Here is a 115343-nt window from a genome sequence, read left to right on the forward strand (position 1 = left end):
ACCATCGGCAATCCGCTCTATCACTGGACGCATCTGGAGCTGCGTCGGCCGTTCGGCATCACAGGAACGCTGCTGTCGCCGGCCACGGCGGATGAGATCTGGCAGCGCGGCAATGCGCTGCTGGCGCAGGATGAGTTTCGCGCGCGCGGCATCATGCGGCAGATGAACGTGAAAATGGTCGGCACCACCGACGATCCGATCGACGATCTGCGCCATCATCGGGCGATCGCCGACGATCACAGCTTCGATATCAAGGTGTTGCCGAGTTGGCGGCCGGACAAGGCCTTCGCCATCGATGCGCCTGGCTTCAACGACTATCTGCGGCAGCTGGAGGCAGCGGCGGACACCGCCATCGGCCGCTTCAGCGCGCTGTGCGACGCGCTGTACAAGCGCATGGATCACTTCGCCGCCCACGGTTGCAAGGTGGCCGATCATGCGCTGGACGTGGTGGTGTTCGGCGAGGCCGACGAAGCGGCGCTGGATGCGATCCTGCTGCGCCGCCTGAACGGCGAGCTGCCGACCCCGGAACAGAGCGCCCAGTTCAAAAGCGCAGTGCTGCTGTTCCTGGCCGGCGAATACCGGCGCCGCGGCTGGGTGCAGCAGTACCATATCGGCGCGCTGCGCAATAACAACAGCCGCATGCTGGCCGCCGTCGGGCCGGATATCGGTTTCGACTCGATCAACGATCGGCCGCTGGCGGAGCCGCTGTCGCGGCTGCTGGATGCCCAGGCGCGGCAGGGCGGCCTGCCGAAAACCATTCTCTATTGCCTCAACCCGCGCGATAACGAAGTGATCGGCACCATGATCGGCAATTTCCAGGGGGAAGGCACGCCGGGCAAGATGCAGTTCGGCTCTGGCTGGTGGTTCAACGATCAGAAGGACGGCATGCAGCGCCAAATGACGCAGCTGGCGCAGCTCGGGTTGCTGAGCCGCTTCGTCGGCATGCTGACCGACAGTCGCAGCTTCCTGTCGTATACGCGGCATGAATACTTCCGCCGCATTCTTTGCCAGATGATCGGCCGCTGGGTGACGGACGGCGAAGCGCCGGCGGATCTCGCGCTGCTGGGCGAGATGGTGAAAAACATCTGTTTCGACAACGCCAAAAACTATTTCGCCATTGAACTGGCGTAGCCGTTATCCGGGACCGGTTTATGCAAAGTACGATAAAGATTCACGAGCAGGATAACGTGGCGGTGGCGCTGCGCGATCTGGCCGCCGGAGAAACGGTTGAGCTGGACGGGGAGCGCGTTCAACTGGCGCAGCCGGTGGCGCGCGGGCACAAGTTTGCGCTCGGCCCGATCGCAAAGGGCGAGGACATCATCAAATATGGCCAGCCGATCGGCCACGCGCTCGCGGCCATCGGGCCTGGGGAACATATCCATTCGCAAAACGCCAAAACCAACCTGAGCGATCTGGACAGCTACCGTTACCAGCCGCAGTTCCCGGCGTTGCCGCCGCAGGCGGCGGATCGCGAGGTGCAGCTGTACCGCCGGGCCGGCGGCGACGTGGGGATCCGCAACGAACTGTGGATCGTGCCGACCGTCGGCTGCGTCAACGGCATCGCCCGCCAGATCCAGCAGCACTTTTTGCAGCAAACGCAGGCGGAGGGGATCGACGGCGTGCATTTGTTCAGCCATCCGTTCGGTTGCTCGCAGCTGGGACAGGATCATGCCAACACCCGCATCATGCTGCAAAACATGGCGCGCCATCCCAACGCCGGCGCGGTGCTGGTGATCGGGCTGGGGTGCGAGAACAATCAGGTGGAGGCCTTTCGCGCCACGCTGGGGATGGCGGACGAGCGGCGGCTGCGCTTTATGGTGTGCCAACAGCAGGACGACGAGGTGGAGGCCGGGCTGGGGCTGCTGCACGAGCTATACCGTGAGATGCGCCACGATCGCCGCGAGCCGGGCCGCCTGAGCGAGCTGAAGTTCGGCCTGGAGTGTGGCGGTTCGGACGGATTGTCGGGCATTACCGCCAACCCGCTGCTGGGACGGTTTTCCGATTATGTGATCGCCAATGGCGGCACCACGGTGCTGACCGAAGTGCCGGAGATGTTCGGCGCCGAGCGCATCCTGATGAGCCGCTGCCGCGATGGGGAGACTTTCGACAAAACCGTCGACATGATCAACGATTTCAAACGCTATTTCATCGCCCATCAACAGCCGATTTATGAGAACCCGTCTCCGGGCAACAAGGCCGGCGGCATTACCACGCTGGAAGAGAAATCGCTCGGCTGCACCCAAAAAGCGGGCCTGAGCCAGGTGGTGGACGTGCTGAAATACGGCGAGCGGCTGCGCGTACCGGGGTTGAATCTGCTCAGCGCGCCGGGCAACGACGCGGTGGCGACCAGCGCGCTGGCCGGCGCCGGCTGCCATATGGTGCTGTTCAGCACCGGGCGCGGCACGCCGTACGGCGGCTTTGTGCCGACGGTGAAGCTGGCCACCAACAGCGAACTGGCGGCGAAGAAACCGCACTGGATCGATTTCGACGCTGGCGGTCTGGTTCACGGCGTGGCGATGGAGACCTTGCTCAGCCGCTTCGTCGATCTGATCGTCGAGATCGCCAACGGCCGTCCGGCGCGCAATGAAGCCAACGATTTCCGCGAGCTGGCGATCTTTAAAAGCGGAGTGACGCTGTAAGGCTGACAAAAAAGGCGCTCGAAAGAGCGCCTTTGCAATGCAGCCAGGGTGGGATTAACGCACCTTCAGCGGGTCTTCGTTCGCCAGCCGCTGGTCTTCCGCCTGGCAGGCCGCGGCGGTGAACAGCACGTCGGTGGAGGAGTTGAGGGCCGTTTCCGCCGAATCCTGCAGCACGCCGATGATAAAGCCGACCGCTACCACCTGCATCGCCACGTCGTTCGGAATGCCGAACATGTTGCACGCCAGCGGGATCAGCAGCAGCGAGCCGCCGGCCACGCCGGACGCGCCGCAGGCGCAGAGGGCGGCCACCACGCTCAGCAGCAGGGCGGTCGGAACGTCCACCGCGATGCCCAGCGTGTTTACCGCCGCCAGCGTCAGTACGGTGATGGTGATCGCCGCGCCGGCCATATTGATGGTCGCGCCCAACGGGATGGAAACCGAGTAGGTGTCCTCATTCAGGTTCAGCTTCTTGCACAGCTCCATGTTCACCGGGATGTTGGCGGCCGAGCTGCGGGTGAAGAAGGCGGTTACGCCGCTCTCGCGCAGGCAGGCGAACACCAGCGGATACGGATTGCGGCGGATCTTCCAGTAAACGATCAGCGGGTTGAGCACCAGCGCCACCAGCAGCATGCAGCCGATTAACACCATCAGCAATTGGGCGTAGCCCCACAGCGCGCCGAAACCGGTTTCCGCCAGCGTGGAAGCCACCAGGCCGAAGATGCCGAGCGGCGCACAGCGGATCACCGCGCGCACCACCAGCGTGACCGCATGGGACATGTCGTTGATCAGCCCCTTGGTGGTTTCGGAAGCGTGGCGCAGCGCCAGCCCCAGCCCGACGGCCCACGCCAGAATACCGATGTAGTTGGCGTTAATCAGCGCATGGAACGGGTTGGCCACCACGCTCATCAACAGGCCCTTCATCACCTCCACAATGCCGCCCGGCGGGGTAATGTCCGTCGCGCCGGTGCTCAGCGCCAGCGTGGAAGGGAAGATAAAGCTGACGACGACCGCCACCAGCGCCGCGGCGAAGGTGCCCAACAGGTAGAGGAACAGGATCGGGCGAATGTTGGTCTTCTGCCCCTGTTTATGGTTGGCGATCGAGGCCATCACCAGCACCAGCACCAGCACCGGCGCCACCGCCTTCAGCGCGCCGACGAACAGGGAACCGAGCAGGCCAACGGCGGAGGCCGCCGCCGGCGAAACCAGCGCCAACAGAATGCCGGCCACCAGGCCGACCATGATTTGTTTGACCAGGCTACCCTGCGTGATCTTTTGTAGTAGTTTTTGCATAGTGCTTTCTTCCTGATGTTATCTGGCCGCCGCGGCGGGAACGACGCCGGGTGGCTTTATATGATTCTGTAACTAAGTGTGTTTGCCGAATCAGTATTCAGCAATCGAATGATGTTGGAAAGAGGCGAAGGTGAAATTCTAAGCGCGGATCAACACTTGATAACATACTGGTTACATTTGTGTGATCGCAATAACGTTTGGCGTTTTGGGGGAATTGCCAAACAATCACGGGGCGACTAGCGCCCCGGATAACAGATTATGGTTGTTTATTCGCCAGGCGATCGTTGCGACGGTTGACCCAGGCGTTAATCAGCAAGGTGAGCGTCAGGATGCCCGCCACCACGCCCAGCGATACGCCGATCGGGATGTGGAAGAAGTCGATAATCAGCATCTTGATGCCGATAAACACCAGGATCACCGACAGGCCGTATTTCAGCATCGAGAAACGCTCCGCCACGTTGGCCAGCAGGAAGTACATGGCGCGCAGGCCCATGATGGCGAACAGGTTGGAGGTCAGGACGATGAACGGGTCAGTGGTCACGGCGAAGATCGCCGGAATGCTGTCCACCGCGAAGATCACGTCGCTCAGCTCTACCAGGATCAGCACCAGCACCAGCGGGGTGGCGAACAGGATGCCGTTGCGGCGCACGAAGAAGCGCTCGCCTTCCAGGTTGTCGGTCATGCGCAGGTGGCTGCGCAGCCATTTCACCAGCGGCTTGTCGCCGATCGCCGAGTCATCTTCCTTCGCCAGCGCCATTTTGATACCGGTGAACAGCAGGAAGGCGCCGAACAGGTACAGCAGCCACTGGAACTGGCTGACCAGCCAGCTGCCGGCGAAGATCATGATGGTACGCAGGACGATCGCGCCCAGCACGCCGTAGATCAGCACCCGCCGCTGCAGGTTGGCCGGCACGGCGAAGTAGCTGAACAGCATCAGCCAGACGAACACGTTATCCACCGCCAGCGCTTTTTCGATCAGGTAGCCGGTCAGGAAGGCCAGCGCCTGGGTATCGGCGACGGCGCGCCCGGCGGTTTCATTCAGGTAGTACCAGAAACCGAAATTGAACAGCAGGGAGAGGCTGACCCACACCAGCGACCAGCTGGCGGCCTGCTTCAGGGTCATGGTGTGCACGCCTTTACGGCCCTGCAACAGGAGGTCGATTGCGAGCATCACGACTATGACGGCGGCGAAGCTGCCCCATAACCACGGTGTGCCAACGGAATTCATCATCAGAGGTATCCTTCAAAAACAAAAACGGCCAACGTCGGAAGACGCCAGCCGCTCTGTGAACGCTGCAAGCAACCTCGCCTTCCGGCAAGGTCTCACTTACAACGTTGATGAAGGTGGTTACACCTTTGACATCAGGTTGCCCGGTAACCGGATGCTTGCGCATCGTAATGACGATTGACCGGCAATGAAGTTACTCCCCTTTGCAGAGCAGAAAGTAATGCAAAATGTGTCGGCGGTCAACGTGAATCGCGTTAGCCGGCCATCGCTTTTTGCGCGCCGAGGCTGACGACGAATCCCTGCAGCAGCAGGCGGCTGAACGGCGTGTCGCTAACCTGTTGTTGTTGCTGTTGATAGCGGGCTTGCTGCTCGGGATGCAGTTCGCCGAGCCACTGCAGATACTGGCTCATCACCGCGCCGTTGAATTCCGGATGGAACTGGGTGGTCAGGGCGCGATCGCCATAGCGCAGAATCTGGTGCGCGTCCTGCTGCGAACGCGCCAGCGTCTGCGCGCCGGCGGGCGGCGTCAGCACGCTCTGCGAATGGATAAGGTTGGCCTTGAAACGCGGCGGCAGCAGGGTGAGCCGCCGGTCTTCGGCCGCGGCGGGCAGCAGTTCGATCTCCAGCGTACCCACCTCCATGCCCTGCGGGTGGTAGCCCACTTCGCCGCCGAGCGCGTAGGCCAGCAGCTGGTGGCCGTAGCAGACGCCGAACAACGGCAGTTTGATCGCCATCGCCTGACGCAGCCATTCGGCGGCTTCCTCGCTCCACGGCAGCTGTTCGGTCACCATCGCCGGTGAGCCGGTAATGACAACGCCGCAATAGGCGGCCGGCGGCAACGGCCTCTCGCCGGCGGGAAGATGCACGATGTGCGCGCGTTCGGCATCGATGTTGCCCTGTTGCAGGAACATACCTTCAAAGTTGGCCAGTTCCTGGCGAATGGCCTGCGGCGCGTCGCCGGTTTGCATCACGAGCAGCGGTTTCATCTCATTCTCCGTCGGCGGGGAAGACGACGCCGGTCTGGCGGCGGATGTCGGTCAGCAGGCGGGCGACGATCAGCGAATTCTCCAGCCCCGGGTGTTCCACCTGACGCTGCTCAACCAGCTCGGCGAAGGCCAGCGCTTCATACAGCATGGTATTGATGTGCTGCGTCTGGCTCAGATCCTGGCGGTTGCCGCCGCGCGGCGTCAGCGCCACGCCCTGACACTCGGAAATCTTGTCGATAATCAGCGTGCCTTCTTCCCCCTGGATCTCGCTGGGGATCGCCGAGTCGCTGACTTTGGAATGGGAAAGCGTGACGTCGAAATCGCCGTAGTTCAGGCAGACGGTGCCGTGGGCGTCCACGCCGGTATCCAGCAGCGTGGCGCTGGCCAGCACCGACTGCGGCGCGCCGAACAGCGCTACCGCGCTGGCCAGGCAGTAGTAGCCGATGTCCATGATCGAGCCGTTGGAGAACTGGGGGTTAAAGGTGTTGGGGTTCTCGCCGGCGAGATAGCGCGGGTAGCGCGAAGAGTATTGGCAGTAGTTGATAAAGGCTTTGCGCAGCCGGCCGACTTTCGGCAATGCCTGCTGCAGCGCCAGGAAATTCGGCAAGTAGGCGCTTTTGAACGCTTCGAACAGCACCACCTGATTTTCCCGCGCGCAGGCTACCAGCTGTTCCGCTTCGCGCTGGTTGGAGGCCAGCGGCTTTTCGCAGATCACGTGTTTTTTATGGCGCAGGAACAGCAGCGACTGCGGGCAGTGCAGGGAATTGGGGCTGGCGATATACACCGCGTCTATGGCGTCAGACTGCGCCATCGCCTCGAGCGAGTCGAAAAACTGCGTGACCTGATAGTTGGCGCCAAAGGCCTGCGCCTGGTCCAGCGAGCGTGAATACACGGCGTTCAGCTTGAGTTTGCCGCTTTCATGGGCGGCATCGATAAAACGTTCCGTAATCCAGTTGGTGCCGACGACGGCAAAGCGAATCATGGCGAGCTCCGGTCCAGGCCTAAAACCGCAGATTATCACGCCCTCACTCGCTATGCATACAGCTCGCCGAACAGCGAAAGGTGCGTCAGATACAGCCGGGTATCGAACTCCAGCTGGTGGTAATCCGGCTCCATATGGCAGCACAGGCTGTAGAATGCCTTGTTGTGATCTTTCTCTTTCAGGTGCGCCAGCTCATGCACCACGATCATGCGCAAAAAGGGTTCGGGCGCGACCTTGAACACCGTCGCCACGCGGATTTCCGCCTTGGCCTTCAGTTTGCCGCCCTGCACGCGCGAGATGGCGGTGTGCAGGCCAAGCGCGTGCTTCATGACGTGGATTTTGCTGTCGTAGGCCACCTTGCTCAGCGGCTGGGCGTTGCGCAGATACTGGTTTTTCAGATCGACGGTAAACTGATACAGCGACTTGTCGGTGGTGCAGTCGTGCACCTGCGGATAGCGCTGCAGCAGCACGTCTCCCAGCCGATTCTGATGGATTAGTTGCTGCACCTGACTTTGCAGATGCGTTGGGTAGCCTTGCAGGTAGGTCAATTCAGACATTCTTGTTCCGTATCAACGGCCATTCAGTCGGTCATTCTATGCTGTTTTTTCGCTCAAATCCTGGCATACGCAATTTATCCGAAAAAACATTTTACTGACGGGCGTTTTTAGGGGATAAACAGCCCAAATTTTATCAGTCAGGAGGGGCAATGAGCCAACTCGATCTGGGAACACAGCAACTTGAGCTGGAGCGTTATCCCCAACAAGAAGAATCCACCCAACTGCAGGCGTGGGAAGCGGCGGACGAATATCTGCTGCAACAGCTTGAAAACGTAGATATCGGCGGGCGCCCGGTGCTGATTTTCAACGATAACTTCGGCACCCTGGCCTGTGCGTTGCACGCGCATCGCCCTTACAGCGTCAGCGACTCCTACATGAGCCAGCTGGCGACGCGCCACAACCTCAAGCTCAACGGGCTGGATCCCGAGCAGGTTACGCTGCTGGACAGCCTGGCCGAGCTGCCGGCGGCGCCGGCGGTGGTGTTGATTCGCGTGCCAAAGGCGCTGGCGCTGCTGGAGCAGCAGCTGCGCGCGCTGCGCCACGTCGTGACCGAAGACACGCTGATCGTCGCCGGCGCCAAGGCGCGCGACGTGCACACCTCGACGATGCAGCTGTTTGAAAAGGTGCTGGGCCCGACGCGCACCAGCCTGGCGTGGAAGAAAGCGCGCCTGATCTTCTGCCAGGCGGCGGACATCGTCCCGCCGGCAGCGGCGGAAACCACCGACTGGCCGCTGGACGGCACCGATTGGCTTATCCATAACCACGCCAACGTCTTCTCGCGCGGCAGCCTGGATATCGGCGCGCGCCTGTTTATGGAGCATCTGCCGCGCGGCCTGAACGGCCATATCGTCGATCTGGGCTGCGGCAACGGCGTGATTGGCCTGACGGCGCTGGCGCAAAACCCGGAAGCGCAGGTGACCTTCGTCGATGAATCTTACATGGCGGTGGCCTCCAGCGAACTGAACGTGGAGCACAACCTGCCGCAAGAGCTGGATCGCTGCCAGTTTGAGGTGAACAACGCGCTGGCGGGCATCGAGCGCGAAAGCGTGCAGGCGGTGCTGTGCAACCCGCCGTTCCACCAGCAGCACGCCATTACCGATCACACCGCCTGGCAGATGTTCTGCGACGCCAAGCGCTGTCTGCAGGTGGGCGGCGAATTGCGCATCGTCGGCAACCGCCACCTCGACTATCACCAGAAGCTCAAGCGTCTGTTCGGCAACTGCACGCTGGTGGCCTCGAACAAGAAGTTCGTGATCTTGAGAGCGGTGAAATCCGGCGCGCGTCGCTGAGCGTGATGACCAAGGGCGCTGTGCGCCCCTTTTTTTACAGCGCCATCGCCAGCCGCGTCCCCTGATCGATCGCGCGGCGTGCGTCCAGCTCGGCGGCCACGTCGGCGCCGCCGATCAGATGCACGGTTTTCCCCATCGCCAGCAGCGGCTGCTGCAGCTCGCGGCGCGGTTCCTGCCCGGCGCAGATGACCACCGTGTCCACCGGCAGACAGCTGTCCTGCTCGGCGCGGGTGATGTGCAGCCCTTCGTCGTCGATCAGCCGATAGCTGACGCTGTTGAGCATTTTCACGCCGCGCATCGCCAGGCTGGCGCGATGGATCCAACCGGTGGTTTTCCCCAGGCCTTCACCCACTTTGCTGGTTTTGCGCTGCAACAGGTAGATTTGCCGCGCGGCGCGCGGTGCCTGTGGCCCTTGCGCCGCCAGCCCGCCGCGCTGCTCAAGGCGGCCGTCGATGCCCCATTCGCGGTTGAATTCCGCCTGATCCAGGCTGCTGGACACGCCGTGCTGGCTGAGGTACTCGGCGGTGTCGAAGCCGATGCCGCCGGCGCCGACGATCGCCACCCGCTGGCCGACCGGTTTTTTATCGCGCAGCACGTCCAGATAGCTCAGCACCTTGGCGTGGCCGATGCCGGGGATGTCCGGGGTGCGCGGCACGATGCCGCAGGCGAGGATCACTTCGTCGAATTCGCTTAAATCTGCCGCCTCGACCTTGACGCCCAGCCTGACCGTCACTTCGCGCAGCGCCAGCTGGCGGCGGAAGTAACGCAGGGTTTCATGGAATTCTTCCTTGCCGGGGATCTGCTTGGCGATGTTGAACTGGCCGCCGATCTGCTCGGCGGCGTCGAACAGCGTCACCTGATGGCCTCGGCTGGCGGCGGTGGTGGCGAAGGCCAGCCCGGCGGGGCCGGCGCCGATCACCGCCAGTTTTTTCGGTTTCTCCGCCATTGTCAGCGGCATTTCGGTTTCGCGGCAGGCGCGCGGGTTGACCAGGCAGGAAGTCAGCTTGCCTTCAAAAATCTGGTCGAGACAGGCCTGGTTGCAGCCGATGCAGGTATTGATCTCGTCGGCGCGCCCCTCGGCGGCTTTCTGCACAAAGGCGGCGTCGGCGAGGAACGGACGCGCCATCGACACCATGTCGGCGCAGCCGTCCGCCAGCACCTGCTCGGCCACCGCCGGATCGTTGATGCGGTTGGTGGTGATCAGCGGGATGCCGACCTTGCCCATCAGCTTGCGGGTCACCCAACTGAACCCGGCGCGCGGCACCATGGTGGCGATAGTCGGAATACGCGCTTCGTGCCAGCCGATGCCGGTATTGATGATCGTGGCGCCCGCCTGTTCAACCGCCAGCGCCAGCTGCTCGATCTCCTGCCAGCTGGAGCCGTCTTCCACCAGATCGAGCATCGACAGCCGGTAGATCAGAATGAACTCCGCGCCCACCGCCTGGCGCACCGCCCTGACGGTCTCGACGGCGAAGCGCATGCGGTTGGTGAAGCTGCCGCCCCATTGGTCGTCGCGCTGATTGGTGCGCGTCGTCAAGAATTGGTTGATCAGATAGCCTTCGGATCCCATCACTTCCACGCCGTCGTAGCCGGCCTGCTGCGCCAGCGCCGCGCAGCGGGCGAAGTCGGCGATGGTCTGCTCGATCTCCGCTTCGCTGAGCGCGCTCGGCGTAAACGGGTTGATCGGCGCCTGCAGGGCGGAAGGGGCGACCAGCTTGGGTTGATAGCTGTAGCGGCCGGTGTGCAGGATCTGCAGCGCAATTTTGCCGCCCACCCTGTGGACGGCTTCGGTCACCGGGCGGTGGTGAGGCAATTGCTCCTCGCTGTTGAGGATCGAACCGCCGCGAAAAACCACGCCCTGTTCGTTCGGGGCGATGCCGCCGGTGACGATCAGCGCCACGCCGGCGGCGGCGCGCTCGGCATAGAACGCGGCCAGGCGCTGCGGGCCGTCGGGCAGCTCTTCCAGGCCGGTATGCATCGATCCCATCAGCACCCGGTTTTTCAGGGTGGTGAAGCCGAGATCCAGCGGCGCCAGCAGGTGAGGGTAATTGCTCATTGCACTCTCCATCGGGTGAAATCGGGGCCCGTTGTTATAATTATGTGAATACAAGTGGTCGGATGAGATAAATCTAGCCGTTGTCGCGCCGCTTGGGAATCTGCGTTGCGCCGAATGTGATAGACGTCATGAATCTCAGACACTGTTTGCATAACGAACAAAAGATCGGTTAACCTTTGCGCGTTGCAAATTCCTTCTCTCTGCGGAGCCATAACCGAAAATGAACAACCACACCTGTTGATATCTGGTCCCACGCCGTGCGCTCTCGCGCCCTGTGGGGATATTTTGATCTCATTCAGGAGTGCTTATGGCTCATTTTGCGCAGTCCCCTTATTTCGTTTTACATCAACTGACCTGCCAATTTGCTGACGGCGAAACGCTGTTCGGCCCGCTGGATCTCGCTTTCGATCGGCAGCGCTGCGGCCTGGTGGGGCGCAACGGCGTCGGCAAAACCCAGCTGCTGCGCCTGATCGCCGGGCGGGATCGGCCGGGCAACGGGCACGTCGAATCCCATGCCGCATTGGCATACGTTGCGCAGCAGCCGGAGATCGCGGCCGACACTACGCTGGCGCAGCTGCTGGGCTACGGCGAGGTGTTCGCTGCGCTGGCGCGCATCGAGCAGGGGCGGCCGTTGGCGGACGACATCGATCGTCTGGAAGGGCGCTGGGATCTCAACGATCGCCTGCAAAGCGCCTTCGCCGCCGCCGGGCTGCCGGCCTTCGATCCGTTGCGATCCGCATGCGACTTGAGCGGCGGCGAACGGATGCGCGCGGCGCTGTGCGGCGCTTTTCTGGGGGAGGCGGATTATCTGCTGCTGGACGAACCGACCAACCACCTCGACAGCGCCGGGCGCGCCTGGCTGTATCAGCAGCTGGAGCGGTGGCAGGGCGGGCTGCTGATCGCCAGCCATGACCGGCAACTGCTGGGGCGTATGGAGCGCATCGTCGAACTGACGCCCGGCGCGCTGCGCAGCTACGGCGGCAACTACGACGACTACCGCCGCCAGCGCGACACGGAGCAGCAGGCGGCGCGCGCCGATCTGGAGCATGCGCGCGAGGAGCGCCGCCGTACCCGCGCCCGGCAACAGAAAGAGCACGACATGAGCCAGCGGCGCTCGGCGCAAACGCTGCGCGTCGTCGATACGCTGAATATCGCCTCTTTCGAACGGGTGGCCTACAAATCGGCGGCGAAGGAGAGCCTCGGCACGCTGCGCAAACAGCATCAGGACCAGCGCGACAGCCTCGATGCGGCGGTGCGCGAGGCCTATCAGCGGGTGGAAGAGGAACAGCCGGTGTTGCTGGCGCTGCCGGGCAGCGAAGTGAGCGCGAACAAGCAGGTGCTGGTGCTCGAGCAGCTGCAGCTGCCGTTCGTCAGCGCGCCGCCGCTGGATCTGCGGATCGACGGTCCGATGCGCGTGGCGTTGACCGGCCCCAACGGCTGCGGCAAGTCCACCTTGCTGAAGACCGTTCTCGGCCAGCTGGCGCCGCTTGCCGGCCATTGTCATTGCCCGCTGTCGACGGCCTATCTCGATCAAACCCTGTCGCAGCTCGACCCGAGCCTGTCGGTGATGGAGCATCTCGGGCTGCAGGATTCGCCGCTGGTGGAAGGCGCGTTGCGCACCCGGCTGGCGCAGTTGCAGCTTGGCGCCGATCGCATCGCGCTGCCGCTGGGTTCGCTGAGCGGTGGCGAACGGCTGAAGGCGGCGCTGGCCTGCGCGCTGTGGCGGCGGCAACCGGCGCAGCTGCTGTTGCTGGACGAACCGACCAACCACCTGGATCTGGCGTCGTCGCTGGCGATCGAAACCGCCCTGGCGGATTTCCCCGGCGCGATGCTGGTGGTGTCGCACGACGAAGACTTCCTGCAGGCGCTGCGGCCGACGCACCGTCTGCACCGGCAGGCGGACGGTTGGCGGCTTCAGGCCTGGTAACGCGCGAAGGCGGCCCTAAGGAGCCGCCTTTTTCATTTCGGGCGCGTTGATGCACGCCAGCAACTGGGTGAAGGCGGCGGCCATCTGCTCTTCCGGTACGCAGGCAAACCCCATCAGCAGGCCGCGCCGGCGGTTGGGCTGCATGTAGTAGCGCGACAGCGGCCGCACCAGCACCCCGCGCGCGCCGGCGGCGGCGGCGATCGCCACGTCGTCGGCCTCGTCCGGCAGGTTGAGGATCAGATGCAGCCCGGCGTTGCTGTTGAACTCGCTGAGCGCCTGTTTGCCGAGGTGCTGTTCGATCAAGCCGGTCAGGAAAGCGCGCCGCCGGGCATACAGTAGCCGCATGCGGCGGATATGCGCGGTGTAATGCCCCGCCTGAATAAACTCCGCCAGCGCGCTCTGGATCAGCAGGTGCCCGCCGCGGTACAGCTCGGCGTGGGCGGTTTTCAGCGCCTGCACCAGCGGCGGCGGCAACACCACATAGCCGAGGCGCAGCGCCGGATAGAGCGTTTTGCTGAAGGTGCCGATATAAATCACCGGCGCGTCGGCCTCCAGCCCTTGCAGCGCCGGGATCGGTTGGCCGGAAAAGCGGAATTCACTGTCGTAATCGTCCTCGACGATCCAGCCGCCGGCGTTGCGCGCCAGCGCCAGCAGCCGTTGGCGGCGCGCCAGGCTCATCACCGAGCCGAGCGGATACTGGTGCGACGGAGTGACGAAAATCAGGCGGGGCGGGGTGGTCGGCTGCTCCGGCGGCACCAGCCCGGCTTCGTCCACCGCCAGCGGGCAGATGTTCAGCGCATTGATGCGCAGGATATTGCGGATCCCCCAATAGCCCGGCTCTTCGATCCAGGCGTCATCCCCCGGATTGCACAACATGCGCGTCACCAGATCGATCGCCTGATGAATGCCCTCGGTGATCAGGATCTGTTCCGGCGAGCAGCGCACCGAGCGCGCCACCCGTAAATACTCCACCAACGCATGCTGCAGCTCCGGGCTGCCGCCTTGATTGCTGTAGGTCAGCCGCTGCGGCGCCGGGCGGCGGCTGAGGCGCGCCTGGATCTTGCTGAACAGCTGATGGGGAAAGGCGTTGACGTCGGGCACGCCGGGAATGAACGCCCCCCACTGTTTGGGGCTGGCGCTGGCGTGGTGCAGCAGCGTGGTGCCGCGCTCGGACAGCTCGACGCGCCGCGGTTGCCCGCTGCCGTCGGCCGGCGCGCCGCCGGTGGAGAGGCAGCTGTCCGGCACCGTGTCGGCGACGAAGGTGCCGCTGCCGGCGCGCGCCGACACGTAGCCTTCCGCCAGAAGTTGTTCATAAACGGTTAACACCGTGTTGCGGGACAGGCTGAGTTCCTGCGCCAAATCGCGCGAAGCGGGCAGGCGGCTGGAGGGCGGCAGGCTGCCGTCGAGAATGCTGGTGCGGATCGCGTTGTAAAGCCGCTTGTGCAGCTTGTCATCGGGCTGCTCGCCAAGGCGCTGCAGCAACAGATCACCACTCAATGAGCGCAATTGGATCCCTCAATTATTCGTAACTGGCACTCGATTATAGGGCCACATCCTGTGTAAATAAACGTCATTGTTTCACGAATGTGAACGAAACGTGTAACTGGCACCGACCGGAGAGAACAGCATGAAAAACGCAGAATTGAACCAACGCCGTCAGGACGCCACCCCGCGCGGAGTGGGCGTGATGTGTGGTTTTTACGCCGAGCGCGCAGAGAACGCTACGCTGTGGGATGTGGAAGGCAGAGAAGTGATCGATTTCGCCTCGGGGATCGCCGTGCTGAACACCGGCCACCGCCACCCGAAGGTGATCGCCGCGATTGAAAAGCAACTGCAGGCCTTCACCCACACTGCCTATCAGATCGTTCCTTACGAAAGCTATGTCTCGTTGGCGGAGCGCATCAACCAGCGCGCGCCGATCGCCGGCCCGTGTAAAACCGCCTTCTTCACCACCGGCGCGGAAGCGGTGGAAAACGCGGTGAAGATCGCCCGCGCTTACACCGGCCGTCCGGGCTTGATCACCTTCGGCGGCGGCTTCCACGGCCGTACCTACATGACCATGGCGCTGACCGGCAAAGTGGCGCCTTACAAACTGGGCTTCGGGCCGTTCCCCGGTTCGGTGTTCCACGGCCAGTACCCGAATGCGCTGTACGGCGTGACTACCGAAGACGCGATGAACAGCCTGGATCGCTTGTTTAAAGCGGATATCGATCCCAAGCAGGTGGCGGCGATCGTGCTGGAGCCGGTGCAGGGCGAAGGCGGTTTCAACGTGGCGCCGGCCGACTTTATGCAGGCGTTGCGCGCGCTGTGCGACCAGCACGGCATTCTTCTCATTGCCGACGAAGTACAGACCGGCTTCGCCCGTACCGGCAAGCTGTTCGCCATGGAGCACTACAGCGTTAAACCGGATCTGATCACCATGGCGAAAAGCCTGGCGGGCGGCATGCCACTGTCGGCGGTGGCGGGCCGCGCCGAGGTGATGGACGCGCCGGCGCCGGGCGGGCTGGGCGGCACCTACGCCGGTAACCCGCTGGCGGTGGCCGCGGCGCACGCGGTGCTGGACGTGATCGACGAAGAGCAGCTGTGCCAGCGCGCCCAGCGCTTGGGGCAGCACCTGGTGGAAGTGCTGCAGCAGGCGCGCAAAACCAGCCCGGCAATTGCGGATGTACGGGCGCAAGGTTCGATGGTGGCGGTGGAGTTCAACGATCCGGCTACCGGCAAGCCTTCGGCGGAGATCACCCGTCAGGTTCAGCAGAAGGCGATGGAAGAAGGGCTGCTGCTGTTGAGCTGCGGCGTGAACGGCAACGTGATCCGCTTCCTGTATCCGCTGACCATCCCGGACGATCAGTTCACCAAGGCGATGGGCATCCTGTCCCGCGCGCTGGCTCACTAAGGAGCGAACGGCATGAAATTGAACAATCCCGAGCTGCTGCGCAGCCAGTGTCTGATCAACGGCGAATGGTGCGATGCCCTGAGCGGTAAGCGCGAAGCGGTGATCAATCCGGCCACCGGCGCCGAACTGGCCAGCATTCCGCTGGTCAGCGAAGAGGAAACCCAGCAGGCGATCGCGGCGGCGCAGCGGGCGCAAAACGAGTGGAAACAGCTGACCGCCAAGCAGCGTTCCGCGCTGCTGTTGGCCTGGGCCGACAAGGTACTTGCCGCACAGGAAGATCTGGCGCAGCTGATGACCGCCGAGCAGGGCAAATCGCTGGCGGAAGCGCGCGGCGAAGTGGCGTACGCCGCGTCGTTCATCACCTGGTTCGCCGAAGAGGCCAAGCGGGTGGACGGCGCGGTATTGCAGGCGCCGCAGGCTTCGCAGCGCCTGGTGGTGGTGAAACAGCCGATCGGTGTGTGTGCGGCCATCACCCCGTGGAATTTCCCGGCGGCGATGATCACCCGCAAGGTGGCGCCGGCGCTGGCGGCCGGTTGCGCCATCATCGTCAAACCGGCTGAGCAAACGCCGTTGACCGCGTTGGCGCTGGCCAAGCTGGCGCAGGACGCCGGTATTCCCGCCGGCGTTTTGCAGGTGGTGACCGGGGAAGCGGCGCAGGTGGGCAAGGTGCTGTGCGACAGCCCGGTGGTGCGCAAGCTGAGCTTTACCGGTTCGACCGAGGTCGGCCGCATCCTGATGGCGCAGTGCGCGCCGAGCATTAAGAAACTGTCGCTGGAGCTGGGCGGTAACGCGCCGGTCATCGTGTTCGACGACGCCAATCTGGACGCGGCGGTGGCGGGCATCATGGCCTCCAAGTTCCGCAACAGCGGCCAGACCTGCGTCTGCGCCAACCGCATCTACGTGCAGGACGGCATCTACGAGCGGCTGGTGGAAAAACTGGTAGCGGCGGTCGAGCAGCTGAAAGTCGGCGACGGCAGCCAGGAAGGCACCACCCAGGGGCCGCTGATCGACAGCGATGCGGTGGCGAAGGTGCAGAGCCATATCGACGACGCGCTGATCAAAGGGGCGCAGATCGCCACCGGTGGCCAGCCGCACGCGCTCGGCGGCACTTTCTTCCAGCCGACGGTGGTGACCGGCGTAACGCAGAAGATGCGCTTCGCCAAAGAAGAGACCTTCGGGCCGGTGGCGCCGCTGTTCCGCTTCCATGACGAGGCGGAAGCCATCGCCATGGCCAACGACACCGAATTCGGCCTGGCCGCCTACCTGTTCACGCAGAACGCCGCGCGCCAGTGGCGCGTGCCGGAAGCGCTGGAGTACGGCATGGTCGGCATCAACACCGGGCTGATTTCCAACGAAGTGGCGCCGTTCGGCGGCGTGAAACAGTCAGGGCTCGGGCGTGAAGGATCGCGCTACGGGATAGAAGAATATCTGGAGCTGAAATACCTGTGTATCGATGTGAGCTGTTGAGCGTCAGGACGTTAACCCATCCCGGCGGCCAGCGTCGCCGGGCGATAAAGGATGATGCATGTCTGATAATATCTCTGTTTCTCCGGCGCTTACCGCCGGGGTGCGAGCACCTGCACCCGCCAAATCGTTAAGTTTCCTCGAAGGGGTGGCGATGATCGTCGGCACCAACATCGGCGCCGGGGTGCTCTCCATCGCCTACGCCTCCAGCAAGGCCGGTTTCCTGCCGCTGCTGTTCTGGCTGGTGCTGGTGGGGAGTCTGACCACCATCACTATGCTGTACGTCGCCGAATCCACGCTGCGCACCCGCGCACATCTGCAGCTGAGCGGGCTGGCGAAGCGCTACGTCGGCGGCCTGGGCGCCTGGCTGATGTTCGCTTCGGTGTGCGTCAACAGCGTTGGGGCGCTTACCGCCTACATGACCGGCAGCGGTAAGCTGCTGCAATCGCTGTTCGGCATCTCGCCGGCGCTGGGCAGCCTGCTGTTCTTCGTGCCCGCCGCCGGCGTGCTGTATCTCGGTTTGAAAGCGATCGGCCGCGGCGAGAAGTTCATCAGCATCGGCATGGTGGTGATGCTGACCGCGCTGGTGGCGGCGACGCTGCTGAAAGACACCACCCAGATGCGCAACCTGCTGGACGGCGACTGGCGCTTTATGGTGCCGGTGTTCAACGTGGTGGTGTTCTGCTTCTCGGCGCAGTACATCGTGCCGGAAATGGCGCGCGGCTTTGCCGACAAGCCGGAGCAGTTGCCGAAGGCGATCATCGTCGGCATGGCGGTGACCTTCATTTTGCTGGCGGCGGTGCCGATGTCGGTGATCGCGCTCAGCGGGCTGGATGGCATCTCCGACGTGGCCACCATCTCCTGGGGCCAGGCGCTGGGGCAGTGGGCGTTCTTCTCCGCCAACATCTTCGCGCTGTGCGCGATGCTGACTTCCTACTGGGGATTGGGCGGCAGCTTTCTGACCAATATTTTCGACAAGTTCCGGCTGGGCAACGACGAGCTGCCGCTGCGCCGCTTCGGCGTGCTGCTGCTGGTGGTGGTGCCGCCGTTCGCGCTGGCCTACAGCGGGCTGGTGTCGTTCGTCAACGCGCTCTACTTCGCCGGGGTGTTCAGCGGGGTGATCCTGTCGATCATGCCGATGCTGATCCTGCGCGGCGCACGCAAACATGGCGACCAGACGCCGCGCTGGCAGTGCAACTGGATCACGCACCCGCTGCTGCAGATCAGCATTGTGCTGCTGTACCTGGCCAGCGCGGTGTACGCCATCGCTTCATTGTTAGGCTATCTGCCCTCTGGATGGTGATTTGCCTTCCCTCAAGCAGTGATGTTGTTTCTCGGCATTGAGAACGGCGGCGTCGTGGCCGCCGATTTTTTTCTCAGGCGCGCCTCTTTGCCGACAGCGCCAGCCAGGCCTGCACCGACGGGCGCTGCCACTGCTTGTGCGCATAGTGGCGCAGGCGCTCCGGCACCGGATCGCCGTGCATCACCAGCCGGTTGAGCATCAGCGCCAGATCGGTGTCGGCGATGCACCACTCCCTGAACAGATTGTCCTGCCCGTGGCTCAGCAGCTTTTCGACGGCGTCGATCAGCTTGCGTGCGGCCCCCTGTGCGGCTTCGGACAGCGGCGGGAACTTGCCGTTGTTGAACACCACCTCGGTCGAGCGCTCGGCGCGGATCGGCTGCAGATCGCTGCGCAGCCAGGCTTGGATCTCGCGCGCCTTGGCGCGCAGCTTCACGTCGCGCGGGTACACGGCGTGGGCTGGATGGATGTCCTCCAGGTATTCGGCGATCGCCGAAGACTCCGAGAGCTGAAACTCGCCGATGGCCAGCGTCGGCACCCGGCGGGTGAGCGACAGCGCCGCGTAGGCCGCCTCTTTATTCTCTTCCTTCGCCAGATCCACCGTCTTCACGGTGAACGGAATGCCTTTTTCCGTCAGCACGACAAAGGCGGACATGGCGTACGGGCTGAAAAATTCACTGTCGGTGTAAAGCTCGGTGATCGGTTGAGACATCGGCGGTTCCTCGGGGTTAAGGGGAGAACATTCATCATTGTTGAGGGATGGCTAAAAATCAATCTGTTAGGTCAAAAGTTGTTTGATGCCGCGGCCTGCAGCGCCGTGAGCTCCTTCAGGATGATGTGATATATTTGTTGCCAACACGTGAATTGAGCCGTATTGGGTAACATGAAGACGCAGTGGATAGAACGAGTAAAAGTGGGATGCGCGCGCCTGTGGCCGCACCCGCTGGCGGTGGGCAAACGAGAGATGCTGATTTCCAGCGTCGGCGCCGGTTTGGGGCTGATGCTCGCCGGCTGGATCAGCCACTTTATTTTGGGCGAGGTGAACCTGTGGTTTATCGCGCCGATGGGCGCCTCGGCGGTGCTGCTGTTCGGCGTGCCCAACAGCCCGCTGGCGCAGCCCTGGTCGATCGTCGGCGGCAATGCGCTGGCGGCGACGGTGGGTGTCAGCGCCGGTCTGCTGATCCCCGATCCGGGCCTGGCCTGCGGCGTTGCGGCGGCGGTGGCCATCGGCCTGATGTTCAAGCTGCGCTGCCTGCATCCTCCGGGTGGCGCGGTGGCGCTGACCGCCATCCTCGGCGGCCCCGGCATTCACCAGATGGGCTACCACTTCGTGCTGTACCCGGTGCTGCTGAACTCGGTGCTGCTGGCGGCGCTGGCCATTCTGTTCAATAACCTGGCCGGGCGACGCTACCCGCACGCGCTGGCGCCGGCGGAGGCCAAACCGGCCAATCTGCCGATCGATGCCGTTGCCATCACCCGCGCCGATCTGCACGAGGCGCTGATGGAGGGGGATCTGTTCGATATTGACGAGGACGATCTGCAGGAGATCCTGCTGCGCGCCGAGCAGCTGGCGCATCAGCGGCAAAGCAAGACCGCCTGATCAGCCCAGCGTTTTGCGGTAAAACACTACTCGCTCCGTTTCGGCAAAGCCCAGCGCCGCATGCAGGCGCTGGGAGTCCAGATTGGCGATATCGGTATCCGACGCCAGCTCGCTGCACCCCTGTTGCTTCGCCCACTCCTGCACCTGCGCGATCAGGCGCGCGGCCCAGCCCTGGCGGCGGGCGCGTTCGGCGGTATAAATTCCTTCCAAAAACGCCACCGGCGACGATTCGCAGCCGTTGACGTAATCGTAGCGCAGCGCGACCTCGGCAAAGGCAACGAAAGCGCCGTCCAGCCCCCGCGCCATAAACGCGGTGTGGTGCGGCGAAGCCAATATCTCGCGCATTTCCGCGCGGTGATCTTCAGGCGAGCCGGAGGGCCACAGCGCGGTGCGCAGCGCCAGCCAGGCGTCGAGGTTGTCGTGGTCGCAGATGACGATCATGCGGGATCCTTATGGGTCGGAATAAACGAGAATGCCGAGAGAGAAGTGTGGCACGCAGGCGGGAAACAAAAAAGCCACCCCGGACAGGATGGCTTGTAAGGCTGTGAAAACAGCAAAAATTTGGTGGCCCCTGTTGGGTTTGAACCAACGACCAAGCGATTATGAGTCGCCTGCTCTAACCACTGAGCTAAGGGGCCAAGCCGCGAGATTATAGGGAATCCTTAAGCGGCGGTCTACTGTTACTCGCCCGTATGTTGCTTTTCTGCACAGTTCTAGCCTGTTGTAATTGCTGGCGGATTTTGCGATAACCGCAGTAAATCCCTGCAATGGACTCACGACACTCATGGAACTTCTGGCGCCCAATCTGCGGGTGGTGTTTTGCGGCATCAACCCCGGTCTTTCTTCCGCCCATCAGGGCTATCCTTTCGCCAACGGCAGCAATCGCTTCTGGAAGGTGATCCATCAGGCCGGCTTTACCGAGAGCCAGCTGGCGCCGGAGCAGTGGCAGCAGTTGAAGGACAACGGCTGCGGCATTACCGCGCTGGTGGCGCGCCCGACGGTGGCGGCCAGCGAGCTGTCGCGCGACGAGCTGCGTAGCGGCGGTGAGGCGCTGCAAGAGAAGATCCTGCGCTATCAGCCGCGCGCGCTGGCGATTTTGGGCAAGCAGGCGTTCACCACCGCCTTCGGGGTGAAAAATGCGCCCTGGGGCAAGCAGACGCTGACGTTGGGGGAAACCGAGGTGTGGGTATTGCCCAACCCCAGCGGATTGAACCGCGCCACCCTGGAGCAGCTCACCGCCAGCTATCGCGAGCTGTTCCTGGCGCTGCAATGATGCGGCGAGGCGTATTCAGGGCATAAAAAAACCCCGGCAGGCCGGGGTTTTTGTTTTTGGTGCGGCAGCCGGACTTAGTCGTCCAGGAAGCTGCGCAGCACTTCGGAGCGGCTTGGGTGACGCAGCTTGCGCAGCGCCTTGGCTTCGATCTGACGGATACGCTCACGGGTAACGTCAAACTGCTTGCCTACCTCTTCCAGCGTGTGGTCGGTGTTCATGTCGATACCGAAACGCATGCGCAGCACTTTCGCTTCGCGCGCGGTCAGGCCGGCCAGCACGTCGTGGGTGGCGGAACGCAGGCTTTCCGAGGTCGCGGAGTCCAGCGGCAGCTCGAGGGTGGTATCCTCGATGAAGTCGCCCAGATGCGAATCTTCGTCGTCGCCGATCGGCGTCTCCATCGAGATTGGCTCTTTGGCGATCTTCAGCACCTTGCGGATCTTGTCTTCCGGCATCAGCATGCGCTCGGCCAGCTCTTCCGGCGTCGGCTCGCGGCCCATCTCTTGCAGCATCTGGCGCGAAATACGGTTGAGCTTGTTGATGGTCTCAATCATATGCACCGGAATACGGATGGTGCGCGCCTGGTCGGCGATGGAGCGGGTGATAGCCTGACGGATCCACCAGGTGGCGTACGTCGAGAACTTGTAGCCGCGGCGGTATTCGAACTTGTCTACCGCTTTCATCAGGCCGATGTTGCCTTCCTGAATCAGATCCAGGAACTGCAGGCCGCGGTTGGTGTATTTCTTGGCGATGGAAATAACCAGACGCAGGTTGGCCTCAACCATTTCTTTCTTCGCGCGGCGCGCTTTCGCTTCACCGATCGACATGCGACGGTTGATGTCTTTGACCTGCTCGATGGTCAGGCCGGTTTCTTCTTCGATCTGACGCAGTTTCTGCAGGCTGCGCTGCACGTCTTCGGCCACGTCTTTCAGCTTTTCCGACCATGGCTTGGCCATCGCCAGCGCGGCTTCGAACCAGGAATCGCTGGTTTCGTTGCCGGCGAACAGGGTGACGAAGTTTTTCTTCGGCATTTTGCACTGTTCAACGCACAGCTTCATGATGATGCGTTCCTGGGTGCGAACGCGGTCCATCATGGTGCGCATGCTGTTGACCAGGAAGTCGAACTGTTTCGGCACCAGGCGGAACTGCTTGAACACTTCGGACAGCTTCAGGATCTCGTCCGCGGCGCTGGCGTGGCTGCGGCCGTTCTTCTTGATCACCAAGCGCGTCGCTTCATACTGATCGCGCAGCTCGGCGAACTTCTGACGCGCCAGCTCAGGATCGATGCTGTTGTCGTCTTCGGTGTCGTCCTCTTCGGCATCCTCATCTTCTTCGTCGTCGTCTTGCTCTTCGCTCGACAGTTCGGAACCGATGTGGGTGGCGGTTGGGGCGATGTCCTCTTCCGCGTTAGGATCGACGAAGCCGGTGATCAGGTCGGACAGGCGCGCTTCGCCCGCTTCGACGCGATCGTACTGTTCAAGCAGGTAGGTAATGGCTTCCGGGTATTCGGCAACCGAGCACTGCACCTGGTTGATGCCGTCTTCGATGCGCTTGGCGATGTCGATTTCGCCTTCGCGCGTCAGCAGTTCGACGGTACCCATTTCGCGCATGTACATGCGCACCGGGTCGGTGGTGCGGCCGATTTCGGATTCCACGCTGGACAGAACCTGTGCGGCGGCTTCTTCCGCATCTTCGTCCGTGCTGTTCGAGTTTTCGGCGAGCAGCAGGTCATCGGCGTCCGGTGCTTCTTCCATCACCTGGATGCCCATGTCGTTAATCATCTGGATGATGTCTTCGATCTGATCGGAGTCGACGATATCTTCCGGCAGATGGTCATTGACCTCAGCATAGGTCAGATAGCCTTGCTCCTTACCACGGGTGACAAGTAGCTTCAGCTGTGACTGCGGGTTTTGCTCCATAAGACGGTATCCACACTTCAGAGTATTTAGGTTGGTGTCGGTCGGCGAAACCGCCAACAATAGCATTTGGGGCGTTTTCGTTATCGCCGCGGCCCACTATGGCGGCACTGTGCAGGGCTCTGCCCTCGCAATTATCGGCACTTAAGCCGTTTGGTATTCAGTTTTTCTTCGCTAAAACCTGGTTGAGGGAACGGACTTCTTCACGTTCCTCCGGGCTCAGGCCGCGCGTTCTGGCCTGGGCGATCAGCGTTTCCAGCCGTTGCTCGAGCACCGAGTCGTACAGGCTGGCCAACGTATCCAAAAAGGTCTGCTCGACCATATCCTCAACGATCATATGGTTCCAGGTCGCCAAGGTTTCAAGCTGCTGGCTGAATTTGTTGTCGCGATACAGCTCCAGCAATTGCCCGGTCGTCAGGCCCGGCTGCGCCAAACAGGTCTGCACCAGTTCGACGAACAGCGGCAATCCCGCCTGTTTGGTCTGCTCCAGCCCTTCAAGCGAAGGGATAAGTGTAGCCAACTGCGGATTTTGCACCAGTAACCCTATCAGTATACGCATGGTTGTGCGTTTTAGCTGGGGCGCCTGATAAGGATTCGCATTTTCCGCCTGCTTGGGCATCAGCTTGTCGAGCTGGCTATCGTCCAGCAGCCCCAGCTTGTTGCCGAGCTCCTGGCGCAGGTACAAGCGCAACGTTTCGCCCGGCACCTGAGTAATCAGCGGCAGCGCCAGCGTGCTCAGCTTGGCGCGCCCGTCCGGGCTGCTCAGATCCACCTGCGGCAGCAGGCTTTCGAACAGGAAAGTGGACAGCGGCTGCGCCTGCTCCATTCGCTGTTCGAAGGCTTCTTTGCCTTCCTTGCGCACCAGGGTGTCCGGGTCTTCGCCGTCAGGCAAAAACATGAACCGCAGCTGGCGCCCGTCGTTCAGGTACGGCAACGCGGTTTCCAACGCCCGCCATGCCGCTTCGCGGCCGGCGCGGTCGCCGTCGTAACAGCAGACGACGTTGTCGGTGGCGCGGAACAGCAGCTGAATGTGTTCAGCCGTCGTCGAGGTTCCGAGCGAGGCGACGGCATAATCGATGCCGAATTGCGCCAACGCCACCACGTCCATATACCCTTCCACCACCAGCAGCCGCTGCAGGGTAGGGTGGTTCTGCTGTGCTTCATACAGGCCGTAAAGCTGGCGGCCCTTATGGAAAACTTCGGTTTCCGGCGAGTTCAGGTACTTCGGCATGCCATCGCCCAATACGCGGCCGCCGAAGGCGATCACGCGCCCGCGTTTGTCGCGGATGGGGAACATCACCCGTTCGCGGAAACGGTCGTACGAACGCCCCTGATCGTTAGTCACCAGCATGCCGGCATCGTTCAATGCGCGGCGCGAGTCGGCGTCGCGGCCGAAACGCTTCAGGGCGTTGTCCCATCCCGCCGGCGCGAAGCCGATGGCGAAATGGCGAATAACGTCGTCACTTAATCCGCGCTGCTGCAAATAGCTGCGCGCCGGTGCCCCGGAGGACTGCTGCAGTGACTGTTGATAGAACGCGCTGAGCTGCTCCATCAGTTGGTACAGGCTCTGGCGCTGATGGCGTTCGATCTGGGTTGGCCCGGTGCCCGCTTCGTAAGGCACTTCCAGCCCGTGCATGGTCGCCAGCTCTTCGATGGTTTCGACAAACTCAAGCCGGTCGTAATTCATCAAAAAGTCGACGGCGTTGCCGTGCGCACCACACCCAAAACAGTGATAAAACTGCTTTTCGCCATTAACGGTAAATGAAGGCGTCTTTTCGTGGTGGAACGGACAGCACGCGTGGTAGTTCTTGCCTTGCTTCTTGAGCTTCACGCGGGCGTCGATCAGATCGACGATGTCGGTGCGAGCCAGCAAGTCATTGATAAATACGCGCGGAATTCGTCCAGCCATAAGCCCTTACTTCATTAGCCTATAAACGAGAACAAGCCGCGCATTCCTTTCGGAAAGCACGGCCTTCGTATGCAACTACTCGGTCTGCGCGATTTTGAAAATCAGAAATTCACGCGGTGGGGTTGCCCCCGAAGAATTAATACAGACGAGTGCGGCGTGCGTTTTCGCGAGCCAGTTTCTTCGCGTGACGTTTCACAGCAGAAGCTTTAGCGCGTTTACGTTCGGTAGTTGGTTTTTCATAAAACTCACGACGACGAACTTCAGCTAAAACACCCGCTTTTTCGCAAGAGCGTTTGAAACGACGCAGAGCAACGTCAAATGGCTCGTTTTCACGTACTTTAATTACCGGCATGTGCCTCTCACCTCAATAAAATTCGGTTTGCTGCTGGCCAAGCGCCAGCCTTTTCAAAATGGTGCGGAATTTTACTCCAATGGATGCTGCTTTGTAAAGCACCACAGCAAATTGAAACCCGCGTCGCTCTGCCGCAACGTGCGCAATTTTGCACCGGGCGCTGATTATAGACTAATCAGAAAAAAATGCTCGTGTTTAATCGCCTGGGCATTTTCTGGATGAATCATCGACATAGGTGCGAGCCGGTGACAAGATGCGCCGCACCGGCGGTAAATGCGGCGGAATGTGGTAGACTGGCGGCCGCACGTGAATGATGGGAAATGTAATGCGAGTACTGGGTATAGAAACGTCCTGCGATGAAACCGGAATTGCAGTGTATGACGATCAAACCGGTTTGTTGGCCAACCAATTATACAGCCAGGTGAAGCTGCACGCCGACTACGGCGGTGTGGTGCCGGAACTGGCCTCCCGCGATCACGTGCGCAAAACCGTGCCGCTGATTCAGGCGGCGCTGAAAGAGGCCAACCTGACCCCGGCCGACATCGACGGCGTGGCCTACACCGCCGGGCCGGGCCTGGTGGGGGCGCTGCTGGTCGGCGCGACCGTCGGGCGCGCGCTGGCGTTCGCCTGGAACGTGCCGGCGGTGCCGGTGCACCATATGGAAGGCCACCTGCTGGCACCGATGCTGGAAGACAATCCGCCGGCATTCCCGTTCGTCGCGCTGCTGGTCTCCGGCGGCCACACCCAGCTGATCAGCGTCACCGGCATCGGTGAGTATGAGCTGCTGGGCGAGTCGATCGACGACGCGGCCGGCGAAGCGTTCGACAAGACCGCCAAGCTGCTCGGCCTGGATTATCCCGGCGGGCCGATGCTGTCGAAGATGGCGCAGCAGGGCACGGCGGGGCGCTTCACCTTCCCGCGGCCGATGACCGATCGTCCGGGGCTGGACTTCAGTTTCTCCGGGCTGAAAACCTTCGCCGCCAACACCATCCGCTCCAACGGCAACGACGATCAGACGCGTGCCGACATCGCCCGCGCCTTCGAGGATGCGGTGGTGGATACGCTGGCGATCAAATGCAAACGCGCGCTGGAGCAGACCGGCTTCAAGCGCCTGGTGATGGCCGGCGGCGTAAGCGCCAACCGCACGCTGCGCGCCAAACTGGCGGAGATGATGCATAAACGCGGTGGGGAAGTGTTCTATGCCCGCCCGGAATTTTGCACCGACAACGGCGCGATGATCGCCTATGCCGGCATGGTGCGCCTGAAGAGCGGCGCCAACCTGGAGCTGAGCGTTTCGGTGCGGCCGCGCTGGCCGCTGGCGGAATTGCCTGCGGTATAAAACAAAGGGCCGGATTATCCGGCCCTTCTGCTATTCGTCTTTCGGCTGGTCGCCGTTATCCGCGTCGTTTTTCTTCTTGCGCAGCTTGCCCCAAATCTTGCCTTCCTGGCCGCGCCACAGGCGCTGAATATTGTCGTGATGCCGCATCAGGATCAGGCAGGAGAGCATCGCTACCGGGAAGGTGAACTGCGGTTTGAACCACCAGACGTAGAACGGGGCGATCAGCGCGCTGACGATGGCGCCGAGCGAAGAGTAACCGCTGAGCAGCACCGTCAACAGCCAGGTACCGGTCATCAGGCCGGTCAGATCCCAGCCGATAGGCGCGATGGCGCCAAATGCCGTCGCCACGCCTTTACCGCCACGGAAGTGGAAGAACACCGGATAGATGTGCCCCAGACAGGCGGCGATCGCCGTCAGGCCGAGGTACAGCGGCGGCACATCGAGTTTGTAGGCCAGCCAGACCGGCAGCATCCCTTTCAGAATATCGAACACCAGCACCGCCGCCGCCGCCAGCCGGCCGCCGATGCGCAGGACGTTGGTCGCCCCGGGGTTTCCTGAGCCATGTTCACGCGGATCCGGCAGCCTGGCGATCCGGCAAACCAGGATCGCACTGGAAATCGAGCCGCACAGATACGCGAAGATAATCATGCCAAGCGCGGTAGCACTCATAACGCGGTTCCGTTTAATAATGGTCGTTTTACTCGCAACATCCATGGATAATACGCACATTCCGCTGGAAGTGGTATCCGGCAAGGCCAAAAACAGAGAATGACGTGATGGATATCGTATTTATTGAAGAGCTTACCGTAATTACCACCATTGGCGTTTATGAGTGGGAACAGGGCATTCGTCAGAAGCTGGTGTTCGATATCGAAATGGGCTGGGATAACCGGCCGGCCGCCGCCAGCGACGACGTAACTGACTGTCTGAGCTATGCCGACGTCAGCGACGCCGTGATCCGGCACGTTGAATCGAACCGGTTCGCGCTGGTGGAACGCGTGGCGGAGGAAATATCCGAAATTTTGCTTCAGCGCTTCAATTCCCCGTGGGTCCGTATTAAGGTCAGCAAACCGGGCGCTGTAGCACATGCCAATCGGGTCGGCGTGATCATTGAGCGCGGCACTCGTCCCGCATGATTTTATGTCATCTGCTTGCAACGAAAGACCGTTAAGCTGGTCTTAATCCTGAGAATTGTTTTAGCGGCATTGTCTTTAAGCACTGCCGCTTTTTTATGTTTATGTTAGTCGCAAATTTATGGGGTGAGCGAAGCACATGACGGACATGCATTCACTGTTTATTGCGTTTGTTCTTGGGGTTGTTGAGGGATTAACCGAATTTCTGCCGGTGTCTTCCACCGGGCATATGATCATCGTTGGCGAGTGGCTGGGCTTTACCGGCGACAAAGCCAAGACCTTTGAAGTCATCATCCAACTGGGGTCGATCCTGGCGGTGGTAGTGATGTTCTGGCGCCGGTTGTTCGGCCTGATCGGCATCCATTTCGGCGGCAAGCCGGTGGAGCATGAGGGCAAAACCCGCGGCCGGCTGAAGCTGGGGCACATCCTGTTGGGGATGATCCCGGCAGTGGTGCTGGGGTTGATATTCCACGATGTCATTAAATCGCTGTTCGCGCCGAAAAACGTGATGTACGCGTTGGTGGTCGGCGGCCTGCTGTTGTTGACGGCGGAATGGCTGAAGCCGAAGAAGCCGCGTGCGGAAGGGCTGGATGACATCACCTACCGGCAGGCGTTTTTGATCGGTTGCTTCCAGTGCCTGGCGCTGTGGCCGGGCTTCTCCCGTTCGGGAGCGACCATCGCCGGTGGCATGCTGGTGGGCGTAAACCGCTATGCGGCGTCCGAGTTCTCCTTCATTTTGGCGGTGCCGATGATGATAGGCGCCAGCGGCCTGGATCTGTACAAGAGCCTGCACTTCCTGACCTGGGGCGACCTGCCGATGTTCGCCGTCGGTTTCGTTACTGCCTTCGTGGTGGCGCTGATTGCGATCAAAACCTTCCTGTCGCTGATCAAACGCATCTCGTTCGTGCCGTTCGCCATCTACCGCTTTATCGTGGCGGCCGTGGTTTACATGGTGTTCCTGTAAGCCCGATGCCAGGAAAAAACCCCGCTCTGCGGGGTTTTTTTATGCCTGATCGTTGAGGATGGTTTGATTGAGCTTCCAGTCGGCCAGCGCCTGCTGGCGACGGCGTTTGAGCTCGTCGCGGATCGCGGTGCCCTGCAGCCCGCTGGCTACCACTTCTTTAATAGATACCGCGTTCGCCACCTGATACGCCTGGCGCAGATAGTCGCCCTGCGGATAAGGATTCTCCTCAAAGCCGGTGCGGCCGCGCGCATCCGCTTCGCTGGTCAGGATCATCTGCTCCAGCCGTTGCGGTTTGCGCCAGACGTCGATGGCGTCGAACAGCTTCAGCAGGGTTTCCGGCCGCAGCTTGTTCACGGTGTGGATCAAATCATGGTACTCGGCCACCAGCTTGCTCAAATCCCGTACCGGGTTGGGCACCCGCAGCCGCTGGCACAGCGCTTCGACCAGCCGCACGCCCGCCGGGCCGTGGCCGTGGTGATGCGGCCAGAACTCTTTCGGCGTCAACCCTTTGCCGAGATCGTGGCACAGAGTGGCGAAGCGCACGTCCACCTCCGGCGTGAGGCGGGCGGCAATCGCCAGCGCCATCAGCGTGTGTACGCCGGTGTCGATCTCCGGGTGCCATTTGGCGGGAGCCGGCACGCCGAACAGTGCGTCGATTTCCGGGAACAGCACCGCCAGCGCACCGCAATCGCGCAGCACCTGAAAATAGACCTGCGGGCTCTGGCTTTGCAGCGCCTTTTCGGTTTCCTTCCAGACGCGTTCGGCGGTCAGCGCGGCCAGTTCACCGCTGTGCGCCATCTGGCGCATCAGGGCGAGCGTTTCGTCGGCGATGCGAAAACCCAGATGGGCGAAGCGGGCATTGAATCGCGCCACGCGCAGTACGCGCAGCGGATCTTCGCCGAACGCGTCGGAAACGTGGCGCAGCACGCGCGCCTGCAGATCGGCCACGCCGCCGTAAGGATCAATCAGCTCTCCTTCGGCGGAGCGGGCGATGGCGTTGATGGTCAGATCGCGCCGCAGCAGATCTTCTTCCAGCGTCACGTCCGGCGCGGCATAGCAGGTAAAACCGGTGTACCCCTGGCCGGATTTGCGCTCGGTGCGCGCCAGCGCGTACTCCTCGTGGGAGTCGGGGTTGAGGAACACCGGAAAATCTTTACCGACCTGCTGGTAGCCCAACGCCAGCAGCTCTGCCGGCGTGGCGCCCACCACCACCCAATCATGATCGACCACCGGAATATTGAGCAGGCTGTCGCGAACGGCGCCGCCGACCAGATAAATCTGCACTGTTGACTCCTGAATATCGTGTAAGGCTCTGTCTATCAGATTACATGAATTGGCCGCGGGATGTCGGCGCCAATGAAAAGGGCGCCCGCAGGCGCCCATACTCAAACTGAACGATACTGAGATCAGTTCATCCAGCGGTTGTTGTTCTTGCGGCGCGGGATCAGGTGCGGCAACAGCAGGCCCAGCAGCAAACCGACGCCAGCGACGCCGCCGCCGTACATGAACCACTGCAGGATAATGGTGCGCTGCTTGTCGTCGAGCTGCAGGTTAACGGCGTTGACCTTCTTCTGCGCGACCACCAGCTGGTTTTTCAGATCCTGGTTTTCCTTCTGCAGGCTGCTGATGGTGCTGTCGCTGCCCGCGACTTTTTCCTGCATTTCCGAGGTACGCTGGTTCCAGGTGTTGTCGATGTTGGCCAGCTTGTCGGTCAGGGTTTTCACCTGCTGTTCCAGCTCGGGCACGCGGGTGCGCAGGCTTGGCGTCTGGCTGAGCTGGTCGAGCGGGATCCAGGTGGTGCGGCCTTTCGGATCGCGGATCTGGCCGTAGTTGGTGCTGTCGTTGACGCTCAGCAGGGTCACTTCTTCACCGGCGTTGAGAGTGCCGACAATACGGTACTGATTACCTGGGCCGCTATGGACGTAAGTGCTTAACTCATCGGAGATATAGCGTTTATCTTCGGCATGTGCGGCCCAAGTGATGCTGAAGCTCAGCGCGGCAAGGCAAATCAGGCGTAATTTCTGCATTAGTTCATCGTTTCTGGGTGAATTTATGGAACGATAGTAGAGGGTTCAGTCTGACGACGCAACGCCAAAACCGGAATGAGAACTATCTTACTGTGGCTGATTCTGTGAGTTGCGCAGCGTTTTATAACGTAACAGGTTTTTTCTACAGTTAGCAGGGTTAAGGCGCCGGGAATCGCGGTAAGATAACGGCAACTGTGCGTCAGTGGGCAGCATCCGGCGGGCCGAACGCGCCGCGCTGAAACCGACGTGAATGCATAACTTATTGGTGTTAAAGAATTATGACCGTTGAAATTGAACTGAAATTCATCGCCGCGCCGCAAGCGGTGGCCGCTCTGCCACACTGGCTCGCCGCCTGGCCGCATCAGCATTCCGCGCCGCAAAAACTGACCAACATTTACTTCGAAACGGCCGACAACTTCCTGCGCCGTCACGACATGGGGCTGCGCATTCGCGGTTTCGACGATCGCTATGAGATGACCATCAAAACCGCCGGTAAAGTGGTGGGCGGCCTGCACCAGCGCCCGGAATACAATGTCGCTATCGCCGAGCCGCAGCTGGCGCTGGCGCAGTTTCCTGCCGACATCTGGCCGCAGGACTGCGATATCGCAGCGTTGCAGCAGGCGTTGCAACCGCTGTTCCGTACCGATTTCGTGCGTGAGAAGTGGGTGGTTACTTACGGCCAAAGCGAGATAGAGATTGGCCTGGATCAGGGCGAGGTGCGCGCCGGTGACCAGAGCGAAGCCCTGAGCGAGATCGAGCTGGAGCTGCTGAAAGGCAATACCGCCGATCTGCTGGCGTTGGCCGGTGAGCTGGCGGCGCACGACGGGCTGCGCCAGGGCAGCCTGAGCAAGGCGGCGCGCGGTTACCACCTGGCGCAGGGCAATCCGCCGCGTGAGGTGCGCCCGCTGCGGGTGCTGAAGCCGGCGGCGAAGGCGACCGTCGAACAGGGGATGATCGCCGCCTTCGAGCTGGCGCTGAGCCACTGGCAGTACCATGAAGAGCTGTGGCTGCGCGGCGACGCGCAGGCGCGCGCTTCGGTGATTGAGGTGGTCGGCACGATCCGCCAGGCGCTGGTGATCTTCGGCGGCCTGGTGCCGCGCAAGGCCAGCGCCGATCTGCGCGCCCGCCTGACCGAGCTCGAGCCGCTGTTGGCGGACAAAGCCGCGCAACCAGAGAGCCTGTGCTACAGCGCGGCCTACCTGCAATGTAAGTTGGCGCTCACATCATGGCTGGTGAGCGGCGCCTGGCGGCCGTTTATTGACGCCAAAGGGCAGGCCAAGCTGGACGGTTCTTTCAAACGCTTCAGCGACATCATGCTGGGGCGCAGCGGCGCGGAGTTGAAAGAGGCCTTCAGCCGTACGCTGAACGAAGATGAATATCAGGAACAATTGCCGCGCCTGACGCGTCAGATTTCGGCGCTGGTCCTGCTGTCGGGCGCTTACCCCGACGAGCAGACCGGGCCTTACATCGAGGCCTGGCGCGAACTGCAGGCGGCGCTGAGCGAGCGCCGTCAGGGCTGGTATGAAGCCAGCCGCAAACAGGCCTTATCGCATGCGCCATTCTGGTTAAACGGCGCGCTTCGTTAATCAAGCCGGCCCGCCAGCCGTGGGCCGCAGAACGGGTCATACACTATGTCGCCACTTTCAGCCGCGTTACAGGCTCAGGCACAGCAGGTTGTGCAGCGTTTTCAGGAAGTTCACGGCGCGGACAGCGCCTTTAGCGAGCAGGAGCAGTGGGTGCTGGCGTCGAGCGACTTCGTCAGCGACGCACTGCTCGCCCAGCCGGCCTGGCTGGCGACGCTGCGCGAACAGCCGCCGGCGCCCGGTGAGTGGCAACACTATGCCGCCTGGCTGCAGGACGAGCTGGAAGAGGTGCGCGATGAGGCGCAACTGATGCGCACGCTGCGTCTGTTTCGCCGTGAAACGCTGGTGCGCATTGCCTGGGCGCAGGCGCAGGGGCTGTGTTCGACCGAAGAAACGCTACTGCAGCTGAGCGGGCTGGCGGAGACGCTGATCGTCAGCGCGCGCGACTGGCTGTACCAAACCTGTTGCCGCGAGTGGGGCACGCCGTGCAACGCCGCCGGTGAACCGCAGCCGCTGCTGATCCTCGGCATGGGCAAGCTGGGCGGCGGCGAGCTGAATTTCTCGTCGGATATCGATCTGATCTTCGCCTACCCGGAAAACGGCCAGACCCAGGGCGGGCGGCGCGAGCTGGACAATGCCCAGTTCTTCACCCGCCTGGGCCAGCGGCTGATCAAGGCGCTGGATCAGCAGACCATCGACGGCTTCGTCTATCGCGTCGACATGCGGCTGCGGCCGTTCGGCGACAGCGGCCCATTGGTGATGAGCTTCGCGGCGCTGGAAGACTACTATCAGGAGCAGGGGCGCGACTGGGAGCGCTATGCGATGGTGAAGGCGCGCCTGATGGGCGGCGCGGAAGACGCCTACAGCCAGGAGCTGCGCAAAACGCTGCGGCCGTTCGTGTTCCGCCGCTATATCGATTTCAGCGTCATCCAGTCTTTGCGCAACATGAAGGGCATGATCGCCCGTGAAGTGCGGCGGCGCGGCCTGAAGGACAACATCAAGCTGGGCGCCGGCGGCATTCGCGAAATCGAATTCATCACCCAGGTATTTCAGCTGATCCGCGGCGGCCGTGAGCCGGCGCTGCAGGGGCGTTCGCTGCTGCCGACGCTGCAGGCGGTGGGTGAGCTGGGGCTGCTGGAGGCCGAGCAGGTGCGGGCGCTGAGCGCCGCCTACCTGTTCCTGCGGCGGCTGGAGAATCTGCTGCAGGCGATCGGCGATCAGCAAACCCAGACGCTGCCGCAGGATGCGCTCGACCAGGCGCGGCTGGCCTACGGCATGGGGCTGGCGGATTGGCCGGCGCTGATGGCGACGCTGGAGGTGCACATGCAGGCGGTGCGGGCGGTGTTCGACGATCTGATCGGCGACGATAGCCCGGATATCGGCGAAGATCCCGACTACCAGCACTATCACAGCCTGTGGCAGGACGCGCTGGAGGAAAACGAGCTGGCGCCGCTGACGCCGCACCTGGACGAAGAGGGGCGCCGACAGATGCTGCGCACCATCGCCGATTTCCGCCATGATGTCGACAAGCGCACCATCGGCCCGCGCGGCCGCGACGTGCTCGATCAGCTGATGCCGCGCCTGCTGGCGGAGGTGTGCCCGCGCCAGGACGCGCCGACCGCGCTGGTGCGGCTAGCGCAGCTGCTGCTCAGCATCGTCACCCGCACCACTTACCTCGAGCTGCTGGTGGAGTACCACGCGGCGCTCAGCCATCTGATCCGTCTGTGCGCCGCTTCGCCGATGGTTGCCAACCAGCTGTCGCGCTACCCGCTGTTGCTGGACGAACTGCTGGATCCGGCCACGCTGTATCAGCCGGTGGCGCTGGACGCCTACCGCAGCGAGCTGCGCCAGTACCTGCTGCGGGTGCCGGAAGACGACGAAGAGCAAAAGCTGGAGGCGCTGCGCCAGTTCAAACAGGCGCAGCAGCTGCGCATCGCCGCAGCGGATATCGCTGGCGCGCTGCCGGTGATGAAAGTGAGCGACCACCTGACTTATCTGGCGGAGGCGATCATCGACGCGGTGGTGCAACAGGCCTGGAGCGACATGGTGGCGCGCTACGGCCAGCCGACCCATCTGCAGGAGCGCGAAGGGCGCGGCTTTGCGGTGATCGGCTACGGCAAGCTGGGCGGCTGGGAGCTGGGTTACAGTTCCGATCTCGATCTGGTGTTCCTGCTGGATTGCCCGCCGGAGGTGATGACCGACGGCGATCGCTGCATCGACGGCCGCCAGTTCTACCTGCGGCTGGCGCAGCGGGTGATGCATCTGTTCAGCACCCGCACTTCCTCCGGCATTCTGTATGAGGTGGACGCGCGTCTGCGGCCTTCCGGCGCCGCGGGGATGCTGGTCAGCACCGTCGAGGCGTTCGCCGATTACCAGCAAAACGAAGCCTGGACCTGGGAGCATCAGGCTCTGGTGCGCGCGCGCATCGTGCACGGCGACCCGGCGCTGCACCAGCAGTTCGACGCGATTCGGCGCGAAATCCTGTGCAAAACGCGTGATGCGGAGACCCTGAAGCGCGAAGTGCGCGAGATGCGCGAAAAGATGCGCAACCATCTCGGCAACAAGCAGCGCGATCTGTTTGATATCAAAACCGATGAGGGCGGCATTACCGACATCGAATTTATCGCCCAATATCTGGTCTTACGCTATGCGCCGGATGAACCGCGGCTGACGCGTTGGTCAGACAACGTGCGCATCTTCGAGCTGATGGCCAATTACGACATCATGCCGGAAGAGGAGGCGCGCGCGCTGACCCAGGCCTATGTCACCATGCGCGACGAGATCCACCATCTGGCGCTGCAGGAGCATTCCGGCAAGGTCGGCAGCGAGCTGTTCACCGCCGAGCGCGAGCAGGTGCGCGCCAGCTGGGCCAAATGGCTGGATTAATACCTTTTTGCGGGTATTCCGGCGGTCTGTGGTAATATCTGCGCCACTAAAATTTTGTTCTTTTTTGGAGTTATCGGATGAAAGTTACGCTGCCTGATTTTCGCCGCGCCGGTGTGCTGGTGGTCGGTGACGTCATGTTGGATCGCTATTGGTATGGGCCGACCAGCCGCATTTCACCGGAAGCCCCGGTGCCGGTGGTCAAGGTCGACACCATCGAAGAGCGTCCCGGCGGCGCGGCTAACGTGGCGATGAACATCGCTTCGCTGGGCGCCAATTCCCGCCTGGTGGGCCTGACCGGCATCGACGATGCGGCGCGGGCGCTGAGCGCCAAGCTGAATGAAGTCAACGTGCGCTGCGACTTCGTCTCGGTGCCGACCCATCCGACCATCACCAAGCTGCGCGTGCTGTCGCGCAACCAGCAACTGATCCGTCTCGACTTCGAAGAAGGCTTCTCCAACGTCGATCCGCAGCCGATGCTGGAGCGCATTCAGCAGGCGCTGCCGCAGATCGGCGCGCTGGTGCTGTCCGATTACGCCAAGGGCGCGCTCAGCCAGGTGCAGGGCATGATCCAACTGGCGCGCGCCGCCAAGGTGCCGGTGCTGATCGATCCAAAAGGCTCTGACTTCGAACGCTATCGCGGCGCGACGCTGCTGACGCCGAACCTGTCCGAGTTCGAAGCGGTGGTGGGCCACTGCAAGGATGAGGCGGAACTGGTGGAACGCGGCATGAAGCTGGTGGCGGATTTTGAGCTGTCGGCGCTGTTGGTCACCCGTTCCGAACACGGCATGACGCTGCTGCAGCCAGGCGTTGAGCCGCTGCACCTGCCGACCCAGGCGCAGGAAGTGTTCGATGTGACCGGCGCGGGCGACACCGTGATCGGCGTATTGGCCGCTTCGCTGGCCGCCGGCAATTCGCTGGAAGAGTCCTGCTTCCTGGCCAACGCCGCCGCCGGCGTGGTGGTGGGCAAGCTCGGTACCTCTACCGTGTCGCCCATCGAGCTGGAAAACGCGGTGCGCGGCCGGGCCGAAACCGGCTTTGGCGTGATGACCGAAGCGCAGTTGAAAACCGCTGTTGCTCAGGCGCGTCAGCGCGGCGAGAAAGTGGTGATGACCAACGGCATTTTCGACATTCTGCACGCCGGCCACGTCTCCTATCTGGCCAACGCCCGCAAGCTGGGCGACCGCCTGATCGTGGCGGTGAACAGCGACGCCTCGACCAAACGGCTGAAAGGGGAAAAACGCCCGGTCAACGCGCTGGAGAATCGCATGATCGTGCTGGGCGCGCTGGAAGCGGTGGATTGGGTGGTGCCGTTCGAAGAGGACACGCCGCAGCGCTTGATCGCCGACATTCTGCCGGATCTGCTGGTGAAAGGCGGCGATTACAAACCGGAAGAGATTGCCGGCAGTGCGGAAGTGTGGGCCAACGGCGGCGATGTCAAAGTGCTGAACTTTGAAGACGGGCTGTCGACCACCAACATCATCAAAGCGATTAAAGACGGGCGCGGCTAACGCCGAGCGACCTAAAGAACAAGGGCGCGCGGTTCAGGTGCGCGCCCTTGGCGGGAATTTATTCGTCTTCCTGCTTGGCGGCCGGTGCCGCGCTCAGTTTGCTTTCCAGCTCGTCCATGCGCTGTTCCAACAGCGCCAGCTTCTCGCGGGTGCGCAACAGCACCTGAGTCTGTACGTCGAACTCTTCGCGGTTAACCAAATCCAGGCGGGTCAGCTGCGACTGCAGGACCTGACGGATTTTTTTCTCAACGTCTTCCCCGAATTCACGAACGCCTTTAGGCATGGACTCATGAACCTGGCGTGCGATTTGTTCGATTTTTTTCGGGTCAATCATGGCGTATCCCTTTCAGAGTTTAATTGCTGCCGCTTAGTGTAATGCGAGTTGCCCGCCGGATAAACACCATTAAGCGCATTCGCCGCGCGTGGCCGAATTGTGCTTTTGCCAATTGCCCTGTCTACCCATTAGCGTTATAGTCATCCTGCTTATTCTCAGGGCGGGGTGAAAGTCCCCACCGGCGGTAAATCACCTTCTACGGTGAAAGCCCGCGAGCGCTCAGCCAGCCTGTAAAGGCCGGTTAGAGGTCAGCAGATCCGGTGCAATTCCGGGGCCGACGGTTATAGTCCGGATGGGAGAGAGTAACGGTATCTGCCGGGCTTGCGCCCGCTTGCGTTATTTTTTTAGCTATTGCTAGCTACTCCTCAAGATCGCCCTGGTTCTGGTAATCCATAATTTTTAATGAGGTTTTTTACCATGAATCAGACGCTACTTTCAGACTTCGGCACGCCGACAGAACGCGTTGAACGCGCGATTGACGCACTGCGCAACGGGCGCGGCGTAATGGTGCTCGATGATGAAAACCGTGAAAACGAAGGTGACATGATCTTCGCCGCGGAAACCATGACCGTTGAGCAGATGGCGCTGACCATTCGCCACGGCAGCGGTATCGTGTGCCTGTGCATCACCGAAGAACGCCGTCAGCAGCTTGAGCTGCCGATGATGGTGACCAACAACTCCAGCCAGTTCCAGACCGCCTTCACCGTGACCATCGAAGCGGCGCAGGGCGTGACCACCGGGGTTTCCGCTTCCGATCGCCTGACCACCATCCGTGCGGCGGTGGCAGACAGCGCCAAGCCGAGCGACCTGAACCGTCCGGGCCACGTGTTCCCGCTGCGCGCGCAGCCGGGCGGCGTGCTGAGCCGTCGCGGCCACACCGAAGCGACCATCGATCTGGTTTCCATGGCCGGTTTCAAACCTGCCGGCGTGCTGTGTGAACTGACCAACGACGATGGCAGCATGGCGCACGCGCCGGAAGTGATCGCCTTCGCCAAACAGCACGACATGGTGGTGCTGACCATCGAGGATCTGGTGGCCTACCGCCAGGCGCACGAGAAAAAGGCCAGCTGATAGCCGGTCGCTTTCAACGATAAAAAAAGCCGCGTAACGCGGCTTTTTTGTGGCTATCGTTCTGACAGGCGTTCGCCGATGCGGCTGGCGTAATTCATCACGTGGAAGGTGTAGTTCTCTTCCACCGTACCCTGGAACAGATGGGCCCAGGGGCCGATGGCGTAGATGCCGAGATCTTCCCCGCCGTGGGTCTCGCTTTTCAGCGGCACCAGCGCCGGCTGAATAAAGTCGGGCGCGGTGGCCTGTTCCATGGTCAATGTCGGGCGTTCGGTCAGCGGGATCGTGCCGCCGGGGCCATTGGCGAAGCCGACGGTGGTGTAAGGCTTGCCGTCGCTGCCCAGCCGCGGTTTGCCGTCGACGCCGACGGAAATGCCGAGGATAGGATTACCCCGCTTGGCATAGCCGGCGATGGTCAACGTGTGGCTGTGATCGCCGGTCACGATCACCAGGGTTTCGTCCAGGTTGACCTTGTTGACGATGGTTTTCACCGCCTCGTTCAGGGCGACCGCGTCGCTCAGCGTACGGTAGGCGTTACCGTTGTGGCTACCGTGATCGATGCGTCCGCCCTCCACCAACAGCAGGTAGCCTTCGGGATTCCTGGCCAGAATATCGATGGCCTTGCCGGTCATTTCTGCCAGCGAAGGCTCTCCCGCCGCGTCTTGCCGCCGATCGTGCTCGAAGTTCATGTGCGACGGCTCGAACAGGGCCAGCAGATGATCGACCTTACCCGGTTCGATTTTGTCGAACTGCGCCTGATTCCAGACGTATTGCCCGCGCTCGCCATAGCGTTGCAGCCAGGCCTGCGTCAGATCGCGGCCATCCTTTCTGGCGCCTTTCTTGCCGGGGTATTCCGGATCGCTCACGCTGTCGGGCAGGAAGTTGGTGCGCCCGCCGCCCATCGCCACGTTAAGGCCGTTGCCATACTTCATTTCCACCAGCTGGCGCGCGATATCGCGGCAGCCTGCGGCCAGAGCCGCTGCCGGCATTTTGGCGTCGGATTCCCAATCGCGGTTGGCGATATGGGCATAGGTCGCGCCCGGCGTGGCGTGGGTAATGGTGGCGGTCGTCACGGCGCCGGTGGCCATGCCGAGCGTTGCGGCCATCTCCCACAGCGTGGTGACAGTCTTGGTTTGCTGATCCTCGCAATTGTTGAGGGTGGCCGTATGGTTGAGGCCCATCAGATCGTTGATGGTTTTGACGCCGGTGGTCATCGCCACCGCGCTGGGCGCGGAGTCGGTGATTTGGGCATCGGCGGAGTAGGTTTTGGCCGCCGCCAGATAGGGGAAGGCCTCCCAGGCCAGCACGTTGGATTCGCCGTCCACGCCGCGCTGCTGCCCTTCAAAAATGCGGGCGGCGGTCACGGTGGAAAACCCCATGCCGTCGCCGACCACCAGAATGACGTTTTTGGCGCGGTTGGTGTTTGGCGTCTGTTTCAACCGCTGTTGCAGCTGAGCTTGCGCCTGAAGGAAGTAAGGATCTTCGCGCTGCGTCAGCTGCGCGTTGTCCGCCGCGCCGGCGGTGGCCGTCCAGCCGGTGAGCAAGGATATGGAAAGCGCCAGGCGGGTTGCCAGTGTGAGTCTGAACATGAATTCCTCCTTGGTGAGACGTAATTCCCATCGCGCGGCGGGGTTGCCTGCTACCCGTCGGCAGAGGAGGAGTGTATAGATCGTGTTAACAAAAAATACATAAATTATTCACAAATTAGATCTGTGTGGCAGTAATGTCATGGCATTCACTGATCTTATTAATCTATTGAAATATATTAATTTTTTATCTTTCTGTCTGCCGGCGCATTCCTCCGCTTTTAATTCAAATTTATTGAATATCTTCATCACGGTTATCCGGCTGTGTTGGCGCGGCAAAGCGCGTAATGTAGCGGCATAGCACAATTTGAACTAAGGATCTCCCTATGAACACCTCTCGTATGCCGGCACTGTTTCTTGGCCACGGTAGCCCGATGAACGTGCTGGAAGACAACCGCTACACCCGGGCATGGCGTGCGTTGGGTGAGTCATTGCCGCGCCCGAAGGCGATCGTGGCGGTTTCCGCGCATTGGTATACCCGCGGCACCGCGGTCACCGCGATGGAAAAACCCAAAACCATTCACGACTTCGGCGGGTTCCCGCAGGCGCTGTTTGATACCCGTTATCCGGCGCCGGGCTCTCCCGCGTTGGCTGCGCAGCTGCAACAAATGCTGGCGCCGGTGCCGGTGACGGCCGATCTCGGCGAGTGGGGGTTGGATCACGGAACCTGGGGCGTCTTGATCAAGATGTATCCCAATGCTGACATCCCGGTGGTGCAGCTCAGCGTCGACGGCACGCAGCCGGCGGCCTATCACTATGAGCTGGGGCGCAAACTGGCGGCGCTGCGCGATGAGGGGGTGATGATCGTCGCCAGCGGCAACGTGGTGCACAACCTGCGCATGGTGAAATGGCAGGGCGATACCAGCGCCTACCCGTGGGCGGAATCGTTCAATAACTTTGTCCGGGATAACCTGCGTTATCGGGGCGATAACCATCCGCTGGTGGATTTCATGCGCCATGAGGGGGCAGCGCTGTCGAATCCGACGCCGGAACACTATCTGCCGTTGCTGTACGTGCTTGGCGGCTGGGATGGCAAAGAGGCCATCAGCGTGCCGATCGACGGTATCGAAATGGGAGCGCTGAGCATGCTGTCGGTGCAGGTGGGCTAAAGAAAAAACGCCAGTCAGAGACTGGCGTTTTGGTCTCGGCGGGGCTATCAGCCGAGGATGGTGTGCGGATAGAAGCGCGACAGATCCTGCGTGATCAGTTCGCGATCTTCGCGCAGGCCAATGCCGCAAGGTTGATCGTTCACCAGCCAACTGCCGATCAGCGTGTAGCTGTCTTCGAACTTCGGCAGCGGATGGAACTGCTGCACGATCATGCCCTCTTCGCCGTATGGCCCATCGACGCGCGCCACTTCCTGACCGTTTTCGACGATCTGAATGTTCGCGCCTTCGCGTGAGAACAGCGGCTTGGTGACGTAATGATCCATCGGCGGATGATCGTCTTGCGCGAAATAAGCCGGCAACAGATTCGGGTGGTTCGGGAACATTTCCCACAGCAGCGGCAGCAGCGCTTTGTTGGAGATGATGCTCTTCCAGGCCGGCTCCAGCCAGCGCACGCCGGCGTCTTCCAGCTTGGTGGAGAACATCTCGCGCAGCATGAATTCCCACGGGTAGAGCTTGAACAGGTTGCCGATCACCTGATCCTGCAGATCGGTAAACTGGCCTTTCTCGCCGAGGCCAATCTCTTCCATGAACAGGAACTCGGTCGGCAGACCGGCTTCCTGCGCGCAGTCCTGCAGATATTGCACCGTGCCGCGATCTTCTTCGCTGTCCTGGCAGCACGCCAGGTGCAACAGGCCGAAGCCGTGATGCGCTTTCAGCTCGGCGAAACGCTCGATCAGCTTCTCCTGCAGGCTGTTGTACTGATCCGATTCCGGATCCAACTTGCCGGCGTTGATCTGGTCTTCCAGCCACAGCCACTGGAAGAAGGCCGCCTCATACAGCGAGGTTGGCGTATCGGCGTTGTTCTCCAGCAGCTTCGGCGGGTTGACACCGTCGTAGGCCAGATCGAGACGCGAATACAGCGACGGCTGATTGGTGCGCCACGAACTGCGCACGAACTCCCAAGTGTGTTTCGGGATGCAGAACTTGGCCATCAGCTCGTCGCTGCCGACCACTTTTTCCACCACCTGCAGACACATCTGGTGCAGCTCGGCGGTGGCGCTTTCGATCTCTTCAATCTGCGCCAGCGTGAACTGGTAATAGGCGTCTTCACACCAGTACGGCTCGCCGTACATGGTGTGGAAACGGAAACCGAACTCGGTTGCTTTTTCACGCCAGTCCGGGCGCTCGGTAATAGCAATACGTTTCATGCATCAACCGCCCATGCTGCGAGAGCCGGAGTTGGAGGTGGCGCTGCTGCGCTGCATGCTGGTCTGCTTGGCTACGGTCTCGCCGAAGCCGCCGCGGGTCACGGTGTTGGTGACTGCAGGCTTCGGCGCCATGGCGGTTTTCGGCACCGTCATGGTGCGGCCGCCGGCGGTGGCCGGGCCGTAGCTCTTGCCGCTGGCGTCGACAAACTTGCCGTTCGCCGGGCTGGCGGCGTTCTTGGAGGTGAACAGCGGCTGCTGCGCGAAGCCGGAACCGCCCATCAGGCGGCCCATCATGTAGCCCGCCATCAGCGGCATCCAGAAGCTGCCGCTGCTTTGCGATTCCGCCGCCATGCCGGCCTGTGCCGGCGCCTGGGTGCACTGCGCTTCGCCGAACTCGGCGACGCAGTCTTCGCGGGTGGCGTATTTCGGCGCGGTTTTCGCCGCTTCCTTCAGGGCATTGTTGTAGGAGGTGGTGCACTGCTCGCTCATCGAAGGATTGGCGCGCGAACAGTCATCGGCATTCTGATACAGGGAGACCGTTTCATCGCTCTTCTCACAGCCGGCCAGCATAAAGACGGCGCTGATCGCCAAAGCCACGGGCGCGACACGGTAGCTGCGCCAGGATTTGCGGAACGTCTCTTGGTTGATGTTTTTTGTCCGTTTCATCGTTATCAATCCCATCATGCGGGCTGTTTTCGCCCTTTCCCAGTAGTGGCGCTAAGGATAGGGGAAACATGGTCAAAATTAAAGCTGAAACGCCCGCAGAATCGACTCTTTACGCAGTTATACGTTGGGGTGTGCGCCAGTTCGCTTTCGCGGCGAAAAAACGCGCGTTGGCGTTTCATCATGAAACGTTGTCGCTATGATGATGTTCCATAATGGAACAAAAATCGCGAGGCTCGCCAGGCGGGCGGCGGGCGCTCATAGTCGAAGCACAACAACAAGCCGGCGGCGAAGTCGGCGCGTCATCACCTGATATCTGAACGTTACCATCGCCAACTCCCTACAAGGATCCGGTTATGTTGAGAATCATCCAGTCACCAGGCAAATATATTCAGGGCGCCAATGCGCTGGCCGCCGTCGGCGAATACGCCAAATCCCTCGCCGATCACTATCTGGTGATCGCCGACGACTTCGTGATGCAGCTGGCGGGCGACACCCTGATGGGCAGCCTGCAGCAGCACGGCGTGAAACATCATGCGGCCCGCTTCAACGGCGAATGCTGCCGCAAGGAGATAGACCGGCTCGGCCATGAGCTGCAGGCTCACGGCTGCCGCGGGGTGATCGGCGTCGGCGGCGGCAAGACGCTCGACACCGCCAAGGCCGTGGCGCACTACCAACAGCTGCCGGTGGTGCTCATTCCCACCATCGCCTCCACCGATGCGCCGACCAGCGCGCTGTCGGTTCTCTACACCGAACAGGGCGAATTCGCCGAGTACCTGATTTACCCGCGCAACCCGGACATGGTGGTGATGGACAGCGCCATCATTGCCAAAGCGCCGGTGCGTCTGCTGGTGGCCGGCATGGGCGACGCGCTCTCCACCTATTTCGAGGCGCAGGCCTGCTTCGACGCCCAGGCCACCAGCATGGCCGGCGGTAAATCGACGCTGGCGGCGCTCAGCCTGGCGCGGCTGTGCTACGACACGCTGCTGGCGGAAGGGGTGAAAGCCAAACTGGCGGTCGAGGCCGGCGTGGTGACGGAAGCGGTGGAACGCATCATTGAGGCCAATACCTATCTGAGCGGCATCGGCTTCGAGAGCAGTGGGCTGGCGGCGGCGCACGCCATTCACAACGGTTTTACCGTGCTCGAAGAGTGCCACCACCTGTATCACGGCGAGAAAGTGGCGTTCGGCACCCTGGCGCAGCTGGTACTGCAGAACAGCCCGATGGCGCAGATTGAAACCGTGCTGGCGTTTTGTCATGGCATCGGCCTGCCGATCACGCTGGCGCAGATGGGCGTCACCGGCGATGCGGCGGCGAAGATGATGGCGGTGGCCGAAGCCAGCTGCGCAGCCGGCGAAACCATTCACAACATGCCGTTCAAGGTTACACCCGCGGGCGTGCAGGCGGCGATCCTGACGGCGGATCGGCTGGGCGCCGCCTGGCTGCAGCGTCATTGATATCGTTGGGGCGCGGTGCGCCGCGCCCCTGTTCTTACAGAGGAAACCATCGTGAAAAAACTGATTAATCAGGTCGAGTCGGTGTTGGAAGAGCAGTTGCAGGGGCTGGCGGAGGCCCATCCCGAGCTGCTGGTGCACGCGGATCCGCTGTTCGTGACCCGCGCCGACGCGCCGGTGGCGGGCAAGGTGGCGATCCTGTCCGGCGGCGGCAGCGGCCACGAGCCGATGCACTGCGGTTTCGTCGGCGAAGGGATGCTCGACGGCGCCTGTCCGGGCGAGATTTTCACCTCGCCGACGCCGGATAAAATGTACGAGTGCGGCCAGGCGATCGACGGCGGCGCCGGGGTGCTGCTGCTGATCAAGAACTACACCGGCGACGTGCTCAACTTCGAAACCGCCACCGAGCTGCTGCACGACAGCGGCGTCGCGGTGGCGACGGTGCTGGTGGATGACGACGTGGCGGTCAAAGACAGCCTGTTTACCGCCGGGCGGCGCGGGGTGGCTAACACCGTGCTGATGGAGAAACTGCTGGGCGCCGCCGCGGCGCGCGGCGACGATCTGGACAGCGTGGTGACGTTAGGGCATCGCATCAACAACCACGGGCACTCAATCGGCATCGCGCTGGGGGCTTGCACCGTGCCGGCCGCCGGCAAGCCGTCGTTTACCCTGGCGGAGAACGAAATGGAGTTCGGCGTCGGCATTCACGGCGAGCCGGGCATTGCGCGCCGTCCGTTCACCACGCTCAACGCGGCGGTGGACGACATGTTCCATACGCTGATCGACCACGGCCACTATCAGCGCACGATCCGCGTCTGGGATCGTCAGCAGGGCGAGTGGCGCGACGAGATGCAGACCAAGCAGCCGTTGACGCGCGGCGATCGAGCGATCGCGCTGGTCAACAACCTGGGCGCCACGCCACTGTCGGAGCTGTACGGCGTATACCATCGGCTGGCGGAGCGCTGCGCCGAGGCGGGCATCATCATTGAGCGCAATCTGGTGGGCTCTTACTGCACTTCGCTCGATATGCAGGGCGTGTCCATCACGCTGTTGAACGTGGACGACGAGCTGTTGTCCTTGTGGGATGCGCCGGTGAAAACGCCTGCGCTGCGTTGGGGTTGCTGAGGAGGAATCATGGCGTTGACCAAACAACAGGTTGTCGATTGGCTGATGCGTTGCGGCGAGGTGTTCAGCCGGGAGCGCGATTTTCTGACCCGGCTGGACACCGAGATCGGCGATGCCGACCACGGTTTGAACATGAATCGCGGTTTCAACAAGGTGGTGGAAAAGCTGCCGTCGGTGGCGGACAAAGATATCGGTTTCATTCTGAAAAACACCGGCATGACGCTGCTGTCGAGCGTGGGCGGCGCCAGCGGCCCGCTGTTCGGCACCTTCTTCATCCGCGCGGCGCAGGCGGCGAACGCCAAGCAAAGCCTGGATCTGGCGGAGCTGCATCAAATGATGCAAGAGGGGCTTGAAGGCGTGGTGATGCGCGGTAAGGCGGAGCCGGGCGACAAGACCATGTGCGACGTCTGGTGGCCGGTGGTGGAAAGCCTCGGGCAGTCCGCGCAGCAGAACCTGAGCGTGGCGGAGGCGCTGCAGCGCGCCGCCGACAGCGCCGAGTGGGCGGTGGAGAGCACCATTACCATGCAGGCGCGCAAGGGGCGGGCCAGTTACCTGGGCGAGCGCAGCATCGGCCACCAGGATCCCGGCGCCACTTCGGTGATGTTGATGATGAAAACGCTGGCCGAGGTCGCCGGCAGCTAGCAGGAGGCGAGATGATTAATATCGTGGTGGTTTCGCACAGCGCGTTGCTGGCGCGCGGCGTTGAGCAACTGGCGCGGCAGATGATGCGCGGCGACGGCTGCAAACTGGCGCTGGCGGCGGGCGTGGATGACGAGCAGCACCCGATCGGCACGGACGCCGTCAAAGTGATGGAGGCGATCGAAGCGGTCGCCGACGGCGACGGCGTTCTGGTGCTGATGGATCTGGGCAGCGCGCTGCTCAGCGCCGAAACCGCGCTCGATCTGCTGGATCCGGACGTGGCTGTCAAAGTGCGGCTGTGTGCGGCGCCGCTGGTCGAAGGCACGCTGGCGGCGGTGGTGGCCGCCAACTCTGGTGCCGCGCTGGAGCAGGTGGTGGCGGAGGCGCAGGGCGCGCTGCAGGCCAAACAGGCGCAGCTGGGCGAAGGCTCGCCGGCCGCAAAAAGCGCGGCCTTGCCGCTGGCGCAGGGCAAAAGCGCAACCTGGACGGTGCAGAACCCGCACGGGCTGCATGCGCGCCCGGCGGCGCGGTTGGTCGAGACGCTGGCGCCGTTCAAGGCCGAGCTGGTGCTGGAAAAGCAGGGGCAGTGCGTCGATCCGCGCAGCCTCAATCAGTTGGCGCTGCTGCAGGTGCGCCACGGCGACACCATTCGCCTGATCGCCGACGGCGCGCAGGCGGACGAAGCGCTGGCGGCGTTTAAAGCGCTGGCGGAACAACATTTCGGCGAGACGGTTTCCGAGCGGCAGCAGCCTTCGCTGCATGGCATTCCGGTGGCGGAAAGCGTCACCAGCGGGCCGGTGTTCCAGGCCCACAGCTTCTGGCCGCCAACCGTCGATCGACGAATCGGCGCGGACGAGGTGTTGGGCGAACAGCAACGCCTGCGTGAGGCGCTGCAGCGCACGCTAAGCGATCTGAACCGGCTGGCAGAGCGCACCGGCACGCTGATCGGCAAGCCGCAGGCGGCGATCTTCGGCGCCCACAGCATGCTGCTGGACGATCCGGATCTGCAGCAGGCGGCGTACACCCGCATCGCGCAGCAGTTGTGCAACGCCGAGCAGGCCTGGCGACAGGTGCTGGAGGCGATCGCCGAAGAGTACCGCGAGCTGGATGACGACTACATGCGGGCGCGCGAACTGGACGTGCGCGACATGCTGCGCCGCACGCTGTGCCATCTGCAGGGGCTGCCGTTACCGACGATTGCGCTGGCAGAGCCGTCGATACTGGTGATGGACGAACTGATGCCTTCGGAGGTGGTGATGCTCGACAGGCGGCTGGTGCTCGGCATCTGCCTGAGCGGCGGCAATGCCCTGTCACACAGCGCCATTCTGGCGAAGGCGATGGGCATGCCGATGGTGGTCGGCATGCAGGATTGCCTGAGCAAAACCCGCAGCGGGCAGAAGGCGATGCTGGACGCCGCGCGCGGGGTACTGCAGCTCAGCCACTAGGCGTTCAGGCGCGCAGCTTGAACTGGCGGATGTCGATCCCGTGCTGTTTGATCTTCCGCCACAGGGTGGTGCGGCCGATGCCCAACAGCTGCGCCATTTCCGTCAGCTGGCCGCGGCTGACGGTCGCCGCGCGCAGGATCGCCTGGCGCTCCATGTCCGTCAGCGTCAGCAGCGGCGCGCCGGGCTGCGGATCGCTTTCCAGCAGCGACGGCTGGCCGAGCAGGTGCGCCGGCAGATCCGCCAATTGGATGTGGTGGCCGTGGCAGATCATTGCCGCGCGCTCCACCACCCCTTTCAGTTCCAAATCGTTGCCCGGCCACAGGTAGAGCGCCAGCTGGGCCATCACTTCGTCATCCACCCGAAAGCGACGCTGAAAATGCTGCTCCAGCGTGCGCAGATGGTGTTTGACCAGCAGCGGAATATCGCTCAGCCGCTGGCGCAGCGGCGGGATCTGGATCTCGAACGCCTGCAGGCTGTAAAACAGCTGGCGGCGGAAGCGGTTTTGCTGCACCAGCAGCGGCAGATCGGCGGCGCTGCCGGCGATGACTCGGACATCGACCGGGATCACCCGGCTGGAATTGAGGCGGATCACCACGCCGGTTTTCAGCACCTGCAGCAACGCCGACTGCATCTCCGCCGGCAGGTATTCGATCTGTTCGAGGTACAGCGTGCCGCCGTTGGCCAATTCGAATTTACTCAGCTGGCCCGCCTCTTCTTCGTTGGCGTCGCTGCCCAGCAGTTCACGCAGCCCCTGCGCCTGCGGCAGCAGCTGGCAGTTGAGGGCGATATACGGCCCGGCGGCGCGTTCGCCGGCGTTGTGGATAGCCTGGCTGAGCCGCTCTTTGCCAACCCCTTCCTCCCCGCGCAGCAGGATTGGATGCTGGCCCTTGGCCGCCTGCTGCCCGTAACGGATCAGCCGCCGCATCTCCAGCGAGGCTGAGGGCATTTGCTCGAAGCTGTGGCTGACGCGCCCCAACTGGCTGCTGACATACTGGCGCAGCCGCTCGAGCGGGTGCAGCAGGGCGATGAAACTGCAGCGATCGCCGTCGAAAATCGGCTTGAGCGTCAGCAGGGCGGCGATAAACTGCCGCTGGCTTTCGAAGGTGACTTCGACGTGTTGCAGCGGCTGCCGGTCGGCGATAGCGCGCTTGAGCAGGGCGGGCAGCGTCAGCAGCTGCGCCAGCGGTTTGCCCTGGCTCTGCTGCTCGTCCAGCTTCAGCAGGGCGGCGGCGCGCTGGTTGATGTATTGCAGATAGCCGCGGTGATCCCAGGCCATCACGCCGTCGTCCACGCCGTCCAGCAGGCCGTAAAGCTGATTCAGATGGCGGTTGGATTCCGCCAGCAGGCCGTCGGCGTTCAGCGAGTTGCCGATTTCGCGGGCGATGGCCAGCGTCAGCGACAGATCGCCGGCGGCGCAGTCGGCCAACAGACAGCCCAGCGCGATCGAACCGCGCTGGCGGCCGCTGTTGTCGTAGACCGGCGTAGCGCAGAACGACCAGCCGTGCAGCGCCCGGCGCACGTGCTCCCCGCCGCTCACCCGCACCGGGTGGCCTTCCGTTGCTGCCAGCGCCGGGGCGTTGGTGCCGATCTGCCCTTCGGCCCAGTAAGCGCCGGGGGCGAACCCCAGTTGCTGTAAATGTTCCCAGGTTTGGGCGTCGCCGCAGCGCCACAGCATGCAGCCGCTCTCGTCGAGGATCATCAACAGACAACGACGTGGCTCCATGTACTCGCAGGCGTCTTCCAGCGCCGCCTGGCCGAGCGTCAGCAGATCGTTCTTGCGGCGGCAAATCGATTCGAAGGTGGCGCCCTGAGCGCGGTGCGGTGCTTGCCAGACGTCGGGCTGCATCAGGCTGCGGCAGCGCAGCCAGGAGGCGTAAACCGCCTGTGCCGGGCGCAGCGGCGGCGGCAGTTCGCCGTCGTTAATCAGCCGCTGCCAGCGTGAATCGTTGTCCATCGAACCTCATCCAGACTGCGAAAACGAGAGTGACGATGATACCACCTGACGTGGCGGCGGCTGTGAGACGGCGGGCAGAAGTGGTGGAATCGAGGCAAAAAAAAACGGGGCGCGGCGCAGGCCGAACCCCGTGTTTATCAATGTGCGCGCATCAGTTGCGGAATGGGTTGCCGCTGTTGCGAGCCGGTTGGCTGGTGGTAACGGCCGGCGCGGATGCGCGAGTGGCCGCCGGTACCGGCGCCGCGGTTTGCTGCATCGGCGCATTGTCCTGATAGCCGTCTGCATAGGCGTCCTGCGCGCGATTCTGCGGCGCCACGGCGTCAGGCGCGGTCGACACCGGTTTGCCCAACGCGCCGTTCAACAGCAGCAAATCGTTCTGGTTCAGCGTGCCGAGCGCCGACTTGATGTTCAGCTGGTTGATCAGATAGGTATAGCGCGCGTCGGACAGCTGACGTTTGGCGTTATACAGCGTGGTGGTGGCGTCCAGCACGTCGACGATGGTGCGGGTACCGACCTGATAACCGGCTTCCATCGCGTCCAGGGAGCTTTGCGCGGAGATCACCGCCTGTTTGTAGGCGTTGATGCTGCTGATCGAGGCGTTAACGTTGTTGAACGACGAACGCACGGTCTGTACCACGCTGCGGTGTGAGCTTTCCAACTGCTCGCTGGCGCCGACGAAGCCGTACTGCGCTTGCTTGACCTGCGAGTTGGTCGCGCCGCCGCTGTACAGCGGCAGGTTGAAGCTGATGCCGACCTTATTTTGGCCCGCATCGGAGTCGCTGTAGCGTGCGGCATTCGCGCCGCCGGTGTTGGAGCCGTTGTATTTGGTATTGCTGATGCCGGTTGATGCGCTGACGTCAATCGTCGGCATATAGCCGGTTTGGGCTGCGCGGATTTGCTCGCGCGCCAGGTCCTGGCTCAGACGGGCGGACAGCAGGCTCAGGTTGCGCGCTTCCGCTTCTTTCAGCAGGTTGTTCACCGCTTCCGGGCGCTGGGTACTGAAGCGATCGGTATTCAACGAGGCCAGCTCCGGGTAGAAGGCCCCGGTCACCTGGCGCAGCGTTTCCAGCGCGTTGTCCAGATCGTTGCGGGCGGAGACTTCCGCCGCCAGCACGGTGTCATAGTTCGAGCGGGCGTTCTGCACGTCGGTGATCGCCACCAGGCCCACGTTGAAGCGCTGGGTGGTTTGATCCAGCGTGCGGTATACCGCATCTTTCTGCGCCTGGGTATAGGACAGCGTGTCGATCGCCTTCAGCACGTTGAAGTAGGCGGTGGCGGTGTTGAGAATCAGCTGCTGTTCAGCGGTCTGGAAGGTGACGTCGGAGATGCCGGCGGTCTTTTCCTGCAGCGTCAGCTGGCGCCATTTCGACATGTCGAAAATAGTTTGCGTCAGCGCCAACGAACCGCTGGTCACGTTGCTGTTAACGCCATTGCTGTCACGATAACCGTTGGTGTAATCGTAACCTGCGGTTAAACCGAGCTGCGGCAGCAACGGGCTGCGCGCTTCATTGATCTTTTCGAATGCGGCGTCGCGGTCAGCAGCACTTTTGCGCAGATCCGGGTTACTTTCCCTGGCCTGTTTGTAGACCTGCAGCAGGTTCTCTGCCTGGCTCATTGCACTGAAGCCGCCCAGGCTCAGTCCGATAAGAAGGGGGAGCAGTTTCTTCATTTGCATTCCTTGTTGTGCAGCAATATTGCTATGTTAGCGCTGACGATAGACGAAATAGTTGCCGATTCTAGCAGAGTCTGGGGTACGCATCAGGTGGCTGAATGTGCCATCTCACGTAACTTTTACCTTTCAGACCGCCCATTTACCTTGGCGTACTGCCCGGGTCGACTGCAGCTGATATTATGGCTGACAATCCGGATTGTTTCCCGCTATTACCTGCGAGCGCACAAACGTGCCGCATCCGGCGGCGGAAAACAGCCTAACATAAAGCCGCGGCGGAGAGTCCCGCTGTTTCTGTCATCAAAACCGATTATTTTATCGGCATACTCAAGCAGGAGAATTCGCGCATGAACCGTTCGCAGCCGTCGCCCGTTACTTTCGAGAAAAAAGATGTAGAAATTATTGCACGCGAGACGCTGTACCGTGGTTTTTTTTCACTCAATTTATACCGGTTTCGCCATCGGTTGTTCAATGGCGAAATGAGCCCTGTAATCACGCGTGAAATTTTCGAACGCGGCCATGCGGCGGTGCTGCTGCCCTACGATCCGGTGCGCGACGAGGTTGTGCTGATTGAACAACTGCGCATCGCCGCGGTTGATACCAGCCATTCGCCCTGGCTGCTGGAAATGGTGGCGGGTATGATCGAGACCGGCGAAAGCGTCGAGGACGTGTGCCGCCGCGAAGCGCAGGAGGAGGCCGGCGTGATGGTCGGGCGCTGCAAGCCGGTGCTGAGCTACCTGGCCAGCCCCGGCGGCACCAGTGAACGTCTGTCGATCATGGTCGGCGAGGTGGACGCCGGCACCGCCGAGGGCATTCACGGCCTGGCGGAAGAACATGAAGATATCCGCGTCCACGTGGTCAGCCGCGAGCAGGCTTACCGCTGGGTGGAGGAGGGCGCGATCGATAACGCCGCATCAGTGATTGCATTGCAATGGCTGGCGTTGCACCATGAATCGTTGAGAAAAGAGTGGGCCAACTAATGAAACAGCGCTATACCCCTGATTTCCCCGAAATGATGAGATTGTGCGAAACCAACTTCGCGCAATTGCGCCGCTTGCTGCCGCGCAACGACGAAGCGGGCGAAACGGTGACTTATCAGGTGAACGGCGCCGGCTATCGTTTGACCATCGTTGAGTCCACGCGTTACACGTCGCTGGTGGAGATCGAGCAGATCTTTCCGGCGGTCAGCTACTGGAGCCTGCCCGCGATGACGGTGCGGCTGTACCATGACGCCATGGTTGCGGAAGTGTGTTCCAGTCAGCAGATCTATCGCTTTAAAGCGCGTTATGATTATCCTAATAAAAAGTTGCATCAACGCGACGAAAAGCATCAAATTAACCAGTTTCTTGCTGATTGGCTGCGCTACTGTTTGGCGCATGGAGCGATGGCGGTTCCGGTTTGTTAGACAGACTGAAATAACAAAGGACACCATTTGGAAAGCCTGTTTAAACTGCCCGTGGCGAGTGGGGCCGCGGTCAGGATTCTACAAATAACAGATACCCACCTTTTTGCCGGCGAACACGAGACGTTGCTCGGCATCAATACCTATCGCAGCTATCACGCGGTGCTGGACGCCATCCAGGCGCAGCGCCGCGACGTCGATTTGATCGTCGCCACGGGAGATTTGGCGCAGGATCATTCGCAAGAGGCCTACCGCCACTTCGCCGCCGGCATCGCGCAATTGCCGGCTCCCTGCGTGTGGCTGCCGGGCAACCATGATTTTCAACCGGCGATGGTCGATGCGTTGGCCGCCGCCGGCATCGCGCCTTCCAAACAGGTGCTGCTGGGCGACAGCTGGCAGGTGCTGATGCTGGACAGCCAGGTGTTCGGCGTGCCGCACGGCGAATTGAGCGAATACCAACTCGAGTGGATGGAGCGCTGCCTGCAGGCTCACCCCGAGCGCTATACGCTGTTGCTGCTGCACCATCATCCGCTGCCTTCCGGCTGCACCTGGCTCGATCAGCACAGCCTGCGCAACCCGCATATGCTGGGCGCGATCCTGCTGCGTTATCCGAAAGTGAATACCGTGGTGTGCGGGCACATTCACCAGGATCTGGATCTGGAATGGCAGGGCCGACGCCTGTTGGCGACGCCGTCCACCTGCGTGCAATTCAAGCCGCACTGCACGAACTTCACCATTGACGACGTCTCCCCCGGCTGGCGCTACCTCGATCTGCTGCCGGACGGCCGCGTCGAGACCCAGGTGTTCCGCCTGGAAAACGACGATTTCCGCCCCGATATGGACTCGGATGGATACTGATGCCTTCGACACTGCTCTACCTGCACGGTTTCAACAGTTCGCCGCAGTCGGCCAAGGCGGTGGCCTTCAAGGCCTGGCTGGCCGAGCACCATCCCGATATCGAGATGCTGGTGCCGCAGCTGCCGGCCTTTCCGGCGGAGGCCGCCGAAATGCTGGAGAATATGGTGCTGGAGCGCGCCGGCCAAACGCTCGGGCTGGTCGGTTCATCGCTGGGCGGCTATTACGCCACCTGGCTGTCGCAGTGTTTTTCGCTGCCGGCGGTGGTGGTCAACCCGGCGGTCAAGCCGTTTGAGCTGCTGGTCGACTATCTCGGCGCCAACGAGAACCCCTACACCGGCCAGCAATATGTGTTAGAGTCTCGGCACGTTTACGATCTGAAAGTGATGCAGATCGATCCCTTGGAGTCGCCGGATTTAATCTGGCTGCTGCAGCAAACGGGCGATGAAATTCTCGATTACGGCCAGGCCGTGGCGTATTACACCGCGTGTCGGCAAACGGTGGAGTCGGGTGGAAACCACGCCTTCGTCGGTTTCGAGCACTACTTCCCCCAGATTGTGGATTTTTTAGGGCTAAACGCGGTCTGACGGACCGTTCCGGCACCTCCCTTTAACCACGAAAAAATAATCAACGATGACTCAATCCAGCTATAACGCTGATGCCATTGAAGTACTCAGCGGTCTAGAACCAGTGCGCCGTCGTCCCGGCATGTATACCGACACGACGCGCCCAAACCACCTCGGCCAAGAGGTGATCGATAACAGCGTCGACGAAGCGTTGGCCGGTCACGCCAAGCGCATCGACGTGATTTTGCACGCCGATCAGTCGCTGGAAGTGATCGACGACGGCCGCGGCATGCCGGTGGACATCCACCCGGAAGAGGGCGTGCCGGCGGTTGAGTTGATCCTGTGCCGGCTGCACGCCGGCGGTAAATTCTCGAATAAAAACTACCAGTTCTCCGGCGGCCTGCACGGCGTGGGGATCTCGGTGGTCAACGCCCTGTCGAAGCGGGTGGAAGTCAACGTGCGCCGCGACGGCAACGTCTACGGCATCGCCTTCGAAAACGGCGACAAGGTGCAAGATCTGACGGTGACCGGCACCTGCGGCAAACGCAACACCGGCACCAGCGTGCACTTCTGGCCGGATGAGCAGTTCTTCGACAGCCCGCGCTTCTCGGTATCGCGCTTGACTCACCTGCTGAAAGCCAAGGCGGTGCTGTGCCCCGGCGTCGAGATCTATTTCATCGACAAGGTGAACAACACCGAGCAGCGCTGGTGCTACCAGGACGGCCTGACCGACTACCTGATGGAAGCGGTCAACGGCCTGATTACCCTGCCGGAAGCGCCGTTCGTCGGCAATTTCGCCGGTGACACCGAAGCGGTGGACTGGGCGCTGCTGTGGCTGCCGGAAGGCGGTGAGCTGCTGACCGAAAGCTACGTCAACCTGATCCCGACCATGCAGGGCGGCACCCACGTCAACGGCCTGCGCCAGGGGCTGCTGGACGCGATGCGCGAGTTCTGCGAATTCCGCAATATTCTGCCGCGCGGCGTGAAGCTGTCGGCGGAGGATATCTGGGATCGCTGCGCCTACGTGCTGTCGGTGAAGATGCAGGATCCGCAGTTCGCCGGGCAGACCAAAGAGCGTCTCTCCTCGCGCCAGTGCGCGGCCTTCGTTTCCGGCGTGGTGAAAGACGCCTTCAGCCTGTGGCTGAACCAGAACGTTCAGGCGGCGGAACAGCTGGCCGAGCTGGCGATCTCCAGCGCCCAGCGCCGTCTGCGCGCCGCCAAGAAAGTGGTGCGCAAGAAGTTGACCAGCGGGCCGGCGCTGCCGGGCAAGCTGGCGGACTGCACCTCGCAGGATCTGGCCATGACCGAACTGTTCCTGGTGGAAGGGGACTCGGCGGGCGGATCGGCCAAGCAGGCACGCGATCGCGAATATCAGGCGATCATGCCGCTCAAGGGCAAGATCCTGAATACCTGGGAAGTCTCCTCGGACGAAGTGCTGGCCTCGCAGGAAGTGCACGACATTTCCGTGGCGATCGGCATCGATCCGGACAGCGAAGATCTCAGCCAGCTGCGCTACGGCAAAATCTGCATCCTGGCGGATGCGGACTCCGACGGCCTGCACATCGCCACGCTGCTGTGCGCGCTGTTCGTGCGCCACTTCCGTTCGCTGGTGAAAGGCGGCCACGTCTATGTCGCCATGCCGCCGCTGTACCGTATCGATCTCGGTAAAGAGGTGTTCTACGCGCTGGATGAAGAAGAGAAAGCCGGCGTGCTGGAACAGCTGAAGCGCAAGAAGGGCAAGCCGAACGTACAGCGCTTTAAAGGGCTGGGCGAGATGAACCCGCTGCAGCTGCGCGAAACCACCCTCGATCCGAACACCCGCCGTCTGGTGCAACTGACGGTGGCAGAGGATGACGTCGATCAGACGCTGGCGGTGATGGACATGCTGTTGGCCAAGAAGCGTTCGGAAGATCGCCGCAACTGGCTGCAAGACAAGGGCGACATGGCCGAATTGGCGGTCTGAGCCTGACCCTGGCCCGGTGAAACGCCGGGCCTGCTTTCCCGCAGGGCGTTGCATGCGGCGCCCGTCAACCTGGGGCGAACCGCGTGAAGATCACCCTCGAAGAGCTGCTGGCGTTCACGGCGGTGGTCGACAGCGGTTCGGTCACCGCCGCCGCCGATCGGCTCGGCCAAACCACCTCCGGCGTCAGCCGCGCACTCAGCCGCCTGGAAACGAAACTCGACGCTACGCTCTTGCGCCGCACCACGCGTCGCCTGAGCCTGACCGAAGAAGGGCAGAGCTTCCTGGCGCCTGCGCGCGAAATACTGCGTTCGGTGGATCAGGCCGAAGAACTGATGGCGCTGCGGCGCCAGCTGCCCGCCGGTCGGCTGCGGGTCAACGCCGCCGCCCCTTTCATGGCGCACGTGCTGGTGCCGATGGTGGCGGAGTTCCGCCGTCGTTATCCGCTGATTGAGCTGGAGCTGGACACCGACGATCGCAATATCGACCTGTTGGAGAAACGCGCCGATATCGCGATCCGCATCGGCGCGCTGCGTGACTCCACGCTTCATGCGCGCCTGCTGGGGCACAGCCGGTTGCGCATCCTCGCCAGCCCGGATTACCTGCAACGGCATGGCGAACCGCGCGGCGTGGAAGATCTGCACCGCCATTGCCTGTTGGGATTCACCTACCCAGAATCGCTGAACCAGTGGCCGCTGCGTTACCGGCAGGCGCGGTATTTCGCCATCGAACCGACGATCTCGGCCTCCAGCGGGGAGACGCTGCGTGAGTTGGCGTTGCGCGGGGCGGGCATTGTCCAACTGGCGGACTTCATGACCCGCCGCGATCGGGAAGCGGGCCGGCTGGTACCGCTGCTGGTGCGGGAGACGCTGGACGTGCGCCAGCCGATCCACGCGGTGTATTACCACGACGCCCAGCTGGCGGCGCGCCTCACCTGTTTTCTCGACTACGTCAGCGCCCGCCTTGAGGGAGAGCCGCCAGAGGCCGCAGAGGGCCTCTGAAGGGATTACAGCGCGTTTTCCAGCACGTAGATCTCGGTGCCCAGCACGTAGTCCTTGATGGTCTCGCGGTGCTTGAGCATATGGTCGATCTGCAGGTGTTTTTCCAGATGCGCCTGGCTTTGCCATTTTTCCAGCATAAACACCGAGTCCGGCGACAGTTTCTGCCAGGGGGCCTGGGTGTGGCTGTCTACCATCGGCGTGTATTCGCCGCAGCCTTCTTCCGCCAGCACCAGTGGCACCAGTTTTTCAATGGCTTGTAACACGGTGGCGCGGTGGCCGGGTTTGACTTTGATTTCTGCGATTACGGTGATCATCATTACCTCGTTGGTTAAGCCCTTCGCTGCCAGTTAAGCAAAAATTCCCGCCAGGTGCTCGCGATAACGTGCGATGTCCGTTTCGATATCCGGTTGTTTTATCACGTCATTGCAGATAAAGGTCGGCAAGGCTTCCATCCCCAGGAACTGGTTGGCCTTGTGGAAGTGCAGGTAAACGCCGTCGACGCCGACGCCGTGGAAGAACTGGTTCGGATCGGTGAAGGCTTCGAGCGGGGCGTTCCAGGTCAGGCTCAGCAGGTATTTTTTGCCCTGAATCAGGCCGCCGGAGCCGTACTTCTTGCCGGCGTCGGAGCGGGTGCGGCCATCGCTGGCGTACAGGCTGCCGTGGCCGGCGGTGAACACTTCGTCGATGTATTTTTTCAGGATCCACGGCTCGCCCATCCACCAACCTGGCATTTGATAGATGACCGCGTCGGCCCACAGGTATTTCTGCACTTCGGCCTCAATGTCATAGCCGTCGTCGACCACCGTGACCTGCACCTCGTGCTGCAGATCGCGCAGGAAGCTTTCCGCCACGTCGCTCAGGGTTTGGTTGAGTTCGCCGTTGGAATGGCCGAATTGCTTTTTAGCGTTGATAATCAGGATATTGCTCATCTTTTGCGTCTCCCGTCAGAGTTAAGATAGATGCCGTTTTCCGCTGCGGTGCGCAAAAACAGCTTACTGAACGAGAGTGTAATCGCTGACCAGGCAAGTAAAAACGTGACGACAGACACAACAGTGTTGATTCTTAATCAACAATCGCGATGGAATTTTGCCTAAACGTCCCGGCGGCAGCGCCTTCGGCCGACGATCCTTGCGCCAACTGTGACAGCCACCCCGCAGATGGGTTACTATCGCGGGCAGAATCGACAAGCGATGCCTTATTGTCGTCCAGGGATTGCCAAGCCACGGTCTGAGGATAATTGAGTAATGAGTGATCTGACTCATGATGGTGTAGAGCGTTTACCGCTGCACACATTCACTGAAAACGCCTATCTGAACTATTCCATGTACGTCATCATGGATCGGGCGTTGCCGTACATTGGCGACGGTTTGAAGCCGGTACAACGCCGCATCATCTACGCCATGTCTGAGCTGGGGCTGAACAACAGCGCCAAATTCAAGAAATCCGCCCGCACCGTGGGCGACGTGCTGGGTAAATACCACCCGCATGGCGACAGCGCGTGTTATGAAGCCATGGTGCTGATGGCGCAGCCGTTCTCGTACCGCTATCCGCTGGTGGACGGCCAGGGGAACTGGGGGGCGCCGGACGATCCCAAGTCGTTTGCGGCGATGCGTTATACCGAATCGCGCCTCTCCAAATACGCCGAAGTGCTGCTGGCCGAGCTGGGGCAGGGCACCGTCGACTGGATCCCGAACTTTGACGGCACGCTGCAAGAGCCGAAGATGTTGCCGGCGCGCTTGCCGAACATCCTGCTGAACGGCACCACCGGCATCGCCGTCGGCATGGCGACCGACATTCCGCCGCACAACGTGCGCGAAGTCGCCGCCGCTGCGGTGGCGCTGCTCGACAAACCTGGCGCCTCGCTCGACGATCTGCTCGAATTCGTGCAGGGGCCGGACTTCCCGACCGAAGCCGAGATCATCACCCCGCGCGATGAAATCCGCAAAATTTACCAGAGCGGCCGCGGCTCGGTGCGCATGCGCGCTGTGTGGAAGAAAGAAGACGGCAGCGCGGTGATCACCGCCTTGCCGCACCAGGTGTCCGGCGCCAAGGTGCTGGAGCAGATCGCCAGCCAGATGCGCGCCAAGAAACTGCCGATGGTCGAAGATCTGCGCGATGAGTCCGACCACGAAAACCCGACGCGTCTGGTGATCGTGCCACGCTCCAACCGTATCGATCTGGAACAGGTGATGAACCACCTGTTCGCCACCACCGATCTGGAACGCAGCTACCGCATCAACATGAACATGATCGGTCTGGATAACCGCCCGCAGGTCAAAGGGCTGGTGGAGATCCTCACCGAATGGCTGGCCTACCGTCGCGACACGGTGCGCCGCCGCCTGAACTACCGCCTCGAGAAAGTGCTGAAACGCCTGCATATCCTCGAAGGTTTGCTGGTGGCGTTCCTCAATATCGACGAGGTGATCCACATCATCCGCAGCGAAGATGAGCCGAAGCCGGTGCTGATGCAGCGTTTCGGCATCTCCGATACCCAGGCGGAAGCGATCCTCGAGCTGAAACTGCGTCACCTGGCCAAGCTGGAAGAGGTCAAGATCCGCGGTGAGCAGGATGAGTTGGCGAAAGAGCGCGATCAGCTGCAGGCGCTGCTGGCGTCCGAACGCAAGCTGAACACGCTGATCAAGAAAGAGATCCAGGCCGATGCGCAGACCTACGGCGACGATCGCCGTTCGCCGCTGACCGAGCGCGCGGAAGCCAAGGCGATGAGCGAGCACGACTTCGTGCCGTCCGAGCCGGTGACCATCGTGCTGTCGGAAATGGGCTGGGTGCGCAGCGCCAAGGGCCACGACATCGATCCGGCCGGCCTGAGCTACAAGGCCGGCGACAGCTTCCGCGGCGCGGCGCGCGGCAAGAGCAACCAGCCGGTGGTATTCATCGACTCCACCGGGCGCAGCTATGCGCTCGATCCGATGACGCTGCCTTCGGCGCGCGGGCAGGGCGAGCCGCTGACCGGCAAGCTGACGCCGCCGCCGGGCGCCACCATTGAGCAAGTGCTGATGGCGGCCGACGATCAGAAGCTGCTGATGGCGTCCGATGCCGGTTACGGCTTCGTTTGCACCTTCAACGATTTGGTGGCGCGCAACCGCGCCGGCAAGGTGATGATCACGCTGCCGGACAACGCCAGGGCGCTGCCGCCGATGGAAATCCACGGCGCAGACGATATGCTGCTGTCGATCACCGCCGCCGGGCGCATGCTGATGTTCCCGGTCGCCGATCTGCCGCAGCTGTCGAAGGGCAAAGGCAACAAGATCGTCTCCATTCCGGCAGCCCAGGCGGCGGCCGGTGACGACAAGCTGGCCTGGCTGTTCGTGCTGCCGCCGCAGGCGTCCGTCACGCTGCACGTCGGCAAACGCAAGCTGACGCTGCGGCCGGAGGATTTGCAGAAATTCCGCGCCGAGCGCGGGCGCAAGGGCACCCAGCTGCCGCGCGGCCTGCAGCGCATCGATCGCGTCGAAGTGGATGCGCCGGTGCGGGCGTCGGGCGGCGACAGCGAAGAGTAAGCGTTGGCGCCAGCGTTAACGGGCGGTCGCAGCATGCTGTGGCCGCCTTATTTATTTTTACTGGCGTTTATTTTCCAAATAGTTAACATTTCTGCGCATAAAATTATTGTGCGTATTGCCGGCTGGCGGGAAAATAGCGAGAAAGGCAGGCGATATCGGCGTGCTTATCGCCTGGCCGGCAAATAATGAGTAAAGGAATCTGCGCAGCGAAGTAAACTGCGTTGGCAGTGTGCTAATGAGGTTGTTATGTTATTGATTTTGCGTGCCGTTCTCGCCACTCTTTTCTGTATTCTGGTGTGTATTTTCGGTTCTGTTTATTGCTTGTTCAGCCCGCGCAATCCCCGCCATGTGGCGACCTTCGGCCACCTTTTCGGCCGCCTGTCGACGCTGTTCGGCATCAAGGTTGAAACCCGCGTGCCGGCCGATGCGGCCAACAACGGCAACTGCATCTATATCGCCAACCACCAAAATAACTACGACATGGTGACGGCCTCGAATATCGTGCAGCCGCGCACCGTGACCGTCGGTAAAAAAAGTCTGGTGTGGATCCCGTTTTTCGGCCCGCTGTATTGGCTGACCGGTAATCTGCTGATAGATCGTGATAATCGCGCCAAGGCGCACGGCACCATCGCCCAGGTGGCGGAGCAGTTCAAAAAGAAAGACATTTCGATCTGGATGTTCCCGGAAGGGACCCGCAGCCGCGGTCGCGGGCTGATGCCGTTTAAAACCGGCGCGTTCCACGCGGCCATCGCCGCCGGCGTGCCGATTGTGCCGATCTGCGTATCGACCACCAGCGGTAATATAAATCTTAATCGCTGGAATAACGGTCACGTGATCGTCGAGATGTTGGCGCCGGTGGATACCAGCAAATACGGCAAAGAAAACGTGCGCGAGCTGGCGGCGCATTGCCGCGAGCTGATGGAGGCGAAAATCGCCCAATTGGACGCCGAAGTCGCCCAGCGCAACGCCGCCAAAAAATAAGAGTCTACCGGCTTCAAAGAATACGTTTTTAATTGGCGTTCAGCGCCGTTAACGCCTGAGCGCCTGCTAATCTTGATTGGCGGGCGTTTGGGTTTTGCACACGGTTTAGTTATTGCTTTTCATGGAGAAAATATGTCACTCAGTCGACGTCAGTTTATACAGGCATCGGGCCTGGCGCTGTGCGCGAGCGCCGTGCCGCTGAGGGCAGAGGCGAGCGGAACGCAGACCCCATTACCCATTCCTCCACTGCTGGAGTCTCGCCGCGGTCAGCCGCTGTTCCTGACCCTGCAGCGCGCCCACTGGGCGTTTATGGATAGCCGCAAGGCGGCGGTGTGGGGCATCAACGGCATGTATTTGGGGCCGACGGTGCGGGTTTACAGCGGCGACGACGTCAAACTGATCTACAGCAACCGCCTGCAGGAGCCGGTGGCGATGACCGTCAGCGGTCTGCAGGTGCCGGGCACGCTGATGGGCGGCGCGCCGCGCATGATGTCGCCCAACGTCGACTGGTCGCCGGTGCTGCCTATTCGCCAGGCGGCGGCCACCTGTTGGTACCACGCCAATACGCCGAACCGCATGGCGCCGCACGTTTACAACGGGCTGGCCGGGCTGTGGCTGGTGGAGGATGCCGTCAGCAAAGCGCTGCCGCTGCCCAACCACTACGGCGTCGACGATTTCCCACTGATCATTCAGGACAAGCGCTTCGATAACTTCGGCACGCCGCAATACGATGCGCCGTCGCAGGGCGGTTTCGTCGGCGATACGCTGTTGGTCAACGGCGTGCAAAATCCGTATGTCGAGGTGTCGCGCGGCTGGGTGCGTTTGCGCCTGCTCAACGCCTCCAACGCGCGCCGCTATACCCTGCAGCTCAGCGACGGGCGCCCATTCAACGTGATCGCCAGCGATCAGGGCTTCCTGCCCGCGCCGGTCGCGGTGCAGCAGCTGTCGCTGGCGCCGGGCGAACGCCGGGAAGTGCTGATCGACATGTCGAAGGGCGAGGAGGTGACCATCACCGCCGGTGAAGCGGCGGGCATCATGGATCGCCTGCGCGGCCTGTTCGAGCCGTCGAGCATTCTGGTGTCCACCCAGGTGCTGACGCTGCGCCCGACCGGCCTGCTGCCGCTGGTGACCGACAACCTGCCGATGCGCCTGCTGGCGGATCAGCTGTTGGACGGCAGCGCCAGCCGCACTCGCGATTTCCGCCTGGGCGACGGCGGCGTCGGCATCAACGGCGCGATTTGGGACATGAACCGCATCGACGTGCAGGCGCAGCAAGGCACCTGGGAACGCTGGAACATTCATGCGGATACGCCGCAGTCGTTCCATATTCAGGGCGTGCAGTTCCTGATCAAACGCGTCAACGGCGCGCAGCCGATGGCGGAAGATCGCGGCTGGAAGGACACCGTCTGGGTCGATGGCGACGTCGAGCTGCTGGTGTATTTCAACCAACCTACCTCCGAACACTTCCCGTTCCTGTATTACAGCCAGACGTTGGAGATGGCCGATCGCGGCACCGCCGGCCAGCTGATGGTGCAGCCGACGATGTAATCTGCGCTGCGGGCCGCTTACGGCGCCCGCAGCATCTCCAGAAAGGCCTCTACGACCGGCGTGACGCTGTCGGCGCGGTAAACCGCGTACAGATCCGCCGGCGGCGCCTGCTGCAGCGAGCAAAAGCGGACGCCGGGCCACGGGATGCGGCCGTAGCTGTCCGGCAGCAGCGTAATGCCGCAGCCCTCCGCCACCAGCGCCAGCAGGGTTTGCGGCTCGTTGACCTGATAAGCGACGTCCGGCAAAAATCCCTGCTGCAGGCACAGATTGTGCAGATACAGCCCCAGGCTGGCCTCGTGCGGCGGCAGCACGATGAAACTGTCGTTCTGCAGCGCCGCCAGCGGGATGCTTTCCTGCTGCGCCAGCGGATGATCGAGCGGCAGCACCACGGCGATGCTCTCGCTCGCCAAGCGTTGGCAGGTCAACCCCGGCAGCGTCTGTTGCTGCGCCTCTCGCCAGACCCCGATATCGATATGCCGCTTTTGCAGCGCGGCGATTTGCTGGCTGGGCGTCAGCTCGTTCAACGACCAGGTGACGCCGGCGTTTTGCTCGCTGAACCGCCGCAGCGCCGCGATCAGGCCGCCCCAGGCCGAGGTGCCGACCATGCCGACCACCATGTGGCCGCCTTCGCCGCGCCCCATCTGTTGCACCTGATGCAGCGCGCTGTCGGCCTGATCCAGCAGCCGCTCGACGTTGCGCAGCAGCATGCGGCCGGCCGGTGTCAGCGTCATTGAGCGGGTGGTGCGTTTGAACAGCACCACGCCGAGCTGGCTTTCCAGCTCCTTGATGTGCTTGCTGAGCGGCGGCTGTGACATATTCAGCCGCCGCGCCGCCTGGGTGAAGTTCATCTCTTCCGCCACCACGCGGAAATAGTGCAGCAGGCGGAAGTTAATCCGGCCGGGATCGGGCAGGGCATGGGGCTGATTCATCCGGGGTATCGCCTCCTTGTGACGCAGCTCAACTTATAGGTAAATGGAATAAATCGGCCGCCAAGAATGTATTGGTCTCGGCCGCGCCTCGCTCTCTACTATGGGGATTATTATCCCCCGCTGAAAGAGAGAATACGATGTTTAATCAAGAAGATGCTTTTACCTGCGCCGATGTCGTCCGCGCACGCCTGCCGGGTTTCCAGCCGAAAGCGGCCTTGATTCTCGGCTCCGGGCTCGGCGCCCTGGCGGAGGTGATGACCGAAACCGTCACCATCGACTACGGGGAGCTGCCGGGCTTCCCGGTGAGCGGCGTCGCCGGCCATGCCGGGCAGCTGGTCGCCGGCAAGCTGGAAGGCGTGCCGGTATTGTGCATGAAAGGGCGCGGTCATTTCTATGAAGGGCGCGGCATGCAGGTGATGACCACCGCAGTGCGCACCTTCAAACTGCTGGGCTGTGAATTCCTGCTGGCGACCAACGCCGCCGGTTCGCTGCGCCGCTCGGTGGCGCCGGGCAGCCTGGTGGCCATCACCGATCACATCAACTTCATGCCGGAATCGCCGCTGGTCGGCGCCAACGACGAGCGCTTCGGGCCGCGCTTCTTCAGCCTGGCGAACGCCTACGATCGCGATCTGCGCGCCCGGCTGGCGGCGGTGGCCGAAAGCGCGGGCATTCCGCTGGCGGAAGGGGTGTTCGCCGCCTACACCGGGCCGAATTTCGAAACGCCGGCGGAGATCCGCATGATGCAGACCCTGGGCTGCGACGTGGTGGGCATGTCGATCGTGCCGGAAGTCCTGACGGCGCGCCACTGCGGCCTCAAGGTGCTGGTGGTGTCCGCGATGACCAACTACGCCGAAGGGCTGTCGGATACGCCGCTCTCCCATGAACAAACGCTCAGCTGCGCGGCGCTGGCGGCGGACGATTTCATGCGCCTGATCCGCGAGCTGTTCAAAACGCTGTAACACCGCAGGCAAACCGGCGGCGAGCTGCAGGGGGCCCGCCGCACCAATCATCGTTGAAAGCATAATAACAAGGTGATGGCGATGGCGATAAAAGCACGATTGAAAGTCATGATTTTCCTGCAGTTCTTTATCTGGGGTGCCTGGTTGGTGACGCTGGGCTCCTACATGATCAACACGCTGCATTTCAGCGGCATGCAGGTGGGGATGGTTTACAGCGCCAAAGGCATCGCCGCGCTGATCATGCCGGGGCTGGCGGGCATCATCGCCGATCGGTGGATGAAGGCCAACTACCTGTATGCGCTTTGTCACCTGCTCGGGGCGCTGGCGCTGTACTGCGCGGCGCAGGTCGAGCAACCGATGCTGATGTTCTGGGTGATGCTGTTCAACGCCATGGTCTATATGCCGACCATCGCGCTCTCTAACGCCATTTCCTATTTTTGTCTCGAAAAGCACGGCTTTGACACGGTGAAGGACTTTCCGCCGGTGCGGGTGTACGGCACGGTGGGGTTCATTCTGGCGATGTGGCTGGTCGGCTTCAGCCGAATCGAGCTCAGCAATCTGCAGCTGTATCTGGCTTCTGCGGCGTCGCTGCTGCTGTCCGCTTATTCACTGACGCTGCCGCGCTGCCCGACCAACCGCGCGGCCGAGTCGAAGAGCTGGGTGAGCGTGCTGGGGCTGGATGCGCTGGTACTGTTCCGCCAGCGGCGCATGGCGCTGTTTTTCCTGTTCGCCATGTTGCTTGGCGCGGCGCTGCAGATAACCAATACCTTCGGCAACCCGTTCCTGCACGATCTGTCGCTCAACCCGCTGTATCAGGACAGCCTCAGCGTCCGGTATCCGGCGGTGCTGCTGTCGCTGTCGCAGATCTCCGAAGTATTCTTTATCCTCACCATTCCCTTCTTCCTGCGCCGTTACGGCATCAAGCAGGTGATGCTTATCAGCATGGCGGCCTGGACGCTGCGCTTCCTGTTCCTGGCCTATGGCACGCCGGTCGGCTTTGGTTTCGTTCTGCTGCTGCTGTCGATGATCGTCTACGGCTGCGCCTTCGACTTCTTTAATATCTCCGGTGCCATCTTCGTCGAGAAAGAGGCCGATCGCCGCATCCGCGCCAGCGCGCAGGGGCTGTTCATGACCATGGTGAACGGTTTGGGCGCCTATCTGGGGGCGCTCGCCAGCGGCGAGGTGGTGGACTTCTTCAGCCATGACGGCGTGAAAGACTGGCAGAGCATCTGGCTGGTGTTTGCGCTGTATACGCTGGTGCTGGGGATCGTGTTCGCGTTGAGCTTCAACTATCGCCACCCGCCGCAGGAGAGCGCGGCGGCGGCGCAGTAAGGCAGAAGGCACCGCGTGACGGCGCCATGAAACGTCAGGCCTGCGGGAAGCGCTGTTGCAACTGCTGCCGGTCCGGCGGATTGGCGGCGCCGAGGCTGGCCACCACGCAAGCGGCGACCCGGTTGGCCAGATCGACCGCCTGCGGCAGCGGCCAGCCGGCGGACAGGCCCGCCAGCAAACCGGCGCAGTGGGCATCGCCCGCGCCGATGGTGTCGACGACGTCTACCGGATAGGCGGGCACGTGCAGCGGCGGCGTGCGGCCGTCGCAGATCCACGCGCCGTCGCGATCCAGGCGGCAGACCAGCGTCAGGTTACGGGCGGCGGCATAGCGCTGCGCGGCCTCCACGGCGTCGCCGCCGCCGCACAGCGCGGCCACTTCGTCGCGGTTGAGCGTCAATAGGGTGTGGCTGTCGCTGAGCATGGCGAAGAAATCTTCGCTGAGCTGAGCGATGCGCGGGCCGGGATCGATCAGGCGCGGTTGGTCGAACGGCATGCGCGTCAGCCACTCGCGTAGCGCCTCGCCGCTTTCGCCCGCCAGCTCGTAGCCGCTGGCGTAGATCAGGGTGTGCTCCGTCAGCGGCAGCGTCGCCAGCTGCGCTTTATTCCATTGGCTTTCGCAGCCGGAAACCGTGATGAAGGTGCGTTCACCGTTCGGCTCCACCAGCGCCAGGCACCAGCCGTTGTCCATCTGGCCGTGGCGCAGCAGCACCTCCAGCCCCAGCTCGCCCATGGCGGCTTCGACCGCCGCGCCCCATTCGCCGTTGCCAACCGGCATGCCGTTAATCACCGGCGTTTCCAGGCGCACCAGCGCGCGCGCCACGTTGAACGCGCAGCCGCCGATTTGCCGCGCCTGCGGCTGGGCTTCGATATCTTCGCCGCTGGTCGGCAGGCGCGGCAGCGTCATCACCAGATCGCCAACCGCGCCCCCAATCACCAGGACAGGTGTTACAGCTTCCCACTCACTCATTGATGTTCTCTGCGTTGGGTCAGGTACAGACCGTAAGCGATCAGACTCACCGCGAACGACACAAACAGCCCCAGGCTGGAATCGGCGAACAAGCCTTTGGCCAGCGGGCCGTCGATAAAACCGGTTTTGGTGACCAGCAGGCCGCACAGGGCGCCGAGGAACCAGCAGAACAGCGGGGCTTTGCGCACGCCGCGGTTCTGGCCATGCAGGCCGTACAAAGCGTTGCCATCATACCCGTGGCGGCGGCGCAGGCACAGGTAATCGAGCAGGAAAATCGCCTCCCAGGCCGCCAGGAAGACGCCGCAGAACACCAGGAAGGAGATGAACGGCCCCATGAAATCGCCGGAGATGAACAGCACATACAGGGCGATGCCCAACACCACCACCGCGTCGATCGATACCGCCAGCCACTGCTTGACCTGCACGCCGATGGTCAGCAGGTTAAGGCTGGCGGAATACAGGCTGAGCACCGCGATGGTGACGATGCCGGCGGTGGCGGCCAGCAGATAAGGAATGGCCATCCAGGCGGGCAGCACCGAGCCTATCAGCGCGATGGGGTTGGCGGCGCTGGCCAGATCGGGCAGCTGCACGGAAAGCAGGATGCCGGCCAGCATCAGCAGCATCAGCGGCAAACAGGCGCCGCCCATTACCGCGGCGAAAATGCTTTTGCTCGACGAACTCGGGCTTTGATAGCGGCTGTAATCGGCGCCGGCAATCGCCCAACTGATGCCGGTGCCGGCGGCGATCACCGATACCGCCGGCAGGAAGCCGGTCAACCAGCTGCCGGAAGGCAGCGCCAGCACCTGGCTCCACTCGGTGTTGAACAGGATATAGAGCACCACGATCAGCGTCATGGTGCCGAAGATGCGGCTGAACCAGCTTTGCATCCAGACCACGGTATTTTGCCCCAGCAGGCTGACGACGACAGTGAGCCCGCCGAACAGCAGCAGGCTGAGCGCGGTCAGCAGGTGGCTGCTACCCAACCCGAAGGCCTCGAACAGCGCCGCCAGCGTCAGGGTGCCGGTGATCACGTTGACCGCTTCCCAGCCCATCAGGTTGATCCAACTGAACAGGGTGGGCGCCACGTTGCCCTTCAGGCCGAAAATCACCCGCGAGAGCGTCAGCGTCGAGGTGCGCCCGCGCTTGCCGGCGAAGCTGGTGAGGCCGACCAGCACGAAGCTGGCGACGCCGACCAGCGCGGCGAGTACCGATTGCAGGAAGGATAAGCCGAAGCCGACGATAATGGCGCCGTACACCACGCCGAGAATGCCGATATTGGCCGCCGACCAGATCCAAAACAGCTCGATGGGCTTGCCGGTCTGTTCCGCGTCCGGCACCCGATCGATACCGGTACTTTCTACCTTCCATGCTTCATTGCGATTGATATCGGTCATAGCAAATGATCCCTGTAGCGCAGGGCCGCGAGGGCCGCCGCAGTTGACTGAAAATCGATTCCGTTGGCGCGGTTGACGCCGGCTATTCCGTTGTCGGTGAAGACGCCGATTCCGCGCAGTGTGTAGCGGCTGATACCGCCGGGTCTGTCAAAGTGAGGGCGGTATCCGCCTTATCGGGTAAGGCACGTCGGCCGCACGGCGCCAATGAGTGTAGTCAAAGAGTGGGTCTGCAGCGGGGTTTGGCGAAGCGGGAACGTTTCTATTTGCCGACATCGATCCGTTGCGCCCACCGCGAGGGGATCCTGTGATGTGGCTATGAGCAGTGAGCAAGCTATCCATTAGCTACGTTGCTTATTCTCGGCCGTTTGTGCTGACAGTATATCCCCGCTGCCGGCCATCAAGGGTATCCTTTAGGGCTGGCAGCGGGTTTTTTATTGTTTTTAAAGTGGGTCCCTGGTGTTGGTGCGATTGATGTATCAACATCAATAAGCACAGATTACGCGCGATCTAGATCCAATGAAAGTCCATTAGGCAAAAATTGTGATGCCACTCTGAAAACATTAGCGATATTTTAGTTAAGGTGAGGGGCTTATCGCCGGACAGGCGATAGGATAAAAACGACATTCAGACAAATGGCATAGGTAAGAGGGCGGGCGAATGACGGATTTTATGGCCTGGCTGCGTGGCCATCTGGCGCAGGGGGCGGTAGCGCCGCGTTATATTCAGTTGGCATCGGCGATAGAAAACGCGATCAGGCAGCAGGTGCTGGCGGCAGAGGCGTTTCTGCCGCCCGAACGGCAGATGGCGGAAGGCCTGGCGCTGTCGCGCGTCACCGTCAGCAAGGCGATGAAACTGCTGGAGGAGAAGGGGCTGATTTTGCGACAGCAGGGCGTTGGCACCCGCGTGGCGATGCACATTGGCTATTCCCTCGATAAGGACAGCGGTTTCACCGCTCAGGCGCTGCGTCACGGCAGCAGCGTCAGCAATCGATGGCTGCTGCGCACCCGGGTCGGCGCGCCGGCCAAGGCCGCGGCGGCGCTGGGGCTGGCGGAAGGAGATGAGGTGGTCAAACTGCGGCGTTTGCGCTTGCTGAACGGCAGCCCGGTCTCGCTGGAAACCACCTATATTCCGCCACGCTTCCTGCCCGAACCGGGGCAGCTGGAACATTCGCTGTATGCGTTATGGCAATCGCGCGGCATCGTGCCTGAAGATAAACACTTTCTGCTGAAGGCGGTATCCTGCAGCGACGAGGTTGCCGAGCTGCTCAACGTGCCGTGCGGCGCGCCGTTGTTGCACATCACCCAGACCAGCCGCAATGCCCAGGGTGAGGCGCTGGAGTTCAGCGATATCTTGTGCCGCAGCGACGTTTATGAATTCGAAGTGAACGGTTAGCGAAATAACCATGCTCTTTTTGCAGCTAGTGCGTATAATCGCCGCCCGGCGATTAATTAACCTGTAAAAAGAGCAGCAGAATGAGCACCACCAGCCTGATCCAACCCGATCGTGAACTGTTTTCCTATAAGCCTTATTGGGCGGAATGTTTTGGCACCGCGCCGTTTTTACCGATGTCGCGAGCAGAGATGGATCAACTGGGCTGGGACAGCTGCGATGTGATCATCATCAGCGGCGACGCCTATGTCGATCACCCGAGCTTCGGCATGGCGATCATCGGCCGCATGCTGGAAGCGCAGGGCTTCCGCGTCGGCATCATCGCGCAGCCGGACTGGAGCAACAAAGAAGACTTCATGCGGTTGGGGAAACCGAACCTGTTCTTCGGCATCACCGCCGGCAACATGGACTCGATGATCAACCGCTATACCGCCGATCGCAAACTGCGCCACGACGATGCTTACACCGCCGGCAACGTCGGCGGCAAACGCCCGGATCGCGCTACCCTGGTCTACAGCCAGCGCTGTAAAGAAGCCTACAAAGACGTGCCGATCGTGCTGGGCGGCATCGAAGCCAGCCTGCGCCGTATCGCCCACTACGATTACTGGTCGGATACCGTGCGCCGCTCGGTGCTGGTGGATTCCAAGGCCGACATGCTGATCTACGGCAACGGTGAACGCCCGCTGGTGGAAGTGGCGCATCGCCTGGCCGCCGGTGAGAAGATTGGCGACATCCACGATATTCGCAATACCGCCGTAATGCGCAAAGAAGCGCTGCCGGGCTGGAGCGGCGTGGATTCCACCCGCCTCGACAAGCCGGGCCGCATCGAAGCTATCCCGAACCCGTACGGCGACGATCTGCCGTGCGCCGACGGCGCCAAGCCGAAAGAGCCGGAAGCCAAGCCTGTCACCGTGCGCGCCGCCAAGCCGAAGCCGTGGGAGAAGACCTATGTGCTGCTGCCGTCCTTCGAGAAAGTGAAGGGCGACAAGGTGCTGTATGCGCACACCTCGCGCATTCTGCACCATGAAACCAACCCGGGCTGCGCCCGTGCGCTGATGCAGAAACACGGCGACCGCTACGTGTGGATCAACCCGCCGGCGATCCCGCTGACCACGCCGGAGATGGACAGCGTCTTCGCGCTGCCTTATCAGCGCGTGCCGCACCCGTCCTACGGCCAGGATCGCATTCCGGCCTATGACATGATCCGTTTCTCGGTGAATATCATGCGCGGCTGCTACGGCGGCTGCTCGTTCTGTTCGATCACCGAGCATGAAGGGCGCATCATCCAGAGCCGTTCGGAAGATTCGATCGTTCGCGAAATCGAAGAGATCCGCGACAAGGTGCCGGGCTTTACCGGCGTGATCTCCGATCTCGGCGGCCCGACCGCCAACATGTATATGCTGCGCTGCACCAACCCGCGCGCCGAGCAGACCTGCCGCCGCGCCTCGTGCGTGTATCCGGAGATCTGCACCTATATGGACACCAACCACGAGCCGACCATCAAGCTGTATCGCCGCGCGCGTTCGCTGGAGGGCATCAAGAAGATCCTGATCGCCTCCGGGGTACGTTACGATCTGGCGGTGGAAGATCCGCGTTATATCAAGGAGCTGGCGACCCACCACGTCGGCGGCTACCTGAAGATCGCGCCGGAGCACACCGAAGAAGGGCCGCTGTCGAAGATGATGAAGCCGGGCATGGGCAGCTACGATCGCTTCAAGCAGCTGTTTGATCACTATTCGAAGCAGGCGGGCAAAGAGCAGTACCTGATCCCGTACTTCATCTCGTCGCACCCGGGCACCCGCGATGAAGACATGGTGAACCTGGCGCTGTGGCTGAAGAAGAACCGTTTCCGCCTCGATCAGGTGCAGAACTTCTATCCTTCGCCGATGGCCAACTCCACCACCATGTATTACAGCGGCAAAAACCCGCTGAGCAAGGTGGGGTACAAGAGCGAAGACGTGGTGGTGCCGCGCGGCGATCGCCAGCGCCGCCTGCACAAGGCGCTGCTGCGTTACCACGATCCGGCCAACTGGGCGCTGATCCGCGCCGCGCTGGAAGAGATGGGGCTGAAGCACCTGATCGGCAGCCGCCGCGAGTGTCTGGTGCCGGCGCCGAGCATCGACGAGCAGCGCGAAGCGAAACGCCTGCAGCGCCATACCCGGCCGGCGCTGACCAAACATACCGATATCAATCGGCAGCGCACGCCGTCCAACCGGCCGCCACGCAAACCGATTCGCAAAGCCAAGCCGTAACGGCCACGCCGCGGGCGCAAACAAAAAGGAGAACCCTCGGGTTCTCCTTTTTACTTTTACTCATCACAGCCGATCGTAGGCGGCTTCCACTTTCATCAAATGGCGCGGCGCCTGCGGAGCGGGATGGTATTTGCGCACGTGCCAGTTAAAGGCTTCCGGCGACAGGTTGTTGATCATCGCGATGGCCTGCTGGCGGTTACTGGAGAAGGTGCGCAGCAGCGCGCCGGTGCCGTTGACGTAGGCGATGATGGTGGCGTAGCGCAGCGTAACGGGATTGGCGATCCCTTTAAGCTGTTGTTTTTGCAAGGTGGCCAGATAGGCGGCGCCGAGATCGATATTGGTGTCGGGATCCAGCAGATCGTCATCGTCCGGGCAACCGCGTTTGCCTTTGTAGCGATAGGCGTCGCAGCCGGCGGTATCGGCTTTCAGCTGCATCAGGCCGATCGCATTGGATCTGCTCACTGCGGCGGGGTTGAAACCGGACTCCACCTGGATCATGGCGGTGATCAGCTTGGCGTCTACGCCGTATTCGCTGGCGGCGTCTTTAATGGCGCTGTCGAAGGCGTGGCGATCGTAGCTGACGCGCTGTTTCTTGCCGGCGCAACCCGCCAGCACCAGCATGATGCAAAGCATGCCCAGCCGTGACCCGTGTGAGAAAGAGAATTTCATGGTGCTCCGTGCTTGTCTGTTTTTTAACGGTATTAACCGGCGGGCGGAGCCTCCGGCGTCGTCATCATAACGTCAGGCGGCGCAAGGGAGCAATGTGCGGAAAGGAAAAGCCCCCTCCGACGGGAGAGGGCTTGGGGAGGACTTACAGGGTATCCGGGTCCGGCCCGAGGCGGTTGCCGATGTCCAGCTTGGCGATCTCGCCCAGTTCGTCCTTATCGAGTTTGAAATCAAACACCTCGAAGTTTTCGCGGATGCGCGACGGCGTGACCGATTTCGGGATCACGATAAGGCCGCTGTCCAGGTGCCAGCGCACCACGATCTGCGCCGGGGTTTTCTCGTATTTCTCGGCCAGCGCCTTGATCAGCGGCTGGTCGAACACCCCTTCACCGCCCTGCGCCAGCGGGCTCCAGGATTCGGTGGCGATGTGGTGCGTGGCGTTCCAGGCGCGCAGCTGGCGCTGTTGCAGCAGCGGATGCAGCTCTATCTGGTTGACGACCGGCGCCACGTTGGTTTCATCCAGCAGGCGCTGCAGGTGCGGCGTATGGAAGTTGCATACGCCGATGCTTTTCACCAGGCCTTGATCGCGCAGTTTGATCAGTTCGCGCCAGGCGGAGACGTATTGATCCTGCTGCGGGCGCGGCCAGTGGATCAGATACAGATCCACATAGTCCAGCTTGAGTTTTTCCAAACTGGTTTCCAGCGCCGCCAGCGGATCGCCCTGATCGTCGTTCCACAGCTTGGTGGTGATGAACAGGTCGCTGCGCGGCAGCGAGCTGGACTGCAGCGCGGCGCCGACGCCTTCCTCGTTCTTGTAGATCGCGGCGGTGTCGATGGAGCGGTAACCGATCTCCAGCGCTTTGCTCACCGCGCGGGTGGTCTCTTCAATACTCGCCTGCCAAACGCCGAGACCCAACTGCGGCATCAGATTACCATCGTGGAGTTTGATGATGGGTTGTTGCGTTGTCATGCGCATCTCCTTGTGTACGGATTGCGGCGCCTGCGGCACCGAAACGGCTATAGATAAATTCTAGTTGGCAAAGTGGGCGGTTGCCGGGTTTGCCAGCCTAATTTCAGCGGTGGCGGGAGGGCGATTTTCTCGCCGCTCTCCCTGCGAATGAGCGGTAAGACGGGTGGTGCGAAACGATCGGCGGCGCGCTGAGGCGCCTGACGGCGCCCGGTGATCGGCCGGGCGCCGGATGCGGCGAAAAATGGCTGGCGGAGACTAAAGCCTAGCAAAAAATCGCCGTTTTGCGATTAACGCGCCGCTTCGTAAATGCGGCGGCTGACGTCCAGGGTGATGTCCTGATGCTCGCCCAGGGCGGTCATGCCGTGCTGATGCAGCTTGTCGAGCAGCGCCGGAATGCTGCTGCCGTCGAGCTGATAATCCGCCATGCGGGTCGGTACGCCCATCTGCTCGAAGAAGGCGCGAGTGGCGGCGATGGCGCCGTCGATGCGGCTGTCTTCGCTGCCTTCGCGCAGGCCCCAAACGCGGTCAGCGTACTGCAGCAGTTTTGCGCGCTTCTGCGCTTTCTTCTCGTGCAGCAGCGCCGGCAGCACGATGGCCAGCGTTTGCGCGTGGTCGAGATCGTGCATGGCGGTCAGCTCGTGGCCCAGCATGTGGGTTGCCCAGTCCTGCGGCACCCCGGCGCCGATCAGGCCGTTCAGCGCCATGGTGGCGCTCCACATCACGTTGGCGCGCACCGCATAGTTTTCCGGTTCGGCCAGCGCGCGCGGGCCGTCCTCCTGCAGGGTCAGCAGCAGGCCTTCGGCGAAGCGATCTTGCACCTTGGCGTCGACCGGGTAGGTCAGATACTGCTCCAGGGTGTGCACGAAGGCGTCGACCACGCCATTGGCGATCTGGCGCGGCGGCAGCGAATAGGTCACCACCGGATCCAGCACGGCGAAGCGCGGTTGCACCAGCGGCGAGAAGAAGTGCTGCTTGTCGCCGCTGCTTTTACGGGTGATCACCGCGCCGCTGTTGGATTCGGAACCGGTGGCCGGCAGCGTCAGTACGCAGCCCATCGGCACCGCGTCGGCGATGTGGCTGCCGACGGTCTGCAGGATATGCCAGGCGTCGCCGTTGGCGGTATAACGGGCGGCGGCGGCGATGAACTTGGTGCCGTCAACCACCGACCCGCCGCCGACTGCCAGCAGGAAATCGATGTTTTCCGCCTTTACCACCTCGACCGCTTTCATCAGCGTTTCGTAGGTCGGGTTCGGCTCAATGCCGGAGAATTCCCGCACGTCGCGGCCGGCCAGCGCGCTATACACCTGATCCAGCACGCCGTTTTTCTTCACGCTGCCGCCACCGTAGGTGATCAGGATGCGTGCGTCCGCCGGGATCTGGCCGGCCACTTCGGCAATTTGGTCCTTGCCGAACAGGATTTTGGTTGGGGTATGCAGAATGAAGTTTTGCATGGTTGATTTCTCTCTTTCTGTCAGGCGGGCGCCAAAATGGCGCAAAGGTTTCTGGCCCGTATTGTCAGCAACCTGCCGGCAGCGCACAATGCACATTCCTGTTTGGTTCTTGCCTATTTCTACAATCCTCTGTAGGAATAGCGAATTTTAAATTATGATTTATGCCGAATCGTTCTGACTGTAAGAGGGTGTTTCCGTGATTGAAATCGATGCGCAGCGCAGCCGCATGGCGCGCCAGGCGATGGCTATCGCCACCGGCAACGGCTACACGCCGTCGCCGGTGCCGCGGGTGAAGATCCTGTATGTCGATCGCCACTGCCCGCGCCAACCGGTGATGTACGAACCGGGGATCGTCATCATCTTTCAGGGGCACAAGGTCGGCTATTGCGGCAGTAAGGTGTTCCAGTACGATCCGCGCAACTACCTGCTGATGACGGTGCCGCTGCCGTTCGAATGCGAAACCTTCGCCAGCCCGGAACTGCCGCTGGTTGGATTGGCGGTCAATATCGATACCCAAATGCTGCAGGATTTGCTGATCGACATCGGCGACGACGACTACCTGATGCAACCGCGGGCGGAGAGCAACGGGGTGAACCTGGCCGAGCTGACGGAAGCGCTGCTGTGCGCCACCGAACGCCTGCTGGACGTGATGGCCAAGCCGCTCGACGCCCGGGTGCTGGGGCCGCAGATCGTGCGCGAGATCCTTTACTACGTGCTGCGCGGCACCTGCGGCGCGTCGCTGCAGGAGTTGGTCAATCGCCATACCCACTTCAGCCAGATCGCCAAGGCGCTGCGGCGCATCGAACATCAGTATGCCGACAACCTCAACGTCGAGCAGTTGGCCGGCGAGGTCAACATGAGCGTCTCGGCGTTCCACCACAATTTCAAAGCGGTGACCAACACCTCGCCGCTGCAGTACGTGAAGTCGTACCGGCTGCATAAGGCGCGCCTGCTGATGGTGCATGACGGCCTGAAGGCCAGCACCGCGGCGATCCGCGTCGGCTACGAGAGCGCGTCGCAGTTCAGCCGTGAATTCAAGCGGCTGTTCGGCATGACGCCGAGCGATGAAGTCGCCCGGCTGCGCGAGGCCAACCCGCTGCTGCTGGAGGGCTGAGCCGCGTTTACGGGGGCAGGACGATCTTGCGGGGCGCTGGTCGAGAAGGCGCTGTAGCGCGCCGGATTTAGGAAGAGGAAGCGCGCTTTTTGCGCCAGATCACCAGCATGGCGCCCAGCAGGCCGACGAACAGCAGCAGCAGCGGCAGCAGCATCAGGCCGGTCATCACCTGGCTTTCGTAGCGTTTTACCAGAGGGATTTGACTGAAAGCGTAGCCGAGGCCCACCAGCGCACAGACCCAGATCGCCGCGCTCAGCCAGTTGAACACCTGGAAGCGCGAGCTGTTGAGCCCGGAAATGCCGGCCATGGTCGGCAGCAGCGTGCGCACGAAGCCGAGGAAGCGGCCGATCAGCAGCGCCGTCAGCCCGTGGCGATTGAACAGGTTGTGCGCGCGCTGGTGGTACTGCGCCGGCAGCTGCAGCAGCCAGCTCTTCACCAGGCCGGTGTGGCCCAGCCAGCGGCCCTGGATATAGCTCAGCCAGCAGCCGAGGCCGGCGGCGGCGGTCAGAATCAGCAGGGTGGGGGCAAAGCCCATCACGCCTTTGGCGATCAGCGCGCCCGACAGCAGCAGCAGGCTGTCGCCGGGGAGGAAGGAGGCGGGCAGCAGTCCGTTTTCCAAAAACAGGGTGGTGAAAAGTACGGCGTAAACCACCCAAATTACGCTTGGATCGGCGAGGGCGATAAAGTCCTGCTGCCAAAGCGCATGAATAATCTCTCGTAATACATCCATTTTATGTCCTGTTGCATGCCGGTTGCGCCCGGGGTCACGTTCTCCAGGATGCGGCGGTTACCGTATCTGACAGTTACCCGATTAGTGTACCGCTAATAGCTTAAGCCGACATTAAACAAGGCGAAGAAAATTACCGGAATCCGCCTTGGCGCACGCCGCTGAGGCGATCGAAGCCGGCCGCCAGATCGGCGATCAGGTCTTCGACGTTCTCCAGGCCGATGTGCAGGCGCACCAGCGTGCCGGAGAAATCGACGCCGCCCGCCGGACGGATCGCTTCCAGCTCTTCCGGCTGGTTGGCCAGGATCAGCGACTCGAAGCCGCCCCAGGAGTAGGCCATGCTGAAATGGCTGAAGTTGTCCAGGTAGGCGGCCAGCTGCGCATCATCCAGCCGCTCTTTCAGCACGAAGGAGAACAGCCCGTTGCAGCCGCTGAAGTCGCGGCGGTAGAACTCGTGGCCCTTGCAGCTGGGCAGGGCCGGGTGATTGACCGTCGCCACCTCCGGCCGTGCCGCCAGCCAGTGGGCGACTTCGATGCTGCTGCGCTCGTGCTGCTTCAGGCGCACGCTCAGGGTGCGCAGGCCGCGGCTCGCCATGTAGGCGGTGTCGGCATCCACCATCTGCCCCATCAGGTAGGAGTACTCGCGCAGCCGATCCCAACAGCGCGCGTTGGCGACGGCGGTGCCGAGCATGTAATCGGAATGGCCGATCAGGTATTTGGTGCCGGCCTGAATCGAAATGTCGATGTCGAAATCCAGCGCCTTGAACAGCACGCCCGCCGCCCAGGTGTTGTCGATCATGATCACCACCTCCGGCGCCACGGCGCGGATGGCCTGCACCATCGCCGGAATATCCTGCACTTCCAGGGTGATGGAGCCGGGGGATTCCAGGAACACCACGCGGGTATTGGGCTGGATCAGCGTGGCGATATCGGCGCCAATTAATGGATCGAAATAGGTGGTGCTGACGTTCATGCGGCCGAGGATATGGGTGCAGAAATCCTGGGTCGGTTCGTACGCCGAGCCGGTGACCAGCAGGTGATCGCCGGCGCCGACGAACGACAGGATCGCATTGGCTACCGCCGCCGCGCCGCAGGGGTACAGCACGCAGCCGGCGCCGCCCTCCAGCTCCACCATCGCATCCTGCAGCGCGAAGTGGGTCAGGGTGCCGCGTCGGCCGTAAAACAGCTCGCCGTGGGCGCGCTGCGCGGTGGCGTGTTTTTTGGCGGCGACGGAGTCGAAGACCAAAGAAGAGGCGCGTTGCGTGACGGGATTGACGGAGCCCTGGGTGTAGCGCTTGCCGCGGCCGGCGCCGATCAGCGTGGTTTCGATATGTTTTGACGTCATGGTACCTGGCTCACCTCTGGTTGCTCTGCACGTGCCCGTTTGCGATAGCCCTTACGTTATCATGAGTCAATATAGCCATCCAGACGTTTTAACTTCCAGATACAGAAACGGCTATAATTGGCTGCCGACTGCGCATTTCTCGCCTAATCCTTCTGCCGAGCGGCGAGAGAGAAGCCCATTCATCGGTCGGATGCCGTTCGGCAGCGTGGCCTTGTTGCGCCGTTGTGGGGGAAAAGTAACGAAATAACCCCATAAAAGGGGCGTTTGGCGGTGAACGGACGCGGATTGGCGCTTTGCCGCGGGGTTGGCTAAAATTTTCTCGTTTATTTGGTAAATAATAATGAGAACTACTATCAATCCCCGGTTGGTTTGATATGATCGCACGCTGAATTATTCCTTAATTTTGATCGGTAATGGGTGGAGGCACAGCGTGAAAACGGCTGGCAAGAATTTAAATCAAGGATCGTTCGGCCAGGGCCGGGCGCAGTGGGGCAAGGCCTTTGGCCGCAGCCTGATGGCTTCAATGGTGTTGGTCGTGGGGCTGGCCGGCAGCGCGCAGGCGGCGCCGGCGGCCAATCCGGCCGTTACCGAAAGCGTTGCGCCGACCACCGCGCCTGCACCTGCAGCCGCCGCGCCGGAGAGCATCACGCCGGTGAACCCGGCGCCAACGATCCAGCCACCGGAAACCCGCGGCATGGATCTGTCCGTTTGGGGCATGTATCAGCACGCCGACGCGGTGGTGAAAGCGGTAATGATCGGCCTGGTGCTGGCCTCGATCGTGACCTGGACCATTCTGTTCTCCAAAGGCAGTGAATTGCTGCGCGCCAAACGCCGCCTGCGCCGCGAACAGCTGGCGCTGGCCGACGCGCGCTCGCTGGATGAAGCTTCCGAGCTGGCGCAAAACTTCGGCTCGCAGAGCGTCAGCGCTGTCTTGCTGAACGACGCGCAAAATGAGCTGGAGCTGTCCGCAGAGTCCAGCGACAACAACGGCATCAAAGAGCGTACCGGCTTCCGCCTCGAGCGCCGCGTGGCGGCCTACAGCCGCAACATGGGCCGCGGCAACGGTTTCCTGGCCACCATCGGCGCCATCTCGCCGTTCGTCGGCCTGTTCGGCACCGTGTGGGGCATCATGAACAGCTTCATCGGCATCGCCCATTCGCAGACCACCAACCTGGCGGTCGTGGCGCCGGGCATCGCGGAAGCGCTGCTGGCGACCGCGCTGGGCCTGGTCGCGGCGATCCCTGCCGTCGTTATCTACAACATCTTTGCCCGCGTCATCAGCGGCCATCGTGCCCAGGTAGGCGACGTGGCGGCGCAGGTCTTGCTGCTGCAGGGTCGCGATCTGGATCTGGCCGCAACGGCGGAAGCCAAGCGCTCACAGCACGCACACCAACTGCGGGCGGGGTGAGTCATGGCGATGCGCTTAAATGAAGATCTGGACGACAGCGGCGAATTGCATGAAATCAACGTGACGCCGTTTATCGACGTCATGTTGGTGCTGTTGATCATCTTTATGGTGGCCGCGCCGCTGGCAACGGTAGATATCCGCGTCGATCTGCCGGCTTCTTCCGCCAAACCGCAGCCGCGGCCGGAAAAACCGGTGTTCCTGTCGGTGAAGGCCGACAAGCAGCTCTACGTTGGCGATCAGCCGGTGAATGCCGATCAGCTGACTTCGGTGCTGGATCAACGCACTCAGGCCAACAAAGAAACCACCATCTTCTTCCAGGCGGACAAGAGCGTGGACTATGAAACGCTGATGAGCGTGATGGACACTCTGCGTAAAGCCGGCTACCTGAAAGTGGGGCTGGTGGGCATGGAAGGCGCCGCCAAGTAGCGGCAGCAAAACGATAAAGGGCGCTCAGGCGCCCTTTTTTATAGATTCAGAAATATCACTCCTCGGCCAACAACGCCCGCGAACCGGCATGGCGCCAGTGGATACGGCCCGGCAGGTAAAGCGCGTTCTGTTCCAGCGGCCGCTCGTCGATGAGCGCGGTGACCTGGCTGAAGCTATGTTGCGCCAGCGCCCGGCAGTCCTGCGCCACCGTGTCTATCTTCAACGTCATGCAGTCGAACAGGTAGTGATCGTCGAAGCTGCATAGGTGGATGTCGCTTTCCATTAGCTGATGCTGAGTCAGATAACGCAATACCCCTTCCAACAGGCCGCAGGCGGCGGTGAACAGCGCTTTGGGCGGACGCCCCAGCTGTGCGCACAGCTGAGCGAACATCTCGTAACCCGAGCTGGGGTGATAGCTGCCGTTGATGATCCATTCCGGTTTGCACGATACGCCGGCGCGCTCCAGGCCAAGCTGGAAGCCGGCCAGCCGATCGCGGGTCGGTGAAATGCGCGGTTGCCCGCCGAGAAAATAGATCTCATCCGGATGCTGACGCGCGACCTTTTCCACCAGGTCGGCGGTCGCATTAACCGAGTCGGTGATCACCAGCGGCAGTTCGGAACCGGCGATCAGGCGATCCATCTGCACCACCGGCAGCCCGGCGTTGATCTTCTGGTATTCCGCGTCGTTCAGCTGGCTGGAGGCGACGATCAGGCCGTCGACCTGCCGCTGCACCAGACTGTTCACCGCCATCATCTCCTGCGCCGGGTTTTCATCGGTACAGGCGATCAACAGCTGCAGACCGGCCTCGCGGCACAGCGTTTCCAGCTCGCGCGAGATCACCGCAAAGCCGTAGTTGGTCATCTCCGGCACCACCAGCCCCAGCGTGTGGCTGCGGTTGGAGCGCAAAGAGCGGGCGTGGATGCTGGGCTGATAATGGTGTTCGTGCGCCAGCGCCAGAATGCGATCGCGGGTGTCGTCGGACACCCGGTATTCCTTGCTGCGGCCGTTCAGCACCAGGCTGGCGGTCGATTTCGACACCCCGGCCAGCGTGGCGATGTCACTGATGGTAATGCGTTTATTTTTTTTCACTGACGCCGTCTGAAGTCATCGGAGGATGCGTCATTCTAGCATGCATGGCGTCAGCGGCCAGTATTCCAACGCCAGCGGCGCGCTCCCGTTCAGCCGCAGTTGCGGTTCAGCTGCCGGGAAGTAGCGCGCGCTCATCACCGCCTCGCCGTGGTTGATGAAAATCTCCACGCTGGAACGATCGAACAGCAGCTGCAGATGCGTGACCGGGCCGCGCCAGTAACGGTGCTCCGGCCTACCGTCGGCCAGGGAAGCGCGCGTCAGCTGCAGCCGTTCGCCGTCCCAGCTCAGCGTCATGGCGTCGCCAAAGGCGGCGCTGAACGCGCCCTGCGGCGTCAGCTGCAACTCCGCGGCGCCCAGCGCATAGGCGGGGGCGTCATCGGCGCGGCCTTGCCAGCCAGCCCGCTCGCCGCGCAGCTGTTGCAGCTCGCGTGCCGGGTGCTGGTAGAGGCGGCCATGCTGCAGCGACAGCTCGCGCGGGCAGGTCATGGTGTGGATCCAGCCGTAACGGCGCGTCGGGTGGGCTTCTTCATCTTGCTCGGGCACGCCCATCCAGCCGAACAGCAGGCGGCGGCCATCTTCTGCCTGCGTCGTCTGGGGCGCGTAGAACTCGAAGCCGGCGTCCAGCTCGCGAAATTCGCCGTGGCTGAAGGCCGCCTGCCGGTAATCCAGCTTGCCGAGCAGATAGCCGGCCTGATAACGGTTGAGATAGCGTTCCGGCTGCGGCGCCAGCCCCTGCGGGCAGCAGATCAACACGTCGTCGCCGTCCAGCGAGAACAGATCCGGGCACTCCCACATGTAGCCGAATTCACCCAGGTCGTTCAGGCCGGAACCGGCGATCTCCCCCAGCGCTTGCCAGTCGCGCAGATCGCAGGAACGCAGCAGCAGCACCTTGCCGCGATCCTGCAAGTCACGCGCGCCGAGCACCATGTACCAGGCATCCTGATGACGCCACACTTTCGGATCGCGTACGTGGCCGCTGTAGCCCTCCGGCAGCGGCAGCACCGGCCCGAGTTTGCGGTATTCGCCCCGATCGCTTTCCTGAGCCAGGCATTGGTAAGCGGTGCGCGAGCCGTCGGGGAATTTCACGTTGCCGGTGTAGATCAGCGTGATTTTGTCTTCCGCCACCACCGCCGAGCCGGAATAACAGCCGTGGCTGTCGTAACAGGCGCCCGGCGCCAGGGCGATCGGCTGATGTTCCCAACGCAATAAATCGGTCGATTGCCAGTGTCCCCAGCACTTGTTGCGATGATCGCAGCCCAGCGGGTTCCACTGATAGAACAGGTGATAAACGCCATTGTGCTGGATAAAGCCATTGGGATCGTTCAGCAGGCCAACGCTGGGCGCCAGATGCCAGGCCGGGCGGTGCGGATCGCGCAGCGCGCGTGGCTGGCCGTTCATGACCGCCCGCAGCGCCTGTTTGATTAAGCTGAGTTCTTCCATCATTGCGCGTCCGTTTTATATTTCAGCAGCAGGGAGAGCGCGAAGGCGCTGCCAAAAGCGATCGCCAGGCCGATGATATAGCTGACCAGCGAACTGGCCTGCACGATCGCCATGCCGGGGATCGCCGTCAGCCCGACCGCATTCATGCCGACGTGGTTGGCCACCACCCAGGCGCCGCCGAGCGCGCCGCCCGCCAGCGCCGCCAGGAAAGGCTTCACGAAGCGCAGGTTGATGCCGAACAGCGCCGCTTCGGTGATGCCGAGCATGGCGGAAAAGGCCGACGGCACCGCGATGGCTTTGATTTTGGCGTCGCGGGTTTTGAAATACACCGCCAGGCAGGCGCCGCCCTGCGCGATGTTGGCCATCGACCAGATCGGCAGCAGGAAGTTGACGCCGATATTGGGATTGCCGAGCAGCCCGGCCTCTACCGCATGGAAACTGTGGTGAATGCCGGTGATGACGATAGCGGAATAGAGACCGCCGAACAGCAGCCCGGCGAACCAGCCCGCATGGGCAATCAGCGTGCTGAGCACGAAGGAGATGCCGTCGCCCAGCGCGCGGCCGGCGGGGCCGATAAACAGCAGAGCGACAAAGCCTGAGATGACCACCGTCAGGAACGGCGTCAGGATCAGATCGAGCGCGTTGGGGATCACCTTGCGCAGCCGTTTTTCCAGCACGCTCATGAACCACACCGTCAGCAGCACCGGGAACACGGTGCCCTGATAGCCGATCATGGCGATGTCCAGACCGAAGAAGTTCATGGTGTGGAACCCTCCGGCGACGCCCCAGGCGTTGGTCAGCGCCGGATGCGTCAAAATGCCGCCGAGCGTGGCGCCCAGGTAGGGATTGCCGCCGAATTCGCGTGCGGCGGTGAAGCCGATCAGAATCGGCAGGATAATGAACGCCGCCGAGCTGAACATATCCAGCATGATGAACAGCGCGCTGTTGGCATCGGCCCAGCCGTAGGTTTTCACCATGCCGAGCAGCCCCATCAGCAGGCCGGACGCGACGATCGCCGGAATGATCGGCACGAAGATGTTCGACAGCAGGCGGGCGATGCGCTGCAGCGGGTTGAGCTTTTTCGCCGCAATATCGGCGGCTTCGGCCTTGCTGGATTCGCTGACGCCCGCCGCCTTGATGAATTCCGCATGCACCTTGTTGACCAGCCCGGTGCCGAAGATCACCTGGATCTGACCGGCGTTGCTGAAGCAGCCTTTGACGCCGTCCAGTTTGCCGATGGCCTCTTTGTCCACCTTGCTGTCGTCCACCAGCACCAGGCGCAGGCGCGTGGCGCAGTGGGCGGCGCTGGCGATGTTTTCTTTACCGCCGAGCAGCGGCAACAGCGCGTTGGCGGTTGCGGTAATGTCCATGTTGTCCCCTTGCTAAATAAAAATGCCGCCGCGCCGTTTGCGGCGCAGCGACGTGAATCGATGTCAGAAGAAATACTTGAATCTGGCGCGCATGCCGTAACGTTGATCGCTGTCGCCGTTGGCTATCTTGTTGTCGGCGTTGGCTTCCAGCAGCGACACATAGGCGCCCAAATACAAATTGAAATTCTTCATATTCATAATGTCAGGTATCTGATACGACGCGTGAACGGTGTGGATGTCGTAGTTGCCCGGTTCGCTGAGCGGGTTGTGGATATCGGCGGCGATCCCGGCGGTATTGAACTCTTTGATATTGTTATGGGCATAGATATAACCCAGTTCGAAGCGCCGCCACAGCACGTTGACGCCGGCGGTGAAGTCTTGCTCGCCTGAGGCATCCAGATAGGCGGTGCTCAGGTTGGCCACCACGCCGTTGTCCGGATCGGCGGCGCTGTTGTTCCAGCTCATCGTCATGCCGTAGCCGTTGCGCTTGGACTGATCGACGAAACGGCCCTGGCTGTCCCGATAGCCGTAGGCGTTATTCACCACGTTGCTTTCCATCGCCGCCGCGATGCTGAAGGCGTCTTTTTTCCAGGCGATCACCGGCCGTAAATAGGCGACGTTTTTCTTATTGTCCAGGGCGTTGCCGTGGTAGCTGTTGTCCTGGAACAGCGAAGTGCCATCCTCCACCAGCGTGTTCAGTTCGAAATAGACATCACCGGCGTATTTGCTCAGCATCAGGTTGCCGCCGCTGCTGCTGCGGCCGCGGCCCTCTTTCATCATGTAGATATAGCCGAAGCCGTCGGCGTACAGATCGTTGGCGGTATTGCCGGAGTATTGAATGAAGGTGTCCTGATTCAGCGGGAACATGTCGTAGGCTTCAAAGCGGCCGATTTTGGTTTGCCAGTTCTTTTCATTGCCGAAGAAGAAGGCGGCGTCGTCCAGGTTCATTTTGCCGGTCATGTCCGCCAGCGGCTGCACGCTGAAGCCGGAGAAGTTGCCGTCCTGATTGCGGCGGTAGCCGTCCAACCCGACCAGAATACGGCCGTTGATATCCCAACGTTCTTTGTTGCCGGGCTTCCAGTCCTTGTGGTCGCTGCCTTTCAGCGACGTCAGTTGGCCGCTGCGGCTGGCGCCGTCCAGATTGAACTCCACATCCCCGTACAGCTTCAGGTCATTGAATCCGCTAAGTTTCAGCACGCTGGAGTTGGCAATCGGTGTTTCCGGCGTGGCGGCATGCTGTGCAATCTGCGCGGTTTGCCGTTCGGTGTTGGTGGTGCGTTGTTCCAGCTGTTGCGCCCGACGTTCCGCCGCCGTCGCGCGGGTTTCAGCCTGTGCGGCGCGCCGTTCCGCCTGCGCCAGACGTTGTTCCAGCGCGTTGAGACGCGCCTCGATGCTGCCGCTGCCCGAGGCCGCTGCGCTGGAAGCGGAGAGGAAAAGCCCTGTTGTTATCGCCAAATAGCTGAGTTTTTTCATCATCGTCTATCATCCGGGTAAGGGTTGTTATTATTGTTTGCTAAATTGCTAAACCGGTTTTTCATGGCGAAAGATAACGAGAGCGAAGCGAGCTGGCAACTCAGTTAGCTAACCCGATTCAGCTATTGTGATCGAGCGCGCAAATCGTGGGTAAAAGCACGGCGAACCTGCGGATCGCCGTGAATGCTGAAGATCAACGCAGGAAAGCGGCCAGCTCGTCGGCGCGGGGCAGGGCGGTCATGGCGCCTTTGGCGGTGGTGGCCAGCGCGCCGCAGGCCTGGGCCTGGGCGATAACCGCCGGCCATTGCGCTTCCTGCGGCAATTCGTGAAGGCGCGCCAGCGCCGCTAACAGCCCGGCGACGAAGGCGTCGCCGGCGCCGGTGGTATCGACCGGCACGATCGATGGCGCGTGGAAATGGCGCAGACGCTGCCCATCGTGTACGCAGACGCCGTCGCCGCCCAGCGTCACCAGCAGCAGGCGCAGCGGATAGGTTTGCATCATCCAGCGAATGGCGTTCTCCGGATCGTCAAGATGGCTGATGAAAGCCAGCTCTTCGCGCGACAGTTTCACCACGTCCGCCAGCAGCAGCGCCTTTTGCAGGCAGGGGCGCAGCGCTTCCGGCTGGCGCCAGACCTCTTCGCGGATGTTGGGATCGAAACTGACCCGGCCACCGGCCGCCCGAATGCGCTCCATCGCGGTAAAGGCCGCGCTGCGGCTGGGCTCCTGCGAGAGCGCGATGGAGCAGAGGTGCAGCCATTCCCCCCGTTGGAAAGCCGGCAGATCGTCGGGTTGCAAAAACAGATCGGCGCTGGGCTGCACCATAAACGTGAATGAGCGCTCACCCTGCAGATCGAGATCCACCACGACCGTGGAGGTGTGGTGTTCGGGATCCGGCCGCATATGGCTGATATCCACCCCTTCATCGCTCAGCACCCGCTGCAAAAAGGCGCCGAAGCTGTCTTGCCCCACTCGCCCGATAAAAGCGCTGTCGCCACCGAGCCGGGCGATACCCACCGCCACGTTAGCCGGCGCGCCGCCGGGGCATTTGAGATAACCGTTGGCATTTTCCGGCACCAGGTCGATCACGGCGTCGCCCAGTACCCATACGCGATTCATCATGCTTAATCCCTGTTTTTGTCCTTGTCAGATGGGGTGCTAAAATAGAAGAACCGGTTTAGCAAGGCAATGAAATAATGCGCTGGGGCGTTGGGAGGGTGAGGAAGATCAATTTTTTTCGGGGATCGGGGGGAAGAGAACCCGCCCCGCGAGCCGGCTCGGGGGCGAGGTAGCGGGGCGGTTTAGCCCAGTTTCGGATACACGCCCGGGCCGATTGGCAACCCAAGCGCATACCAGACCAGCAGCAGCAAAATCCACACGCTGAAGAACACCACGGGATAGGGCAGGATCAGCACGTAATAAGTGCCGAGCTGCGCGTCTTTGCGGTAGCGCTGCAGGAAGCCGAGGAACAGCGGCAGGAACGGCGACATCGGCGCCAGCGGCAGTACCGCAGAGTCGGCGATGCGAAAGATCATCTGGGCGAACGCCGGGTGGAAACCGAGCAGCATAAACATCGGCACGAAGATCGGCGCCAAAATTGACCAGATCGCCGAGCCGCTGGCGATGAACATGCACAGGAAGGCGGAGAGGAACATCAGGCCGAGAAATGCCGGCGCGCCACTCATGCCGGCGGCTTCCAGCATATCGGTCAGGCCGACGGCCATAAACTTGCCTATGTTGCTCCAGTTAAAGAACGCCACGAACTGCGACAGCGGAAACACCATCACGATAAAACCCGCCATACTTTTCATCGGATCGAGCAAGTGGTGGGGAATGTCATCCGGCCGCCGGATCTGTTTGGTGACCACGCCATAGGTAATGGCGACGGTGAAGAAGAACAGGATGATGATCGGCACTATACCCTTGATGAACGGGGAAGGGATCACCGAACCGGTGTTCGGGTCACGCAGCGGCGCGGCCTCCGGCACCACCAGAGCGGCGATGATGGCGATAAACACCAGCGCGGCGATGCCGCTCATCATCAGCCCCCGGTTTTGCAACGGGGTCAGCGCTGCGATTTTGTCTTCGGCGCCGCCTTGCCACTTCGGCAGCCGGGGCTCGATAAACTTGTCGGTGAGCAGCGCGCCGGCGATGGTCAGCACGATCACGGAGGTGGCCATAAAGTACCAGTTGTCGATTACGCTAACGTGAACCGCGCCATCCACCGCTTTGGTGGCTTCGGTGCTGATGCCGGAAAGCAATACGTCGGTGGTGACGATCAACAGGTTGGCGGTAAAGCCGGAGGCGACGCCGGCGATCGCCGCCAGCAGTCCGGCTATCGGGTGGCGGCCCACCGCCACAAACATCAGCGCGCCAAGGGGCGGCATCACCACCAGCGCGGCGTCCGACGAGATATGGCTGAAGAAGGCGATAAACAGCACCATATAACTGGCGTAGCGGGCGCTGACGCGCGAGGCCATTTTGTACATCAGCGCCTGCAGCAGGCCGACCTTTTCCGCCAGGCCGGCGCCTATTACCAGCGCCAAAATAGCCCCCAGCGGCGCAAAGCTGCTGAAGTTATGGATGATGTTGGGAAATATCCACTGCATGCCCGCCACGCTCATCAGGTTATTGACCTTGATGAGCTCGCCGGTGGCCGGATTTTTCACCGCCACGTCGAGCCAGGAAAACAGCGCGGTGGCCAGCATAAGCACCAGGATCAAATAGACGAACAGTAAAAACGGATTGGGGATCTTATTGCCGATGCGTTCCACCCAGTAAAAAACGCGTCCGGGGCTTTTATTGATTGGCGTTGTGGCCTCACTCATGATTTTACCCTCTGTGTTTGCTCTGTTGTGTGATTGTTATTATTTGATTTATTTATAATTATGCTTAGTGGCCCGGTTCTCCGGGCCCTGTCTGTTCATGCTATTTCAATGGGGAGGGTTTCACCCCCTGCGGGATTGGGCAGCGGTACGGCTGTTCGGCGCGCCGGCGTTCAAACTCGCTGCGGCAGCGCGCCAGCAGAGCGCTGTCGCTCAGCAGATCGATGGCGGTCGCCGCCATCACCTTGCCGGCCAGGCACATGCCCTTATGGGCGATAGCGGTGCGGCCCTGCGCCACCAGTTGCCAGGTGTGCAGAGGGGTGCCGAGTGCGAAACAGGGGCTAAAGCATTGGGCGGTCGGCGCCACCCAGCTTACGTCGCCAACGTCGGTAGAACCGTACAGCAGGTCGTCGGATTCCACATAAGGAGCGACCTCGTCCATCAGCACCTTTTCTCCCAGCAACTGCACCCACTCGCGCCCGGCTGCGCCGCCGGTGCGGGCAATGTTGAGTTTGGCGTTGCGCAGATCGTCGCGGCTCAGCGTCTGGCGGATTTCCTCGGCGAAGCGGCGTTCGGCGTCGCTGTACTCGGGCAGACCGAAATCACACAGGTTTTGATACATCGCGCGTTCCAGGCTGCGGTTTGGCACATAGTTGGAGCAGGCCTTGTCGAAGCGCACTTCCATCCGGGTGTCAGTCATCAGCGCTGCGCCCTTGGCGATGTTAATCACCCGTTGGTAAATGTCCTGCGCCTGGTCGAGCTGCGGCGCGCGGATCAGGTACAACACCTCGGCGTCGGCCTGCACCACGTTGGGGGAGCTGCCGCCGGTGTTGGTGACCGCGTAGTGCAGCCGCGCTTCTTGCACGATATGTTCGCGCAGGAAGTTGGCGCCGGTATTCATCAGCGTCACCGCGTCCAGCGCGCTGCGCCCCAGGTGCGGCGAGTTGGCGGCATGGGCGGCGACGCCCTTGAAGTGAAACGCCGCCTGAATGTTGGCCAGCGTACTGGTATTGAACATGCCGCTGAAGCCTTCCGGGTGCCAGGTGAGGGCGGCATCGACGTCGTCGAACAGGCCTTCGCGCACCATAAAGGTTTTGCCGGAGCCGCCTTCTTCGCCCGGGCAGCCGTAGAAGCGCAAGGTGCCGGTCAGCCGGTTCTGCTGCATCCACGCCTTGGCGGCGAAGGCGCCCGCCAGCGCCGCAGTGCCCAGCAGGTTGTGGCCACAGCCATGGCCGTTGCCGTTTTCCACCAGTGGCTGCGGCGTGGCGCAGCCCGCCTGCTGGCTCAGCCCGGCCAGCGCGTCGTACTCGCCCAGCAGCGCGATGACCGGGTGGCCGCTGCCGTAGCTGGCGATAAACGCCGTCTCGATGTCGCCCACGCCGCGTTCGACCGAGAAACCTTCCTGCTCCAGCGCATCGGCCAGCAACGTGGCGGAATAGGTCTCGTTGAAGCGCGTTTCCGGGTGGTCCCAAATCGCGTCGCTCAGCGCGCTGAAGCGGGGCCGGCGTTGGTCAATGTAGTCGTCGATAAATGCCTGCGGTGTTGAGTTGCTCATGCTTCGCTCCCGAATGTCGGCAGGTTCAGCGCCAGCGACGCCAGCGTTTTCACCGCCACCGCCATCACCTGCTCGTTGAAGTCGAATTTTTCGTTATGGTGCCCGGCGCTCAGCTCGGTGCCGAAAATGACGTATGAGGCCTGGCCGCCGCGGGATTTCACCCGCTCCATCATGTAGGTGGCGTCTTCTGAACCCGCAGCCTGTTCGCGGCGATCGACCACCGAGGTCAGCTCGGTTACCTGCTGTGCCTGGCGGCGGATGTAATCCACCCACGGTTGGGTCGGTTTGCTGCTCTGCGCAGCGCCCATCAGCGCGATGTTGCAGGCGACCCCGTGCATCTTGGCTGCGCCTTCGATGGCGTTCAGCGCCTGCTGATAGACGAACGCGTTGATCTCATTGGTGGCGCCGCGCGTTTCCACCTTCATAAACGCCCGATCGGCGATCACGTTGCGGCCGGTGCCGGCCTGCAGCACGCCGACATTGATGCGCGAGCTGCCTTCGCTGTGGCGCGGGATGGCGTAAAGCCCCAGCGCAGCCTGGGCCGCTGCCAGCAGAGCGTTGCGACCGTCCTCCGGCCTGGCGCCGGCATGGGAGGCGACGCCGCGGAAGGTGACGTCCAGCTTGCTGGTGGCCATAAAGCTGTCGCTGCCGCACACCAGCTCACCGGCCGGCACGCCGGTGCCGATATGCACCGCGGTGAAGAAATCGACGTCGTCCACCACGCCGGCCTCCACCATCGATTTTGCGCCGCGGGTGCCTTCTTCCGCCGGCTGGAAGATCAGTTTGACGGTGCCGCTAAGCTGGGACTCCAGGCTTTTGAAGACGTGCGCCAGCCCCAGGCCGATGGTGGTATGGCCGTCATGACCGCATGCATGCATCATGCCGCTGTTGCAAGAGGCGAAGCCTTCACGGAACGGCAGGTGTTCGGGTTCCAGCAATTCGTTGAGATCGAGGGCGTCCATATCCACGCGGTAGGCGATGGTTGGGCCGGGGCGGCCGGTATCGAGCGTTGCGACGATGCCGGCGAAGCCGCCGGAAAAGTGCGGCAACCATTTTTCCAACGCCCCCTGATTGCGGGCGCGCTGTTCCTGCGCTTCCAGCTCATCGGACGAAGGCAGCCCCATGCGAGACTCTGCCTTGATGACCTCGCGGCCCAGCTGCAGGCGATAACCCAGCCGATCGAGTTCTTCCGCCACCAGGGTAGCGGTGCGGAACTCAAACCAGCCGGACTCAGCATAGCGATGGAAGTCGCGGCGCCAGGCCTGCAATTGCGGGTACAAATCGGCCACCAACATCGAAAGCGAATTAGTCATAGTGATATCTCATAAGTTATCGCGCGCTGGATCGCTCCAGGCAGCAGTTATGCTCTGAACTGAAATCAGACGGTGAAGCTATTGCAAAGAAAAAGGTGTATTTGGTTACTAACTGCCGTGAATGGCGCTTATTGGCGCAGAAAATGCGCTTAATTAAGCGAAATAAGAATTTGGTTATTTATTATGTTTTTCCCGAATGTACACAATGGAATCTGGCTAAATAAGATGCCAATATCTTGCTATTGATAAATAACGGTTATCGCCTTTCGCCTATGCCAGCCTCGATAAAATTGCACCAATTGCGTGCATTTGTGGACGTTAGCCGCCAGGGCAGCATCCGCGCCGCCAGCCGCACCTCACGCCTTTCCCAGCCTGCACTGACCAAGGCCATTCAGGAGCTGGAAGAGGTGCTGGGCGCCAAGTTGTTTATTCGCCGTAGCCAGGGTGTGGTCTTGACCGACTGCGGCGATAACTTTTTCCAGCATGCCAGCCTGATCCTTGAAGAGCTGCGGGTGGCGCAGGAAGATATCCAACAGCGGTTGGGGTTGGCGGGCGGCACGGTGAATATCGGCGTTGGTGGCAGCATTGCGCGCACCGTGATGCCGCAGGTGGTCACGCAGTTTCATCGTGAGTATCCCAACGTGAAGGTGCGCATCGTCGAGGGGCAGCTGGTGTCGATGATCCCTGAACTGCGCCAGGGCGAGCTGGATTTTACCGTCAATACCTACTATCCCAGCAGCCTCGACAACGAGTTGCAGTACGAACGGCTGATGGAAAAAGAGTATCGGGTGGTGGTGCGCAAAGGGCATCCGATGGAGGGGGCGACCTCGCTGAAACAGCTGCAGCACTGCGACTGGACCATGCCGACACCGAAAGGCAGTTATTACCGGTTATTGCACGATCTGTTCGGGGACTTGGGCATGGCGCCGTCGATCAGCGTGACCTGCGAGACCTTTATGGCTTGTACCAGCCTGGTGGCGCAGAGCGATTTTGTTAGCATTCTGTCGGTGGACGTGATTTCGGATCCGATTCTGGGCAAGCATTTGGTGCCGCTCGAGCTGGAAGAGAGTCTGCCGAAAGCGACGTTTTATCTTATCCAACGCAAGGACACCACTTTGACGCCGATGGGCGCGCACCTGGCGCGCCTGTTTCGCCTTTACTGTCGGTGATACCGAGGCCCCGGCGGGGCCTCGGTATCAGAAGGCGATCGACCCCTGCACGAAGAAGGTGCGCGGTTCGCCGACGTACTTGCCGAAGTTATTGTCGTTGGAGCGGGTGAAGTAACGCTGATCGAACAGGTTTTTCACCCCGGCGCCCAGCGTCAGGTTCGACAGCTGCGGCCCGAAGTTATATTCCCCGCGCATATTCCACACCATGTAACCGGCGATATCGCCGAACTGACCATCGGCGCTTTCCTGCGTGATGTACTCCGGCCCGGTGCCCGGCGAATGCTGTTTGGACTGCGCGTAGCCGTCCAGATTCCATACCCAGCTGCCGGTGGCGTAGCGCGTGCCGACGGTATAGACCTGGCGCGAGTAGAACGGCAGGTCTTTACCGGCGAAGTCGCCCTTATCGGTGCTGGCCTTGGTGTAGGTATAGCTGGTGTAGACGCTGGCGCCGTCGAGCGCCCGGTTCAGCTCGCTGAGATCGTAGCTGAGCGCCAGCTCGATGCCTTTATGCTTGGTGGCGCCCATATTGGTCCAGCCCACGTCGTTGCTGATGTATTGCAGCTGATTATCGAAGTCGATGTAGAACAGCGTGGCTTCGGCTTTGACCACGGTATCGTCGTAGCGGGTGCCGAATTCATAGGTATGCGCTTTCTCCGCCGTCAGCCCCGGCGCAGGTTGGTTGCCGTTGCCGCCTTTGGTCAGTTGGAAATACTGCATGCTGCCGAACGAGGTGTTGGCGTTGGCGAACAGCTTCCAGGAATCGGACAGGTGGTACATCACGTTCAAGGACGGCAGCGGTTCGCTGTAGCTTTTCTCGCGGCTGATGTTGTTGAAGGCATCGTCCACGTGGGTGCGGATGCTTTCATAACGCAGGCCCGGCGTGACCGTCCAGTTGCCGACGTTGATGGTGTCGTCGATATAGAACGCGTTGGCCGCGGTGCCGCCGGAGGTGTGCTGGTAATAGTCCGGGGTCTCCGGCGTCGAGCCGATATCCGCCGGATTATACCAGGCCGAACGCGACGCCTTTTCGTCCATGGTTTCATTCAGGTAACGGTAACCGAGGGTGATCTCGTGCGCCATATCCCAGAAGCGGAAGACCTGCGAATAGCTTGGTTCGATAGCCCAGGTTGAATAGTGACGCGGATAGGAGACCATGCGCCGCTGGCCCGCGTTTTTGCCGGTGCCTTCCGATTCGATGTTGCTGCCGCGATAACTGTCGGTGAAGTAGGTCAACACTTCGAACTGTTTGTCGTCTTCCTGATGTTTGTACTTGAACGACATATCCTTGCGGCGGCCTTCGAACTGGTCCCACGGCCGCGTGGATTGGAACGGGTTTTGCGCGTATTGCGCGGCACTCAGCCCGCCCGGCATGCCGGCTTTGGCGTCGTAGTAGTGGAAATTGGCCAGCAGCTCGTCGCGATCGCTGAACGCATAACGCGTTTTCAGCATGAAATCGTCGATGTCGGTGTTGTCGTTGTTGTCGCGGTAGCCCTGGCCGTGCAGGCCGGAGTAGAGCAGCTCGGCGCCGAGGCCGTTGTCTGCGGTGCCGCCCACGGAGGCGCTGGTCAGGGTCTTCAGGCCGCCGTGGCTGGCGCCCTGGGTTTGTACGCTGGCGGTGCCGCCAAACGTTTTGGGAATGTCTCGGGTAACGAAGTTGATCACGCCGCCGACGTTCTGCGGCCCGTAGCGCACCGCGCCGCCGCCGCGCACCACGTCCACCGATTGCAGATTACCGATAGACAGCGGGGCCATCGACAGCTGCGGCTGGCCGTAAGGCGCGACCGCCAGCGGGACGCCGTCCATCAAAATGGTGGAGCGCGGAGAAAGACGCGAAGTCAGGCCGCGCACGCCGACGTTGAGCGAGATGTCGCTGCCGCCGGTGCCGTTGCTGTCGCGCACCTGCACGCCGGGTACGCCGCGCAGGCTGTCGGCGATGGTTTGGTCGCCCTGTTCGTGCATCTGCTGCTGGGTGACGATGGAACGCGCGCCCGGATGGTTGAGCAGCACCGAACTGGTATCAGGGTTGTCCAGCCAGTTGCCGACGACGGTCACGGTATCGGTATCGTTCTGAGATGAATTATCAGTAGCAAGGACAGGGAACGCGACGGCGATGGCAGCCGTCAGCAGGGAAAGCCGAAAAAGAGGTGACATAATAATGCCTTAAGAGTTTCAGACCCGGATGTGTTTTTTTAGAAAAGACAATCTTAATGATAATTATTGGCAAGTAAATAGAATTGTTACGGGATAGTTAAGTGGGTAACTAAATAATGAATGCGGGAAACAGGGCCCGGCTGGCGGGCCCTGGCGGGGGTTATTGCGGCGTAAGCCAGAAGACGCCGCTGTAATCCAGCGCGGTGAATTTCTGATGCACCATTTCGATATCCGCTTGCGGATCAATATCTTTAAACAGCGTCGGGTGCAGGAATTTGGCGATCGCCTCAACCGCGATAAAGTTGAGCGGCGTGTCGTAAAATTGATGGTAAATCGCCATCACGCGTTTTTCTTTCACCGCTTTCAGCACGTTAATGCCGGTGCGATCCAGCAAATGCGCCAGTTTCTTTTGGCTGGTGGCCATATCGGTAGCGTAACCCAGCGGCACCGCCAGCGTGCCGCGATGCCCGCGGCTCCAGTCGGCGCCGGTCAGCAGATAGAAATCCGGGTTGCTGCTGATCACCTGCTCGACGTTCACTTCACCGCCCATGTCTGAAAACAGCTTGCTGCCGATATTGTTGCCGCCGGCGGTATCGATGAACTGCCCGAAGCTGCCTTTGCCGAAGGTGTTGCAGCACTGCTCGCCTTTGATGCCGGCGCTGCGCTCGATGAAGACGCTGGGGCGCTGCTCCGGTTTCAGCGTGGCGACGCGCTGGCGCACCAGCTCGAGGCGCTGCTGATAGAGGCGAATAAAGGCGTCGGCGTTGGGCTGCTCGTCAAACACTTTACCCAACAGCGCCATGCTGGCGACGGTGTTGGTCAGCGGCTGCTGGCGAAAATCGATGATCAGCACCGGGATGCCGACTTTTTCCAACTGGGTCAGTACGCCGCTGTCTTTCAATTTGCTCAGCAGACCGATGTCGAAAATGATCAGGTCCGGTTGGCGCACCACCGCGCTTTCCACGCTGAAATCACTGGTGTAGGGGTTGTCGAAGGTAGGGATTTGCATGACCTGCGGAAATTTTTTCGCATAGGCCTCAACCAGATCCGGTGCTTTGACCTTCAGCGAGTTGTCCCAGGCGATGATGTTTTTCAGCGGCTGCTGCGGGTGCAGAATATTCAGCGCCAGTAGCGCGCGGGCATCGGCCAGAAGAACGCGTTTGGCCGGTTGCGGCAGGGTGACCTGACGGCCGGCGACATCGGTGACGACGATAGGCGCGGCTTGAGCGGCGCCGGCCAACAGCAAAACGCAGGCGGCCAACCAGCGGCCGGCTTTGGCGATAAGAACAGCGGGCATGAAGATCCTTGGGTAATCGGCTGGGAACGAGAACGCAATGATAAGCGATATCCTTTCGCTTTTTGAACTCCCTTGATGCCGATCGATTACCCCTGGCCCATCAGCGGGTCGCTGACGCTGTGTTCGCCATCCTCCAGCCGCCCCGCCAGGCGGCGCAGCCAGCCGTCGGCGCCTTGCAGCGTAAGGTCATACCAACCGCCGCTGGCGCGGGCGTCAAACGCTTGCTGGTGGTTGCCGCCCGCCGGCAGCGTGATAGGCCACGGCCCTTGCTGCGTGTAGGGGCAGCGTTCGAGGGTGACCGCTATCGCTTCGGTGCCCGGATTGTTCAGCTGCAGCAGCAGGCTGCGGCCCGTCGGGCGCAAACGCACCTCCGGCTGCGGCCGGCTCAGGGTGCCGCGCAGCTCGCGATGAAAGCCGTTGGGGCCGAGCAACCACAGATGGTACTCATTCTTCGCCAGCCAGTCGTCGCTGACCGCCTTACCCGCCTCGACGGTAAAACGGCGCGGGATCTGCGTCAGATCCCGCCGATCGTAGACGTGAAACACCGCTCCCTGCTCGCCGGTATTGAACAGGTTCAGCGTCACGCGGCGCTGCTCGGCCGCGACGGTGGCTTCGACGTGCAGCTGGTAGGGCAACGCGCGGGAAGGGCGCGCCAGGCGGCGTTGGTGGGGCAAACGCTGGTGGGCGAGGGATGGCAGCGGCACCTGCGGCAGCTGTTCCTGGCGCAGGCGCAGGCCGTCGGCGGCGTGGCGGCTGGTGGCGGGCAGGCTCGGCAGCGCTTCGCCGTTAGGATCGACAAAGTTGAACGCCGAGGTGAGATCGCCGCACACGGCGCGGCGCCAGGCGCTGATGTTGGGTTCATGCACCTGAAAGCGCTTTTCCAAAAATTGCAGCACCGAGGTGTGATCGAAGACCTGCGAGTTGACCCAGCCGCCGCGGCTCCAGGGCGACAGCACCAGCATCGGCACCCGTGGGCCGGGGCCGTAGATGCGGCCGTCCGGCGGCGGTTGATCCTGCGAACCGGGCGGGGCCACGTGCTGGAAGATCTCGGTGTCGAACGGCACGGTCGATTTACCGGCGAAGCTGCCGTCTTCGCGCAGCGACGGCGCGGAAGGCGAAGGCATATGGTCAAAAAAGCCGTCGTTTTCGTCGTAGTTGACCAGCAGGACGGTTTTACTCCACACCTCCGGGTTGTCGGTCAGCGCGTTGAGGATCTCTTGGGTGAACCAGCCGCCCTGCACCGGGCTGGAGGGATCGGGGTGTTCCGAATAGGCCGCCGGCGCGATGATCCAGCTGACCTGCGGCAGTTTGCCCTGCTGCACGTCGGCGCGGAATCCGGCCAGCATGGCGTCCAGATCGTTGCCGTCGGCGGCCGGCAGGGTGTTGCCGTTGCCCTTGTACAGCGGCGCGGCCTCGTTGAGCGCATCGCTGTAGGGCACGAAGGCGTTGAAGTCTTTCGGCGGTCGCGCCGGATTGCCCACCTGAATGCTGGCGGCGCGGTATTGGCGAAAACCCGCCAGCGGGTTGTCGGTAAAGTTGTCCGGCAGGAATTGATACACCTTCCAGCTGACGCCGTTTGCCTCCAGCCGTTCCGGATAGGTTGTCCACTGGTAGCCAATCTCCGCCGGGCCGGGGCTGTCCCACTCGTTGACCACCACCGCCACGTCGGCGGCGGACGGGCCGTTGGTGCCGGTCCAGTGGAACAGCCGGTTGGTGTTAGTACCGGCGTGAATGGAGCAGTGATAGGCGTCGCACAGGGTAAAGGCGTTGGCCAGCGCGAACTGGAACGGCAGCTCCTGCTGGCGATAGTAGCCCATCGAGGCCGGCGTTTTGTAGGTGGGCCAGGCGCTCATGCGGCCGTGATCCCAGGCGGCTTGCTCATCCACCCACGAGTGCGGCGTGCCGGTGACGCGCTGGGCGTTGCCGCGTTGGCTGTCCAGGTGGTAGGGCAGCACCAGCCGCTCGGCGCCCTGCTGCTGCCAGACGTGGCGATCGCCGGGCAGTGGAATGGTGAAGCGATCGCTGAAGCCGCGCACGCCAGGCAGGGTGCCGAAGTAGTGGTCGAAAGAGCGATTCTCCTGCATCAGGATCACCACGTGTGCGACGTCGCGCAGGGTGCCGGTGCGGTTATTGGCGGGAATGGCCAGCGCTTTGCGAATCGAGGCGGGCAACAGTGAGAAAGCCGATCCGATGGCGGCAGCCCGCAGGATGTCTCTGCGTGAAAGGTCAGGCATGCGTCGTTAATCTCCGTCAGTGTGCTTTGAAGATAGCCGCTGACGACGATAATGGCGAAAAATAACAGGGAGATGAATGCGAGGGAAACAATGCTCCCCGGCGGGAGCATTGGGGGATAACGCTTACTGTCTGATCAGGCGCCCGAGCGCCGGCGCCGTTTCGAAATCGCTGCGGAAGGGGTTGATGTCCAGGCCGCCGCGGCGGGTGTAGCGCGCGAACACGCTGAGTTTTTCCGGGCGGCAGCTCTGCTTGATGTCGTTGAAAATGCGCTCGACGCACTGCTCGTGGAATTCGTTGTGCTGGCGGAAGGAGATCAGGTAGCGCAGCAGGTTTTCGCGATCGATTTTGCGGCCTTCATAGCGGATCACCACGCTGCCCCAGTCCGGCTGGTTGGTGACTAGGCAGTTGGATTTCAGCAGATTGGAAGACAGCGTCTCCGCCACCGGTTCCCCTCTCTCGGCCGCGCCGCTCAGGTATTCCGGTTTGAAGGCGAAGTCGTCGACCGCGATATCCAGATCGTCGATGTTGATGCCCGGCAGGCGATCGATCTGCGCCGGGTAACCTTCCAGCCCCGGATAGAGTTTGACGGTGACCTGGCCGTTGGCCGCCTGCGACAGATCTTGCTGCATGGCGGCGCTCACCTGTTCCACGCTGTCGAAGCGCGTTTGGTTGAAGCTGTTGAGATACAGCTTGAACGATTTGGACTCGATCAGGTTCGACGAGGAGTGCGGGAAGGTAAATTCGCCGATGCCTACCACCGGCTTGCCCTTGGCGTTGAGCCAGGACAGCTCGAAGGCGGTCCACAGATCAAAGCCGCTGAACGGCAGCTGCCGCTCGTCCACGCCGATCAGATCGCGGCCGCGCGCGCGCGGCAAGGCTTCAAGCAATGCGGGAGCATATTGATCCGGATAATCGGAGTTGGCGCCAAGATGGGTGATCTTATCTTGCTTTTGGATATGCATATTCATTGCCCTTTGCTTGTTCGGTATTGATGTAGCGGTTAAACAGACTGCGGGTGGCGTAGATCGGCCCGACGCCCAGAAGGGCGTAAACCACCTTGATCAGGAACTGCGACAGGATCATGGTTTTGATGATGTCCCAGCTCAGCACGTTGTAGAACGCCAGCGTACAGAACACCACGCTGTCGATGGCCGAAGCCACTACGGTACTGGTGATCACGCGCACAAACAGGTAGCGGGAGTTGGTCAACTCTTTGATTTTGCAGAGCAGGTAGGAGTTGACGTTCTCGGAGATCAGATAGGCCGCCGACGAGGCCACCAGCACCGCCATGATGCTGTGTACGATGCCGTTGTAGGTCTCGCTGTACTCCCACTGCGGAATGCTCGGCACCAGCGTCGTCACCCAAACTCCCAGGACGAAGGTCAGGTTGGCGATAAACGAGATGATGATGGTGCGCCTGGCCAGCCGCAACCCGTAGAATTCGTTGAGAATGTCCACCAGAATGAACGTGAGCGGGTAGATGAAGATCGCCGGCGGCGTGATGAGATTCAGCACCGGGATTTGGATCGGCTTGACGCCGCACAGCGTTGAGAAAATGTAAATCACGCTGAGCGCCACGGTAATAATCAGGTAGGCGTACCAGGATCGTTCATGGCGATCGCTGAGCTCGTAGGCGGTTTTTTGTTGGTTGTCGCCATAGAGTTTGCGGTACAGCGCCTGCAGCTCGTGCCGGCTCAGATCTTCCGATATTTCGCTGTCGGCCAGCTCATTCAGCCCCATGGTAATGGTTTTGCCGGTGGCCAATACCATGACATTGGCCGCGATGGTGCCATGCCGGGTGAAGCCCAACAGCTTGAACTTCTGATTCGGTTCCATTTATAACCTTTCTCCAACGATGTAACCCAGGAATTGCACGGTGTCCTGAGGGCGTTTGTCCATGCTTTCGCTGTCTTTGTCGTCAACCACAAAGAAGCCGCTTTTTCCCGAGTGATACAGCAAAGGCGAATCGCAAATCAGTACCGGCGGACGTTTTATGATGATGATCTCGCCGGGAATAAATGACCCTTTAATTTCGGTCTCTATTTTCATTGCCAACATGTTCGACTCATCGCCGAAGAAATAAGTCAGAGGAAACTCGGTGACCAGTTGCCCGATCTTGCGCTGCGAGACGGCCAGATAGCGCGACTGCGGGATCACCGGAATGGCGGAAGGGTTCTTGTTGCCCTCGGTGGACAGCGTCTCGTTGAGCAGCTCCAGCTTTTCCAGATCGTAGTCTTCGATCTCTTCACAGGAGACACCGAAGAAATCGGAGATCCGATTCACGGTGGATTGCTGAACGTTGTTCACTCTTCCGTCAAGAATTTTGTAGAGAGTCGTGCGCGTCAGGCCGCTGCGATTGGAAAAGGAAGCCTTGGTTTCACCGCGGGTACGCATCAGATATTCAATATTTTTAATGATGTTGATTTTGCGCTGTGCGTTGGTGGTTTTCATTGGCTGTCCTTACAAACATTACGCAGGCTTCACTATATCCTACGCACTGGCGTTGTCCAGATAAAAAGGCGCGGACGCGCGGGTAACAGGCTGATTATTGGCGGTAATTATTGTTTCTCGTCAGCCGTTTAGCGCAGTGATGTCAGCGGGGATGGCCTGCTTTCTCTGTGCGAAAGATAAAGCCGTGTAAATCAATTGATTAGGTTTTGCTTATGGAAAAGTGAACACAAAAGCCGGTTTTATGTTTACTTTTATGTTGACCAAAACCGATTTCATGGGCTACTGTTCATGCAAGCTGAAGTTTTTCTTTATGATCAAACACGGAAGCCAACAATTTTTATAATAAAAAGCCCAGAGGGGGCGTTGCCACACTCTGAGCATAATGGATAGCTTGCTACCGACACCAGGGACCCTAACTACCACGGCCGTTTGTCTACGCGATCGGCCTATTCTTTTGCACTGAATCTCCCTTTTCGAGCATCAAACACTCCCCCGTTACCGGAGGAGTGCAATAACGCGTGCGCGAAAATCAGAGCGATTTCTGTGAGGCCAGCGGTTTTTGCGCCCGGCTGAAGGCCAGTTTGAGCACCCAATACAGCAGGCTGGCGGCCACCAGAGAGTTGATGGTCGGCACGCCCCATTCGGTCGCCAGGCCAACGGCGCCGCCGACGATGCTGGCGACGATCGCCGCCCAGCCGATGGTCGGCGTTTCGCTCGGCAGCTGGCCGGTACGGCGGCTCTCGTCCAGGATCTTGCGGTGGCTGCGCAGCAGGTAATAGTCCACCAGCATGATGCCGATAATCGGCGGGAAGACCACGCCAAGCACCGTCAGGAAGTCGACAAAGCGGTCAAGAATGCCCAGCACCGACAGCGTGGTGCCAAGAATGCCGATCACCAACGTGGTGTAGGTGTACTTCAGCTTTTTGCCGGTGATGCCTTCCACCGCGTTGACGATGCCCAGCGAAGAAGAGTACAGGTTGAGATCGTTGACGCGCAGGGTGGAGAACACCACCACCAGCAAACCGGCGCCGCCGGCCGCTTGTGACATGATGGTGACCACATCGGCGGTGCCCAGGGTTTTGGCGATCAGGATCGCCAGGCCGTTCACCACGAACTCGCCGGCGATGATGGTGAAGAGCGTGACGCCGAGCACGTGCTTGCCGTTTTTGGAGTAACGAGTCAGATCGGGGGTCATCAGGCTGGCCACGATGGCGCCGCCGACGACGATGGTGATGCCGGCGCTGATGGTCAGCGGTTCACCCGGCGGCGCCAGCTGGATGATCTCCTGCAGGTTATGGCCGGAAAGCGCGGTCACCGAAATATAGGCCACCAGCATGATGAACATCGGCACCGCGATACGGGCGGCGATGCGCAGCGCCTTGAAGCCGAATGCCACCAGGATGGTCAGCAGCGTGCCCGAGAGCCCGGCGGCCAGGCCGAAGCCCAGCTTATTGCCGAGCGCGAAGTCGAGCGACTTGGCGAAAATGGCGTTCTGAATGCCGAACCAACCCAGCAGGCTGACGGCCACCACCACGCCGATCAGCACCGAGCCCAGACGGCCGAAGCCGCACCAGCGCGCCAGCAGGCTGCCGGAAATGCCTTCGCGCATCCCCGCCAGCCCCAGGCCGTAGGTCACCACGCCGAAGATTAGGCTGCCGACGAAAATGGCGGTGAAGGCGTCAATCAGCGTCATGGAGTTGCCGAGCACGGCGCCGAGCATGAACTGGTCCAGCGCGGTCAACATGCCCATATGTACGATGGCCACGCTTAAAAACGAAACTCGTTTATCCTGCGGCACCCGGGTGAGCGGATAATCTTCGATCTTTATCACGGTGAGATCTTCCTTGCGGTTCAAATAAACTGAATGCCTTTGGTTATCAGGCGATCGGGAATGTAGTTATCCAGATTGGCGTATTTGCAGTATTCCTCAAATTGCTGCTGAGTATGCACGTTGGCCTTCTGGTAGATGTTATAAATGCGGTTTTCGATGGTCTTATTGCTGACGTTATAGATTTTGGCGATCTCTTTCACCGTAAATCGTTGCAGCATAAGGAAAATGACATCGAGTTCGGCACGGGTGAACAGCTCGTTATTGACTTCTGTGGTCAGCACGCTGGGTTTTTGCTGATTGATGTATTTCAGCGGCGACAGGCTGTTCATCGGCTTGGCGTTCCAGATCACGCCAATCACCTGTTTGTCATCATTGTACACCGGCAGCTTTTCGCTGATAAACGGCGTCAGGCTGTCTTTGCCGTACCAGTAGTGTGTTTCTATGACCGTGACCCGATCGCGCGCCGCTTCGGTCATCTTGTCATGCTCGATAAAGTCGGCGGCGGAGTCGGCCCAGTCGGCGGGGAATTCGTGGTCATATTTACCGGCGACGTCGAAATTCAGCGGCGTATTGGTATAGAGATAAGCGGCGCGGTTCATATAGAGGTGGCGGGACAGCTGATCTTTGATGCCCCAGGGTTCGCTCAGGTGCTCCATCATGGTGATGAGGCCCTTAAAATAAGATTCATTATTTTTATGCGATGAACCCATACCCACCTCTGTGCCGCTCAGGCTGCGTTACAGGCTTTTAGCCAGGTAATGGCGGGTGTGGCGATGCGCATAGTCGCCCAGCTCGCCGTAGACCCGGTAGCCCAGTTTTTCGTAGAAGCCTCTGGCCTGGAAATCGAAGGTATCGACATAGGCCATATGGCAACCGCGCTTGCGGGCTTCTTCTTCGGCCAGCTCCATCAATTGGCGGCCGTATCCGCTTTTGCGGCACTGATCGCCGACCCACAGATACTGCACTTCCAGGCCGCCCCACCAGGTGCGTGCGACCAGGCCGCCGACGATCTGCTGGTTGTCGTCGGTGACGGTCAGGAACAGCGGGTGAATGTCTACGGGCTGGGTTTTGTGATTGTGCGCCCAAAGGCTGTCGATAACGAACTCTTCATCCTGCGGGTTGGGTTTGTCGGTGATATTAATATTCATTTTTAATATAATTCCCTGATTTAATTATTCAAAACCGAACTAGGCGCTTTCGCTCCAACCGCTTCTAATATCACTTTAATTAATGTATTTCAAGGGTGGTTTTCACCCTTTTCCACCCGGTGAGCGGGCGCTTATAGTAGGCGTCACAGGGAGAAGAAAATAGTGAACAGGCGGTATTAAAACGCTGAAATGCCCTGCCAACACCATCTTTTCCTACTTGCGCCTCACCAGGGCCCCACCGGGAAAACTGCAGTACTGTATGGCTCCACCGGATAGAGCAAGCTCACTTGCCGACGGGGGAGCCACTTTGTTTTTTGACGCCCCCATCCGCGACCACCCTTCACCGTCTCAGATAGTAAACACTCTTCTCATCAGAAGATATGTGCCGCAGATGAAAATGTGGCCGATACCTTCCAATCCGCGGATTCAATCCTCTGCGATGACGCTGCTCAGCGCCGGCTCGATGGCCGCGCCCAGCATGGCGCCGTGCCCTAAGGCGGGCCACTCCCGATAGCCGACGGTGAGACCGCCGAGCTGCGCCAGCTGTTCGGCCAGCAAATGCGTTGCATCCGCCGGCAGAGTGGGGCTCTTCACGCCGGGCGGAGCCGCGCGATCGCGTTCTGCCAGGCCAACCCACAGTTGCAGCCTTGTCGCCGGCACCGCACGTCGTTCCGTCATCTGCTGCGCTTCTTGCAGGATCATACCGTTGCCCCACCACAGTGAGGGTTCCACGGCGATGTAGCGCTGGAAGGTGGCGGGATGGGTGAACAGCGTGTGCAGAACGAAAAGCCCGCCGTAGGAGTGGCCCCACAGCGTTTGCCGCTGAGGATCGACCACCAGTTTGGCGGCGATCGCCGGTTTGATCCGAGTTTCAATCAATTGCAGGAACGCATCCGCGCCCCCGCCGGCCCGCGGCGCTTTCTTCATGCCTGCCGGCAGAGGGAGCGTATAGTCGTAGGCGCGGCCGGCGGCATCGATGCGCAGATCGTTGTCATAACCGATCATCACCAGCACCGGCGGCCGCTTCGCCGCTGCCAATTTGGCCAGTAAGGCGGCGTTCAACTCCATCAGCACCGCATTGCCGTCGAGGAAATAAACCGTTGGATAGCCGCCAGGCGCAGGCGCCCGACGCGGCTGGGCGATGCGCACACGGTAATGCCGTTGGCCATCGGCGGAGGTGAAGCGCAGATCGCTGAAACGATAATCCGCAGAATCGCTATCGGCTACGGTAGTGCCGATCTTGCGTTCCAAATCGGGCCTGGCCAGCACGGAGCCCGGCAGCCAAAGGCCGATGGCGAGCGCCAGAAGCGCGGAGATAAAATGCCGGTTGGACAAGAACATGCGGATCAACATCCTCGAAAAAGGCCGATAGTAGCATCCGTTCGCGTCAGGCAAAAACCTACCTTTAGGGTGGACATTCCGACCGCGGAACCCGGAAGCGCGCCGCCAGTTGCTTTGCCGGGTTAATAGCAACTCATTGTTATTATTGGTAAGTCAGGAATAAGAAGGATTATCATTAATTAGAAATGGTTATGATTTTTATGCGGGGAGAAACGGCGAGGGCGGATGAAAACACACGGTTATCAACGATTTTGAGCAAAAAAAGCCCTATAAAATAGGGCAAAGACACACAACAACACCAGGGAAACTTTCCGGTATCTTATATTATAGCTTCCTATACATATAGAACATTTTATTATAAATATGTAAGTGATTCTTATTAATCGTTTAATGCCATTATTTTTCAAATGGTTATGTGGTCTGGCTGAGGTATTGTTCTTGGGCCGGGCGTGGGCTGCCAGGGATTGCCGGCAGGGGTTTTGCTGTAACGGCGGCATGAACCGGCGAGATCGGCGGCCCGATAACCCTCAGGGCAATACCGGCCGGCAGGCCGCGAACATGCCGGCCGGTATTGCCGATCTTCACCGTGGGGCCAGGTGAAAATCAGTGCTGTTGCAGCGTCAGCATCTCGCCAAGCAAAACATCGGTCGGCGGCAGGATATCCGTATCCAGCCCGGCGGAAGGGGTAAAGGTCAGCTCGCCAAAAATGATTCGGCCTTGCGAGATGTAGAAATCAACGCGAACAAACTCGAAGGGCGCGGACAAGCGCGAGGCGTACTCAAACAGCTCATCGTAACCCTCTGGCTTCACGAAGGCGTCTATTTCTTCCTGGCTCAAGGCCAGACAGTCATCGCTGTAGCACAGAAACTTGAAATCTTTATCAAAGAAGTAATACTTCGGCGACCCGGTATCCCTGCCGACACACAGTAAGGTGCAGTAAGGCACGCCGCGGAAGCAATAGATCTTATAGTCTTCAGGCCCGTGACCATTGGCCGATTCGATATACTTCTCGCCAATGATCTTTTTTTGTATCCCTTTGTAGTTGAGTTCTACATAGGTTTTCCAATAATCGTCTTTCATCCAGCCGTCGATCAATTTTTTGGCGCTCGTGATATTCAGCAATTTTTTATTCTGGCAAATCAGGTTATACCCGGAACCGTGATTCCCTTTGATCACAAATTTGTCCGGCAACGTGTCCCACGGAATATCGTTTACTGAATCGCAGGCAAAGTACAATTCATTCAGGATCTCTTCGCACCCCTTTTCTTTGATGTACTCTCTCACCGCATATTTATCTGCGCATTGCTTTACCAACGCATTGTGACTATAGCCATTCAACTTCAGGTGATTGATCTTTTCATTCCAGGTGGACGGCGCCTGCAAGTTTAACGGTTTGCCAAACGCTTTTTTGTAGAGCAATCTGGCCTTGAATTCGGGGGCCAATACGGCCAGCTGCTTTATAATAAATTTAATAATTTGTCTTTTCATATACGTCATTCCATCATAGCGCTGTGATAATGATTAAGGCGTGCTCGCGGTTAAAACGTGGGAGAGACACCTTCACTTCGCCATTGAAGTGCACTCGGCGTTGTACTCAGATCAAACGGCTGTTGTTCTAAAGCGCGATTAAGAATACGGGCCGATCGCCACGCCATCAGGCTCAACTGCGGATCGGCAATGCCGTGATTATGCATACTGGCGTTCATGGCGAATAAGCAGTTCTCCGCAGGGCCTTCCCACTCAAAGGTAAAGTCGGGGGCGATGCGGTATTCGCCATCCGCAGTGGTCAGCAAACGGTGGGCCAAAGGCTCAAGGAACTCTGGCGTTGCCGATTGGTAACCGGTGGCAAAGATCACCACGTCCGCCTTGAAGGCTTCTTCGCCGTGATCGAGATGATGGCGCGTTTCGAGTTGGTAGGCGTTATCCAGCGTGTGTTTCACGGCCGTCAGCGAACGGCTGGGCAGCAGGCGCACCCATAATTTCTCGCGCAGGACGTCGAAGCGGTGGTACATGGCGCGATAAATCGCCAGCAGCGACTCACTGGTGATGCCGTCTGAGGTCATCTTCTGTTCGGCCAGCATATGCCGCTTGGCCGCGCTATCCAGCGAGTAAAAGCTCTCGACGTAATCGGGCGTGAAATATTCGTTGGCAAAGGCCGCTTCATCGAGCGCGTTGTAATTGTTGCGGCGCGATATCCAGTCGAGCTGTTCCGGTTGCCCCCATTCCCCTTTAAAAATATTCAGGAACAGGTCGGCGCCGCTCTGGCCGCCGCCGACGATCGCCACGCGTTTGCCTGTCAGATCGGGGTTGCGCAGCATCATTTCGCTGGCATGGAAACAGCGATCGCTTTGCGCCGTCACGCAATCAGGCAACTTTATTTTCTTGCCAATCCCAATGCTGACGTGCCTGGCGTGGAAGACCTTATTCGAGGTGGTCACCACGAACTGACGCTGCCGATCGTCAAACTCGACCCGTTGAACGTCTTGATTAAATGCTAATGAGCGCATGCCGCCGGCGGCCCAGGAGAGGTAATCGGCAAACTCTTCACGCGATGCGGTGCGCTGTTCCGTGGTCAGGAAACGGTAGAACTTCCTGTTTTTTACCAGATAGTTGAGAAAGCTGTACCGGTTGGTTGGGGCAACCGCGCTCACCAGGTCTTTTAAAAAGTTGGTCTGCATGCTGCAATCCGCCAGGATCATCCCTGGGTGCCAGGAGAAATGGGGTTTGCGTTCCAGGAATTGCCCCGTAAATCCCTCTATTTCACTCCCTAAGGCCGCCAGGCTAAGATTCGACGGGCCAAGGCCAATACCGATGATATCCAAACGCTGATTCATTAATAAGCTCCAGTATAATGAGAATAATACCCAGAAATACGGCTGCAGAAGGGCGGCTTATAGCAACCAGGCTGCCTTTTTCTTATAAGTAAGCTTCACGAATTAAATGTAATTAAAGGTGTGCGGGCCAAAAATACCGCATTATTTAAATGCCCGTTTAGAATTCGGTAGCTCATCAGGTAAAGGCTACGGGCGTATTTCTTTCCATGAAAGTCCCAATGAAAGCTTGCGTGTGTTATAATTAACTCGTTTAGGTATAAATCCGATAAAGTCTTATTTATCATTCCATAAAAACGCCAACCCAGGGAAAAGAAAAGCCGTTGGGTTTTCATCAGTTGTTCTCGTGTCGACGCTGGTCTGCGTTCGTCTTATGTCTCTGGGATCAAGTATTCGTTGCTTAGAATAGCCCTAAAATGCGTCCTGGGAAGGTGAAATAACATGATATTAGAAGCAGAGGGCGTTTTGAAAATATGAAATTAAAAGTGAAATTATGAAATTAGCCTGTTGTGATTTGTTTTTTGTCATATGATTCAACGTGTTAAAGTGTTACTTGTAATGGTGTGGCGAGCCAGTGAGCAGGGGTTTTTCCTGCTGCAGTGAGCCTCTTCCTTCGCTGTATCCCTCCTGAATCCTAAGCATTCCCTCCCTGCGGGCACTCATCGGCTGAGCAAAGATTGCTCATGCTGCATGCAAAATGCGCTGTTCGTTTAGTGGACACCGGCTCAATGCCGGCGGAAGGTCAGAGAGGCTGGCCGTCACGCTCGACGTGGTTACGTTGTGAGGAAGACTTGTCTAACCGCGCGGCGGTTAATTGTTCGTGTGATAGGAAGATTCTTATGTTTCAGCTATAATCCGCGCCAGGAGTAGGTCTAAGAGAGCGATTATGAGGTTCTTAATCAATAACCGAATTATCTTCGATGAGGATAACTCGACGCTGGCGTTGGCGGAGGAGAACCTCGAACCGGTGACGCTCACCACGATAGCCAATCGTCTGCTCGCGCTGTTGGTAAAAAATAACGGCATCTTGATTAGCCGGGACTTTATTTTTTCCACCGTCTGGGACGATCATGGCAAAACGGCCTCGAACAGTAACCTGAACAACTATATCGCCAGCCTGCGCCGTACATTTGCCGGCTTGGGAGAGAGCGAAATTCTGGTTACCGTGCCGAGGCAGGGATTTATGTTTACCGCCGCCAGCATTCATTCCGTGGCGGACAATATGACGCAGGACGAAAGCGTTCCTGCCGCGCCTTTACCCGTCCGGCGCCGTTGCGATGCCATTTTACCTAAGGTAACGCTGCTGTTTATCGGGATTGCGTTGGTATTGGCGGGCGTTTACTTTTTTACCGAACGTTACGACACCGCTTATCAGACCCAGATCGCCAGCTACAAATCTTGCCGCGTGGAGACGCTGAACGCCAGCGAGCGGATCGACGAGCGGTATATTGCCGACGCCCTGGAAAGGCTCAAAAGCCGTGGTTTTGATTGTGATGTACCGGCAACGGTTTATTACTCTCGATTGACATACCATTATACGAACTACAAAAAGCTGATTGATTTCATCTCGTATTGCCCGAAACACCGCGTTAAGAATATGGATGCGCACTGTGAAGATGAGTTTGAGGTGATCAATGAAGGTTAGCTCGCGCCGTGCTTTCTACCTGGCATTATCTGCTGCTATTGCCCTTGTTATTGTTATATTGATTTATTTATTGACCGCCTCGCGAGATTTCCCTGAGTGCAATGCGTCTTTATCGACGACGCGCATGACGCCGAATGGGACGGTAACCAGCGGTTTGTACGTGAACATCGTGCGTTCAGGATGGCGCCGCGCGACCATTACGCTTAACGGTTTAGCCTATCGGGATGGAAAGAAGCAGGTGATAGCCCGCGTGCTCGAAACGAAGTATCACTATCATCGTGGGTACTACTATGTCGCCATTGAAAAGAAAATCCTTCAATCCATGGATAACTTCACCTACTCGGATGCGCAGACCTTTCTGTTGGGTGAGGAAAAACATTACTATGTTTTAAAAATTGCCAAATTGAATGATGACAATTTTATTATGTACTACGGCAGGCAGCCTGAGTTGCTGTGTTCCGTAACCAGAAAATGATGGAAACATCCCATAATGAGACGATTATGGGATGTGGTTAGTGATGGCGTGTATAGCAAATAACGGCAGGTTGAACGTGTCCGTGAACGGACATCTTGCTGTTTTTGTATCACTGGTAGTGAAAAACGTTACTCAATTATGGAATATAAACCACTTCGCAAGGTTGGCGGCCTGCATTTTCTCGGCAGGATACGAGCATTTTCTCTTCAAACTGCCTGTTATCCTGCGTGATTTTGTTATAGTAATAAACTTTAGTCTTTTTCTGGCAATTGACATAGGCCTTTACCATGTCGGTTACCGTTTCCTTCTCTGAGTAATCCCACCCCATGTTGTATATTTGGCAACCCGCGAACTGAGTGCCGCTGAATAGGTTGTTACGCACGGAGTACTGATGGCTGGCCATGATCAATGCAGCGATGCTGATGAATAGGATGAGATTAACCCATTTATTCCAACTCTGAAACTGCCGCCAGGCCGATAATAGTTTTCCGCTACCACGCCCTCTGGGGGCGGCTTGCCCCGGCGGTTGCGTGGGAACAGCGGTTTCCTCCATTATGTTTTGTTCTTTTTCAGGTTCGGCAGTGGCATGTCGGCTAATTTTTTTTGCAACGAACTTAAAGCCTTGCCGAGGGTAAGTGATTATCAACTCCGTCTCGCCAAGTTGCGCCAGATGGCGACGCAATAGTGAGATATAGTTATTCAAGTTGCTGTTTGTTCCTTTTAGTCCTCGTTCTTCCCAGACCTCTTCAAGTAATTGTTGACGCTTAATCAACATTTCATTGTTCCTGACGAAAATAGAAAGCAAACGGCAAGCCGCGGCCGCTAGCGGCTGCATATTGTGCGGGGCATTGACGCTCTCCAGGGTTCCTTCGTATTCATTGAACTTAACCCTTCCGTTTATAATGAAAATCATAGGAATCCTCTCATTTTTTGTTTCGGGAAGGGATTTTGCGCTGAGAGGTTATATTTTTCAATAACCCTGATTCTCTGTGTTTTCCAATAATATTGATATCTGTCACTAAGTGATAATTTATCCATAATGAATTTTTTATGAAGATCTAACTATTGAACTAAAAGATGTCATTTTTAGACTATATGTGTAATTTAATGGTATTTATTGGGTTTTAATCTCGTATTTATCGTGTTTGATGAAATAATATTTCAAGATTGCGGCAGGGGCGCTAAAGTGGCTTCACCCCGGCGATGGAGGATTTCATCGGTTGGGAAAACAGAATGGGTAATTGGTTTATTTCTTGAATAGTATGTGGCTGACCTATTAACCATGGTTATCCACTACATCAGTAATAGCCGCGTGAAAAGGCGGCTTGGTTTTTTAAAGCATCAGGCCAGGCCGTTGATACACATTACTCATTGTTAAGAAAATACCTTATGTATTAATACGATTAAGGATAATTGGTTATATGAAACTGAATAAAATCATGCTGGCTGCCGTCATGGCGTTTGGTGTTTCTTCTGTGGCTCATGCTGCGGTTAAAGATCAAGGGCACGGTAAAGTGACCTTCAGCGGCTCTATTATCGATGCGCCTTGCTCTATCGCGCCTGAGTCAATCGATCAGACCGTTGAGCTGGGCGCCATCTCCAACGTGGCGCTGAAAAACGGCGGTAAATCCACGCCGCGTAACTTCCAGATCAAGCTGGAAAACTGCGAGCTGACCACCGTCGAGCCAGGCAAAAACAACACTGTTTCGCTGACTTTCTCAGGTTCAGCGTCGGAAGCGGACAGCAAGCTGCTGGGCATCACCGGTACCGCTAAAGGGGCTGGCATCGCCATCACCGACGGCGCCGGCACTAACATCGAACTGGGCAAGGCTTCTAAAGCACGTGATCTGCAGAACGGCGCCAACACCCTGAGTTTCTCCGCTTACCTGCAGGGCAGCAGCGCGTCCAATGCGACGATCGTTCCGGGTGAATTCCAGTCTGTTGCCGACTTTACCCTGGCTTACCAGTAATTCGTTAGCCTAACGAAATACGCATGATTATTGGCATGTGGGGCAACCCGCATGCCATTTATAGGGAATCGTTATTTCACGGGAAGAGATAATGAAGCATCAGATAACAAAGTTAGGGGCGTTTTGCCTATTGTCGGTGCCGTTGTTCTTTGTGTCGCAGGCTATTGCTGCTTCACAGGGCGAGGGGCGCGTCAATATGCAAGGGGCCATTAATGATGCAGCTTGTGCGATCGCTATGGAAAGCCGTGAACAGATTATCGATATGGAGGTTATTCCTGTCTCCGATATTGCTCGCGATGGGCAGGGGAAAAACGTCTCTTTCAGTATCAAGTTAGTGAATTGCATCTTGGAGAGAGCAGATAAAAAGTTACCGGGTTGGAAGCAATTTCAGGTGACTTTTGATGGCCATGCCGATGGCGAGATGTTTGGCATTCACGGAGAAGCCTCCGGTGTGGCGTTAAAAATAAGCGATGATGACGGCAATATCGCCAGGCCGGGCATGCCGTTGCCGTTAATGAATATTCCTCTGGGGAGTTATCGGTTGAATTACGTCATAAACCTCATGGCGAATCGTCAACCATTAACGGCGGGAAGTTATTTTTCATCGGTTAGATTCAAAATGGATTATTACTGAATCGATCGTCTATTTCCAGGGAAGTTAAAAGATAGAAGGTTTGGAACATGATGTTTTTGCCTGCCGGAAAGTCATTTCGTTTATCTATTTTGAGTGCCTGGGTGGCGTTGTGCTGCTTTGGTTTCACTTCTGCTGCCGGCGCTCAGGAGGAAATCCAGTTCAATATTGATGTACTGGACGTGAACGATCGCAAAAACATCGATCTGAGCCAGTTCGCTCGCAGCGGCTACATTATGCCGGGCACTTACGGTATGGCGGTGCACGTCAATAAAAGTGATTTGCCGGAACAGCAAATCGCTTTCTATGCGCCGGATGATGATCCTAACGGCAGCCGCGCCTGCGTTTCGCGTTCTTTAGTGGAGCAGTTGGGGCTGAAAACGGCGCTGTACCGAGACTTGAGTTGGTGGCATCAGGGGGAGTGCCTGGATGAGGCCAGCTTGAAAGGCTTGGAAGTGCGCGGTGACCTGGCCACTTCGTCACTTTATCTCAGCATTCCGCAGGCCTATCTGGACTATGTTTCGGAGGATTGGGATCCGCCGTCGCGCTGGGATGAAGGCATTCCGGGGCTGTTGCTTGATTACAACCTCAATGCGCAAACCCAGCATCAGATACAGGCGGGTACGCGTGGCTATAGCATGAGCGGCAACGGTACTGCGGGGGCTAACCTGGGTGCCTGGCGGTTGCGGGCAGATTGGCAGGCGCAGCTAAATCACCAGACCGGGTCGGGGCAACCGACTGACAAGCGTTTGGATTGGAGCCGTTACTATGCTTATCGGGCCGTGCCGGCGTTGCGATCAAAGCTAACGCTTGGTGAAGGGTATCTTGATTCCGGGCTGTTCGACAGCTTCCGCTTCGGCGGCCTGAGCCTGCGCTCTGACGACAACATGTTGCCGCCTAACCTGCGTGGTTATGCGCCGGAGGTGACGGGAGTCGCGAAGAGCAATGCCAAAGTGATTATCAGCCAACAGGGGCGGGTGTTATACGAGACCACGGTCGCGGCGGGGCCGTTCCGCATCCAGGATCTGAATGATGCGGTGTCCGGCGATTTGGACGTACGGGTGGAAGAGCAAGACGGCAGCGTGCAGGCGTTCACGATGAGCACCGCCAGCATTCCGTATCTGACGCGGCCGGGATCGCTGCGCTACAAGCTGGCTTTGGGTAAACCCTCCGATCTCGATCACCGCTATCGCGGGCCGCTGTTCGGCACCGGTGAGTTTTCCTGGGGGGTGAGCAACGGCTGGTCGCTGTACGGCGGCGGGTTGTTCGGGGGGGATTATAACGCTGCGGCGCTGGGCATCGGCCGCGATCTGATGCTGCTGGGGGCGCTGTCGTTCGACGCCACCCAGTCGCGCGCCAGGTTGCCGTATAACGGCGAAACGCTGGGCGGCGGTTCATACCGCCTCAGCTATTCGAAGAGTTTCGATGAGCTGGACAGCCAGGTGACCTTTGCCGGTTACCGCTTCTCGGAACAGAATTTTATGAGCATGAGTGAATATCTGGATGCGCGCGAGTACGGCAGGCGTTTCGGCAACAGCAAGGAGATGTACACCATTACCTATAACCAACAGCTGCGGGACCTGGGGGTGAGCGCTTATCTCAACTACAGCCATCAGACTTATTGGGATAAACCGGCCAACGATCGTTATAACCTGACGCTGTCGCGCTATTTCGACGTCGGTCGCTTCAAAAATCTGGCGCTGTCGCTGTCGGCGTATCGTAACCGTTACAACGAGCGCAACGACGACGGCATGTATCTGTCGCTGTCGCTGCCGTGGGGCAACGGCGCCACGTTAAGCTACAACGCGACGCTCAGCCGCAATGACAACACTCATCGGGCAAGCTATTACGATCGCCTCGACGGCCGCAGCAACTATCAGCTCAGCGCCGGCGCTTCGCGCAGCGGCGCCAACCTGAGCGGTTATTTCAACCGCGACGGCGATATGGCGCGGGTAACCGCTAACGCCGGCTATCAGCAGGACAGATACAGCGCTTTCGGCCTGTCGGCACAGGGGGGCATAACGCTGACCGCAGAAGGCGGAGCGTTGCACCGCAGCAACCTGCCGGGCGGCACCCGCTTGCTGCTGGATACCGAAGGAGTGGGCGGGGTGCCGGTGCGCGGCTATGGCAGCGTTGCAGAGACCAACCGCTGGGGGAAAGCGGTGGTGGCGGATGTCAACAGCTACTACCGCAACAAGGCCAGCATCGATCTGGACGAGCTGGGCGATAGCGCCGAGGCGATCAAATCGGTGGTGCAGGCGACGCTGACCGAAGGCGCCATCGGCTACCGCAAGTTTGAAGTGATTGCCGGGGAGAAAGCGATGGCGGTGATCAAGTTGGCGGATGGCAGCGAGCCGCCGTTCGGCGCCACGGTGCGGAACGCGCGGAAACAGGAAACCGGCATCGTCAACGACGGCGGCAGCGTGTATCTGAGCGGTATCAAAGCCGGAGAAAATATGACCGTGCACTGGGGGGGCACAGCACAGTGCGAAGTGCAAATGCCGATGTTATTGCCACCAGAAATGCTGGTGAATAATTTACTGCTTCCTTGCCGGGTATTAGCGGGAGCGGATGAATTGAAAAATGGAGCGT

General features: G+C 60.6%; 96 protein-coding genes, 1 tRNA gene and 1 riboswitch (3 of these 98 cut by a window edge). Of the genes, 44 read left to right on the top strand and 53 right to left on the bottom strand.

What is annotated here, in order from left to right:
- Window positions 1-1131: the 3' portion of a glucuronate isomerase gene (gene uxaC, locus ACJ8HH_RS16840; RefSeq protein WP_033649010.1), read on the top strand. Its footprint begins 282 nt before the window's first position; the window shows 1131 of its 1413 coding nt (coding positions 283-1413); its start codon lies off the left edge, out of view; its stop codon occupies window positions 1129-1131.
- 20 nt (window positions 1132-1151) lie between these two features.
- Entirely contained in the window at window positions 1152-2639 is a 1488-nt protein-coding gene (locus ACJ8HH_RS16845; RefSeq protein WP_033649011.1) for a UxaA family hydrolase, read from the top strand.
- A 54-nt stretch (window positions 2640-2693) separates the two neighbouring features.
- On the opposite strand, the gene sstT is transcribed toward ACJ8HH_RS16845, so the two are convergent.
- From sstT to ACJ8HH_RS16870, 5 genes are all read right to left on the bottom strand, one after another.
- Window positions 2694-3929, bottom strand: a complete 1236-nt coding sequence (gene sstT, locus ACJ8HH_RS16850) for a serine/threonine transporter SstT (protein ID WP_033649012.1) — start codon at window positions 3927-3929, stop codon at window positions 2694-2696.
- Between the two features lie 256 nt (window positions 3930-4185).
- On the bottom strand, window positions 4186-5160 hold the full coding sequence (locus ACJ8HH_RS16855) for a TerC family protein (RefSeq protein ID WP_060426923.1): 975 nt from the start codon (window positions 5158-5160) through the stop codon (window positions 4186-4188).
- A 251-nt stretch (window positions 5161-5411) separates the two neighbouring features.
- A complete protein-coding gene (locus ACJ8HH_RS16860) occupies window positions 5412-6143 on the bottom strand; it encodes a glutamine amidotransferase (protein WP_060426924.1) in 732 nt (243 codons plus the stop codon).
- Between the two features lies 1 nt (window position 6144).
- A complete protein-coding gene (locus ACJ8HH_RS16865; RefSeq protein ID WP_060451956.1) occupies window positions 6145-7125 on the bottom strand; it encodes a Gfo/Idh/MocA family protein in 981 nt (326 codons plus the stop codon).
- Window positions 7126-7175: 50 nt separating this feature from the next.
- The gene (locus tag ACJ8HH_RS16870) at window positions 7176-7682 is read right to left on the bottom strand and encodes a M48 metallopeptidase family protein (RefSeq protein ID WP_004937154.1); all 507 of its coding nucleotides are present in this window, start codon (window positions 7680-7682) and stop codon (window positions 7176-7178) included.
- 149 nt (window positions 7683-7831) lie between these two features.
- Here ACJ8HH_RS16870 and rlmG point away from each other — a divergent pair, with 149 nt between their 5' ends.
- Complete coding sequence (rlmG, locus tag ACJ8HH_RS16875) at window positions 7832-8971, top strand: 23S rRNA (guanine(1835)-N(2))-methyltransferase RlmG (RefSeq protein ID WP_033636091.1); 1140 nt, start codon at window positions 7832-7834, stop codon at window positions 8969-8971.
- 34 nt (window positions 8972-9005) lie between these two features.
- On the opposite strand, the gene ACJ8HH_RS16880 is transcribed toward rlmG, so the two are convergent.
- A complete protein-coding gene (locus ACJ8HH_RS16880; RefSeq protein ID WP_060451957.1) occupies window positions 9006-11027 on the bottom strand; it encodes an oxidoreductase in 2022 nt (673 codons plus the stop codon).
- A gap of 307 nt (window positions 11028-11334) precedes the next feature.
- Between ACJ8HH_RS16880 and ACJ8HH_RS16885 the strand changes: the two genes are divergently transcribed.
- Complete coding sequence (locus ACJ8HH_RS16885; protein ID WP_033649019.1) at window positions 11335-12954, top strand: ABC-F family ATP-binding cassette domain-containing protein; 1620 nt, start codon at window positions 11335-11337, stop codon at window positions 12952-12954.
- Between the two features lie 15 nt (window positions 12955-12969).
- Here ACJ8HH_RS16885 and pdxR read toward each other — a convergent pair whose 3' ends face one another.
- Complete coding sequence (pdxR, locus tag ACJ8HH_RS16890; protein WP_060419776.1) at window positions 12970-14460, bottom strand: MocR-like pyridoxine biosynthesis transcription factor PdxR; 1491 nt, start codon at window positions 14458-14460, stop codon at window positions 12970-12972.
- A gap of 121 nt (window positions 14461-14581) precedes the next feature.
- On the opposite strand from pdxR, the gene ACJ8HH_RS16895 reads away from it, so the two are divergent.
- From ACJ8HH_RS16895 to ACJ8HH_RS16905, 3 genes are read left to right on the top strand one after another with little or no spacing between them, the layout of a single operon-like run.
- Window positions 14582-15847, top strand: coding sequence for a 4-aminobutyrate--2-oxoglutarate transaminase (locus ACJ8HH_RS16895; RefSeq protein ID WP_047570450.1), 1266 nt, complete (start codon window positions 14582-14584; stop codon window positions 15845-15847).
- A gap of 12 nt (window positions 15848-15859) precedes the next feature.
- Window positions 15860-17314, top strand: coding sequence for an NAD-dependent succinate-semialdehyde dehydrogenase (locus tag ACJ8HH_RS16900; RefSeq protein WP_060451958.1), 1455 nt, complete (start codon window positions 15860-15862; stop codon window positions 17312-17314).
- A gap of 58 nt (window positions 17315-17372) precedes the next feature.
- Window positions 17373-18614: an aromatic amino acid transport family protein gene (locus ACJ8HH_RS16905; protein WP_060451959.1), complete on the top strand. Its 1242-nt coding sequence runs from the start codon at window positions 17373-17375 to the stop codon at window positions 18612-18614.
- A gap of 73 nt (window positions 18615-18687) precedes the next feature.
- Here the strand turns inward: ACJ8HH_RS16905 and yfcF are convergent, their stop codons facing one another.
- The gene (gene yfcF / locus ACJ8HH_RS16910; RefSeq protein ID WP_041036793.1) at window positions 18688-19323 is read right to left on the bottom strand and encodes a glutathione transferase; all 636 of its coding nucleotides are present in this window, start codon (window positions 19321-19323) and stop codon (window positions 18688-18690) included.
- A gap of 171 nt (window positions 19324-19494) precedes the next feature.
- On the opposite strand from yfcF, the gene ACJ8HH_RS16915 reads away from it, so the two are divergent.
- Complete coding sequence (locus ACJ8HH_RS16915) at window positions 19495-20211, top strand: HPP family protein (protein WP_060388247.1); 717 nt, start codon at window positions 19495-19497, stop codon at window positions 20209-20211.
- Here ACJ8HH_RS16915 and ACJ8HH_RS16920 read toward each other — a convergent pair whose 3' ends face one another.
- Both ACJ8HH_RS16920 and ACJ8HH_RS16925 read right to left on the bottom strand, forming a co-directional pair.
- Window positions 20212-20652: an aminoglycoside N-acetyltransferase AAC(6')-Ic gene (locus ACJ8HH_RS16920; protein WP_033649026.1), complete on the bottom strand. Its 441-nt coding sequence runs from the start codon at window positions 20650-20652 to the stop codon at window positions 20212-20214. It lies immediately after the preceding gene.
- A 121-nt stretch (window positions 20653-20773) separates the two neighbouring features.
- Window positions 20774-20849: transfer RNA gene (locus ACJ8HH_RS16925), tRNA-Ile, on the bottom strand.
- A gap of 146 nt (window positions 20850-20995) precedes the next feature.
- Between ACJ8HH_RS16925 and mug the strand changes: the two genes are divergently transcribed.
- Window positions 20996-21484 carry a G/U mismatch-specific DNA glycosylase gene (gene mug, locus ACJ8HH_RS16930; RefSeq protein ID WP_033649053.1) on the top strand — a complete coding sequence of 163 codons (489 nt, stop codon included), beginning with the start codon at window positions 20996-20998 and terminating at the stop codon, window positions 21482-21484.
- A gap of 74 nt (window positions 21485-21558) precedes the next feature.
- Here the strand turns inward: mug and rpoD are convergent, their stop codons facing one another.
- The 3 genes from rpoD to rpsU all read right to left on the bottom strand — a co-directional run bounded on the left by rpoD (window position 21559) and on the right by rpsU (window position 25658).
- Window positions 21559-23400: an RNA polymerase sigma factor RpoD gene (gene rpoD, locus ACJ8HH_RS16935; protein ID WP_033636080.1), complete on the bottom strand. Its 1842-nt coding sequence runs from the start codon at window positions 23398-23400 to the stop codon at window positions 21559-21561.
- Between the two features lie 157 nt (window positions 23401-23557).
- Window positions 23558-25306, bottom strand: coding sequence for a DNA primase (gene dnaG / locus ACJ8HH_RS16940; RefSeq protein WP_025304325.1), 1749 nt, complete (start codon window positions 25304-25306; stop codon window positions 23558-23560).
- Window positions 25307-25442: 136 nt separating this feature from the next.
- Complete coding sequence (gene rpsU, locus ACJ8HH_RS16945; protein ID WP_001144069.1) at window positions 25443-25658, bottom strand: 30S ribosomal protein S21; 216 nt, start codon at window positions 25656-25658, stop codon at window positions 25443-25445.
- Between the two features lie 325 nt (window positions 25659-25983).
- Between rpsU and tsaD the strand changes: the two genes are divergently transcribed.
- Window positions 25984-26997: a tRNA (adenosine(37)-N6)-threonylcarbamoyltransferase complex transferase subunit TsaD gene (gene tsaD / locus ACJ8HH_RS16950; RefSeq protein WP_060436675.1), complete on the top strand. Its 1014-nt coding sequence runs from the start codon at window positions 25984-25986 to the stop codon at window positions 26995-26997.
- Between the two features lie 30 nt (window positions 26998-27027).
- On the opposite strand, the gene plsY is transcribed toward tsaD, so the two are convergent.
- Complete coding sequence (gene plsY, locus ACJ8HH_RS16955) at window positions 27028-27666, bottom strand: glycerol-3-phosphate 1-O-acyltransferase PlsY (RefSeq protein ID WP_033636078.1); 639 nt, start codon at window positions 27664-27666, stop codon at window positions 27028-27030.
- Window positions 27667-27773: 107 nt separating this feature from the next.
- On the opposite strand from plsY, the gene folB reads away from it, so the two are divergent.
- Window positions 27774-28133 (top strand): bifunctional dihydroneopterin aldolase/7,8-dihydroneopterin epimerase, encoded by a 360-nt coding sequence (gene folB, locus ACJ8HH_RS16960; protein ID WP_033636077.1) that lies wholly within the window; start codon window positions 27774-27776, stop codon window positions 28131-28133.
- Between the two features lie 136 nt (window positions 28134-28269).
- Entirely contained in the window at window positions 28270-29094 is an 825-nt protein-coding gene (bacA, locus tag ACJ8HH_RS16965; RefSeq protein WP_033654814.1) for an undecaprenyl-diphosphate phosphatase, read from the top strand.
- 39 nt (window positions 29095-29133) lie between these two features.
- Here the strand turns inward: bacA and ACJ8HH_RS16970 are convergent, their stop codons facing one another.
- Together ACJ8HH_RS16970 and ACJ8HH_RS16975 are read right to left on the bottom strand one after the other, a co-directional pair.
- A complete protein-coding gene (locus ACJ8HH_RS16970) occupies window positions 29134-30378 on the bottom strand; it encodes a multifunctional CCA addition/repair protein (RefSeq protein ID WP_033649056.1) in 1245 nt (414 codons plus the stop codon).
- A 122-nt stretch (window positions 30379-30500) separates the two neighbouring features.
- Window positions 30501-31121: a TIGR04211 family SH3 domain-containing protein gene (locus ACJ8HH_RS16975; RefSeq protein ID WP_019453078.1), complete on the bottom strand. Its 621-nt coding sequence runs from the start codon at window positions 31119-31121 to the stop codon at window positions 30501-30503.
- 278 nt (window positions 31122-31399) lie between these two features.
- On the opposite strand from ACJ8HH_RS16975, the gene ACJ8HH_RS16980 reads away from it, so the two are divergent.
- The 3 genes from ACJ8HH_RS16980 to hldE all read left to right on the top strand — a co-directional run bounded on the left by ACJ8HH_RS16980 (window position 31400) and on the right by hldE (window position 37098).
- Window positions 31400-32707 carry a CYTH domain-containing protein gene (locus ACJ8HH_RS16980; protein WP_060451960.1) on the top strand — a complete coding sequence of 436 codons (1308 nt, stop codon included), beginning with the start codon at window positions 31400-31402 and terminating at the stop codon, window positions 32705-32707.
- 45 nt (window positions 32708-32752) lie between these two features.
- Window positions 32753-35590 (top strand): bifunctional [glutamate--ammonia ligase]-adenylyl-L-tyrosine phosphorylase/[glutamate--ammonia-ligase] adenylyltransferase, encoded by a 2838-nt coding sequence (gene glnE, locus ACJ8HH_RS16985; protein ID WP_060451961.1) that lies wholly within the window; start codon window positions 32753-32755, stop codon window positions 35588-35590.
- Window positions 35591-35667: 77 nt separating this feature from the next.
- Entirely contained in the window at window positions 35668-37098 is a 1431-nt protein-coding gene (hldE, locus tag ACJ8HH_RS16990) for a bifunctional D-glycero-beta-D-manno-heptose-7-phosphate kinase/D-glycero-beta-D-manno-heptose 1-phosphate adenylyltransferase HldE (RefSeq protein WP_033649059.1), read from the top strand.
- A gap of 58 nt (window positions 37099-37156) precedes the next feature.
- On the opposite strand, the gene ubiK is transcribed toward hldE, so the two are convergent.
- A complete protein-coding gene (gene ubiK, locus ACJ8HH_RS16995) occupies window positions 37157-37432 on the bottom strand; it encodes a ubiquinone biosynthesis accessory factor UbiK (RefSeq protein WP_060426763.1) in 276 nt (91 codons plus the stop codon).
- Between the two features lie 147 nt (window positions 37433-37579).
- Window positions 37580-37740, top strand: a riboswitch (FMN riboswitch).
- A 109-nt stretch (window positions 37741-37849) separates the two neighbouring features.
- Here ubiK and ribB point away from each other — a divergent pair.
- On the top strand, window positions 37850-38503 hold the full coding sequence (gene ribB / locus ACJ8HH_RS17000; RefSeq protein WP_033636071.1) for a 3,4-dihydroxy-2-butanone-4-phosphate synthase: 654 nt from the start codon (window positions 37850-37852) through the stop codon (window positions 38501-38503).
- A 53-nt stretch (window positions 38504-38556) separates the two neighbouring features.
- Here the strand turns inward: ribB and ACJ8HH_RS17005 are convergent, their stop codons facing one another.
- Window positions 38557-40089 (bottom strand): alkaline phosphatase, encoded by a 1533-nt coding sequence (locus ACJ8HH_RS17005; protein WP_060426761.1) that lies wholly within the window; start codon window positions 40087-40089, stop codon window positions 38557-38559.
- A 323-nt stretch (window positions 40090-40412) separates the two neighbouring features.
- Between ACJ8HH_RS17005 and ygiD the strand changes: the two genes are divergently transcribed.
- Window positions 40413-41195, top strand: a complete 783-nt coding sequence (gene ygiD, locus ACJ8HH_RS17010) for a 4,5-DOPA dioxygenase extradiol (RefSeq protein WP_033636069.1) — start codon at window positions 40413-40415, stop codon at window positions 41193-41195.
- Between the two features lie 47 nt (window positions 41196-41242).
- Here ygiD and ACJ8HH_RS17015 read toward each other — a convergent pair whose 3' ends face one another.
- Both ACJ8HH_RS17015 and ACJ8HH_RS17020 read right to left on the bottom strand, forming a co-directional pair.
- Complete coding sequence (locus tag ACJ8HH_RS17015) at window positions 41243-42403, bottom strand: glutathionylspermidine synthase family protein (RefSeq protein ID WP_033649062.1); 1161 nt, start codon at window positions 42401-42403, stop codon at window positions 41243-41245.
- A gap of 3 nt (window positions 42404-42406) precedes the next feature.
- Window positions 42407-43069, bottom strand: a complete 663-nt coding sequence (locus ACJ8HH_RS17020; RefSeq protein WP_015379087.1) for a DUF1190 family protein — start codon at window positions 43067-43069, stop codon at window positions 42407-42409.
- Between the two features lie 353 nt (window positions 43070-43422).
- Between ACJ8HH_RS17020 and ACJ8HH_RS17025 the strand changes: the two genes are divergently transcribed.
- From ACJ8HH_RS17025 to dhaM, 4 genes are read left to right on the top strand one after another with little or no spacing between them, the layout of a single operon-like run.
- Complete coding sequence (locus tag ACJ8HH_RS17025) at window positions 43423-44523, top strand: glycerol dehydrogenase (protein ID WP_033649063.1); 1101 nt, start codon at window positions 43423-43425, stop codon at window positions 44521-44523.
- Window positions 44524-44574: 51 nt separating this feature from the next.
- Window positions 44575-45645, top strand: coding sequence for a dihydroxyacetone kinase subunit DhaK (gene dhaK / locus ACJ8HH_RS17030; protein WP_033649064.1), 1071 nt, complete (start codon window positions 44575-44577; stop codon window positions 45643-45645).
- Window positions 45646-45654: 9 nt separating this feature from the next.
- Entirely contained in the window at window positions 45655-46287 is a 633-nt protein-coding gene (gene dhaL, locus ACJ8HH_RS17035) for a dihydroxyacetone kinase subunit DhaL (protein WP_043148020.1), read from the top strand.
- Between the two features lie 11 nt (window positions 46288-46298).
- The gene (dhaM, locus tag ACJ8HH_RS17040; RefSeq protein WP_041036732.1) at window positions 46299-47729 is read left to right on the top strand and encodes a dihydroxyacetone kinase phosphoryl donor subunit DhaM; all 1431 of its coding nucleotides are present in this window, start codon (window positions 46299-46301) and stop codon (window positions 47727-47729) included.
- A 4-nt stretch (window positions 47730-47733) separates the two neighbouring features.
- Here the strand turns inward: dhaM and dhaR are convergent, their stop codons facing one another.
- Both dhaR and hasF read right to left on the bottom strand, forming a co-directional pair.
- Window positions 47734-49683: a dihydroxyacetone kinase operon transcriptional regulator DhaR gene (gene dhaR, locus ACJ8HH_RS17045; RefSeq protein WP_039569323.1), complete on the bottom strand. Its 1950-nt coding sequence runs from the start codon at window positions 49681-49683 to the stop codon at window positions 47734-47736.
- Window positions 49684-49834: 151 nt separating this feature from the next.
- Complete coding sequence (hasF, locus tag ACJ8HH_RS17050) at window positions 49835-51352, bottom strand: multidrug efflux transporter outer membrane subunit HasF (protein ID WP_033649067.1); 1518 nt, start codon at window positions 51350-51352, stop codon at window positions 49835-49837.
- A gap of 347 nt (window positions 51353-51699) precedes the next feature.
- On the opposite strand from hasF, the gene nudF reads away from it, so the two are divergent.
- The 6 genes from nudF to ACJ8HH_RS17080 all read left to right on the top strand — a co-directional run bounded on the left by nudF (window position 51700) and on the right by ACJ8HH_RS17080 (window position 57136).
- Window positions 51700-52332 carry an ADP-ribose diphosphatase gene (gene nudF / locus ACJ8HH_RS17055; protein ID WP_060430982.1) on the top strand — a complete coding sequence of 211 codons (633 nt, stop codon included), beginning with the start codon at window positions 51700-51702 and terminating at the stop codon, window positions 52330-52332.
- Window positions 52332-52757 carry a DUF1249 family protein gene (locus ACJ8HH_RS17060; protein WP_004937244.1) on the top strand — a complete coding sequence of 142 codons (426 nt, stop codon included), beginning with the start codon at window positions 52332-52334 and terminating at the stop codon, window positions 52755-52757. Before nudF ends, ACJ8HH_RS17060 begins: the two co-directional genes overlap by 1 nt.
- 27 nt (window positions 52758-52784) lie before the next feature.
- Entirely contained in the window at window positions 52785-53612 is an 828-nt protein-coding gene (cpdA, locus tag ACJ8HH_RS17065; RefSeq protein ID WP_033636061.1) for a 3',5'-cyclic-AMP phosphodiesterase, read from the top strand.
- A complete protein-coding gene (gene yqiA, locus ACJ8HH_RS17070; RefSeq protein ID WP_025304306.1) occupies window positions 53612-54196 on the top strand; it encodes an esterase YqiA in 585 nt (194 codons plus the stop codon). The genes cpdA and yqiA overlap by 1 nt, the downstream gene beginning before the upstream one ends.
- 46 nt (window positions 54197-54242) lie before the next feature.
- Window positions 54243-56138, top strand: a complete 1896-nt coding sequence (gene parE, locus ACJ8HH_RS17075; RefSeq protein WP_025304305.1) for a DNA topoisomerase IV subunit B — start codon at window positions 54243-54245, stop codon at window positions 56136-56138.
- 83 nt (window positions 56139-56221) lie between these two features.
- Window positions 56222-57136, top strand: coding sequence for a LysR substrate-binding domain-containing protein (locus tag ACJ8HH_RS17080; RefSeq protein ID WP_033649070.1), 915 nt, complete (start codon window positions 56222-56224; stop codon window positions 57134-57136).
- A gap of 5 nt (window positions 57137-57141) precedes the next feature.
- Here the strand turns inward: ACJ8HH_RS17080 and ACJ8HH_RS17085 are convergent, their stop codons facing one another.
- Window positions 57142-57450 (bottom strand): putative quinol monooxygenase, encoded by a 309-nt coding sequence (locus ACJ8HH_RS17085; RefSeq protein WP_033638602.1) that lies wholly within the window; start codon window positions 57448-57450, stop codon window positions 57142-57144.
- Between the two features lie 33 nt (window positions 57451-57483).
- Window positions 57484-58065: an NAD(P)H-dependent oxidoreductase gene (locus ACJ8HH_RS17090; protein ID WP_033636059.1), complete on the bottom strand. Its 582-nt coding sequence runs from the start codon at window positions 58063-58065 to the stop codon at window positions 57484-57486.
- Window positions 58066-58380: 315 nt separating this feature from the next.
- On the opposite strand from ACJ8HH_RS17090, the gene parC reads away from it, so the two are divergent.
- From parC to ftsP, 3 genes are all read left to right on the top strand, one after another.
- Window positions 58381-60654: a DNA topoisomerase IV subunit A gene (gene parC / locus ACJ8HH_RS17095; RefSeq protein ID WP_033636058.1), complete on the top strand. Its 2274-nt coding sequence runs from the start codon at window positions 58381-58383 to the stop codon at window positions 60652-60654.
- Window positions 60655-60900: 246 nt separating this feature from the next.
- The gene (locus ACJ8HH_RS17100; protein WP_033649071.1) at window positions 60901-61635 is read left to right on the top strand and encodes a 1-acylglycerol-3-phosphate O-acyltransferase; all 735 of its coding nucleotides are present in this window, start codon (window positions 60901-60903) and stop codon (window positions 61633-61635) included.
- Window positions 61636-61767: 132 nt separating this feature from the next.
- A complete protein-coding gene (ftsP, locus tag ACJ8HH_RS17105) occupies window positions 61768-63183 on the top strand; it encodes a cell division protein FtsP (RefSeq protein ID WP_033636056.1) in 1416 nt (471 codons plus the stop codon).
- 17 nt (window positions 63184-63200) lie between these two features.
- Here ftsP and ACJ8HH_RS17110 read toward each other — a convergent pair whose 3' ends face one another.
- Window positions 63201-64112: a LysR family transcriptional regulator gene (locus ACJ8HH_RS17110; protein WP_033649072.1), complete on the bottom strand. Its 912-nt coding sequence runs from the start codon at window positions 64110-64112 to the stop codon at window positions 63201-63203.
- 137 nt (window positions 64113-64249) lie between these two features.
- On the opposite strand from ACJ8HH_RS17110, the gene xapA reads away from it, so the two are divergent.
- Window positions 64250-65071 (top strand): xanthosine phosphorylase, encoded by an 822-nt coding sequence (gene xapA, locus ACJ8HH_RS17115; RefSeq protein ID WP_039569302.1) that lies wholly within the window; start codon window positions 64250-64252, stop codon window positions 65069-65071.
- Window positions 65072-65152: 81 nt separating this feature from the next.
- Window positions 65153-66403 (top strand): nucleoside permease, encoded by a 1251-nt coding sequence (locus ACJ8HH_RS17120; RefSeq protein ID WP_033649108.1) that lies wholly within the window; start codon window positions 65153-65155, stop codon window positions 66401-66403.
- 34 nt (window positions 66404-66437) lie between these two features.
- Here ACJ8HH_RS17120 and ACJ8HH_RS17125 read toward each other — a convergent pair whose 3' ends face one another.
- Window positions 66438-67370 (bottom strand): PfkB family carbohydrate kinase, encoded by a 933-nt coding sequence (locus tag ACJ8HH_RS17125; RefSeq protein WP_043148017.1) that lies wholly within the window; start codon window positions 67368-67370, stop codon window positions 66438-66440.
- On the bottom strand, window positions 67367-68764 hold the full coding sequence (locus ACJ8HH_RS17130; RefSeq protein ID WP_025304294.1) for a purine-cytosine permease family protein: 1398 nt from the start codon (window positions 68762-68764) through the stop codon (window positions 67367-67369). Before ACJ8HH_RS17130 ends, ACJ8HH_RS17125 begins: the two co-directional genes overlap by 4 nt.
- Before the next feature lie 657 nt (window positions 68765-69421).
- Here ACJ8HH_RS17130 and ACJ8HH_RS17135 point away from each other — a divergent pair.
- Window positions 69422-70156: a GntR family transcriptional regulator gene (locus ACJ8HH_RS17135; RefSeq protein WP_039569295.1), complete on the top strand. Its 735-nt coding sequence runs from the start codon at window positions 69422-69424 to the stop codon at window positions 70154-70156.
- An 80-nt stretch (window positions 70157-70236) separates the two neighbouring features.
- Entirely contained in the window at window positions 70237-72405 is a 2169-nt protein-coding gene (locus tag ACJ8HH_RS17140; protein ID WP_060431359.1) for a YgiQ family radical SAM protein, read from the top strand.
- Window positions 72406-72468: 63 nt separating this feature from the next.
- Here the strand turns inward: ACJ8HH_RS17140 and ACJ8HH_RS17145 are convergent, their stop codons facing one another.
- The 3 genes from ACJ8HH_RS17145 to yqhD form a co-directional block, all read right to left on the bottom strand.
- On the bottom strand, window positions 72469-73074 hold the full coding sequence (locus tag ACJ8HH_RS17145) for a transglycosylase SLT domain-containing protein (protein WP_033649078.1): 606 nt from the start codon (window positions 73072-73074) through the stop codon (window positions 72469-72471).
- A gap of 142 nt (window positions 73075-73216) precedes the next feature.
- Window positions 73217-74041: a 2,5-didehydrogluconate reductase DkgA gene (dkgA, locus tag ACJ8HH_RS17150; protein ID WP_033654835.1), complete on the bottom strand. Its 825-nt coding sequence runs from the start codon at window positions 74039-74041 to the stop codon at window positions 73217-73219.
- Window positions 74042-74328: 287 nt separating this feature from the next.
- Window positions 74329-75492, bottom strand: coding sequence for an alcohol dehydrogenase (gene yqhD, locus ACJ8HH_RS17155; protein ID WP_060436659.1), 1164 nt, complete (start codon window positions 75490-75492; stop codon window positions 74329-74331).
- Between the two features lie 226 nt (window positions 75493-75718).
- Between yqhD and ACJ8HH_RS17160 the strand changes: the two genes are divergently transcribed.
- On the top strand, window positions 75719-76606 hold the full coding sequence (locus ACJ8HH_RS17160; RefSeq protein WP_194243347.1) for an AraC family transcriptional regulator: 888 nt from the start codon (window positions 75719-75721) through the stop codon (window positions 76604-76606).
- 67 nt (window positions 76607-76673) lie between these two features.
- Here the strand turns inward: ACJ8HH_RS17160 and ACJ8HH_RS17165 are convergent, their stop codons facing one another.
- Both ACJ8HH_RS17165 and metC read right to left on the bottom strand, forming a co-directional pair.
- Window positions 76674-77336 carry a DedA family protein gene (locus ACJ8HH_RS17165; RefSeq protein WP_033636044.1) on the bottom strand — a complete coding sequence of 221 codons (663 nt, stop codon included), beginning with the start codon at window positions 77334-77336 and terminating at the stop codon, window positions 76674-76676.
- A 130-nt stretch (window positions 77337-77466) separates the two neighbouring features.
- Complete coding sequence (gene metC / locus ACJ8HH_RS17170; RefSeq protein WP_197750701.1) at window positions 77467-78678, bottom strand: cystathionine beta-lyase; 1212 nt, start codon at window positions 78676-78678, stop codon at window positions 77467-77469.
- Between the two features lie 430 nt (window positions 78679-79108).
- On the opposite strand from metC, the gene exbB reads away from it, so the two are divergent.
- Together exbB and exbD are read left to right on the top strand one after the other, a co-directional pair.
- Entirely contained in the window at window positions 79109-80086 is a 978-nt protein-coding gene (exbB, locus tag ACJ8HH_RS17175; RefSeq protein WP_072264955.1) for a tol-pal system-associated acyl-CoA thioesterase, read from the top strand.
- A gap of 3 nt (window positions 80087-80089) precedes the next feature.
- Entirely contained in the window at window positions 80090-80512 is a 423-nt protein-coding gene (exbD, locus tag ACJ8HH_RS17180; protein ID WP_004937307.1) for a TonB system transport protein ExbD, read from the top strand.
- Between the two features lie 55 nt (window positions 80513-80567).
- On the opposite strand, the gene ACJ8HH_RS17185 is transcribed toward exbD, so the two are convergent.
- The 8 genes from ACJ8HH_RS17185 to ACJ8HH_RS17220 all read right to left on the bottom strand — a co-directional run bounded on the left by ACJ8HH_RS17185 (window position 80568) and on the right by ACJ8HH_RS17220 (window position 91576).
- Window positions 80568-81602 (bottom strand): LacI family DNA-binding transcriptional regulator, encoded by a 1035-nt coding sequence (locus ACJ8HH_RS17185; RefSeq protein WP_033636042.1) that lies wholly within the window; start codon window positions 81600-81602, stop codon window positions 80568-80570.
- Window positions 81603-81632: 30 nt separating this feature from the next.
- On the bottom strand, window positions 81633-83042 hold the full coding sequence (locus ACJ8HH_RS17190; RefSeq protein ID WP_060419839.1) for a sucrose-6-phosphate hydrolase: 1410 nt from the start codon (window positions 83040-83042) through the stop codon (window positions 81633-81635).
- Entirely contained in the window at window positions 83042-84412 is a 1371-nt protein-coding gene (locus tag ACJ8HH_RS17195; protein WP_033649084.1) for a sucrose-specific PTS transporter subunit IIBC, read from the bottom strand. The genes ACJ8HH_RS17190 and ACJ8HH_RS17195 overlap by 1 nt, the downstream gene beginning before the upstream one ends.
- 63 nt (window positions 84413-84475) lie before the next feature.
- Window positions 84476-85885 (bottom strand): carbohydrate porin, encoded by a 1410-nt coding sequence (locus ACJ8HH_RS17200; RefSeq protein ID WP_033649110.1) that lies wholly within the window; start codon window positions 85883-85885, stop codon window positions 84476-84478.
- A 193-nt stretch (window positions 85886-86078) separates the two neighbouring features.
- The gene (locus tag ACJ8HH_RS17205; protein WP_060451963.1) at window positions 86079-87005 is read right to left on the bottom strand and encodes an aminoimidazole riboside kinase; all 927 of its coding nucleotides are present in this window, start codon (window positions 87003-87005) and stop codon (window positions 86079-86081) included.
- Window positions 87006-87184: 179 nt separating this feature from the next.
- Complete coding sequence (gene abgT / locus ACJ8HH_RS17210) at window positions 87185-88711, bottom strand: p-aminobenzoyl-glutamate transporter (RefSeq protein WP_033649086.1); 1527 nt, start codon at window positions 88709-88711, stop codon at window positions 87185-87187.
- Between the two features lie 100 nt (window positions 88712-88811).
- On the bottom strand, window positions 88812-90263 hold the full coding sequence (locus ACJ8HH_RS17215) for a M20 family metallopeptidase (protein WP_060451964.1): 1452 nt from the start codon (window positions 90261-90263) through the stop codon (window positions 88812-88814).
- Window positions 90260-91576: a M20 family metallo-hydrolase gene (locus tag ACJ8HH_RS17220; RefSeq protein ID WP_060451965.1), complete on the bottom strand. Its 1317-nt coding sequence runs from the start codon at window positions 91574-91576 to the stop codon at window positions 90260-90262. The genes ACJ8HH_RS17215 and ACJ8HH_RS17220 overlap by 4 nt, the downstream gene beginning before the upstream one ends.
- Before the next feature lie 272 nt (window positions 91577-91848).
- On the opposite strand from ACJ8HH_RS17220, the gene ACJ8HH_RS17225 reads away from it, so the two are divergent.
- On the top strand, window positions 91849-92745 hold the full coding sequence (locus ACJ8HH_RS17225; RefSeq protein ID WP_025304273.1) for a LysR family transcriptional regulator: 897 nt from the start codon (window positions 91849-91851) through the stop codon (window positions 92743-92745).
- A 27-nt stretch (window positions 92746-92772) separates the two neighbouring features.
- Here the strand turns inward: ACJ8HH_RS17225 and ACJ8HH_RS17230 are convergent, their stop codons facing one another.
- The 12 genes from ACJ8HH_RS17230 to ACJ8HH_RS17285 form a co-directional block, all read right to left on the bottom strand.
- Entirely contained in the window at window positions 92773-94896 is a 2124-nt protein-coding gene (locus ACJ8HH_RS17230) for a TonB-dependent receptor family protein (RefSeq protein WP_049196202.1), read from the bottom strand.
- Window positions 94897-95056: 160 nt separating this feature from the next.
- The gene (locus ACJ8HH_RS17235; protein WP_060428887.1) at window positions 95057-96193 is read right to left on the bottom strand and encodes an ABC transporter substrate-binding protein; all 1137 of its coding nucleotides are present in this window, start codon (window positions 96191-96193) and stop codon (window positions 95057-95059) included.
- Between the two features lie 86 nt (window positions 96194-96279).
- The gene (locus tag ACJ8HH_RS17240; RefSeq protein ID WP_060451966.1) at window positions 96280-98427 is read right to left on the bottom strand and encodes a phosphocholine-specific phospholipase C; all 2148 of its coding nucleotides are present in this window, start codon (window positions 98425-98427) and stop codon (window positions 96280-96282) included.
- 123 nt (window positions 98428-98550) lie between these two features.
- Entirely contained in the window at window positions 98551-99390 is an 840-nt protein-coding gene (queF, locus tag ACJ8HH_RS17245) for an NADPH-dependent 7-cyano-7-deazaguanine reductase QueF (RefSeq protein WP_060426846.1), read from the bottom strand.
- Window positions 99368-100264 (bottom strand): queuosine precursor transporter, encoded by an 897-nt coding sequence (locus ACJ8HH_RS17250; RefSeq protein ID WP_004937338.1) that lies wholly within the window; start codon window positions 100262-100264, stop codon window positions 99368-99370. Before ACJ8HH_RS17250 ends, queF begins: the two co-directional genes overlap by 23 nt.
- The gene (locus tag ACJ8HH_RS17255; RefSeq protein ID WP_033636033.1) at window positions 100265-100879 is read right to left on the bottom strand and encodes a helix-turn-helix domain-containing protein; all 615 of its coding nucleotides are present in this window, start codon (window positions 100877-100879) and stop codon (window positions 100265-100267) included. It abuts the gene before it with no gap.
- Between the two features lie 529 nt (window positions 100880-101408).
- A complete protein-coding gene (locus ACJ8HH_RS17260; RefSeq protein ID WP_033649111.1) occupies window positions 101409-102710 on the bottom strand; it encodes a cytosine permease in 1302 nt (433 codons plus the stop codon).
- A gap of 20 nt (window positions 102711-102730) precedes the next feature.
- Window positions 102731-103420, bottom strand: coding sequence for a helix-turn-helix transcriptional regulator (locus ACJ8HH_RS17265; RefSeq protein WP_033636032.1), 690 nt, complete (start codon window positions 103418-103420; stop codon window positions 102731-102733).
- 27 nt (window positions 103421-103447) lie between these two features.
- Entirely contained in the window at window positions 103448-103858 is a 411-nt protein-coding gene (locus ACJ8HH_RS17270) for a GNAT family N-acetyltransferase (protein WP_004937348.1), read from the bottom strand.
- Window positions 103859-104284: 426 nt separating this feature from the next.
- Window positions 104285-105199 (bottom strand): alpha/beta hydrolase, encoded by a 915-nt coding sequence (locus ACJ8HH_RS17275; protein WP_033649112.1) that lies wholly within the window; start codon window positions 105197-105199, stop codon window positions 104285-104287.
- Window positions 105200-105802: 603 nt separating this feature from the next.
- The gene (locus tag ACJ8HH_RS17280; RefSeq protein ID WP_033649093.1) at window positions 105803-106687 is read right to left on the bottom strand and encodes an ATP-grasp fold amidoligase family protein; all 885 of its coding nucleotides are present in this window, start codon (window positions 106685-106687) and stop codon (window positions 105803-105805) included.
- A 50-nt stretch (window positions 106688-106737) separates the two neighbouring features.
- Entirely contained in the window at window positions 106738-108033 is a 1296-nt protein-coding gene (locus tag ACJ8HH_RS17285) for a lysine N(6)-hydroxylase/L-ornithine N(5)-oxygenase family protein (RefSeq protein ID WP_033649094.1), read from the bottom strand.
- Between the two features lie 883 nt (window positions 108034-108916).
- On the opposite strand from ACJ8HH_RS17285, the gene ACJ8HH_RS17290 reads away from it, so the two are divergent.
- Both ACJ8HH_RS17290 and ACJ8HH_RS17295 read left to right on the top strand, forming a co-directional pair.
- On the top strand, window positions 108917-109675 hold the full coding sequence (locus ACJ8HH_RS17290; RefSeq protein ID WP_033636029.1) for a winged helix-turn-helix domain-containing protein: 759 nt from the start codon (window positions 108917-108919) through the stop codon (window positions 109673-109675).
- Window positions 109665-110150, top strand: coding sequence for a hypothetical protein (locus tag ACJ8HH_RS17295; protein ID WP_033636027.1), 486 nt, complete (start codon window positions 109665-109667; stop codon window positions 110148-110150). The genes ACJ8HH_RS17290 and ACJ8HH_RS17295 overlap by 11 nt, the downstream gene beginning before the upstream one ends.
- A 136-nt stretch (window positions 110151-110286) precedes the next feature.
- Here ACJ8HH_RS17295 and ACJ8HH_RS17300 read toward each other — a convergent pair whose 3' ends face one another.
- Window positions 110287-111063, bottom strand: coding sequence for a transcriptional regulator (locus tag ACJ8HH_RS17300; protein ID WP_050438976.1), 777 nt, complete (start codon window positions 111061-111063; stop codon window positions 110287-110289).
- Between the two features lie 508 nt (window positions 111064-111571).
- On the opposite strand from ACJ8HH_RS17300, the gene ACJ8HH_RS17305 reads away from it, so the two are divergent.
- A complete protein-coding gene (locus ACJ8HH_RS17305; RefSeq protein WP_033649096.1) occupies window positions 111572-112120 on the top strand; it encodes a fimbrial protein in 549 nt (182 codons plus the stop codon).
- Between the two features lie 91 nt (window positions 112121-112211).
- Entirely contained in the window at window positions 112212-112754 is a 543-nt protein-coding gene (locus ACJ8HH_RS17310) for a fimbrial protein (RefSeq protein ID WP_060426735.1), read from the top strand.
- Window positions 112755-112801: 47 nt separating this feature from the next.
- Window positions 112802-115343, top strand: the 5' portion of a protein-coding gene (locus tag ACJ8HH_RS17315) for an outer membrane usher protein (protein ID WP_060426733.1). 2 nt of this gene lie beyond the right edge of the window; 2542 of the gene's 2544 nt are visible here — the first part of the coding sequence; its start codon is at window positions 112802-112804; the stop codon is cut by the window's right edge — 1 of its three bases falls inside, at window position 115343.
- A protein-coding gene (locus ACJ8HH_RS17320; protein ID WP_154641088.1) for a hypothetical protein crosses the window boundary here: on the top strand, window positions 115335-115343 show its 5' portion. Its footprint extends 903 nt past the window's final position; the window shows 9 of its 912 coding nt (coding positions 1-9); it begins with the start codon at window positions 115335-115337; its stop codon lies beyond the right edge, outside the window. The genes ACJ8HH_RS17315 and ACJ8HH_RS17320 overlap by 11 nt, the downstream gene beginning before the upstream one ends.

This window comes from Serratia sp. CY32780 (genome assembly GCF_052169135.1).
GTDB classification, from domain to species: domain Bacteria; phylum Pseudomonadota; class Gammaproteobacteria; order Enterobacterales; family Enterobacteriaceae; genus Serratia; species Serratia sarumanii.

Excerpts from the sequence above, each read along its gene's own strand:
- ACJ8HH_RS16845 (WP_033649011.1), top strand. The coding sequence starts at position 1,152 with ATGCAAAGTACGATAAAGATTCACGAGCAGGATAACGTGGCGGTGGCG.
- sstT (WP_033649012.1), bottom strand. The coding sequence starts at position 3,929 with ATGCAAAAACTACTACAAAAGATCACGCAGGGTAGCCTGGTCAAACAA.
- ACJ8HH_RS16855 (WP_060426923.1), bottom strand. The coding sequence starts at position 5,160 with ATGATGAATTCCGTTGGCACACCGTGGTTATGGGGCAGCTTCGCCGCC.
- ACJ8HH_RS16860 (WP_060426924.1), bottom strand. The coding sequence starts at position 6,143 with ATGAAACCGCTGCTCGTGATGCAAACCGGCGACGCGCCGCAGGCCATT.
- ACJ8HH_RS16865 (WP_060451956.1), bottom strand. The coding sequence starts at position 7,125 with ATGATTCGCTTTGCCGTCGTCGGCACCAACTGGATTACGGAACGTTTT.
- ACJ8HH_RS16870 (WP_004937154.1), bottom strand. The coding sequence starts at position 7,682 with ATGTCTGAATTGACCTACCTGCAAGGCTACCCAACGCATCTGCAAAGT.
- rlmG (WP_033636091.1), top strand. The coding sequence starts at position 7,832 with ATGAGCCAACTCGATCTGGGAACACAGCAACTTGAGCTGGAGCGTTAT.
- ACJ8HH_RS16880 (WP_060451957.1), bottom strand. The coding sequence starts at position 11,027 with ATGAGCAATTACCCTCACCTGCTGGCGCCGCTGGATCTCGGCTTCACC.
- ACJ8HH_RS16885 (WP_033649019.1), top strand. The coding sequence starts at position 11,335 with ATGGCTCATTTTGCGCAGTCCCCTTATTTCGTTTTACATCAACTGACC.
- ACJ8HH_RS16895 (WP_047570450.1), top strand. The coding sequence starts at position 14,582 with ATGAAAAACGCAGAATTGAACCAACGCCGTCAGGACGCCACCCCGCGC.
- ACJ8HH_RS16900 (WP_060451958.1), top strand. The coding sequence starts at position 15,860 with ATGAAATTGAACAATCCCGAGCTGCTGCGCAGCCAGTGTCTGATCAAC.
- ACJ8HH_RS16905 (WP_060451959.1), top strand. The coding sequence starts at position 17,373 with ATGTCTGATAATATCTCTGTTTCTCCGGCGCTTACCGCCGGGGTGCGA.
- yfcF (WP_041036793.1), bottom strand. The coding sequence starts at position 19,323 with ATGTCTCAACCGATCACCGAGCTTTACACCGACAGTGAATTTTTCAGC.
- ACJ8HH_RS16915 (WP_060388247.1), top strand. The coding sequence starts at position 19,495 with ATGAAGACGCAGTGGATAGAACGAGTAAAAGTGGGATGCGCGCGCCTG.
- ACJ8HH_RS16920 (WP_033649026.1), bottom strand. The coding sequence starts at position 20,652 with ATGATCGTCATCTGCGACCACGACAACCTCGACGCCTGGCTGGCGCTG.
- mug (WP_033649053.1), top strand. The coding sequence starts at position 20,996 with ATGGAACTTCTGGCGCCCAATCTGCGGGTGGTGTTTTGCGGCATCAAC.
- rpoD (WP_033636080.1), bottom strand. The coding sequence starts at position 23,400 with ATGGAGCAAAACCCGCAGTCACAGCTGAAGCTACTTGTCACCCGTGGT.
- dnaG (WP_025304325.1), bottom strand. The coding sequence starts at position 25,306 with ATGGCTGGACGAATTCCGCGCGTATTTATCAATGACTTGCTGGCTCGC.
- rpsU (WP_001144069.1), bottom strand. The coding sequence starts at position 25,658 with ATGCCGGTAATTAAAGTACGTGAAAACGAGCCATTTGACGTTGCTCTG.
- tsaD (WP_060436675.1), top strand. The coding sequence starts at position 25,984 with ATGCGAGTACTGGGTATAGAAACGTCCTGCGATGAAACCGGAATTGCA.
- plsY (WP_033636078.1), bottom strand. The coding sequence starts at position 27,666 with ATGAGTGCTACCGCGCTTGGCATGATTATCTTCGCGTATCTGTGCGGC.
- folB (WP_033636077.1), top strand. The coding sequence starts at position 27,774 with ATGGATATCGTATTTATTGAAGAGCTTACCGTAATTACCACCATTGGC.
- bacA (WP_033654814.1), top strand. The coding sequence starts at position 28,270 with ATGACGGACATGCATTCACTGTTTATTGCGTTTGTTCTTGGGGTTGTT.
- ACJ8HH_RS16975 (WP_019453078.1), bottom strand. The coding sequence starts at position 31,121 with ATGCAGAAATTACGCCTGATTTGCCTTGCCGCGCTGAGCTTCAGCATC.
- ACJ8HH_RS16980 (WP_060451960.1), top strand. The coding sequence starts at position 31,400 with ATGACCGTTGAAATTGAACTGAAATTCATCGCCGCGCCGCAAGCGGTG.
- glnE (WP_060451961.1), top strand. The coding sequence starts at position 32,753 with ATGTCGCCACTTTCAGCCGCGTTACAGGCTCAGGCACAGCAGGTTGTG.
- hldE (WP_033649059.1), top strand. The coding sequence starts at position 35,668 with ATGAAAGTTACGCTGCCTGATTTTCGCCGCGCCGGTGTGCTGGTGGTC.
- ubiK (WP_060426763.1), bottom strand. The coding sequence starts at position 37,432 with ATGATTGACCCGAAAAAAATCGAACAAATCGCACGCCAGGTTCATGAG.
- ribB (WP_033636071.1), top strand. The coding sequence starts at position 37,850 with ATGAATCAGACGCTACTTTCAGACTTCGGCACGCCGACAGAACGCGTT.
- ACJ8HH_RS17005 (WP_060426761.1), bottom strand. The coding sequence starts at position 40,089 with ATGTTCAGACTCACACTGGCAACCCGCCTGGCGCTTTCCATATCCTTG.
- ygiD (WP_033636069.1), top strand. The coding sequence starts at position 40,413 with ATGAACACCTCTCGTATGCCGGCACTGTTTCTTGGCCACGGTAGCCCG.
- ACJ8HH_RS17015 (WP_033649062.1), bottom strand. The coding sequence starts at position 42,403 with ATGAAACGTATTGCTATTACCGAGCGCCCGGACTGGCGTGAAAAAGCA.
- ACJ8HH_RS17020 (WP_015379087.1), bottom strand. The coding sequence starts at position 43,069 with ATGAAACGGACAAAAAACATCAACCAAGAGACGTTCCGCAAATCCTGG.
- ACJ8HH_RS17025 (WP_033649063.1), top strand. The coding sequence starts at position 43,423 with ATGTTGAGAATCATCCAGTCACCAGGCAAATATATTCAGGGCGCCAAT.
- dhaL (WP_043148020.1), top strand. The coding sequence starts at position 45,655 with ATGGCGTTGACCAAACAACAGGTTGTCGATTGGCTGATGCGTTGCGGC.
- dhaM (WP_041036732.1), top strand. The coding sequence starts at position 46,299 with ATGATTAATATCGTGGTGGTTTCGCACAGCGCGTTGCTGGCGCGCGGC.
- dhaR (WP_039569323.1), bottom strand. The coding sequence starts at position 49,683 with ATGGACAACGATTCACGCTGGCAGCGGCTGATTAACGACGGCGAACTG.
- hasF (WP_033649067.1), bottom strand. The coding sequence starts at position 51,352 with ATGAAGAAACTGCTCCCCCTTCTTATCGGACTGAGCCTGGGCGGCTTC.
- nudF (WP_060430982.1), top strand. The coding sequence starts at position 51,700 with ATGAACCGTTCGCAGCCGTCGCCCGTTACTTTCGAGAAAAAAGATGTA.
- ACJ8HH_RS17060 (WP_004937244.1), top strand. The coding sequence starts at position 52,332 with ATGAAACAGCGCTATACCCCTGATTTCCCCGAAATGATGAGATTGTGC.
- yqiA (WP_025304306.1), top strand. The coding sequence starts at position 53,612 with ATGCCTTCGACACTGCTCTACCTGCACGGTTTCAACAGTTCGCCGCAG.
- parE (WP_025304305.1), top strand. The coding sequence starts at position 54,243 with ATGACTCAATCCAGCTATAACGCTGATGCCATTGAAGTACTCAGCGGT.
- ACJ8HH_RS17085 (WP_033638602.1), bottom strand. The coding sequence starts at position 57,450 with ATGATCACCGTAATCGCAGAAATCAAAGTCAAACCCGGCCACCGCGCC.
- ACJ8HH_RS17090 (WP_033636059.1), bottom strand. The coding sequence starts at position 58,065 with ATGAGCAATATCCTGATTATCAACGCTAAAAAGCAATTCGGCCATTCC.
- parC (WP_033636058.1), top strand. The coding sequence starts at position 58,381 with ATGAGTGATCTGACTCATGATGGTGTAGAGCGTTTACCGCTGCACACA.
- ACJ8HH_RS17100 (WP_033649071.1), top strand. The coding sequence starts at position 60,901 with ATGTTATTGATTTTGCGTGCCGTTCTCGCCACTCTTTTCTGTATTCTG.
- ftsP (WP_033636056.1), top strand. The coding sequence starts at position 61,768 with ATGTCACTCAGTCGACGTCAGTTTATACAGGCATCGGGCCTGGCGCTG.
- ACJ8HH_RS17110 (WP_033649072.1), bottom strand. The coding sequence starts at position 64,112 with ATGAATCAGCCCCATGCCCTGCCCGATCCCGGCCGGATTAACTTCCGC.
- xapA (WP_039569302.1), top strand. The coding sequence starts at position 64,250 with ATGTTTAATCAAGAAGATGCTTTTACCTGCGCCGATGTCGTCCGCGCA.
- ACJ8HH_RS17120 (WP_033649108.1), top strand. The coding sequence starts at position 65,153 with ATGGCGATAAAAGCACGATTGAAAGTCATGATTTTCCTGCAGTTCTTT.
- ACJ8HH_RS17125 (WP_043148017.1), bottom strand. The coding sequence starts at position 67,370 with ATGAGTGAGTGGGAAGCTGTAACACCTGTCCTGGTGATTGGGGGCGCG.
- ACJ8HH_RS17130 (WP_025304294.1), bottom strand. The coding sequence starts at position 68,764 with ATGACCGATATCAATCGCAATGAAGCATGGAAGGTAGAAAGTACCGGT.
- ACJ8HH_RS17135 (WP_039569295.1), top strand. The coding sequence starts at position 69,422 with ATGACGGATTTTATGGCCTGGCTGCGTGGCCATCTGGCGCAGGGGGCG.
- ACJ8HH_RS17140 (WP_060431359.1), top strand. The coding sequence starts at position 70,237 with ATGAGCACCACCAGCCTGATCCAACCCGATCGTGAACTGTTTTCCTAT.
- ACJ8HH_RS17145 (WP_033649078.1), bottom strand. The coding sequence starts at position 73,074 with ATGAAATTCTCTTTCTCACACGGGTCACGGCTGGGCATGCTTTGCATC.
- dkgA (WP_033654835.1), bottom strand. The coding sequence starts at position 74,041 with ATGACAACGCAACAACCCATCATCAAACTCCACGATGGTAATCTGATG.
- yqhD (WP_060436659.1), bottom strand. The coding sequence starts at position 75,492 with ATGCAAAACTTCATTCTGCATACCCCAACCAAAATCCTGTTCGGCAAG.
- ACJ8HH_RS17160 (WP_194243347.1), top strand. The coding sequence starts at position 75,719 with ATGGCGCGCCAGGCGATGGCTATCGCCACCGGCAACGGCTACACGCCG.
- ACJ8HH_RS17165 (WP_033636044.1), bottom strand. The coding sequence starts at position 77,336 with ATGGATGTATTACGAGAGATTATTCATGCGCTTTGGCAGCAGGACTTT.
- metC (WP_197750701.1), bottom strand. The coding sequence starts at position 78,678 with ATGACGTCAAAACATATCGAAACCACGCTGATCGGCGCCGGCCGCGGC.
- exbD (WP_004937307.1), top strand. The coding sequence starts at position 80,090 with ATGGCGATGCGCTTAAATGAAGATCTGGACGACAGCGGCGAATTGCAT.
- ACJ8HH_RS17190 (WP_060419839.1), bottom strand. The coding sequence starts at position 83,042 with ATGGAAGAACTCAGCTTAATCAAACAGGCGCTGCGGGCGGTCATGAAC.
- ACJ8HH_RS17195 (WP_033649084.1), bottom strand. The coding sequence starts at position 84,412 with ATGGACATTACCGCAACCGCCAACGCGCTGTTGCCGCTGCTCGGCGGT.
- ACJ8HH_RS17200 (WP_033649110.1), bottom strand. The coding sequence starts at position 85,885 with ATGAAAAAACTCAGCTATTTGGCGATAACAACAGGGCTTTTCCTCTCC.
- ACJ8HH_RS17205 (WP_060451963.1), bottom strand. The coding sequence starts at position 87,005 with ATGATGAATCGCGTATGGGTACTGGGCGACGCCGTGATCGACCTGGTG.
- abgT (WP_033649086.1), bottom strand. The coding sequence starts at position 88,711 with ATGAGTGAGGCCACAACGCCAATCAATAAAAGCCCCGGACGCGTTTTT.
- ACJ8HH_RS17215 (WP_060451964.1), bottom strand. The coding sequence starts at position 90,263 with ATGAGCAACTCAACACCGCAGGCATTTATCGACGACTACATTGACCAA.
- ACJ8HH_RS17220 (WP_060451965.1), bottom strand. The coding sequence starts at position 91,576 with ATGACTAATTCGCTTTCGATGTTGGTGGCCGATTTGTACCCGCAATTG.
- ACJ8HH_RS17225 (WP_025304273.1), top strand. The coding sequence starts at position 91,849 with ATGCCAGCCTCGATAAAATTGCACCAATTGCGTGCATTTGTGGACGTT.
- ACJ8HH_RS17230 (WP_049196202.1), bottom strand. The coding sequence starts at position 94,896 with ATGTCACCTCTTTTTCGGCTTTCCCTGCTGACGGCTGCCATCGCCGTC.
- ACJ8HH_RS17235 (WP_060428887.1), bottom strand. The coding sequence starts at position 96,193 with ATGCCCGCTGTTCTTATCGCCAAAGCCGGCCGCTGGTTGGCCGCCTGC.
- ACJ8HH_RS17240 (WP_060451966.1), bottom strand. The coding sequence starts at position 98,427 with ATGCCTGACCTTTCACGCAGAGACATCCTGCGGGCTGCCGCCATCGGA.
- queF (WP_060426846.1), bottom strand. The coding sequence starts at position 99,390 with ATGCATATCCAAAAGCAAGATAAGATCACCCATCTTGGCGCCAACTCC.
- ACJ8HH_RS17250 (WP_004937338.1), bottom strand. The coding sequence starts at position 100,264 with ATGGAACCGAATCAGAAGTTCAAGCTGTTGGGCTTCACCCGGCATGGC.
- ACJ8HH_RS17255 (WP_033636033.1), bottom strand. The coding sequence starts at position 100,879 with ATGAAAACCACCAACGCACAGCGCAAAATCAACATCATTAAAAATATT.
- ACJ8HH_RS17265 (WP_033636032.1), bottom strand. The coding sequence starts at position 103,420 with ATGGGTTCATCGCATAAAAATAATGAATCTTATTTTAAGGGCCTCATC.
- ACJ8HH_RS17270 (WP_004937348.1), bottom strand. The coding sequence starts at position 103,858 with ATGAATATTAATATCACCGACAAACCCAACCCGCAGGATGAAGAGTTC.
- ACJ8HH_RS17275 (WP_033649112.1), bottom strand. The coding sequence starts at position 105,199 with ATGTTCTTGTCCAACCGGCATTTTATCTCCGCGCTTCTGGCGCTCGCC.
- ACJ8HH_RS17280 (WP_033649093.1), bottom strand. The coding sequence starts at position 106,687 with ATGAAAAGACAAATTATTAAATTTATTATAAAGCAGCTGGCCGTATTG.
- ACJ8HH_RS17285 (WP_033649094.1), bottom strand. The coding sequence starts at position 108,033 with ATGAATCAGCGTTTGGATATCATCGGTATTGGCCTTGGCCCGTCGAAT.
- ACJ8HH_RS17290 (WP_033636029.1), top strand. The coding sequence starts at position 108,917 with ATGAGGTTCTTAATCAATAACCGAATTATCTTCGATGAGGATAACTCG.
- ACJ8HH_RS17295 (WP_033636027.1), top strand. The coding sequence starts at position 109,665 with ATGAAGGTTAGCTCGCGCCGTGCTTTCTACCTGGCATTATCTGCTGCT.
- ACJ8HH_RS17300 (WP_050438976.1), bottom strand. The coding sequence starts at position 111,063 with ATGATTTTCATTATAAACGGAAGGGTTAAGTTCAATGAATACGAAGGA.
- ACJ8HH_RS17305 (WP_033649096.1), top strand. The coding sequence starts at position 111,572 with ATGAAACTGAATAAAATCATGCTGGCTGCCGTCATGGCGTTTGGTGTT.
- ACJ8HH_RS17310 (WP_060426735.1), top strand. The coding sequence starts at position 112,212 with ATGAAGCATCAGATAACAAAGTTAGGGGCGTTTTGCCTATTGTCGGTG.